Annotated in this window: 124 protein-coding genes (1 of these 124 running past the window's edge); 55 read left to right on the forward strand and 69 right to left on the reverse strand. The window is 68.6% G+C overall.

The features are described from left to right. From MWU52_RS09675 to MWU52_RS09700, 6 genes are all read left to right on the forward strand, one after another. Nucleotides 1-188, forward strand: partial view of a methyltransferase gene (locus MWU52_RS09675; RefSeq protein WP_246951477.1) — the 3' portion only. The gene continues 790 nt to the left of window position 1, outside the view; only the last 188 of its 978 coding nucleotides appear in the window; its start codon lies off the left edge, out of view; it ends in the stop codon at nt 186-188. Continuing rightward, complete coding sequence (locus tag MWU52_RS09680; protein ID WP_246951479.1) at nt 185-1,000, forward strand: SDR family oxidoreductase; 816 nt, start codon at nt 185-187, stop codon at nt 998-1,000. Before MWU52_RS09675 ends, MWU52_RS09680 begins: the two co-directional genes overlap by 4 nt. 508 nt (nt 1,001-1,508) lie before the next feature. Further along, the gene (locus tag MWU52_RS09685) at nt 1,509-3,131 is read left to right on the forward strand and encodes a peptide chain release factor 3 (protein WP_246951481.1); all 1,623 of its coding nucleotides are present in this window, start codon (nt 1,509-1,511) and stop codon (nt 3,129-3,131) included. Further along, nucleotides 3,128-3,496 carry a hypothetical protein gene (locus tag MWU52_RS09690; RefSeq protein WP_246951483.1) on the forward strand — a complete coding sequence of 123 codons (369 nt, stop codon included), beginning with the start codon at nt 3,128-3,130 and terminating at the stop codon, nt 3,494-3,496. The genes MWU52_RS09685 and MWU52_RS09690 overlap by 4 nt, the downstream gene beginning before the upstream one ends. After that, nucleotides 3,496-4,107: a hypothetical protein gene (locus MWU52_RS09695; protein ID WP_246951484.1), complete on the forward strand. Its 612-nt coding sequence runs from the start codon at nt 3,496-3,498 to the stop codon at nt 4,105-4,107. Before MWU52_RS09690 ends, MWU52_RS09695 begins: the two co-directional genes overlap by 1 nt. A gap of 93 nt (nt 4,108-4,200) precedes the next feature. Further along, nucleotides 4,201-4,629 carry a hypothetical protein gene (locus MWU52_RS09700; RefSeq protein WP_246951486.1) on the forward strand — a complete coding sequence of 143 codons (429 nt, stop codon included), beginning with the start codon at nt 4,201-4,203 and terminating at the stop codon, nt 4,627-4,629. A gap of 48 nt (nt 4,630-4,677) precedes the next feature. Here the strand turns inward: MWU52_RS09700 and MWU52_RS09705 are convergent, their stop codons facing one another. Beyond that, nucleotides 4,678-5,103, reverse strand: a complete 426-nt coding sequence (locus MWU52_RS09705) for an OsmC family protein (protein ID WP_246951488.1) — start codon at nt 5,101-5,103, stop codon at nt 4,678-4,680. Between the two features lie 235 nt (nt 5,104-5,338). Between MWU52_RS09705 and MWU52_RS09710 the strand changes: the two genes are divergently transcribed. From MWU52_RS09710 to MWU52_RS09720, 3 genes are read left to right on the forward strand one after another with little or no spacing between them, the layout of a single operon-like run. After that, on the forward strand, nt 5,339-6,805 hold the full coding sequence (locus MWU52_RS09710) for a DEAD/DEAH box helicase (protein WP_246951489.1): 1,467 nt from the start codon (nt 5,339-5,341) through the stop codon (nt 6,803-6,805). 17 nt (nt 6,806-6,822) lie between these two features. Continuing rightward, nucleotides 6,823-7,638 carry a 3-oxoadipate enol-lactonase gene (pcaD, locus tag MWU52_RS09715; protein WP_246951491.1) on the forward strand — a complete coding sequence of 272 codons (816 nt, stop codon included), beginning with the start codon at nt 6,823-6,825 and terminating at the stop codon, nt 7,636-7,638. A gap of 9 nt (nt 7,639-7,647) precedes the next feature. Next, nucleotides 7,648-8,841 (forward strand): TCR/Tet family MFS transporter, encoded by a 1,194-nt coding sequence (locus tag MWU52_RS09720; protein WP_246951493.1) that lies wholly within the window; start codon nt 7,648-7,650, stop codon nt 8,839-8,841. On the opposite strand, the gene MWU52_RS09725 is transcribed toward MWU52_RS09720, so the two are convergent. The 7 genes from MWU52_RS09725 to fabA form a co-directional block, all read right to left on the reverse strand. Continuing rightward, nucleotides 8,832-9,770 (reverse strand): threonine/serine dehydratase, encoded by a 939-nt coding sequence (locus tag MWU52_RS09725; protein WP_246951495.1) that lies wholly within the window; start codon nt 9,768-9,770, stop codon nt 8,832-8,834. The two genes, MWU52_RS09720 and MWU52_RS09725, sit on opposite strands and share 10 nt — an antisense overlap. After that, the gene (locus tag MWU52_RS09730; RefSeq protein WP_246951497.1) at nt 9,752-10,576 is read right to left on the reverse strand and encodes an alpha/beta hydrolase; all 825 of its coding nucleotides are present in this window, start codon (nt 10,574-10,576) and stop codon (nt 9,752-9,754) included. Before MWU52_RS09730 ends, MWU52_RS09725 begins: the two co-directional genes overlap by 19 nt. 1 nt (nt 10,577) lies before the next feature. After that, complete coding sequence (locus MWU52_RS09735; protein WP_246951499.1) at nt 10,578-11,267, reverse strand: haloacid dehalogenase type II; 690 nt, start codon at nt 11,265-11,267, stop codon at nt 10,578-10,580. Nucleotides 11,268-11,315: 48 nt separating this feature from the next. Beyond that, entirely contained in the window at nt 11,316-11,753 is a 438-nt protein-coding gene (locus MWU52_RS09740; RefSeq protein ID WP_246951501.1) for a hypothetical protein, read from the reverse strand. A 154-nt stretch (nt 11,754-11,907) separates the two neighbouring features. Then, entirely contained in the window at nt 11,908-12,690 is a 783-nt protein-coding gene (locus MWU52_RS09745; protein ID WP_246951503.1) for an enoyl-ACP reductase, read from the reverse strand. A gap of 4 nt (nt 12,691-12,694) precedes the next feature. Beyond that, on the reverse strand, nt 12,695-13,924 hold the full coding sequence (fabB, locus tag MWU52_RS09750) for a beta-ketoacyl-ACP synthase I (protein ID WP_246952843.1): 1,230 nt from the start codon (nt 13,922-13,924) through the stop codon (nt 12,695-12,697). A 15-nt stretch (nt 13,925-13,939) separates the two neighbouring features. Further along, nucleotides 13,940-14,449 carry a bifunctional 3-hydroxydecanoyl-ACP dehydratase/trans-2-decenoyl-ACP isomerase gene (gene fabA, locus MWU52_RS09755; protein WP_246951505.1) on the reverse strand — a complete coding sequence of 170 codons (510 nt, stop codon included), beginning with the start codon at nt 14,447-14,449 and terminating at the stop codon, nt 13,940-13,942. A gap of 156 nt (nt 14,450-14,605) precedes the next feature. Between fabA and irrA the strand changes: the two genes are divergently transcribed. Further along, the gene (irrA, locus tag MWU52_RS09760; RefSeq protein WP_246951508.1) at nt 14,606-15,025 is read left to right on the forward strand and encodes an iron response transcriptional regulator IrrA; all 420 of its coding nucleotides are present in this window, start codon (nt 14,606-14,608) and stop codon (nt 15,023-15,025) included. A 52-nt stretch (nt 15,026-15,077) separates the two neighbouring features. Further along, on the forward strand, nt 15,078-15,965 hold the full coding sequence (locus MWU52_RS09765; RefSeq protein ID WP_246951511.1) for an NAD(P)-dependent oxidoreductase: 888 nt from the start codon (nt 15,078-15,080) through the stop codon (nt 15,963-15,965). On the opposite strand, the gene MWU52_RS09770 is transcribed toward MWU52_RS09765, so the two are convergent. From MWU52_RS09770 to MWU52_RS09790, 5 genes are read right to left on the reverse strand one after another with little or no spacing between them, the layout of a single operon-like run. Next, the gene (locus MWU52_RS09770) at nt 15,962-17,992 is read right to left on the reverse strand and encodes a molybdopterin-binding protein (protein WP_246951513.1); all 2,031 of its coding nucleotides are present in this window, start codon (nt 17,990-17,992) and stop codon (nt 15,962-15,964) included. The two genes, MWU52_RS09765 and MWU52_RS09770, sit on opposite strands and share 4 nt — an antisense overlap. Further along, nucleotides 17,977-18,453: a molybdopterin-guanine dinucleotide biosynthesis protein B gene (gene mobB, locus MWU52_RS09775; protein WP_246951515.1), complete on the reverse strand. Its 477-nt coding sequence runs from the start codon at nt 18,451-18,453 to the stop codon at nt 17,977-17,979. Before mobB ends, MWU52_RS09770 begins: the two co-directional genes overlap by 16 nt. Next, entirely contained in the window at nt 18,444-19,055 is a 612-nt protein-coding gene (mobA, locus tag MWU52_RS09780) for a molybdenum cofactor guanylyltransferase MobA (RefSeq protein ID WP_246951517.1), read from the reverse strand. Before mobA ends, mobB begins: the two co-directional genes overlap by 10 nt. Beyond that, complete coding sequence (locus MWU52_RS09785; RefSeq protein ID WP_246951519.1) at nt 19,046-19,693, reverse strand: hypothetical protein; 648 nt, start codon at nt 19,691-19,693, stop codon at nt 19,046-19,048. The genes mobA and MWU52_RS09785 overlap by 10 nt, the downstream gene beginning before the upstream one ends. After that, nucleotides 19,690-20,517, reverse strand: coding sequence for a formate dehydrogenase accessory sulfurtransferase FdhD (locus MWU52_RS09790; protein ID WP_246951521.1), 828 nt, complete (start codon nt 20,515-20,517; stop codon nt 19,690-19,692). Before MWU52_RS09790 ends, MWU52_RS09785 begins: the two co-directional genes overlap by 4 nt. Nucleotides 20,518-20,579: 62 nt before the next feature. Between MWU52_RS09790 and MWU52_RS09795 the strand changes: the two genes are divergently transcribed. Both MWU52_RS09795 and MWU52_RS09800 read left to right on the forward strand, forming a co-directional pair. Further along, entirely contained in the window at nt 20,580-21,263 is a 684-nt protein-coding gene (locus MWU52_RS09795; RefSeq protein WP_348645507.1) for an AzlC family ABC transporter permease, read from the forward strand. Further along, nucleotides 21,260-21,580 (forward strand): AzlD domain-containing protein, encoded by a 321-nt coding sequence (locus tag MWU52_RS09800; RefSeq protein ID WP_246951524.1) that lies wholly within the window; start codon nt 21,260-21,262, stop codon nt 21,578-21,580. Before MWU52_RS09795 ends, MWU52_RS09800 begins: the two co-directional genes overlap by 4 nt. Here MWU52_RS09800 and MWU52_RS09805 read toward each other — a convergent pair. Then, entirely contained in the window at nt 21,577-22,041 is a 465-nt protein-coding gene (locus tag MWU52_RS09805; RefSeq protein WP_246951526.1) for an Lrp/AsnC family transcriptional regulator, read from the reverse strand. The two genes, MWU52_RS09800 and MWU52_RS09805, sit on opposite strands and share 4 nt — an antisense overlap. 134 nt (nt 22,042-22,175) lie before the next feature. Here MWU52_RS09805 and ald point away from each other — a divergent pair, with 134 nt between their 5' ends. After that, on the forward strand, nt 22,176-23,291 hold the full coding sequence (ald, locus tag MWU52_RS09810) for an alanine dehydrogenase (protein WP_246951528.1): 1,116 nt from the start codon (nt 22,176-22,178) through the stop codon (nt 23,289-23,291). Nucleotides 23,292-23,349: 58 nt separating this feature from the next. On the opposite strand, the gene mscL is transcribed toward ald, so the two are convergent. Then, nucleotides 23,350-23,802, reverse strand: coding sequence for a large conductance mechanosensitive channel protein MscL (mscL, locus tag MWU52_RS09815; protein WP_246951530.1), 453 nt, complete (start codon nt 23,800-23,802; stop codon nt 23,350-23,352). Nucleotides 23,803-23,953: 151 nt separating this feature from the next. Here mscL and MWU52_RS09820 point away from each other — a divergent pair, with 151 nt between their 5' ends. The 3 genes from MWU52_RS09820 (at nt 23,954) to MWU52_RS09830 (ending at nt 26,985) form a co-directional block, all read left to right on the forward strand. After that, nucleotides 23,954-24,664 carry a glutathione S-transferase N-terminal domain-containing protein gene (locus MWU52_RS09820; protein ID WP_246951532.1) on the forward strand — a complete coding sequence of 237 codons (711 nt, stop codon included), beginning with the start codon at nt 23,954-23,956 and terminating at the stop codon, nt 24,662-24,664. 235 nt (nt 24,665-24,899) lie between these two features. After that, nucleotides 24,900-25,217, forward strand: coding sequence for a hypothetical protein (locus MWU52_RS09825; protein WP_246951534.1), 318 nt, complete (start codon nt 24,900-24,902; stop codon nt 25,215-25,217). Between the two features lie 49 nt (nt 25,218-25,266). Next, a complete protein-coding gene (locus tag MWU52_RS09830) occupies nt 25,267-26,985 on the forward strand; it encodes a methyl-accepting chemotaxis protein (protein WP_246951536.1) in 1,719 nt (572 codons plus the stop codon). A 135-nt stretch (nt 26,986-27,120) separates the two neighbouring features. Here MWU52_RS09830 and pnp read toward each other — a convergent pair whose 3' ends face one another. After that, complete coding sequence (gene pnp / locus MWU52_RS09835) at nt 27,121-29,253, reverse strand: polyribonucleotide nucleotidyltransferase (RefSeq protein ID WP_246951538.1); 2,133 nt, start codon at nt 29,251-29,253, stop codon at nt 27,121-27,123. A 159-nt stretch (nt 29,254-29,412) separates the two neighbouring features. Continuing rightward, a complete protein-coding gene (locus MWU52_RS09840) occupies nt 29,413-29,988 on the reverse strand; it encodes a TetR/AcrR family transcriptional regulator (protein ID WP_246951540.1) in 576 nt (191 codons plus the stop codon). 80 nt (nt 29,989-30,068) lie between these two features. Here MWU52_RS09840 and MWU52_RS09845 point away from each other — a divergent pair, with 80 nt between their 5' ends. Continuing rightward, nucleotides 30,069-30,428 (forward strand): hypothetical protein, encoded by a 360-nt coding sequence (locus tag MWU52_RS09845; RefSeq protein ID WP_246951542.1) that lies wholly within the window; start codon nt 30,069-30,071, stop codon nt 30,426-30,428. After that, nucleotides 30,421-30,807: an MAPEG family protein gene (locus tag MWU52_RS09850; RefSeq protein ID WP_246951544.1), complete on the forward strand. Its 387-nt coding sequence runs from the start codon at nt 30,421-30,423 to the stop codon at nt 30,805-30,807. The genes MWU52_RS09845 and MWU52_RS09850 overlap by 8 nt, the downstream gene beginning before the upstream one ends. A gap of 45 nt (nt 30,808-30,852) precedes the next feature. On the opposite strand, the gene rpsO is transcribed toward MWU52_RS09850, so the two are convergent. Further along, nucleotides 30,853-31,122 carry a 30S ribosomal protein S15 gene (gene rpsO / locus MWU52_RS09855; protein WP_246951546.1) on the reverse strand — a complete coding sequence of 90 codons (270 nt, stop codon included), beginning with the start codon at nt 31,120-31,122 and terminating at the stop codon, nt 30,853-30,855. A gap of 233 nt (nt 31,123-31,355) precedes the next feature. Here rpsO and MWU52_RS09860 point away from each other — a divergent pair, with 233 nt between their 5' ends. Continuing rightward, the gene (locus tag MWU52_RS09860) at nt 31,356-32,507 is read left to right on the forward strand and encodes a hypothetical protein (protein WP_246951548.1); all 1,152 of its coding nucleotides are present in this window, start codon (nt 31,356-31,358) and stop codon (nt 32,505-32,507) included. 225 nt (nt 32,508-32,732) lie between these two features. Here the strand turns inward: MWU52_RS09860 and MWU52_RS09865 are convergent, their stop codons facing one another. The 6 genes from MWU52_RS09865 to rbfA form a co-directional block, all read right to left on the reverse strand. Next, on the reverse strand, nt 32,733-33,620 hold the full coding sequence (locus tag MWU52_RS09865) for an alpha/beta hydrolase (protein ID WP_246951550.1): 888 nt from the start codon (nt 33,618-33,620) through the stop codon (nt 32,733-32,735). Beyond that, entirely contained in the window at nt 33,611-34,132 is a 522-nt protein-coding gene (locus tag MWU52_RS09870; protein WP_246951552.1) for a DUF1643 domain-containing protein, read from the reverse strand. Before MWU52_RS09870 ends, MWU52_RS09865 begins: the two co-directional genes overlap by 10 nt. 46 nt (nt 34,133-34,178) lie before the next feature. After that, entirely contained in the window at nt 34,179-34,670 is a 492-nt protein-coding gene (locus tag MWU52_RS09875; RefSeq protein ID WP_246951554.1) for a hypothetical protein, read from the reverse strand. A 187-nt stretch (nt 34,671-34,857) separates the two neighbouring features. Next, nucleotides 34,858-35,757, reverse strand: a complete 900-nt coding sequence (gene truB, locus MWU52_RS09880) for a tRNA pseudouridine(55) synthase TruB (protein WP_246951556.1) — start codon at nt 35,755-35,757, stop codon at nt 34,858-34,860. Then, complete coding sequence (locus tag MWU52_RS09885) at nt 35,757-36,473, reverse strand: phosphodiester glycosidase family protein (RefSeq protein ID WP_246951558.1); 717 nt, start codon at nt 36,471-36,473, stop codon at nt 35,757-35,759. The genes truB and MWU52_RS09885 overlap by 1 nt, the downstream gene beginning before the upstream one ends. Then, nucleotides 36,470-36,910 (reverse strand): 30S ribosome-binding factor RbfA, encoded by a 441-nt coding sequence (rbfA, locus tag MWU52_RS09890; RefSeq protein ID WP_246951560.1) that lies wholly within the window; start codon nt 36,908-36,910, stop codon nt 36,470-36,472. Before rbfA ends, MWU52_RS09885 begins: the two co-directional genes overlap by 4 nt. A gap of 108 nt (nt 36,911-37,018) precedes the next feature. On the opposite strand from rbfA, the gene dapB reads away from it, so the two are divergent. Both dapB and MWU52_RS09900 read left to right on the forward strand, forming a co-directional pair. Next, on the forward strand, nt 37,019-37,828 hold the full coding sequence (gene dapB / locus MWU52_RS09895) for a 4-hydroxy-tetrahydrodipicolinate reductase (protein ID WP_246951562.1): 810 nt from the start codon (nt 37,019-37,021) through the stop codon (nt 37,826-37,828). Nucleotides 37,829-37,869: 41 nt separating this feature from the next. Continuing rightward, nucleotides 37,870-38,208: a dihydrodipicolinate reductase gene (locus MWU52_RS09900; protein ID WP_246951564.1), complete on the forward strand. Its 339-nt coding sequence runs from the start codon at nt 37,870-37,872 to the stop codon at nt 38,206-38,208. On the opposite strand, the gene MWU52_RS09905 is transcribed toward MWU52_RS09900, so the two are convergent. Then, the gene (locus MWU52_RS09905; protein WP_246952845.1) at nt 38,205-38,372 is read right to left on the reverse strand and encodes a DUF1674 domain-containing protein; all 168 of its coding nucleotides are present in this window, start codon (nt 38,370-38,372) and stop codon (nt 38,205-38,207) included. The genes MWU52_RS09900 and MWU52_RS09905 overlap by 4 nt on opposite strands. 193 nt (nt 38,373-38,565) lie before the next feature. Here MWU52_RS09905 and MWU52_RS09910 point away from each other — a divergent pair, with 193 nt between their 5' ends. The 11 genes from MWU52_RS09910 (at nt 38,566) to MWU52_RS09960 (ending at nt 53,488) form a co-directional block, all read left to right on the forward strand. Further along, nucleotides 38,566-39,831, forward strand: a complete 1,266-nt coding sequence (locus tag MWU52_RS09910; protein WP_246951566.1) for an RsmB/NOP family class I SAM-dependent RNA methyltransferase — start codon at nt 38,566-38,568, stop codon at nt 39,829-39,831. Nucleotides 39,832-39,898: 67 nt separating this feature from the next. Further along, the gene (locus tag MWU52_RS09915) at nt 39,899-41,617 is read left to right on the forward strand and encodes a heparinase II/III family protein (protein ID WP_246951568.1); all 1,719 of its coding nucleotides are present in this window, start codon (nt 39,899-39,901) and stop codon (nt 41,615-41,617) included. A gap of 18 nt (nt 41,618-41,635) precedes the next feature. Next, complete coding sequence (gene purH, locus MWU52_RS09920) at nt 41,636-43,207, forward strand: bifunctional phosphoribosylaminoimidazolecarboxamide formyltransferase/IMP cyclohydrolase (RefSeq protein ID WP_246951569.1); 1,572 nt, start codon at nt 41,636-41,638, stop codon at nt 43,205-43,207. Further along, the gene (gene lspA, locus MWU52_RS09925) at nt 43,207-43,674 is read left to right on the forward strand and encodes a signal peptidase II (RefSeq protein ID WP_246951571.1); all 468 of its coding nucleotides are present in this window, start codon (nt 43,207-43,209) and stop codon (nt 43,672-43,674) included. The genes purH and lspA overlap by 1 nt, the downstream gene beginning before the upstream one ends. A gap of 56 nt (nt 43,675-43,730) precedes the next feature. Beyond that, on the forward strand, nt 43,731-44,243 hold the full coding sequence (locus MWU52_RS09930; protein WP_246951573.1) for a DUF3035 domain-containing protein: 513 nt from the start codon (nt 43,731-43,733) through the stop codon (nt 44,241-44,243). Between the two features lie 159 nt (nt 44,244-44,402). Next, a complete protein-coding gene (locus tag MWU52_RS09935; protein ID WP_246952847.1) occupies nt 44,403-45,770 on the forward strand; it encodes a pitrilysin family protein in 1,368 nt (455 codons plus the stop codon). Beyond that, nucleotides 45,767-47,077, forward strand: a complete 1,311-nt coding sequence (locus tag MWU52_RS09940; RefSeq protein WP_246951575.1) for a pitrilysin family protein — start codon at nt 45,767-45,769, stop codon at nt 47,075-47,077. Before MWU52_RS09935 ends, MWU52_RS09940 begins: the two co-directional genes overlap by 4 nt. 64 nt (nt 47,078-47,141) lie before the next feature. Beyond that, nucleotides 47,142-48,920, forward strand: a complete 1,779-nt coding sequence (gene mutL, locus MWU52_RS09945) for a DNA mismatch repair endonuclease MutL (protein WP_246951577.1) — start codon at nt 47,142-47,144, stop codon at nt 48,918-48,920. After that, nucleotides 48,917-49,954 (forward strand): DNA recombination protein RmuC, encoded by a 1,038-nt coding sequence (gene rmuC, locus MWU52_RS09950; RefSeq protein ID WP_246951579.1) that lies wholly within the window; start codon nt 48,917-48,919, stop codon nt 49,952-49,954. Before mutL ends, rmuC begins: the two co-directional genes overlap by 4 nt. Nucleotides 49,955-49,983: 29 nt before the next feature. Next, nucleotides 49,984-52,227, forward strand: a complete 2,244-nt coding sequence (gene rnr, locus MWU52_RS09955; protein ID WP_246951581.1) for a ribonuclease R — start codon at nt 49,984-49,986, stop codon at nt 52,225-52,227. 7 nt (nt 52,228-52,234) lie between these two features. After that, a complete protein-coding gene (locus MWU52_RS09960) occupies nt 52,235-53,488 on the forward strand; it encodes a lytic murein transglycosylase (RefSeq protein WP_246951583.1) in 1,254 nt (417 codons plus the stop codon). Here the strand turns inward: MWU52_RS09960 and MWU52_RS18095 are convergent. The 10 genes from MWU52_RS18095 to pyk form a co-directional block, all read right to left on the reverse strand. After that, nucleotides 53,485-54,303 (reverse strand): methyl-accepting chemotaxis protein, encoded by an 819-nt coding sequence (locus tag MWU52_RS18095; RefSeq protein WP_246951585.1) that lies wholly within the window; start codon nt 54,301-54,303, stop codon nt 53,485-53,487. The two genes, MWU52_RS09960 and MWU52_RS18095, sit on opposite strands and share 4 nt — an antisense overlap. Next, entirely contained in the window at nt 54,246-55,310 is a 1,065-nt protein-coding gene (gene pheS / locus MWU52_RS09970) for a phenylalanine--tRNA ligase subunit alpha (protein WP_246952849.1), read from the reverse strand. The genes MWU52_RS18095 and pheS overlap by 58 nt, the downstream gene beginning before the upstream one ends. Before the next feature lie 24 nt (nt 55,311-55,334). Then, nucleotides 55,335-56,120, reverse strand: coding sequence for a TerC family protein (locus MWU52_RS09975; RefSeq protein WP_246951587.1), 786 nt, complete (start codon nt 56,118-56,120; stop codon nt 55,335-55,337). Between the two features lie 39 nt (nt 56,121-56,159). After that, nucleotides 56,160-56,834, reverse strand: coding sequence for an SGNH/GDSL hydrolase family protein (locus MWU52_RS09980; protein ID WP_246951589.1), 675 nt, complete (start codon nt 56,832-56,834; stop codon nt 56,160-56,162). 54 nt (nt 56,835-56,888) lie between these two features. Then, complete coding sequence (locus tag MWU52_RS09985) at nt 56,889-57,374, reverse strand: N-acetyltransferase (RefSeq protein ID WP_246951591.1); 486 nt, start codon at nt 57,372-57,374, stop codon at nt 56,889-56,891. Nucleotides 57,375-57,451: 77 nt separating this feature from the next. Continuing rightward, nucleotides 57,452-57,811, reverse strand: a complete 360-nt coding sequence (rplT, locus tag MWU52_RS09990; RefSeq protein WP_246951593.1) for a 50S ribosomal protein L20 — start codon at nt 57,809-57,811, stop codon at nt 57,452-57,454. 12 nt (nt 57,812-57,823) lie between these two features. Continuing rightward, nucleotides 57,824-58,024, reverse strand: coding sequence for a 50S ribosomal protein L35 (rpmI, locus tag MWU52_RS09995; RefSeq protein ID WP_246951595.1), 201 nt, complete (start codon nt 58,022-58,024; stop codon nt 57,824-57,826). A gap of 317 nt (nt 58,025-58,341) precedes the next feature. Then, nucleotides 58,342-58,701 (reverse strand): VOC family protein, encoded by a 360-nt coding sequence (locus tag MWU52_RS10000; RefSeq protein ID WP_246951597.1) that lies wholly within the window; start codon nt 58,699-58,701, stop codon nt 58,342-58,344. After that, nucleotides 58,698-59,000: a hypothetical protein gene (locus tag MWU52_RS10005; RefSeq protein WP_246951599.1), complete on the reverse strand. Its 303-nt coding sequence runs from the start codon at nt 58,998-59,000 to the stop codon at nt 58,698-58,700. The genes MWU52_RS10000 and MWU52_RS10005 overlap by 4 nt, the downstream gene beginning before the upstream one ends. A 1-nt stretch (nt 59,001) precedes the next feature. Continuing rightward, nucleotides 59,002-60,447, reverse strand: coding sequence for a pyruvate kinase (gene pyk / locus MWU52_RS10010; protein ID WP_246951601.1), 1,446 nt, complete (start codon nt 60,445-60,447; stop codon nt 59,002-59,004). A 160-nt stretch (nt 60,448-60,607) separates the two neighbouring features. On the opposite strand from pyk, the gene MWU52_RS10015 reads away from it, so the two are divergent. The 3 genes from MWU52_RS10015 to MWU52_RS10025 all read left to right on the forward strand — a co-directional run bounded on the left by MWU52_RS10015 (nt 60,608) and on the right by MWU52_RS10025 (nt 62,062). Then, nucleotides 60,608-61,360: an N-formylglutamate amidohydrolase gene (locus MWU52_RS10015; protein WP_246951603.1), complete on the forward strand. Its 753-nt coding sequence runs from the start codon at nt 60,608-60,610 to the stop codon at nt 61,358-61,360. Then, nucleotides 61,353-61,664, forward strand: a complete 312-nt coding sequence (locus MWU52_RS10020) for a DUF1244 domain-containing protein (protein WP_246951605.1) — start codon at nt 61,353-61,355, stop codon at nt 61,662-61,664. Before MWU52_RS10015 ends, MWU52_RS10020 begins: the two co-directional genes overlap by 8 nt. 68 nt (nt 61,665-61,732) lie before the next feature. After that, on the forward strand, nt 61,733-62,062 hold the full coding sequence (locus MWU52_RS10025) for a hypothetical protein (RefSeq protein ID WP_246951607.1): 330 nt from the start codon (nt 61,733-61,735) through the stop codon (nt 62,060-62,062). Nucleotides 62,063-62,155: 93 nt separating this feature from the next. Here MWU52_RS10025 and MWU52_RS10030 read toward each other — a convergent pair whose 3' ends face one another. The 3 genes from MWU52_RS10030 to cobM form a co-directional block, all read right to left on the reverse strand. Further along, entirely contained in the window at nt 62,156-63,010 is an 855-nt protein-coding gene (locus tag MWU52_RS10030; protein WP_246951609.1) for a D-amino-acid transaminase, read from the reverse strand. A gap of 137 nt (nt 63,011-63,147) precedes the next feature. Next, the gene (locus MWU52_RS10035) at nt 63,148-63,513 is read right to left on the reverse strand and encodes a hypothetical protein (protein WP_246951611.1); all 366 of its coding nucleotides are present in this window, start codon (nt 63,511-63,513) and stop codon (nt 63,148-63,150) included. Nucleotides 63,514-63,604: 91 nt separating this feature from the next. After that, nucleotides 63,605-64,372, reverse strand: a complete 768-nt coding sequence (gene cobM / locus MWU52_RS10040) for a precorrin-4 C(11)-methyltransferase (RefSeq protein WP_246951613.1) — start codon at nt 64,370-64,372, stop codon at nt 63,605-63,607. A gap of 17 nt (nt 64,373-64,389) precedes the next feature. Here cobM and MWU52_RS10045 point away from each other — a divergent pair, with 17 nt between their 5' ends. Next, nucleotides 64,390-64,833 (forward strand): SgcJ/EcaC family oxidoreductase, encoded by a 444-nt coding sequence (locus MWU52_RS10045; RefSeq protein ID WP_246951615.1) that lies wholly within the window; start codon nt 64,390-64,392, stop codon nt 64,831-64,833. A gap of 68 nt (nt 64,834-64,901) precedes the next feature. Here the strand turns inward: MWU52_RS10045 and cobJ are convergent, their stop codons facing one another. The 9 genes from cobJ to MWU52_RS10090 all read right to left on the reverse strand — a co-directional run bounded on the left by cobJ (nt 64,902) and on the right by MWU52_RS10090 (nt 72,973). Further along, nucleotides 64,902-66,683 carry a precorrin-3B C(17)-methyltransferase gene (cobJ, locus tag MWU52_RS10050; protein ID WP_246951617.1) on the reverse strand — a complete coding sequence of 594 codons (1,782 nt, stop codon included), beginning with the start codon at nt 66,681-66,683 and terminating at the stop codon, nt 64,902-64,904. Next, entirely contained in the window at nt 66,674-67,369 is a 696-nt protein-coding gene (gene cobI, locus MWU52_RS10055; RefSeq protein WP_246951619.1) for a precorrin-2 C(20)-methyltransferase, read from the reverse strand. The genes cobJ and cobI overlap by 10 nt, the downstream gene beginning before the upstream one ends. Next, complete coding sequence (gene cbiE, locus MWU52_RS10060) at nt 67,366-68,571, reverse strand: precorrin-6y C5,15-methyltransferase (decarboxylating) subunit CbiE (RefSeq protein ID WP_246951621.1); 1,206 nt, start codon at nt 68,569-68,571, stop codon at nt 67,366-67,368. The genes cobI and cbiE overlap by 4 nt, the downstream gene beginning before the upstream one ends. A gap of 153 nt (nt 68,572-68,724) precedes the next feature. Beyond that, a complete protein-coding gene (locus tag MWU52_RS10065; RefSeq protein ID WP_246951623.1) occupies nt 68,725-69,354 on the reverse strand; it encodes a precorrin-8X methylmutase in 630 nt (209 codons plus the stop codon). A gap of 246 nt (nt 69,355-69,600) precedes the next feature. Further along, entirely contained in the window at nt 69,601-70,776 is a 1,176-nt protein-coding gene (locus MWU52_RS10070; protein WP_246952851.1) for a sirohydrochlorin chelatase, read from the reverse strand. Nucleotides 70,777-70,799: 23 nt separating this feature from the next. Then, the gene (locus MWU52_RS10075) at nt 70,800-71,018 is read right to left on the reverse strand and encodes a DUF6732 family protein (protein WP_246951625.1); all 219 of its coding nucleotides are present in this window, start codon (nt 71,016-71,018) and stop codon (nt 70,800-70,802) included. Between the two features lie 200 nt (nt 71,019-71,218). Then, on the reverse strand, nt 71,219-71,815 hold the full coding sequence (locus tag MWU52_RS10080; protein ID WP_246951628.1) for a LysE family translocator: 597 nt from the start codon (nt 71,813-71,815) through the stop codon (nt 71,219-71,221). Nucleotides 71,816-71,867: 52 nt separating this feature from the next. Continuing rightward, nucleotides 71,868-72,593: a DUF3750 domain-containing protein gene (locus tag MWU52_RS10085; protein ID WP_246951630.1), complete on the reverse strand. Its 726-nt coding sequence runs from the start codon at nt 72,591-72,593 to the stop codon at nt 71,868-71,870. A gap of 8 nt (nt 72,594-72,601) precedes the next feature. Beyond that, entirely contained in the window at nt 72,602-72,973 is a 372-nt protein-coding gene (locus MWU52_RS10090) for an HIT domain-containing protein (RefSeq protein WP_246951632.1), read from the reverse strand. A 182-nt stretch (nt 72,974-73,155) separates the two neighbouring features. Between MWU52_RS10090 and MWU52_RS10095 the strand changes: the two genes are divergently transcribed. Next, nucleotides 73,156-73,386: a hypothetical protein gene (locus tag MWU52_RS10095; protein WP_246951633.1), complete on the forward strand. Its 231-nt coding sequence runs from the start codon at nt 73,156-73,158 to the stop codon at nt 73,384-73,386. A 126-nt stretch (nt 73,387-73,512) separates the two neighbouring features. Here the strand turns inward: MWU52_RS10095 and MWU52_RS10100 are convergent, their stop codons facing one another. Further along, nucleotides 73,513-75,090 (reverse strand): DUF5928 domain-containing protein, encoded by a 1,578-nt coding sequence (locus tag MWU52_RS10100; RefSeq protein ID WP_246951635.1) that lies wholly within the window; start codon nt 75,088-75,090, stop codon nt 73,513-73,515. 120 nt (nt 75,091-75,210) lie between these two features. Here MWU52_RS10100 and MWU52_RS10105 point away from each other — a divergent pair, with 120 nt between their 5' ends. After that, nucleotides 75,211-76,029 (forward strand): sulfotransferase family protein, encoded by an 819-nt coding sequence (locus MWU52_RS10105; RefSeq protein WP_246951637.1) that lies wholly within the window; start codon nt 75,211-75,213, stop codon nt 76,027-76,029. Here MWU52_RS10105 and MWU52_RS10110 read toward each other — a convergent pair. Together MWU52_RS10110 and MWU52_RS10115 are read right to left on the reverse strand one after the other, a co-directional pair. Further along, nucleotides 76,026-77,639, reverse strand: a complete 1,614-nt coding sequence (locus MWU52_RS10110) for an SDR family oxidoreductase (protein ID WP_246951639.1) — start codon at nt 77,637-77,639, stop codon at nt 76,026-76,028. The two genes, MWU52_RS10105 and MWU52_RS10110, sit on opposite strands and share 4 nt — an antisense overlap. Further along, nucleotides 77,636-78,622: a D-glycerate dehydrogenase gene (locus tag MWU52_RS10115; protein ID WP_246951641.1), complete on the reverse strand. Its 987-nt coding sequence runs from the start codon at nt 78,620-78,622 to the stop codon at nt 77,636-77,638. The genes MWU52_RS10110 and MWU52_RS10115 overlap by 4 nt, the downstream gene beginning before the upstream one ends. Before the next feature lie 105 nt (nt 78,623-78,727). Here MWU52_RS10115 and MWU52_RS10120 point away from each other — a divergent pair, with 105 nt between their 5' ends. Next, the gene (locus MWU52_RS10120) at nt 78,728-79,219 is read left to right on the forward strand and encodes an SH3 domain-containing protein (RefSeq protein WP_246951643.1); all 492 of its coding nucleotides are present in this window, start codon (nt 78,728-78,730) and stop codon (nt 79,217-79,219) included. On the opposite strand, the gene soxR is transcribed toward MWU52_RS10120, so the two are convergent. Next, nucleotides 79,216-79,650, reverse strand: a complete 435-nt coding sequence (soxR, locus tag MWU52_RS10125) for a redox-sensitive transcriptional activator SoxR (protein WP_246951645.1) — start codon at nt 79,648-79,650, stop codon at nt 79,216-79,218. The two genes, MWU52_RS10120 and soxR, sit on opposite strands and share 4 nt — an antisense overlap. 75 nt (nt 79,651-79,725) lie before the next feature. Between soxR and MWU52_RS10130 the strand changes: the two genes are divergently transcribed. Beyond that, complete coding sequence (locus MWU52_RS10130) at nt 79,726-80,103, forward strand: VOC family protein (protein ID WP_246951647.1); 378 nt, start codon at nt 79,726-79,728, stop codon at nt 80,101-80,103. Here MWU52_RS10130 and MWU52_RS10135 read toward each other — a convergent pair. Beyond that, the gene (locus tag MWU52_RS10135; RefSeq protein ID WP_246951650.1) at nt 80,094-80,930 is read right to left on the reverse strand and encodes an inositol monophosphatase; all 837 of its coding nucleotides are present in this window, start codon (nt 80,928-80,930) and stop codon (nt 80,094-80,096) included. The genes MWU52_RS10130 and MWU52_RS10135 overlap by 10 nt on opposite strands. After that, on the reverse strand, nt 80,930-82,948 hold the full coding sequence (locus MWU52_RS10140) for a M3 family metallopeptidase (protein WP_246951651.1): 2,019 nt from the start codon (nt 82,946-82,948) through the stop codon (nt 80,930-80,932). Before MWU52_RS10140 ends, MWU52_RS10135 begins: the two co-directional genes overlap by 1 nt. 78 nt (nt 82,949-83,026) lie before the next feature. Between MWU52_RS10140 and MWU52_RS10145 the strand changes: the two genes are divergently transcribed. Then, a complete protein-coding gene (locus tag MWU52_RS10145) occupies nt 83,027-83,449 on the forward strand; it encodes a VOC family protein (RefSeq protein ID WP_246951652.1) in 423 nt (140 codons plus the stop codon). A gap of 394 nt (nt 83,450-83,843) precedes the next feature. Here MWU52_RS10145 and MWU52_RS10150 read toward each other — a convergent pair whose 3' ends face one another. Beyond that, nucleotides 83,844-84,329 (reverse strand): pyridoxamine 5'-phosphate oxidase family protein, encoded by a 486-nt coding sequence (locus tag MWU52_RS10150; RefSeq protein WP_246951653.1) that lies wholly within the window; start codon nt 84,327-84,329, stop codon nt 83,844-83,846. A 120-nt stretch (nt 84,330-84,449) separates the two neighbouring features. On the opposite strand from MWU52_RS10150, the gene MWU52_RS10155 reads away from it, so the two are divergent. Both MWU52_RS10155 and MWU52_RS10160 read left to right on the forward strand, forming a co-directional pair. Continuing rightward, nucleotides 84,450-84,569: an entericidin A/B family lipoprotein gene (locus tag MWU52_RS10155; protein WP_246951654.1), complete on the forward strand. Its 120-nt coding sequence runs from the start codon at nt 84,450-84,452 to the stop codon at nt 84,567-84,569. 292 nt (nt 84,570-84,861) lie between these two features. Continuing rightward, nucleotides 84,862-85,215, forward strand: a complete 354-nt coding sequence (locus MWU52_RS10160; RefSeq protein ID WP_246951656.1) for a hypothetical protein — start codon at nt 84,862-84,864, stop codon at nt 85,213-85,215. A 238-nt stretch (nt 85,216-85,453) separates the two neighbouring features. Here the strand turns inward: MWU52_RS10160 and lepA are convergent, their stop codons facing one another. Further along, nucleotides 85,454-87,253, reverse strand: a complete 1,800-nt coding sequence (lepA, locus tag MWU52_RS10165) for a translation elongation factor 4 (RefSeq protein ID WP_246951658.1) — start codon at nt 87,251-87,253, stop codon at nt 85,454-85,456. Between the two features lie 191 nt (nt 87,254-87,444). Then, nucleotides 87,445-87,663: a hypothetical protein gene (locus tag MWU52_RS10170; RefSeq protein ID WP_246951660.1), complete on the reverse strand. Its 219-nt coding sequence runs from the start codon at nt 87,661-87,663 to the stop codon at nt 87,445-87,447. 454 nt (nt 87,664-88,117) lie between these two features. On the opposite strand from MWU52_RS10170, the gene MWU52_RS10175 reads away from it, so the two are divergent. Then, the gene (locus tag MWU52_RS10175) at nt 88,118-89,092 is read left to right on the forward strand and encodes a glycine betaine ABC transporter substrate-binding protein (protein WP_246951663.1); all 975 of its coding nucleotides are present in this window, start codon (nt 88,118-88,120) and stop codon (nt 89,090-89,092) included. Nucleotides 89,093-89,188: 96 nt separating this feature from the next. On the opposite strand, the gene MWU52_RS10180 is transcribed toward MWU52_RS10175, so the two are convergent. Continuing rightward, complete coding sequence (locus MWU52_RS10180; RefSeq protein WP_246951665.1) at nt 89,189-90,481, reverse strand: alpha/beta fold hydrolase; 1,293 nt, start codon at nt 90,479-90,481, stop codon at nt 89,189-89,191. Nucleotides 90,482-90,656: 175 nt separating this feature from the next. Between MWU52_RS10180 and MWU52_RS10185 the strand changes: the two genes are divergently transcribed. The 4 genes from MWU52_RS10185 to MWU52_RS10200 all read left to right on the forward strand — a co-directional run bounded on the left by MWU52_RS10185 (nt 90,657) and on the right by MWU52_RS10200 (nt 93,638). Beyond that, on the forward strand, nt 90,657-90,890 hold the full coding sequence (locus tag MWU52_RS10185) for a hypothetical protein (protein WP_246951667.1): 234 nt from the start codon (nt 90,657-90,659) through the stop codon (nt 90,888-90,890). A 282-nt stretch (nt 90,891-91,172) separates the two neighbouring features. Then, complete coding sequence (locus tag MWU52_RS10190) at nt 91,173-92,456, forward strand: DEAD/DEAH box helicase (protein WP_246951669.1); 1,284 nt, start codon at nt 91,173-91,175, stop codon at nt 92,454-92,456. A gap of 111 nt (nt 92,457-92,567) precedes the next feature. Next, nucleotides 92,568-92,924, forward strand: coding sequence for a hypothetical protein (locus MWU52_RS10195; protein WP_246951671.1), 357 nt, complete (start codon nt 92,568-92,570; stop codon nt 92,922-92,924). Between the two features lie 30 nt (nt 92,925-92,954). Then, the gene (locus MWU52_RS10200) at nt 92,955-93,638 is read left to right on the forward strand and encodes an NAD-dependent deacylase (protein WP_246951672.1); all 684 of its coding nucleotides are present in this window, start codon (nt 92,955-92,957) and stop codon (nt 93,636-93,638) included. A gap of 11 nt (nt 93,639-93,649) precedes the next feature. On the opposite strand, the gene MWU52_RS10205 is transcribed toward MWU52_RS10200, so the two are convergent. Continuing rightward, nucleotides 93,650-93,817 carry a hypothetical protein gene (locus MWU52_RS10205; protein ID WP_246951674.1) on the reverse strand — a complete coding sequence of 56 codons (168 nt, stop codon included), beginning with the start codon at nt 93,815-93,817 and terminating at the stop codon, nt 93,650-93,652. A 103-nt stretch (nt 93,818-93,920) separates the two neighbouring features. On the opposite strand from MWU52_RS10205, the gene MWU52_RS10210 reads away from it, so the two are divergent. After that, nucleotides 93,921-94,832: a LysR family transcriptional regulator gene (locus MWU52_RS10210; protein WP_246951676.1), complete on the forward strand. Its 912-nt coding sequence runs from the start codon at nt 93,921-93,923 to the stop codon at nt 94,830-94,832. A gap of 28 nt (nt 94,833-94,860) precedes the next feature. On the opposite strand, the gene rpmB is transcribed toward MWU52_RS10210, so the two are convergent. Continuing rightward, entirely contained in the window at nt 94,861-95,163 is a 303-nt protein-coding gene (gene rpmB, locus MWU52_RS10215; protein WP_246951678.1) for a 50S ribosomal protein L28, read from the reverse strand. Nucleotides 95,164-95,256: 93 nt separating this feature from the next. Next, nucleotides 95,257-96,240: a methylmalonyl Co-A mutase-associated GTPase MeaB gene (gene meaB / locus MWU52_RS10220; protein ID WP_246951680.1), complete on the reverse strand. Its 984-nt coding sequence runs from the start codon at nt 96,238-96,240 to the stop codon at nt 95,257-95,259. A 102-nt stretch (nt 96,241-96,342) separates the two neighbouring features. Here meaB and MWU52_RS10225 point away from each other — a divergent pair, with 102 nt between their 5' ends. Further along, on the forward strand, nt 96,343-97,056 hold the full coding sequence (locus MWU52_RS10225; protein ID WP_246951682.1) for a DUF3108 domain-containing protein: 714 nt from the start codon (nt 96,343-96,345) through the stop codon (nt 97,054-97,056). After that, entirely contained in the window at nt 97,053-99,395 is a 2,343-nt protein-coding gene (hrpB, locus tag MWU52_RS10230) for an ATP-dependent helicase HrpB (RefSeq protein ID WP_246951684.1), read from the forward strand. Before MWU52_RS10225 ends, hrpB begins: the two co-directional genes overlap by 4 nt. Here hrpB and MWU52_RS10235 read toward each other — a convergent pair. The 6 genes from MWU52_RS10235 to MWU52_RS10260 form a co-directional block, all read right to left on the reverse strand. Further along, entirely contained in the window at nt 99,392-100,183 is a 792-nt protein-coding gene (locus MWU52_RS10235; RefSeq protein ID WP_246951686.1) for an alpha/beta hydrolase, read from the reverse strand. The genes hrpB and MWU52_RS10235 overlap by 4 nt on opposite strands. A gap of 106 nt (nt 100,184-100,289) precedes the next feature. Then, nucleotides 100,290-100,844, reverse strand: coding sequence for a F0F1 ATP synthase subunit B (locus MWU52_RS10240; protein WP_246951688.1), 555 nt, complete (start codon nt 100,842-100,844; stop codon nt 100,290-100,292). A 3-nt stretch (nt 100,845-100,847) separates the two neighbouring features. After that, a complete protein-coding gene (locus tag MWU52_RS10245) occupies nt 100,848-101,402 on the reverse strand; it encodes a F0F1 ATP synthase subunit B' (RefSeq protein WP_246951689.1) in 555 nt (184 codons plus the stop codon). Between the two features lie 78 nt (nt 101,403-101,480). Further along, nucleotides 101,481-101,726 carry a F0F1 ATP synthase subunit C gene (locus MWU52_RS10250; RefSeq protein ID WP_246951691.1) on the reverse strand — a complete coding sequence of 82 codons (246 nt, stop codon included), beginning with the start codon at nt 101,724-101,726 and terminating at the stop codon, nt 101,481-101,483. A 37-nt stretch (nt 101,727-101,763) separates the two neighbouring features. Further along, nucleotides 101,764-102,522 carry a F0F1 ATP synthase subunit A gene (locus MWU52_RS10255; RefSeq protein ID WP_246951693.1) on the reverse strand — a complete coding sequence of 253 codons (759 nt, stop codon included), beginning with the start codon at nt 102,520-102,522 and terminating at the stop codon, nt 101,764-101,766. A 2-nt stretch (nt 102,523-102,524) separates the two neighbouring features. After that, a complete protein-coding gene (locus tag MWU52_RS10260; protein WP_246951695.1) occupies nt 102,525-102,872 on the reverse strand; it encodes an AtpZ/AtpI family protein in 348 nt (115 codons plus the stop codon). Between the two features lie 192 nt (nt 102,873-103,064). Here MWU52_RS10260 and MWU52_RS10265 point away from each other — a divergent pair, with 192 nt between their 5' ends. Together MWU52_RS10265 and MWU52_RS10270 are read left to right on the forward strand one after the other, a co-directional pair. Next, nucleotides 103,065-103,388, forward strand: coding sequence for a metalloregulator ArsR/SmtB family transcription factor (locus MWU52_RS10265; RefSeq protein ID WP_246951697.1), 324 nt, complete (start codon nt 103,065-103,067; stop codon nt 103,386-103,388). Between the two features lie 75 nt (nt 103,389-103,463). Then, nucleotides 103,464-103,973 (forward strand): hypothetical protein, encoded by a 510-nt coding sequence (locus MWU52_RS10270; RefSeq protein WP_246951700.1) that lies wholly within the window; start codon nt 103,464-103,466, stop codon nt 103,971-103,973. Here MWU52_RS10270 and MWU52_RS10275 read toward each other — a convergent pair. Next, nucleotides 103,970-104,743, reverse strand: coding sequence for an EcsC family protein (locus MWU52_RS10275; RefSeq protein ID WP_246951702.1), 774 nt, complete (start codon nt 104,741-104,743; stop codon nt 103,970-103,972). The two genes, MWU52_RS10270 and MWU52_RS10275, sit on opposite strands and share 4 nt — an antisense overlap. A gap of 26 nt (nt 104,744-104,769) precedes the next feature. Then, a complete protein-coding gene (locus tag MWU52_RS10280; RefSeq protein WP_246951704.1) occupies nt 104,770-105,246 on the reverse strand; it encodes an N-acetyltransferase in 477 nt (158 codons plus the stop codon). A gap of 71 nt (nt 105,247-105,317) precedes the next feature. On the opposite strand from MWU52_RS10280, the gene MWU52_RS10285 reads away from it, so the two are divergent. Next, entirely contained in the window at nt 105,318-105,920 is a 603-nt protein-coding gene (locus tag MWU52_RS10285) for a flavin reductase family protein (protein ID WP_246951706.1), read from the forward strand. Nucleotides 105,921-105,936: 16 nt separating this feature from the next. On the opposite strand, the gene MWU52_RS10290 is transcribed toward MWU52_RS10285, so the two are convergent. Continuing rightward, complete coding sequence (locus MWU52_RS10290) at nt 105,937-107,532, reverse strand: SulP family inorganic anion transporter (protein ID WP_246951708.1); 1,596 nt, start codon at nt 107,530-107,532, stop codon at nt 105,937-105,939. Between the last annotated feature and the right edge of the window lie 131 nt (nt 107,533-107,663).

Here is a 107,663-nt window from a genome sequence, read left to right on the forward strand (position 1 = left end):
TGGGCCGCGCGTTCGTGCGGGCCGCCGCGGATCTGACGGCCCCGCGGGGGCGGTTCGTGTTGGTGGCCAACCGTCACCTGCCCTACGAGGCCACGCTGGCGGAGGTGTTCGCCCAGGTTGTGGTCCTGGCGGACGAGGCGGGGTACAAGGTGATCGACGCGCGCAGACCGAAGCGGAGACGGACATGAGCCTCAGCATCGAGGGCAAGACCGCGATCGTGACGGGGGCGGCCAATGGTGTGGGCCTCGCCATCGCGCGGCATTTCGTCGAACAGGGCGCGAACGTGATGTTCGCCGACCGCGACGAGGCGCGGCTGGCCGCCGAGGTCGGCGACGCACAGACCGAGGACGGCGCACGGCTTCACTACTTCGCGGGCGACCTGCGCGAGCGGCTGACGATCGCGAACCTGCTTTCGGCCACGATCGACGCCTATGACCGTGTCGACATCCTGGTCAACGCCTCCCGCCAGATCCTGATCACCGATCCGCTCGACCCCGAGGACAACTCGGTCATGACGCTGCTGGAACAGAACCTGCTGACCGCGCTCCGCTTGAGCCAGGCAGTCGCCAAGCGCATGATCCACCAGGCCGCCGAAGCGGATGACGACGAGGGCATCATCGGCACGATCGTCAATATCGGCTCCATCGCCGGGCGGCGGACCCAGCCGGAGCTGCTGGCCTATTCGATCAGCGCGGCGGCGCTGGATCAGGCGACCCGCAGTCTGGCGGTAAGCCTCGCGCCCGAGCGCATCCGCGTGAACGGGGTGGCGCTCGGCTCGATCATGTCGACGAACCTGCGCACCCGGCTGGCCGACGCCGACGAGGAGCTGCGCGACGCGATCGTGCGCGCCACCCCCCTCGCCCGCATCGCAGCCCCGTCCGAACTGGCCGAGACGGTGCAGTACCTGGCCTCGGACGCGTCGGGGTTCATGATCGGTCAGGTCCTGACGGTGGATGGCGGACGGACCCTGATCGACCCGGTGGTGGAGCCGGCACACTGAGCAGTAAAGATAGACTCAGTTTATCTGCCGTCGACACTGGACCTTGCGACCAGACACGCAAACTGCGCCTTCGCCCGATTTGCTCTCTTGCACAAATTCCCAGCCGGATCCCAGGGATCCGCAATCCGTCGGAGTAGCCGCGCAGAACGGCGCGGTGCCGATCCACTGCGTCGTGAACGCCGGTACGACGACCGGGGCAGGTGGAGATACGGGTCCGGGCGCGGGAGTCCCCCCGCCGGGCGCCGTTTCTACGACACAACTCGCAAGTGGGAACGTCAACGAACCGAGCGACGCAAGCCGATAGACAGACTTCATGGATCCCCCCAGCATCTAACGACGACGCAACGGTGCATGCGGGGCCGCCCAACCCCTAACTGAAATTGACCTTACGTAACCCCTCGTCATCTCCAGGCTCTCGCAGGGTCCACGGGAGCGACCGGTGCCGCTCGTTTCGAGAGGGTGTGCAGGCTAGATTGCGGCTGCGGCGCGCTGCCCGTATATGCGCGGCATGCCCGACACCGCCCTTTCCAACCGCCCGCCCCTGCCGCCCGAGATCGGCCGCCGCCGGACCTTCGCGATCATCTCGCACCCGGATGCGGGCAAGACGACGCTGACCGAGAAATTCCTGCTCTACGGCGGTGCGATCCAGATGGCTGGGCAGGTGCGCGCCAAGGGCGAGGCGCGGCGGACGCGGTCGGATTTCATGAAGATGGAGCAGGATCGCGGCATCTCGGTCTCGGCCTCGGCGATGTCGTTCGATTTCGCCGGCGGCGACCGGTCCTATCGCTTCAACCTGGTGGACACGCCCGGCCACTCGGATTTCTCCGAGGACACCTATCGCACGCTCACGGCCGTCGACGCGGCCGTGATGGTCATCGACGGCGCCAAGGGGGTCGAGAGCCAGACCCAGAAACTGTTCGAGGTCTGCCGGATGCGCGACCTTCCGATCCTGACCTTCTGCAACAAGATGGACCGCGAGAGCCGCGACACGTTCGAAATCATCGACGAGATCCAGGAGAATCTGGCCATCGACGTCACGCCCGCCTCTTGGCCGATCGGTGTCGGGCGCGACTTCATCGGATGCTACGACGTGCTGCACGACCGCCTGGAGCTGATGGACCGCGCCGACCGCAACAAGGTGGCCGAGACGATCAGCATCCGCGGGCTGGACGATCCCGAACTTGCCCGACACGTCCCCGCCGACCTGTTGGAGAAGCTGCGCGAGGATCTGGAGATGGCGCGCGCGCTTCTGCCCCCGATGGATCACGCGGCCTTCGCCGAAGGGTCGTTGACGCCGATCTGGTTCGGCAGCGCCATCAACAGCTTCGGGGTGCGCGAATTGATGTCGGGCATCGCCGAATACGGCCCCCCGCCCCAGCCGCAGCGCGCCGAGCCGCGCCAGGTCGCCCCCGAGGAGAGCAAGGTTACCGGCTTCGTCTTCAAGGTGCAGGCCAACATGGACCCCAAGCACCGCGACCGCGTGGCCTTCGTCCGCCTCGCTTCGGGGCATTTCGAGCGGGGCATGAAACTGACCCATGTCCGCTCCAAGAAACCTATGGCGGTGTCGAACCCGGTCCTGTTCCTGGCCGCCGACCGCGAATTGGCCGAGGAAGCCTGGGCCGGCGACATCATCGGCATCCCCAATCACGGCCAATTGCGCATCGGCGACGCGCTGACCGAGGGCGAGACGCTGCGCTTCACCGGTATCCCTTCCTTCGCGCCCGAACTGCTGCAAGGCGTGCGCGCGGGCGACCCGATGAAGGCCAAGCACCTGGAGAAGGCGCTGATGCAGTTCGCCGAGGAGGGCGCGGCGAAGGTGTTCAAGCCCGCCATCGGTTCGGGCTTCATCGTGGGCGTGGTGGGCGCGCTGCAGTTCGAGGTTCTGGCCAGCCGGATAGAGCTGGAATACGGCCTGCCGGTCCGGTTCGACAACTCGCAGTTCACGTCCGCACGCTGGCTTTCGGGGAGCAAGTCGGCCGTCGAGGGCGTGGTCGACCGTAACAAGCAGCACATCGCCCATGACAATGACGGCGACCCGGTCTTCCTGACGCGCCTGCAATGGGACATCGACCGGATCGAGCGCGATCATCCCGACGTCCGGCTGAGCGCGACGAAGGAGATGATGACGTGATCCCGCGCACCACCGTCGCGGCCGCGTTGGGCCTGCCGGAGGCGACGGATCGGCTGCCCGAAGGCGACCTGCCGGTGGATCGGTTCGTCACGCGCTACCTCGCCTATCTGCGCACCGACGCGGCCGACAGCGAAACGCCGGATGCCTGGACGGGCACGCTGATGGACCACCTGATCGCCGGGCACCCCGATCAGGCGCTGGACGTCGTGCTGGCCGGAATGGGTCAGGATGCCGAAGGCCGGCTGGCCGACACGCTGGCCGATCTGGCCGAACAGGCGGATCCGGGAACGCAGGCCCGGATCGAGACCGAAGCGGCGGCGAATCCGGGGTTCGCGGCCCTGCTTGCCCGCACGCAGGAGGATTGATGCCCCTGCGCAACCGTGTGCGGCCCGACGGGACCCTGCACGCGGTTCCGGGGCGCGGGACGCTGACCGGCAATCGCGGCGTCCTGCACGACGCGCGGGGGCAGGTCGGCCCGGCCATCTGGAAACACCGCGCCTGGGTCTGCTGCCGACTGTCCTTTCGTGGGCGCCGCCGCGCGCCGATGCCGCCTGGGCGCTGGACCGCGCTGTTCTTTCTGGACGAGGCGGTGGCGCTCGCCGCCGGGCACCGTCCCTGCGGGCATTGCCGTCACGATGATTATCGCGCCTTCGCCGAGGCCTGGGCGCGCGCCTTCGGTGGATGGCCGGGACCCAAAGCCGCGGACGCGAAACTGCACGAGGGCCGCGCGGTGCCGGGCGCACGTCGTTTGCGGCACCACGAGGGTCGGGCGGGCGATCTGCCGACCGGGGCGATGTTCCACCGGGACGGCAGCGACTGGCTGGTGACCGGCGGGCATGCGTGCGCCTACACGCCGGACGGGTACGGGGCACCGGTCGCGCTGCCGTCCGGGCCGGTGACAATCCTGACCAACCCCGTGACCTGCGCGGTGCTACGGGCTGGCTTTCGACCCGGCCTGCACGCGTCGGCAAGATGACGCCAGGTCAGCCGCAGCCGCCGAAATCCGCCTTTCATCCGGCAGCAAAACCCGTAGTCTCCGCGCGAAACCGAGTATCCCGAGGGAGATCCCATGCTTGTACGCTCACTGCCGCTTCTGCCCTTCGCCGCGCTCGCCGGCGGCGCTTCGGCGGACGAGGCCGCTTGGTCGTTCATCCGCGGGATCGAGGTCGAGGAAGTGGTGACGCAAGACAGCTACCGCGCCATCAAGACCTATCCCGCCGAGATCGAGAACGGGGTGGCGCAGTTCGACATCACCGGATTTGCCATGCCGCTCGAGGAAGGCGCGCTCGTGCGGACGTTGATGCTGGTCTCCGACATGGTGACGTGCCCCTTCTGCGGGCTCCCGGACCATGCCGCCGCGCTGGAGGTGACGCTCGCCGACCCGATCAAGGTCGAGGAAGGCCAGCGGGTGACCCTGCGCGGTGCGCTGGAGTTGAACCGCGACCCGGAAACCTGGCAGGCGGCGGTCCTGACGGGTGCGCGCCTCATTCCCTCCTAAGGCCGCTCTCCGGGCACCGGGCACGTTGTTCCCGATGCCCGGCCCATGTCAGGTCGCGCGGGCGTCCATCGTGATCTCGGTCGCGAGGAGCTTGGAGATGGGACAGTTCGCCTTTGCCGTCTCGCAAGCATCGAGAACCGCCTGTTCGTCGGCACCGGGCACGGAAACGGTGACGTCCAGATGCGATTTCGTAACCGCGAACCCGCCATCGACCTGGTCGAGCGTCACGGTGCATTTCGTGTCGATCGAACTGGCCGTCAGATCGGATTCGCCCAGCACCATCGAAAGCGCCATCGAGAAGCACGACGCATGCGCCGCGGCGACGATTTCTTCGGGGTTGGTGCCGGCCTCGCCCTCGAACCGGGTCTGGAAGCCGTAAGGCTGGCCATCCAAGGCACCGGACTCGGTCGAGATGGTCCCCTTGCCGTCCTTCAACCCACCTTCCCAGTGGGCGCTGGCGTGCTTCTCGGGCATGTCGTTCTCCTTTGCTGGCGGTCATGCAGGGATGAACCCCGCGGCAGGCGATGGCGTTCCGCCGGTAAGGGGGGTGCAACCGGCCGGCAAGTTGACCCGCGGCCAAGGCTTTGCTAGCGATGCCGCGCGCGCGATGATGCGCGGCGAGACGAATTCCGAAGGACGCATTGGCACTGTCGCGTCCTACCAGACCCCGGGCACCGGCAATACGGCCAACGCTCCAATCAGGACGCACATGACAAGCTTTTCCGACCTGAACCTCGATCCGAAGGTTCTCAAGGCCATCGAGGCCACCGGCTACACTACCCCCACACCGATCCAGGCCGGCGCGATCGCCCCCGCGCTGGAAGGCCGCGACGTGCTGGGCATCGCCCAGACCGGGACCGGCAAAACGGCGGCCTTCACGCTGCCGATGATCACGATGCTGTCGAAAGGCCGCGCGCGGGCGCGGATGCCCCGTTCGCTGGTGCTGGCGCCGACGCGCGAGCTGGCCGCGCAGGTGGCCGAGAATTTCGACACCTACGCAAAGGGGTCCCGTCTGACGAAAGCCCTGCTGATCGGCGGTGTTTCCTTCAAGGAGCAGGACCAGTTGATCGACCGGGGCGTCGACGTTCTGATCGCCACGCCCGGACGCCTGATCGACCATTTCGAGCGCGGGAAACTCCTGCTGACCGGGGTTCAGATCATGGTCGTCGACGAGGCCGATCGGATGCTGGACATGGGGTTCATCCCCGATATCGAACGCATCTTCGAAATGACGCCGTTCACGCGCCAGACCCTGTTCTTCAGCGCCACCATGGCGCCCGAGATCGAGCGGATCACCAACAAGTTCCTGTCCAACCCCGAGAAGATCGAGGTCGAGCGGCAGAACTCCACCTCCGACACGATCACCCAGATCCTGATCGAGCATACGCCCAAGCGGCGCGACATGACCGCTAAGGACAAGCGCGAGATCCTGCGCGCCGTGATCGAGCGCGACGGCGCCGACTGCCGCAACGCGATCATCTTCTGCAACCGTAAGACCGAAGTCGACGTGGTGGCCAAATCGCTCAAGAAGCACGGCTATGACGCCGCCCCGATCCATGGCGATCTCGACCAGTCGCAGCGGACCCGGACGCTGGACGGGTTCCGCGACGGATCGCTGCGTTTCCTTGTGGCTTCCGACGTGGCGGCGCGGGGTCTCGACATCCCGAATGTCAGCCACGTCTTCAATTTCGATGTGCCCAGCCATGCCGAGGATTACGTCCACCGGATCGGCCGCACCGGTCGCGCGGGCAAGACCGGGTTGGCCTACACCATTTCCACACCGTCGGACGCCAAGTATCTCGACGCGATCCAAAGCCTCGTGAAGGCCGATATTCCGCGCGGCGAGAACCCGTGGACGCCGCCGGGCGCACGGCCGGCCCGCGACGAGGCGGAGGAGGAAGCGCCGAGGCGCACCGCCTCGCGCTCCCGCTCCCGCACGAAGCCCCGGCCGGAGACGCAGGCGACCGAGACGCAGGCGACGCAAGAAGCACCGCGCGATCCGAATCCAAAGACACCGGCCCGAACGGAAGCCCGCGACGACCGCCCCGAGAGCGGTCGCAGCCGCTCGCGCGGTGGGCGCGGACGTCAGGATGGCGGGCCCAGGGTCGTGGGGCTGGGCGATCACGTTCCCAGCTTCATCGAGATGAGCTTCGCCGAACGGCGCGCCGAGGCCTGACCGGACCGGCGGCGCCCATGCGGATCGCGGCCCGGGACGGTACCCGACTCCACATCGCGGAAACCGGGCCACCGGACGGCAGACCCTTGGTCTTCGCGAACAGCCTGGGCACGGATCTTCGCATTTGGGACGACGTCCTGCCTCGCCTTCCGGACGGCTTGCGCATCATGCGATACGACATGCGCGGGCATGGCCTGTCGGATGTTCCTGATCCCCCCTACGGCATGGGAACGCTCGTCGCGGACGCCGAGGCGGTTCTGGATACGCTGGATGTCAGGGCCTCGTGCTTTGTCGGGCTTAGCATCGGTGGCATGGTCGCGCAGGGGCTGGCCGTGAAGCGGCCCGATCTCGTCGGCGCGTTGGTGCTGTCAAACACTGCCGCACGGATCGGGACCGAGGCCCTGTGGGACCGGCGCATCGCCGACGTGCGGCGGCACGGGCTGGACACAATGGCCGACGGGGTGATGGAGCGGTGGTTCGGCCGCGACTTCCGCGCCTCCGGCGCGCTGCCGATGTGGCGGGCCCGGTTCTGCGAAACGCCGCCGGACGGATATGTCGGCTGCTGCGCGGCCATCCGGGGCGGTGACTTCTATACCCCGACCAGCGGTTTGCGCCTGCCGACACTGGTCATCGCCGGCTCCGAGGACGGCACCACGCCCCCCGACCTTATACGCGAGACGGCGGCCCTCATCCCCGGGTCCGAATTCGCGATCATCCGCCGCGCCGGTCACCTGCCGCCCATCGAGGCGCCGGCGGAGTTTGGTCGGGTGCTGGCGGCATTCCTGAACCGGCCGGACGTATCCGCTCTCGCCTCGCCGGGGACGCGTCGATAGGGTCGGCCAATGCCGCGCCTTCCCGTCCTGTTCATCCTGGCGACCGTCGTGATCGAGTCGATGGGCATCGGCCTGATCCTGCCGGTGATGCCGTCACTTCTGCGCGAGGTGCAGGGCGTCGGGTTGAGCGAGGCGGCCGTCTGGGGCGGCGTCCTCTCCTCCAGCTACGCGCTAATGCAGTTCCTGTTCTCTCCGGCCATCGGCAATCTGTCGGATCGGTTCGGGCGACGTCCGGTCCTGCTGCTGTCGATGGCGGTGATCTTCCTCGACTACATCCTCATGGCGCTGGCGCATACGATCTGGCTGTTGCTGATCGGACGGATCATCGCCGGCATCGCGGCGGCAACCATGTCGACCGCGATGGCCTTCATGGCCGACATCTCCAAACCCGAGGAGAAGGCGGCGAATTTCGGCTTGATTTCGGCCGGCTTCGGCCTCGGCTTCGTTCTGGGCCCGGCCATGGGTGGCCTGCTGGCCGAACTGGGCCCCCGCGCCCCATTCTGGGCGGCGGCGATGCTTTCGGGTGCAAACCTCCTCTTCGGCCTGGCCGTGCTGCCCGAGACCTTGCGTCGGCAGCGCCCCTTCGACATCCGCCGCGCCAATCCGCTGGGCGGCCTGCGCGCCGTCACGAAGCTGCCGGGCCTGGGGGCGCTCCTGACGCTGTGGTTCTTCTATCAGGTGGCCAACTGGGTCTATCCCGCCGTCTGGGCCTATTTCACGCAGGCCGCCTTCGGATGGGAGGAACGGATGGTCGGCATATCGCTCGCCGTGTACGGGATCTCGATGGTGGTCGTGCAAGGCGGGTTGATCCGCGTGGTCATTCCCCGTCTCGGCGAACGCAGGGTCCTTGCATGGTTCGTCCCCTATAATTGCGTTCTTCTGTTCTGCGTGGCCTTCGTCCAGCATGGTTGGATCATGCTCGCGCTGACGCCGCTTTCCGCGCTCGGGGCATTGGTGCAGCCAGCGATCCAAGGGTTGGCCAGTCGCGTGGCGGATGACGACGCGCAGGGGGAATTGCAGGGCGTGCTCGCCTCGATCACGGCGATCGCGGCCATCGTCTCGCCGCTCCTGATGACGCGGATCTTCAACCTCGCGACCGAAGGCACGCGCGACTTCCCGGGCGCGCCCTTCCTGGCGGCCGCGGCGCTGATGTGCGTGGCATGGGGCCTGCTGCCACGAAAGGCGTCCCGCGCTCAGGCGTGATCCAGCGCGCGCACGAAAACGTCACGATCGACATTGCCGCCGCTGGCCACGACCGCGATGTCGCCGTCGTGATGAAACAGCCCCGCCGCCAGCGCGACGGCCCCGCCGGGTTCCAACACGATCCGCAGATGCTGCCAGGCCAGCGCCATGGCGCGCAGCGCCTCCGCGTCGCTGACCGCCAGGCCCGGTCCGCAGAGCCGCGACAGGATCGGGAACGTCACCTCCCCCGGCGACGGTGTCAGGATCGCGTCGCAGATCGACCCATCCATCGCGGCGTTGGTCTCCCGTCTGCCGGACCTGAGCGACCGCCCGACATCGTCGAAACCGACCGGCTCCACCGGCCGCACCGTCGCGCGCCCCTCCAACGCCAGGGCGATGCCGGCGGCAAGTCCGCCACCGCCGCAACAGACCAGAACTTCGTCCACCCCGTCAGGCAGGTCCGAGCGCAGTTCCAGCCCGCAGGTCCCCTGCCCCGCGACCACGCGCGGATCGTCGAAGGGCCGAACCAGGTCCAGACCCCGCTCCGCCTGCAGTCGCGCGCCGATCTGGTCGCGGTCCTCTGCCGCGCGGTCGTAGAGCAGGATCTCCGCGCCATAGGCACGGGTGTTGGCGATCTTCACCTTCGGCGCATCCGACGGCATGACGATCACGGCATCGCGCCCGAGCATTCGCGCCGCCAGCGCCACACCCTGCGCGTGATTGCCCGAGGAAAACGCGACGACGCCGCCCTGTCCCTGCGAAAGCGCGTTGTAGGCACCGCGAAACTTGAAGCTGCCGGTACGTTGCAGGCATTCCGCCTTGACGAAGATCCGACGCCCGACAGCCGCGTCGAGCGAGGGCGCGTTCAGCAGGGGCGTACGCACCGCATGACCGGCGATCCGTTCGGCCGCGGCCTCGATGTCGGCCCGGGTTAGAGCAGCATCGTCCATTCGTTCAGCGCCTCCAGTGCTTCCGGCTCGTCAAGGAAGGGGACGTGACCGCGATCCGGCACTTCGGCCACGATCATGTCGGGCCGGCGACGGCACATCTCGGCCAGCGTCTCAGGGGCGAGCAGGTCGGAATTGGCGCCACGGATGCAGGCCAGGGGCAAGCCCTCCAATGCATCGAAAAGCGGCCAGAGGTCGGGGGCGGGTTGGGTCCCCGCCTCAAGGACGGCATCGCGCAAGCGTGCGTCGTAGTTGATCGCCAGCCCCTCAGGCGCTTCGCGGTAATGATGCTCCACTTCGATCCGCCAGCGATCCTCGGGTACGTTCGCGAAACCGGCCATGAGCGACGCTCGCATCGCCACCGCCTCTTCCAACGTCGTTGCCGCCGGCGGTCGCCCGACATATTCGCGGATCGCGTCCAGACCCGCTTCGGCGATGTCGGGTCCTATATCGACGAGGCAGAGCCCCCCCAACCTGGGCCGCGCCATTAGCGCGAGGGCCATCCCGATCAACCCGCCGCGCGACGTGCCGAGTACGGGAACCCGGTCGAGCCCGAGATGATCGAGAAGCTCCAGGACATCGCGCGCCTCGGTCGGAATGGTGTAGCTGCGCCAGTCCGGCGCGCGCTGCGACTTGCCGCGTCCGCGATAGTCCAGCCGGATCACGCGATGCTCGCCCATGAGATAGGGCAGGACATAATCGAAATCGGTCGAATTCCGCGTCAGCCCCGACAGGCAGAGGATCGGCTGGCCTTCGCCCTGATCCTCGTACCACAGGCGCAACCCGTCCGAGGTCTTGAACTCCGCCATCCTAAAGGCTCGCCGCCAGGTCCGGGATGCCGGACAGGTCCTCCAGGACGTGCTGCGGCGTCCAGGGCAGGCGGTCCATCGGCACGCTGGCGCGGTTCACCCAGACGGTCGCGAAGCCGTATCCGGTCGCGGCGGCCGCGTCCCAACCGTTCGAGCTGACGAAGAGGACGTTGCCGGCTTGGCATCCGAACGCCCGGTTGACCAGGTCATAGACCTTGGTGGCGGGTTTGAAGACGCCGACGGATTCGACCGAGAGGACATGATCCAGGAGGCGTCCGACGCCCGCCGATTGCACCGCCGATTGCAGCATCTCGGGTGAGCCGTTGGACAGGATGCCCGTCGCAAGCTCCGCATCCTTCAGTGCGCCCAGCATGTCCGGCACCTCGGGATAGGCCGACAGTTCCCAGTATAGCTTGCGAAGGCGGTCGCGTAGGTCGACATCGCCCTGCAGGCCCGATGCCTCCAACGCGTAATCGAGCGCGTCGTTCGTCACCTGCCAGAACTCGGTATGCTCTCCGGTGATCGCGCGGATCCAGCTGTATTGCAGCTGCTTCTCGCGCCAATCGGCGGCCAGCTTGGCCCAGCCGTCGGACAGGGCCGGAAAGGCCGGATCCTCGGCGACCTGGCGGGCCGCGGCGGTTACGTCGAACAACGTGCCGTATGCGTCGAAGATGCATGTATCTATGGCCATCAGCCGCCCCCGTGATCGGTCGGAGCGACCCTGCCATGGGGGGGCTACCTAGTCGAGACCGCGGCTGGCGAAGTCGCAATCCACGAGGCCCGCAATGGTGTTCTCGCGGGTCCATTCGCCGTTCGAAGACCGCCGTCCGGCCAGCCGTTCGCGTTCACGGCGAAGTTCCGTATCGCTGACGCTGTAGCGCCGGTCTCTCAGGCTGCCGGTCACGTCGACCGGATCCCCGCCCCCGTTGGCGACCCGCGCCGCCTCGCGGGCCTTGAGACCGTCGATGCCATGCGCGCAATAGTCGTCGGTGCCGAAGCTCTGTTGGACGATCTGCCTGTTCTCCTCCGCCGCCTCGTCGAATGCGACGATCTCGAGGCCTTCGGGAATGCTGCTGACGATCGAGAACCCGGTACCGACGATCACGGCCGTCAACACCATCCAGTCCAGCGAGATCCCACCGGCCTCATCAACAAGGAATGATCTGACGCTCAACATCGGTCGGCCGCCTTAACGAAATAACTTTGCCCGGTTATCGCAGCAGGAAAGGGCGCATTTGGGGCAAATCACCTGAAAGATCGGTCCAATTTTGCCATTATTCGCAGTTCTCGGCAACGATCCGCCGATGATGCGGGCGATTGTCGCCGAACATTCAAAGATTGTCCGGATGCGGCATGCCCATGACATGGAAGCCACCGTCGACGTGGATCACCTCGCCCGTCGTGCAGGCACCGTGGTCGGACGCGAGGTACAGGGCCGTCCCGCCGATCGCGTCGAGCGTCGCATTCGCCCGCAGGGGCGCGTTCGCCTCGGCATGGCGGAAGGTGCGTCTTGCCCCACCGATGGCCGCACCGGCCAGGGTCTTCATCGGCCCAGGCGAGATCGCATTCACGCGGATGCCTTCGGGACCCAGATCGGCCGCCAGGTAGCGGACCGCCGATTCGAGCGCGGCCTTCGCCACGCCCATCACGTTGTAGTAGGGCATGACCCGCTGGGACCCATCGAAGGTCAGCGTCAGGATGGTTCCCCCATCGGTCATCAGGGGCGCCGCGCGGCGGGCGACCTCGATCAGGGAATAACAGGAAATATCCAGCGAATTCTTGAAGTTGTCGCGGCTCGTGTCGACGAACCGTCCGGTCAACTCAGCCTTGTCCGAGAACGCGATGGCGTGGATCACGATGTCGAGGTTGCCCATCTCGGCCAGCGCCGCGAAGGCCGCGTCGAGCGAGGCATCATCTGTGACATCGACGTCCAACAGCGTCGTGGAGTCGATGCTCTCCGCGAGTGGAGCCACGCGCTTGCCGAACGCCTCGCCCTGGTAGGTGAACGCCAGTTCGGCGCCCTCGGCGGCCAGGGCCCGGGCGATGCCCCAGGCAATGGAGCGGTCGTTGGCCACCCCCATGACGAGGGCGCGCTTGCCGTCCAACAGGCCCATCCGCCTACTCCCGGTGCCTGGAAATGATGACGGTGCCGTTCGTCCCGCCGAACCCGAAGGAGTTCGACAGGATCGAGTCGATCTCGACGCCGTCGCGCAGTTCGGTGTTGATCTCCTCGGGCTTCAGGGCGGGGTCCAGTTCGGTGACGTTGATCGACGGGGCGATGAACCCCTTGTTCATCATCAGCATCGAATAGATCGCCTCCTGCACCCCGGTCGCGCCCAGGCTGTGACCCGTCATCGACTTGGTCGATCCGATCGGTGGCGTCCGCCCCTCGCCCCAGATGTTGCGGCAGGCGACGACCTCCTTGATGTCGCCCACCGGGGTCGAGGTGCCATGCGCGTTGATGTAGTCGACCTTCCGGTCCTCCGGCATCTGGCTCAGCGCCAGCCGCATCGCCCGCTCGCCGCCCTCGCCGGACGGCGCGACCATGTCGGCCCCGTCGGAGGTGGCCCCATAGCCCGTCACCTCGCCATAGATCGTGGCGCCGCGCGCGATCGCCCGGTCCCGCTCCTCCAGCACGACGACGCCCGCGCCGCCGGCGATGACGAAGCCGTCGCGCGTCGCGTCATAGGGGCGCGATGCCTTTTCGGGCGTGTCGTTGTACTTGGACGACATCGCACCCATGGCGTCGAACAGGCAGGAAAGTGTCCAGTCCACCTCCTCGCCCCCGCCGGCGAAGACGATGTCCTGCTTGCCGAACTGGATCTGCTCCACACCGTTGCCCATGCAGTGCAGCGACGTGGTGCAAGCCGAAGTGATCGAGTAGTTCACGCCCTTGATCCCGAACGGCGTGGCCAGGCAGGCGCTGTTGGTCGACGACATGCAGCGGGTCACCATGAACGGGCCCATGCGCTTGGGCGAGCCCTTGTTGATGACGGTGTCGAAGGCGGTGAAGAAGTTCGACGTCGACGGCCCGCCGGACCCCATCACGAGGCCCGTGCGCTCGTTCGAGACCTCGTCCTGCGCCAGCCCCGAATCCGCGATGGCGCGCTCCATGGCGATGAAGTTGTAGGCCGCGCCCGGCCCCATGAAACGCAGGTCGCGCTTGTCGATATGGTCCTCCAGCACGATGTCGGGCACGCCGTGGACCTGGCTGCGGAAGCCGTGCTCGGCATAGCTGTCCGAGAAGGTGATACCGGACTTGCCGGCGCGAAGGCTCGCCTCGACCTCCTCAGGCGTATTTCCGATGGGTGAGACGATCCCGATCCCGGTGATGACGACGCGACGCAGCATGTGTCTTTCCTCTCAGCTCTCGGACAGAGCCACTTTCATATCCTTGACGACGTAGATTTCCTCTCCGTCGGCCTCCACCCGGCCATCGGCCACGCCCATGGTCAGGCGGCGCGTCTGGATCGCCTTGGTGAAATCAACGAGATACGTCAGCTTCTTGCGATCGGGGCGGACCATGCCGGTCAGCTTCACCTCGCCCACGCCGAGCGCATAGCCCCGCCCCTGCCAGCCACGCCAGCCGAGGTTGAAACCCGTCAGCTGCCACAGCCCGTCGAGGCCCAGGCAACCGGGCATGATCGGGTTGCCGGGAAAGTGGCAGTCGAAGAACCACAGATCCGGCTTGATATCGAACTCGGCCACGACATGGCCCTTGCCGTGCAGGCCCGCATCGCCCGAAATGTCGGTGATCCGGTCCATCATCAGCATCGGCGGCTCGGGAAGTTGCGCGTTGCCTTCGCCGAAAAGCTCGCCCCGCGCGCATTTCAGCAGGTCGTCGCGGTCGAAATTGGTCGGATACTCGCTCATGCGCCCCCCTTTGGGTCCGGTTCGGGCCCGTCTATCACCGCATGTTTCAGCCTCGCAACCCATCGCGAGCGCCCGGATGGGTGCCGAATGGGGCGTTTCCGCACGGAATCCGTTTGAAAACCGTCACGCGGACCCCCTATATTGCTCCCGATGCAGATGTCCGAGACAGCACGCGACCGGGGCGAAGCCTGGCTGGCCCGCGCGAACCTGCGGCCCACGCGCCAGCGGCTGCTGCTGGCGTCGCTCCTGGTGGGTGACGGGCGCGATCGCCATGTCACCGCCGAAGGGTTGCACGACGCGGCACGCCGGTCGGGGGACAAGGTCTCTCTCGCCACCGTCTACAACACGCTGCGCGCCTTCACCGAAGCCGGCCTGGTGCAGGAGATCACGGTCGACGGCACCGGCAGCTATTTTGATACGCGGCTGGACGACCACCCCCATTTCTATTGGGAAGAAGACGCCCGCCTGACCGATGCAGGCCACGAGGCGATGAAGATCGTCAACCTGCCCGATGCCCCCGCCGGGACCGAGATCGCCAAGGTCGACGTCGTCATCCGCCTGCGCGCCAAGGCTTGAGGCCCCCGCCCCGCGCCGATAGGCGTTCGCCGGAGGCTGGGGAGGGCACATCATGGAACGGATCGGTTTCGTCGGCACGGGGCTGATGGGTCACGGCATGGCCGCGAACATCCTTGGGGCGGGCTATCCGCTAGCCGTCGTCGCGCACCGCAATCGTGCCCCGGTGGAGGATCTGCGCAGCCGGGGTGCCTCGGAGGTCCCCGACCTGGCGGCCCTCGCCCGGGCCTCCGACATCGTCCATATCTGCGCCCCCGGCAGTCCGCAGGTCGAAACGGTCGTGGACGTCCTGGCCGACCACATGGTCGAGGGCGGGGTGATCGTCGACTGCTCGACGTCCAACCCGGTCTCGACCGAAGCTCTCGCCGCCAAGCTCTCGGCCCGGGGCCTGCACATGGCGGACGCGCCGCTGGGCGGGACGCCGGTCCAGGCGGAAGCGGGCGAACTGGCCGCCATGGTCGGCGCGACCGAGGACGTCTTCGCCCGGATCGAGCCTGTCATCGCAACGTGGGCCAAGTCCATCGTCAGGATCGGGGGCCCGGGCGCGGGCCACAAGATGAAGCTTCTCAACAACTTTCTCGCCATGGGCTACGGCGCGCTCTATGCCGAGGCGCTTGCCCTGGCCGAGAAATCGGGCGTCGGGACGGCCATGTTCGACAGCGTCATCCGCGGCAGCCGAATGGATTGCGGCTTCTATCAGACGTTCATGGGCTACGCGGTCGACGGCAATCGCCAGGCGCACAAGTTCACCCTCACGAACGCCCTGAAGGACATGACCTACCTGGCCGCCATGGCCGATGGCGCGGGCGTGGCCAATCCGGTGCAGTGCGCGATCAAGAACAGCTTCGCGATGGCCGTGAACACCGGCGGTGATGGGCCGGAGGACTACGTCCCGCATCTGGTGGATTTCGTGGCCCGCGCCAACGGGATCGCGCGCGACTAGCCGAGGCCCAGTTCGGCGAAGGGGATATAGCGCACAGGATCGCCCGGTGCGATCTCGGCGGCGCCATCGGGCAGTTCGACGAAACCTTCGGCCCAGGATAGGCCCGAGACCAACCCGGACCCTTCGGATCGGAACACCTCCGCCGCGCCGTTCCGCAGACGGGCGCGCAGGATCTCGCGCCGTCCGGCCCTCTTGCGCTTGGCGAAGGCCGCCGGAACGGTGAGGCCGACCGGTTCCCGCCAGCCCGCCCCGGCCATCTGCAAAAGCGCGGGCCGTGCGAAAATCGCAGCACAGGTGAGGGCCGCCACCGGGTTGCCGGGCAGTCCGAAAAGGGGCGTGCCGTTCCAGCGACCGAGTGCCAGCGGCCGTCCGGGCTTGATCGCGATCCGCCAATGGACGACGTCGCCGCGTTCCCGCAGCAGACGCGACAGATGATCCTCGTCACCGGCACTTGCCCCGCCCGATGTCAGGATCGCATCGGTGCCGGCCGCGTCCAGCATCACCGCTAGCACCTCCGGATCGTCGGGCGCATGTCCCAGGTCAACCGGATCCAAATGCCAGGCCGCCAGCATCGACAGCAGCATCGGCCGGTTCACGTCGGCCGTACCGCCGTCCGCCCCCGGTGCCACCAGTTCGTCGCCGGTCGACAGGACGCCGACGCGCAAACGTGCGTGCACCTGAAGCGTTCCGTGACCCGCGGCGATGGTCAGCGCGATGTCGGCCGGCCGAAGGACGGCACCGGCGGACAGGCACGTATCGCCGGTCGTCACGTCCTCGCCTGCCTCGCGGGTATTGGCACCCCGGGCAGGAACGGCCCGCAGGAGGAGATGGCCGTCCCGAACGGTCGCGTCTTCCTGCAAGGCCACCGTATCGGTGCCCGCCGGGATGGCCGCGCCGGTCAGGATACGGATCGCATGCCCCGATGGCACCTGGCCCGCGTATGGCCGCCCCGCCGCCGCCCGCCCGGGGAGCAGCGCAACGGGGCCCGGTGCCAGCGTCGCGTGGGCGAAGGCCCAACCGTCGACGGCGGCGTTGGCATGCGGCGGATTTGACCGCCGCGCGATCACGTCGGCGGCGAGGATACGCCCCGTGGCAGCGCCCACGGCAATGGTCTCCGTCCTCACGACGGTAGGCGTCGCCGCGCGCAGGGAGGTCAGGGCCCGATCGACCGGCGTCCAGTCCTCCCCCGGTGGCAGCGCGAAGCAATCGGCAGGCGGCAGAACGCCCAGGATCCAACCCTCCTCGGCGGCGATCCGGTCCGCATCGGGCTGCGCGCCGGGGGCGGTGAACCAGGTTTCAGGCGCATCGCGCAGGGCGGCAACGGCGGCGAGGACCTGGCCCTCGTCCTTGATGGCGCGTTCGACGGGGCACCAGAGGCTGGGATAGATTTCGGCCAGGACGACCCGCGCCGGAGGGACGGCGAAGCCCGTCTCCTGCGGCCAGACGGCCAGATCGGGATGGCGCGCCCGCAGCCGGGCCAACGCGGCCAGCCCGACGAGCGACTGCCCCCCCACCGCACCTGCCGTGTAGAGCTTGAGCACCGATTGCGCCGCGCGCGCGAAGGCCTCGACCGCGCGGTGATCCCCGATTCCGTGGCCCGACCGCGCCCGCCCTCGCGCCGGAAGATCGGGCAGGTCATGTCCGTCGGGACGACCCCAGAGTGGACCGATGCCGGGAAAGGCGCGGTTGATCGTCTGCGCCACCTCGAACCGGTTGTTGGCATTGTCGGGGCCGTCGCGGACATGCGTGGCGAGCCAGTCCCAGACGGCCAGCGCCTCGGCCCGGCCGGTCAGGGTCCGCGCGAAGCCCTGCGGATATCCCATCGCGAAATCGAAGGTCAGCAACGTGCGATGCCCCAGGGCCAGCCATTCTTCGACCTCCGCCAGGGCCGCATGCCGCGTCGCGTGATAGCGGGTCGTGCGGACGCCGTTCAGATCGGCACAGACCCAGATGGCATCGGCGCAGGGCCGCGGCCCCGTCGGACGGGCGGCGGCGGACCAGTCGACGGCGATTACCAGGTCGAACACAGGAAATCCGCGATCGCCGTTATGTCGTCGAGAGGCAGAACGGGTGGCTCGACCGTGCAACGCCCCTTGGCTGCCACGGCCAGGATCGTCCGGTCGGCCTGCGCCAGGGGCGGGCGTCCCAGGTCCGCACGCCATGCCTCGATCCGGGGATGCTCCCCGACCTTCCATCCTTCGGCCAGGACGACGTCGCAGGGGGCCAGTCGCGTCAGTATGTGGTCGAGGCTGGGTGTCGCGACCTCCTCCAGCAGGGCCAGACGGCGGTCAGTGGCCAGAACGACCTGCCCGGCCCCGGCCTCCCGGTGGCGATGCGTGTCGGTGCCCGGCGTCTCCAGGTCCAGGGCGTGATGCGTGCGCTTGAGCGTGCTGACGCGCAGGCCCCGGGCCGACAATTCGGTGACAAGTGCCACGGTCAACGTGGTCTTGCCCGCGTTCTTGTGCCCGATCACGCCCATCAGCCGCATGCGAGATCCTCCGCCCGCTGCAGGTCCTCGGGCGTGTTCACGTTGAAGAAGGGATCCAGCGGCGCCGTCGGGAACAGGGCGAGCCCGGCCTCGTGCCGATCGGTCCAGGCCAGGATCTTGCGGGTTCCCTGCGCCAGCGCGGCGCGCAGATCGTCGCGCAGCGCGGTGGGCCACAGGCCGAACGTCGGCTGCGGCCGGACCCGGTCGTCGTCGCGCGTGGCCGCCAACGCCAGCCCTGTCGGACCGGCCGCCGCGAGCAGGCGCGGCACGAGGTCGGGCGGCAGGAACGGCGTGTCCGCCGCCGCCGTCACGATATGCGGGCGGCCCTGCCCGGCCGCCCAGTCGAGCCCGGCCAGCACGCCAGCCAGCGGCCCGGGCCGATCCGGGTCGGCGTCGGCCAGCACGGGCAGCCCCAGATCGGCCCACCGCCCCGGCGGTCCATTCGCGCTGAGCGCGAGGGCGTCGACCTGCGGCCCGATCCGGTCGATGACGCGTTCGACGAGCGATCGGCCCCCGACCGGCAGCCGGCCCTTGTCGCCGCCGCCCATCCGCGTCGCACGCCCGCCCGCAAGGATGAGGCCGTGTGGCTGGATCACGGGCATCGCGCGAGCCCGTAACGCTGACCGAGGGTGAAGCGTTCGTATTTCACCACCAGAGGCCGCCCCTCGGCATCGAAGGTCGTGCGGAGCAGGGAGTGCACCGGCGGGCGCAACTCCTCCGACCAGCGTGCCGCCCGATCGAGGACATCGACGAAGAGCGGGGTGCCGAGGCGCCCGCGCCAGACATGCACGAAGGCGGTACCGTGGCGGGACGGAACGGCCAGGTTCCAGCGCGCGGGACAGTCCGGCCGCGCGGTCGGCGCGATGACGGCGCGCACCCAGTCATGTGCGGCCTCGGGGCCGTCCAGCGCGGCGAAGATCGCGAACAGGCAAACCTGGTGCCCGTCGATGTCGCGCGGGCCCGGCCAGTCATAGGCCGTCAGGTCGACGGGATCGGAATGTCCGTCGCCAGGGGCCAGGCAATCGGTCAGACGCGGTCGCAGCCGGTCCGCCGGCAGCGGCCGGGGGTGCGACCAGGCCAGGTGCGGGCGGACGGCGCCCCGCTCCGTCACCACGATCTCCGGGCCCGGACTGTCCATGGTTGCGCGGGGGATCGACAGCCCCTCGCGCGCGATCCCGGACGCCGGGGCCGCCAGCACGGCCAGCGCCAGGGTTGCGGCACATATCAGGGCGCGGTTCATTCGGCGTCCCAGACGACGCGCTCCGCCCCGCTGAGGCAGATGAACCGCGAGCCTTTCATCCGCCCGATCACGGTCAGACCGACCTGACGCGCGATCTCGACCCCCCAGGCGGTGAAGCCGGAACGCGACACCAGCGACGGGATGCCCATCAGTGCGCATTTGATGACCATCTCGGAGGTCAGCCGCCCGGTCGTATAGAGAACCTTGTCGCCCGCCTCGACCTGCGCGATGCGCATCCAGCCAGCCAGCTTGTCGACCGCATTGTGGCGTCCGACATCCTCGAAATAGGCCAGCGGGTCGCCACCGGCGCAAAGGCACGTCCCGTGGATCGCACCGGCGGCCAGATACAGGCTGGGCGTCCGGTTGACGGCACGCGACAGGGCGCGCAACTCGCTGACGCGCAGCGGCGTGGCCGGCAGGGTCAGATCCTCCAGCCCCTCCATCATGTCGCCGAAGACGGTGCCGACCGCGCAACCCGAGGTGCGCGTCGCCCGCGCCAGCCTTGCCTCGTGATCTGTCTCGACCGCGGTGCGAACGACGACCGCTTGCAGCTCCGCATCATGGTCGATGCCGGTCACGACATCCGACGGCCGCACCATCCCCTGATTGACGAGAAACCCCAGCGCCAGCCATTCGGGATGATCGCCGATTGTCATGGCGGTGACGATCTCGCGCGCGTTCAGATAGATCGTGAGCGGCCGCTCCTCGACCACGCGCAGGGCGACGGAGGCGCCGGTCTCGTCCACGCCGGTCACGCCGCGCGTCAGGCGGGCATCGTCGGGCGTCGGCGCGACGCGCAGGCTGGCTGGAACTTCGGTCGACACTTGAGACCCGGCATCTTGGCGGCTAGGGGCACGATGTCCGGCAAGGCGAAGGGATGCAAGCGATGGCGGAAAAGCCATTTCGGCGCGGCGTGGCCGAGGGGCTGCCATTCGTGATCATCATCGTCCCGTTCGGCGCCTTGTTCGGCGTTCTCGCCACCGAAGCGGGCTTGCCGCTGGCGCAGGTCATGGGCTTCTCGGTCGTGGTCATCGCGGGCGCCGCGCAATTCACGGCTGTCCAGTTGATGTCGGATGGCGCGCCCCTGGCGATCGTCGTGCTGTCGGCATTGGCGGTGAACCTTCGGATGGCGATGTACTCGGCGGCGATGGCCCCGCATCTGGGCGCGGCGCCGGCCTGGCAACGTGCCCTGATCGCCTATGTGCTGGTCGACCAGACCTATGCGCTGGCCGCGCAGACATATGAAACCCGGCCGAACTGGTCCCTTGCGGATCGGGTGATCTATTTCGCGGGCGTCGCGCTGCCGGTCTTTCCCGGCTGGGTCGCGGCGACATGGGCCGGCGCGGCGCTCGGCGCGCGCATCCCCGCGGGCCTGGGGTTGGATTTCGCCATGCCCCTGGCGTTCCTCGCATTGGTGGGACCCATGCTCAAATCACGGGCCCATGTCGCGGCCGCGTTCGTCTCGACGGCGGGCGCGCTCCTGCTGGTATGGGTGCCGTGGAACCTGGGGCTGATCCTGGCCGCGATGCTCGCCATGGCGACCGGTGCCGAAATGGAGCGGCGCGCATGAGCGAGACCGCCGTCTGGGTCGTCATCGTACTGCTTGGTGCGGGCACGTTTGCGTTGCGGTTCCTGTTCCTCGGGCTGGTCGGCAACCGGGCGATGCCGCCATGGGTCCTGCGGCATCTCCGCTATACCGGCGTGGCCGTCCTGCCCGGCCTCGTCGCGCCCCTCGTGGTATGGCCCGCGGCCGCGGGCGGCGTCTTCGACCCTGTCCGCCTTGCCGCCGCCGCCGTCGCCCTTGGCATCGGCGCCTGGCGCCGCGATGTGATCCAGGCGGTCGTGGCCGGCGCATTAGCCATGCTGGTGCTGGACTGGTTGATCTAGACCGGCAGGGCCGTGGTCTTGCATACGGTTTTGAGCGCGAAGGACGATTGCAGCTTGGCCACTCCGGGCAGCCGCGCCAGATGTCGTCGGTGGATCGACGCGAAATCCTCGCTGTCACGCGCCACGACCTTGAGCAGGTAATCATAGGCGCCGGTCATCAGATGGCATTCCAGCACATCCGGTATCCGCGCGACCGCCGTCTCGAAAGCGTCGAGCACGTCATCCGCCTGCGAGGCGAGACTGATCTCGACGAACACGGTGGTCGGGCGCCCGACGACACGCGGATTGACGAGCGCGACCGTGGCTTCGATCGCACCGGTCGCCTCGAGCCGTTGAAGACGCCGGTGGCAGGCCGAAGCACTGAGGTTCAGACGCTGCGACATCTGCGCCGAGGTCAGGCGCGCGTCCTTCTGCACGAGTCGCAGAATACGCGCATCGGTTTCATCGATCTGAACCGCCACGGTCAAATTCCCCGCCGTTTCCCGGCAGGGCAGGAAAATCTCCTGATACCGCCGTTCCCGAAGCCTCTGATAGCGACGAAATGCCGGCGCGTCATCCCTAGGATCGGGGCAATCGAGAACCAAGGGAGGTTGGCATGCTGATCGGGTGCCCCAAAGAGATCAAACCGCAGGAGTTCCGCGTCGGAATGACGCCGTCCGCCGCGCTGGAGGCCGTGGCGCACGGTCATTCCGTCGTGGTCGAAACCAATGCCGGCATCGGCGCCGGGTTCGACGACGCGCAATATCAGGCCGTGGGCGCACGCATCGCCGACAGCGCCGAGAAAGTCTTCGCCGAGGCCGACATGATCGTGAAGGTCAAGGAGCCGCAGGCGGTCGAACGGGCGCGACTGCGCGAAGGCCAGCTGCTGTTCACGTATCTGCATCTGGCCCCCGACCCCGACCAGACCCGCGACCTGCTGGCCTCCGGCGCGACCTGCATCGCCTACGAGACGGTCACCGACCGCGCCGGGGGCCTGCCCCTGTTGGCGCCGATGTCGGAGGTCGCCGGTCGGCTGGCCCCGCAGGTGGGCGCATGGACCCTGCAGAAGGCCAATGGCGGGCGTGGCGTCCTCATGGGCGGCGTGCCCGGCGTGGGGCCCGCGCAGGTCGTCGTCATCGGCGGCGGGGTCGTGGGCACACACGCCGCCCGGATCGCCGCCGGTATGGGCGCGGACGTGACCGTTCTGGACCGGTCGCTGCCGCGGCTGCGCTATCTCGACGACGCGTTCGGCTCGGTCTTCAAGACGCGCTATGCCAATGCCGGCAACACGGCCGAGATGGTGATGGCCGCCGATATGGTCATCGGCGCCGTCCTCATACCCGGCGCGGCGGCGCCCAAGCTGGTCAAGCACGACGACCTGAAGCACATGAAGCCCGGCGCCGCGATCGTCGATGTGGCGATCGACCAGGGCGGCTGTTTCGAGACGTCGCGCGCCACGACGCATGAGGATCCGATCTACGATGTCGACGGCATCATGCATTACTGCGTCGCCAACATGCCCGGCGCGGTCGCGCGCACGTCGACCCTGGCGCTCGGCAACGCGACGCTGCCATTCCTGCTGGCGCTGGCAGACAAGGGGTGGAAGCGAGCCTGCGCCGACGATCCGCATCTCCGCAACGGACTGAACGTCCATGCCGGGCAACTGACATATGCGGCCGTGGGCGAAGCGCTGGGGCTGGCGTCGGTCGACCCGGAAACCGTCCTGGCCTGAAGGCCGGATCCGGGGCCCGCGCCACGCGGGTCCCGGGAACGAGGCGCCGGGACGCCGTCTATTCGGCGGGCGTGGCCGACGTGCCCTGCGCCAGGCGGTCACGGATATCGATGAGGACATCGAGTTCCGACGGGCCGGTCTCGACCTCGGGGGCCACGTCGTCGGGCCGCTCCGCGGCCGCCTTCAGGCGGTTCACGGCCTTGACCAGCATGAACACGACCCAGGCGATGATCAGAAAGTTGATGCAGGCGGTGACGAACGCGCCGTAGGCGAAGATGGCCGCACCGGATTCGCGTGCCGCTTCCAGTCCCACGCCCTCGGGCACATCGCCGGACAGGACGACATACATGCTCGTGAAGTCGATCCCCCCCAGCACGAGCCCGATCAGGGGGTTGATCAGGTCGTCCACCAATGACGACACGATGGCGGTGAAGGCCGCCCCGATGATGATCCCGACGGCGAGATCCATGACATTGCCCTTGGCAATGAAGTCCTTGAATTCTTGGAGCATATTCGTCCTTCCCGACAGTCCAGTTCCCCCGGTACCCCTGCCTTCAGGGTGTCCGCGCACAGGTCTTGTCGGAAAATGCACGAAAGTCACCCGTTTTGTTGACGTATCGGCAACCTATCTTGAGCCTCACGTGCAACCGACAGGAGGCCCCATGGCCGATCTTTCCGCCTTTCCGATCACGCGACGCTGGGTCCCGCGGGACCCCACGAAGCTGCAGCTCTTCAGCTTTCCGACACCGAATGGCGTGAAGGTCGCCATCGCGCTGGAAGAACTGAGGCTGCCCTACGAGGCCCATCGCGTGACCCTTTCGGACGAGGACGTGAAATCCGACGCGTTCCTGTCGCTCAATCCGAACAACAAGATACCGGCGATCATCGACCCCGACGGACCGGACGGCACCCCGATCGGCCTGTTCGAGAGCGGGGCGATTCTTCTCTATCTCGCCCGCAAGACCGGGCGACTGACGGGGCCGGATGCGACATCCCAGGCACATGCCACGCAATGGCTGATGTGGCAGATGGGCGGCCTCGGCCCGATGCTGGGTCAGCTCGGCTATTTCGTGAAGTTCGCCGGGAAGGAGATCGACGATCCCCGCCCGCGACAACGCTACGTGGACGAGGCCAGGCGCCTGCTATCCGTCTTCGCCGGCGCCTTGCAGGACCGCGAATGGATCGTGGGTGAGTTCACCATCGCCGACATCGCGATCGCGCCTTGGCTGAATGCGCTGGAATTCTACGGTGCCAAGGACATCGTCGGATGGTCGGACCACCCGGTTCTGGAGGCATATGTCGAGCGGTTCATGGCGCGCGACGCGGCCAAGGTGGGTATGAATACCCCTCCACGCGAAAGTGCGACGTCATAGCATGGTTCCGGCCGTGCCGCACAGCAGCACGAGAAGGAAAGCCAAGGCGGCGGAAAGGGCGGTGATCTCGATTCGTTCCATCATGTGCCTTGGTTGACCGTCTTTCCTCTACAAGGCGTTAACGGCGGTCGGCGCTGTCCCGATGGACAACCTTTCTCGTACATGACGGTTCCCGACCGCCGGTATCGGGCCCGACCTTAAGGCTTCCGAAAGGGTCGGGTGCTACGCCTGCAGCATGAGACTTCGCACCCCCCGTCTGGCCGCGCTGGCCGTATGTCTGTTTCCCTTGCTTTGGGCGGGCGGCGCGATCGCCAGCGTGCCGCCCGCGCGCCCCGGGTGGCCCGTATTGGTCGTGTCCGGACCTTTCGGCCCGGACGCGGCGACCCTGCTGCGACGGGCCGGCGGGCACGAGGTCGGGCCGCGCCGATTCCCGATTGGCGTCGTCGGCCATTCACAGGACGCCGATTTCTTCGATCGGTTGGTCCATGGCGGCGCGATTCTCCTGCTCGACGCCGGGCGGATGACCGCGATGTTCTGTGGCGCCGATGTCTGACGAAGCGCTCGATCAAAGTCGCGCTTCGGCGGCCAGGATCCTCCAAGCGATGACGCTCGCCTGGGTTCTGCCGATCTCGGGCGCGGCCCATCTTGCCGACACGTTCTCGGCCCTGCTGGTGGTCGCCGCGATGGCCGGACCGGCCTTGGCATGGGTTGCCTGCAAGCTCGACGCCGCCATCGGGCGCGTCGCATTGGCCATGGCGGGGGTGGGGCAGGTCATGCTCATGACCGGCGCGATGGCGGGCCATCCCTGGCAGCTCGACGCGCATCTGTTCTATTTCGGCTTCATCGCGGCCATCGCGGCGATGGTCGACCTGCGGGCCCTGGCCGCTGCCGGTGCCGCCGTGGTGCTGAACCATCTGATCCTGACTTTCCTCGCACCCGATCTGGTCTACGGATTGACCGGGGACCTGCAGACGCTGCTGCGTACGGTGATCCACGCGGTCGCCGTGATGATGATCGTCGGCTGGCTCGGCATGAGCATCCACGTCCGGCTGACCCTGGTCGACGAGGCGCGCGTGGAACGGGAGGCGGCGCTGAACGCGGCGACGCGCGCGCAGGAGGCGGAGGCGGAGACGGCCGGCGCCCTGACGAAAGCCGAAGCGGCGCGCACCGGCGCGGAAACGGCCCGAGGCGAGGCCGAGTCGGCGCTCGAGGCGCTTCGGCGCGAAACCGAGCGCGCCGAAGCCGCGGATGCCGAGGCCCAAATCCTTCGCCAGCAGGACGAGGCGCATCGCGCCGCCGAACGCGACAAGCAGACGCGGGTGATCGCCACGCTGCGAACCGCCCTTGCACGATTGGCCGAGGGCGACCTGGGTGGGCGCATTTCGGGCGATCTGCCGCCGGAATACGCCGATCTCGGAACGTCCTTCGACGCGAGTATCGAGGCCTTGTCCGCGGCGCTCTACGGGATCCGCCGTTCCTCCGCCCATATCTCTGGCGAGACGCAGGAGATCGCATCGGCCACGGTGGACCTGGCGCGAAGGACCGAGCGACAGGCGGCGTCGCTTGAGGAGATTACCCGTTCGAACGACCAGCTGACCGAGCTGATTGGCGCCACCGCCGAGGACGCCGCGCAGGCGGAAGCGATCATGGTCACCACCGGGTCCGAGGCCGAAACGGGCGCGCGGATCATGAACCAGGCCATCGACGCCATGGCCGAGATCGAGGTTTCATCGGGTGAGGTGCGCAAGATCACCTCGGTGATCGAGGATATCGCCTTCCAGACAAACATGCTGGCGTTGAACGCCGGGGTCGAGGCGGCGCGCGCGGGCGATGCGGGGCGTGGGTTCGCCGTCGTCGCCTCCGAGGTGCGGGCCCTGGCGCAGCGGTCCTCGGAAGCCGCCAACCGCATCGATGCGCTCGTCGGCCAGTCCGGCGACCATATCGACCACGGCGTCCGTCTCGTCCACGACACCGGCACGGCGTTGCGGACGATCATCGAATCGGTCGGCACCGTGACCACTCGCATCAGCCGGATCGCCGCCACATCCGACGAACAGGCGACCGGGGTCACCGCCATCAATGACGCGCTCCGGGATCTGGACCGGGTTTCGCAGCAGAACGCGACGATGTTCGAGGAGACGACAGCCGCCTGTCAGACCCTACGCACGAACGCGCAGGATCTCGCGACGGCCATCGAACGCTTTTCAGTCCTGGATGACGAGGCCGCGCCGGCCGAGGGCGACATCTGTTCCCGGCCCTCGCCGCCGGACGCGGCGCCACGGAGTGGATCGATAAGCGTGGGCATCGAACGCCGCGCCTGATCGGCAGGGTCCACCCTCCGTGACGCGTCGCACCGGCCCGCGTTGGTAACGCCCAGCACACGCGGCGGGCTCAGTCCACGAAAAAAGCCCCGATCCTCGGGCCGGGGCTTTCTCACTATTTTTGATCCTCGAGCCTTATTCGGCCGATTCGTCCTTGGCTTCCTGACCGGTCTCCTGGTCGACCATCTTCATGGCCAGGCGCACCTTGCCCCGGTCGTCGAAGCCCAGCAGCTTGACCCAAACCTCCTGGCCTTCCTTCAGGACGTCCGACGGATGGTTCAGGCGGCGGTTCTCGATCTGGCTGACATGGACCAGCCCGTCGCGCTTGCCGAAGAAGTTCACGAAGGCGCCGAAATCGACGATCTTCACGACCTTGCCCTTGTAAACCTTGCCTTCCTCCGGCTCCGCCACGATCGAATTGATCATGTCGTAGGCCTTCTGGATGGCCTCGCCGTTGGCGGACGCGATCTTGATCGTGCCGTCGTCCTGGATGTCGACCTTGGCGCCGGAGACTTCCACGATCTCGCGGATGACCTTGCCGCCCGACCCGATCACTTCGCGGATCTTGTCGGTGGGCACCTGCATCGTCTCGATGCGCGGGGCGTGGGCCGAGAACTCGTTGCGGCCCTCGGTCAGCGCCTTCGCCATCTCGCCCAGGATGTGGACCCGGCCGGCCTTGGCCTGCTCGAGCGCCTTCTCCATGATCTCGGGCGTGATGCCGGCGACCTTGATGTCCATCTGCAGCGACGTAATGCCGTCCTCAGTGCCCGCGACCTTGAAATCCATGTCGCCGAGGTGATCCTCGTCGCCCAGGATGTCGGTCAGAACCGCGTAATCGCCATCATCCTCGAGCACGAGGCCCATCGCGACACCGGCCACCGGCGCCTTCAGCGGGACGCCCGCGTCCATCATCGACAGCGATCCGCCGCAGACCGTCGCCATCGACGAGGAGCCGTTCGACTCCGTAATCTCGGAGACGAGGCGGATGGTGTAGGGGAAATCCGTCGCCGTCGGCAGCACCGCCTGCAACGCACGCCAGGCCAGCTTGCCGTGGCCGATCTCGCGCCGACCCGGAGGGCCGAAGCGCCCGACTTCGCCGACCGAATAGGGCGGGAAGTTGTAGTGCAGCAAGAAGTTCGACTTGTAGGTGCCGTGCAGCGCATCGATCATCTGCTCGTCATCGCCGGTGCCCAGCGTGGTCACGACCAGGCCCTGGGTCTCGCCGCGCGTGAACAGCGCGGAGCCGTGCGTGCGGGGCAGCAGACCCACCTCCGAGACGATCGGCCGGACGGTGTCGAGCCCGCGCCCGTCGATCCGCTTGCCGTTCTTGACGACATCCCCGCGCAGGACCTTCGATTCAAGCTTCTTGAGCGCGGTGCCGAGGTTCGGATCCTCAAGCTGCTCTTCCGACAGCTCGGCCTTGATCGCGTCCTTCGCCGCCGAAACCGCGGCGGTCCGATCCTGCTTGTCGGTGATGGCATAGGCGTCGCGCATCTTCTGCTCGCCGGCGGCCTTCACGGCCTCGAAGAGCTCCGAATAGTCCGGCGCCTGGAAATCCATCGGCTCCTTCGCGGCATCCTCGGCCAGCGACACGATCAGATCGATGACCGGCTGCATCTGGTCATGGCCGAACTTGACCGCGCCCAGCATCTCGGATTCCGACAGCTCATAGGCTTCGGATTCGACCATCATCACCGCGTCCCGGGTGCCCGCGACCACGAGGTCGAGGCGCTGCTCGGGGTTGGTCTTGAGGTTCTGCATGTCGTCGACCGACGGGTTCAGCACGTATTCGCCATCGACGAAGCCGACGCGGGCGCCCGCGATGGGACCCATGAAGGGCGCGCCCGAAATCGTCAGCGCGGCCGAGGCGGCGATCATCGCGACGACATCGGGATCGTTTTCCAGGTCGTGGGACAGAACGGTGCAGATCACGAGGACCTCGTTCTTGAACCCCTCGACGAAGAGCGGGCGGATTGGCCGGTCGATGAGGCGCGAGGTCAGCGTCTCCTTCTCCGTCGGCCGGGCTTCGCGCTTGAAGAAGCCGCCGGGAACCTTGCCCGCGGCGTAGTATTTCTCGTTGTAGTGTACGGTCAGCGGGAAGAAGTCCTGCCCCGGCTTCGGCTGCTTGGCATAGGTCACCGCGGCCATCACGGAGGTCTCGCCATAGGTGGCGATCACGCAGCCGTCGGCCTGGCGGGCGATCTTGCCCGTTTCCAGAGTGAGGGTGTCGTGCCCCCACTCCATCTCTTTCTTGACGATGTTGAACATGTGTCATCCTGTCTGACGCCGTCCGGCCCCTGCCGTCGCGTCGTTGCATGGCGGCCCCATTGCCGCCGACCCCTCTCATCATTCCATGCGCCGGGGTCGTGGCGTCACGTCTCAGATGCGCCGTCCCGTACAGCGGATGGGCCGAAAAGGGAACCCCGCTCAGGGACGCATCGCCGACAGGATGGCCATGACCTGCCGCCGCGCTCCGTGCAGGATCGCGGCCTGCGTATCACGCTCCGAACAGGCTTGCGCGGCGGCGATGGCGCCGGATGCGGTCACGATGGCCGCCATCGTGTCGGCCCCGCCATTCAGGCCCCGCGTCATCTCCGCCGCGATCTCTCTCAACGCGGCATCATAGCCCCGCCGCTGCGCCTCGGTTCCACGCGCGGCCTCTCCGGTCAGGGCAGCGAGGGTGCAGCCGCGATGCACGTCCGAGAGGTTCGCGGGATCGAGATAGCCGTCGAATATCCTGACCATCTCCTTCCACAGGGCATCGGGCGTGGGGTCGGATCGGGCCTGCAGCATGCGGAGTATCGGATGGTCGCGGCGCAGGACCTCGGCGACCAGATCGGACTTTGATCGGAAATGGGCGTAGAACGCCCCACGCGTCAGGCCCGCGCCGTTCATCAAATCGTCGAGCGTGACGGCCCCGATGCCCCGCTTACGGAACGCGATCGCCGCGGCCGCGACAATACGATCACCGATCCGCGCCTTGTCTTCTGGTTTCAGTCGCATGAGGCCCTCGGTTTATGCATGTTGACCGACATATATTCTTGTGGTTAACCTTACCGCAACCCAGATATCGGAGGATTGCCATGCCCACCGATCCCAATTTAGCGGATGCCGCGGTCGACAACCGATGGCAGGCCCTCGTGAATCGGATGTGCAAGGATCCGACCGTCGCGCGCGGCAAGATGATGACCGCCGAGGCGCTGACACATGCGGGGAAGGTCTTCGTCTTCCGGTCCCGTCGCAACGGCGCCGGACTTGGGATCAAACTCGGCGCCGGATCCGATCCGGCGGAGTTCCACGCGACCCGGTGGAGACCGCTTCAGCCCTTTGCGGGAAAGGCACCGATGCGGGGCTGGTTCGTGATCGAGATTGCGGATGAACCGGTTTGGGATGCACTTGCCGACGCGGCTCTAGACCGTGCCCGCCGGTGGGCCGATGCCTGAAGTGACGCCGTTCTACGCCGCGATCATCGCGATCCTGATGGCGGTCCTGTCCACCCTTGTCGGGGTCGGGCGGGGACATCATGGCGTGGCGTTGGGCGACGGCAGGGTGGCACCGCTCGCCTTGTCGATCCGGCGCTTCGGCAACCTGTCGGAATACGCGGCGATGGCCTTGCTGATCCTGCTGCTCCTGGAGCTAACCGGAACCGAGCCGTTCTGGCTGCATGCCTACGGAACGGCACTCGTAGCCTTCCGCGCGATCCATCCGATCGTTCTCTTCGACGACATGGGTGCGCCGGCATGGCGCAAGGCGGGCCGGTTCGCATCGGCTGCGGGAACGGCAGGACTGTTGCTTTCGGGGGGTGTCGCGCTGCTCCTGTGAACGGCGCGGTTCCGGGGCCCGCCACGGCGGCCCCGGATGCGCGTGTCAGCGGCGGATGCCGAGACGCTTGATCAGGTCCTGATACCGGGCTTCATCCTTGCCGCGGGTATAGTCCAGCAGCTTGCGGCGCTGCGCGACCATCATCAGAAGGCCACGACGGGAGTGGTTGTCCTTCTTGTGGGTCTTGAAGTGTTCGGTCAGCGTGGTGATCCGGCTGGTCAGGATCGCGATCTGCACCTCGGGAGAGCCGGTGTCCCCCTCCTTGGTCGCGAATTCCTTGATAAGACGGTTCTTTTCTTCGACGGTGATCGACATCGGGGTCTCCTTCGAGGTTAGAGGAATGGCGCAAGCCGGGATGTCGTCCAGCAAGGCCCGTGGAGTAGGCGCGTCGCGTACACCGGACGGCGCACGAAGGAAAGCCCCCGTTTTTCCTTCACTGCATTAACCGTTTGGCAATTGTCCGCTGGGTATGCCGGACGGGACTTGCTAGCCATGGCCCGAAACGGCGCGGGACATGCCGCGCCGTCACCTGATACGAGGTTCGCTTCATGATGCTCTTCGCCGGTTTTCTCGGCCTTCTGGCCTCGGGCGCGATGATGGCGTTGCCGATTGTCGAGGCTGACGCCGTCGACGATCTGGACGAGGTCGATCACGATGACGCGGAGGATGCCCGGATCGAAGCCGGGCCAATCGATAACGGGGAGGAGGGCGCGGGGACCGAGGGGTCGCTTCTGGACACGGTATCGCGGGCATCAGCCGGGTCCCCCGAAAGCTCGGAGACGGGTGGCGCGACCGGACCGGATGAACTGTCCGGCCTGTCGGCGACTGATCCAGCACCCCTGCCCGATGTCACGGTGGAGGCGGAACCCGAGAAGGCCGGGCCCGACGTCATCGCGCCGGAGGACGATCTGTTCCCCCCGCGGGACGCGCTGGGCAGCGAACATGTGACCGACCGGATCGAGGGGTCCTGGGCAACCCCGATCCCGATCGACGCCGACGCCATGTTCGGCGGCGGCGATGCGGACATGATCACGGGCGGCGGCGGGAACGACCTGATCCTGCCGGACACGGGCGACGACCTAGCCGAAGGCGGGGGCGGACGCGACGTGATCTCTGGCGGCGGGGGCGATGACACGCTGCTTGGGGGGCAAGGCGACGACGTTCTGCACGGTGATGACGACGACGATCTGCTGCAGGGGCAGGACGGCGATGATCTGCTGTCAGGCGGCGACGGGGACGACCTGTTGGCCGGCGACGCGGGGAACGACCGTCTCTTCGGCGGCGAAGGACGGGATACGCTCCGGGGCGGCCTCGGCGACGACATCCTGGACGGCACGGTCCTGCAGGACGGCACCGACCGCGACGCGGCCGACGAACTGTATGGCGGGGATGGCGATGACACGCTGGCCGGCGGGAAAGGCGACATCCTCGTGGGTGGCGAGGGGCAGGACCGGTTCATCTTCGACGCGTCGTCGGGTCCGGCGCTGCCCGATGATGCGTCGCAGGCCCCGTTGATCGCCGATTTCGTGCCTGGGGTCGACATGATCGAAATCTTCTACGAGGGCGATACGCAGCCCGATCTGCAGTTCCGGGCCAATGGCGACGCGACGGATCTTGTCGTCGATGACATGGTCGTCGCCAAGGTCTCGGGGACGTCCGACCTGACTGTCCGAGACGTACACCTGATCCGTGCTCCGTAATCGGACGTCTTGTCCGGGATTGACCCATCGGGGCCAACCCGCATCACGGGTCACCGCCCTTGTGTCTCTCGTGTCAGGCGTTTCGCAACCTACCAACCTGACCGGATCCTTCGTCCGACACCCGGCCGTCCGCAATCGTGCGATTTCCGTCAGGGATCATCCGGGGCGCGCAGGCCTATGCGAACGGCACGTATCACCCGCTGTCGGAACGCCTCCGGCGTTCGGCTATTCTTCCAGCTCGAAGAACTCCGCCAGGGCGGCGCCGACCTGATCCGGGGCTTCCTCCATTGCAAAATGACCAGATTCGACGGATCGATCCGTCACGCCATACGCCCAATCCCGCCAAACCGCTGCCGGATCGCCGGTGGAGGCGGGAAAGCCATGACGTGCCCAGACAAAAAGCATGGGCGCCGCAATCCGGCGCGCCGCGGCGCGATCGGCTGCATCGAGTTCCCGATCGCTATGATACCCGGCACGGTAATCCGCGCACATCGCCGTCAGTCGCGCCGGATCGGCCGCCTGCTGCCGATAGCTATCGAGCGCGTCCGTCGCGAATACATCGAGCGACTTTGTTTTCGTCCACGTCCGCAGGGTCCAGTCGATCCAAGCTTGCGCATCCCCGGCGATCAACCGCTCCGGCATCGGCGCCGGCTGGGCGAGGAAGTTCCAGTGATAAGCCGCCTGCGCCAGATCCGCCGTCCAAGCCTCCCAAAAGGAGACGGTCGGGATGACCTCCAGTATTGCCAGTCGACGCAGCCGTTCGGGGTGATCCAGCGCGAACCGATAGGCCACACGGGCCCCTCGATCATGGCCGGCAATGTCCACCCGGTCCAAGTCCAGCGCGTCGAGCACCGCCACGATGTCCCGTGCCATGCGGCGCTTGGAATAGGTCTCGTGCCCGGCATCGTCCGCCGGCGCGTCGCTGTCGCCATAGCCCCGCAGGTCGGGAAGGATGCAGCGATGCCGCGCGGTCAGCATCGGCAGGACCGGTCGCCAGCACCGGTGATTCTGCGGAAATCCGTGCAGCAGCAGGAGCGGCGACCCCTCCCCGGCCTCGTGCACGGCGATCCGCGTGCCGTCATCCGTCGTGACGTCATGCCGCTTCAACTGCATGGCGACGCCCACCGTGCCGGCTGCACGGCATAGCCGATATAGAGAGGATGCTTGGGATGCCCGTCCTTCGACAAGCCCAGCGTATCGAGCGGCCGACCCGTCCCGCGCAGCAGGCGTTCCACCTGGGCACCGCGATCGAGATACGCGCCATGCGTGCCCCAGGCGCAGACGACGCGATCCGCCCAGAGCGCGGCCTCGCGGATCGCAGCATCGTTCGCGGGGCCCCCGACCGGGTCCGAACAGGCGCGCATGTCGCGGGGATCGGTGGCGCGATATGCGAAGATGTTGGTCACGCGGAACGCGCCGAAGCCCAGCGTGCGCGCCCGTCGTTCGCAGCGCTCGACCGTCGGGTCGTTGGCCAGTTCGGTCGCGGTGGACGGGTTCAGCATCACGAAGTTGATCCGGCCGCCATCCGCGTCCCACACCCGCAAGAGGTCGAAACGATAGCGTTCGTCGTCCGAATACACCGCCGTGGAGAGGGTGCCGTCGCGGCTATGTGTCCGGGTGATCATGGTCCGGGTGATGCCAGCCCCGCCCGGGGGCTGGCAAGGTGGCAAATCAGGCCGCTGTCGGCAGATGCACGGGCCGCGGCAGGCGCGCCTCGATCACCGCGGCGGCGACGAGGGCATAGAGGATGTGCCCCCAGAGCGCGACCCAGGTGATGCCGGAGAACGCCAGGAACGGCGGGTTGCCCGCCACGAGCGAAGCCATGACGTAGAGAGCGAATATCCAGAGGACGACGCCATAGGTCGTGGCGACCACGCTCCAATGCAGCGCGGGCAGCACCCGATCCGCGATCGGACGGGCCACCAGAAGGTAGCCCAACGGGTAGGCCAACAGACCGGTCAGGGCATGCAGCGTGTGCGCGGCGCCGTTCGGGACAGTGCCGAAGACCTTGGACAGCGTCTGCTGCGCGAGGCCCACAGGGGCGAGCTTGGCGAAACCCGCAAGAGGCGAGAGCCCCTGACCGAAGAGGTCGAAGGCGACCGTGGCCAGAGCACCGGCGACGAGCACGGTCCAGGCGGTCGACGGATTGAGAAGGCGAGACATGCGATTTTCCTTTCGGCTTGCGGGGCAAGGCCGCCGCGTTTGCGTTGCCGAAAGGCCTATCCCGAAGGGTGGGCCCCATGGCACCCGCCCTCACGTCATGGTCACCGGACGCGACGGTGGGGATATGATTTTCGTGATCGACCGTAACAATCGGGGTCATGAGGACGGTACGGGCGCGCCTGTTGTTTCAGCCCGCGAACACCCGGCTGGGTTGCAGCAGGCCCGCGCGGTAGGTGCCAACCGCAACCGCACGGCCATCCAGAATTGCGGCGCAGATCTGCCCCTCTTCGGCGCCGAGTTGCACCGCGGCCGGGTTGCCATGCCGCAGGCGGACGGCCGCGACCGCGTCCACGGGCAGTGCCGGCAAATCATGGAGGCCGAGTTCGAGCGGTTGCAGCAGCGACAGCAGTTCGGGCGTCCGCGCCAGGTCTTCGATCCGGTCGGGGGCGACGGCCTCCTCGACACGGAACGGCCCCGACCACAGGCGGCGCAGGCAGACGACATGACCCAGGCAGCCCAGCGCCCGCCCCAGGTCGCGCGCGATCGACCGGACATAGCCGCCCTTGCCGCAGACCATTTCGAACGCGGCGCCGTCGTCTTCCGCCTCGGTCAGGTCGAACCGTTCGACGCGGAGCGGCCGCGCGGCCAGGTCCATGGCCACGCCGTCCCGCGCCAGGTCGTAGGCCCGCGCGCCGTCGACCTTGACGGCCGAGACCTGGGGCGGAACCTGCGTGATGTCCCCGCGAAAGGCTTGCAGGGCCGCCTCGATCGCGCCGCGATCGGGTCGCGCATCGGCGCGCCGCACGACGTCGCCGGCGGCGTCGTCGGTCGTCGTCTCGGCGCCCCAGGCCACGCGGAACCGATAGCATTTCATGGCATCCGTGACATAGGGCACGGTCTTCGTCGCCTCGCCCAGCGCCACGGCGAGCACGCCGGTCGCGTCCGGGTCCAGCGTTCCGGCATGTCCGGCCTTCTGCGCATTCAGCGCCCAGCGGACCTTGCCCACCAGCGCGGTGGAGGTGACGCCCGCAGGCTTGTCGACGATCATCCAACCATCGACGGGATTGCCCCGCTTGCGCCGTGCCATCAGCCGCGCCCCGTCACATAGAGGATCGGCCCCATCGCGCGGCCCGGATCGGACCGCCCCTGCGCCGGCGCATGCAGGCGCGAGACCGTGCCGTCGAGGAACAGCGCATCGCGGACGTCCAGCACGTCGCGGAACAGGGTCGCCATCTCGTGAAAGGTCACCGCCCCTTCGGAGATCACGAAATGCACGGTCCGCCCGTCCGGCGTGGCTCCCACGGCGTTGCGCCGTTTGAACGACATGCTGTCGGGCAGGAAGCGCGGGTGCAGCCGGCCGTCGATTACCAGCATCGGGCCGGACTGCGTCGCATGGCGGCAAGCGGGCGGTTCGTCCGCGAAGGCACGGCTTTCGATGACGTCCGCGCGGTCGTCACGGATGCAGAACACGCCGTTCGGCAACAGGCCGAAATTGCCCGGACCTTCCCGTATGACGATCCGTTTGGATTGCTTGCCGTCCTCGACATAGAGACCGACGGGCCGGCGGTCCTGATGGTACATTCCGCCGTTCATGGCGAAGTGGATGGGTGCGTCGACCTTTGCCTGGAGCGCGTCGAACTCACCGAGCGGCAGGCCATCGACGCCGTTCAGCCGCAGCCCGATTTCCTGCCTTGCCAGATCGGCGGTGCAGACGGTGAACGTGCGCCCGCGGTGGTCGACGGACTCGCAGGCGTCGGCCAGGCCGGTCAGTGCCAGCAGGCAGGCGAGCGCCCGCAGGATCATTGCCCGCCATCCCCGCGCCCGTCATCGGCGTCGGACCCTCCGTCGGCGCGGATGTCGCGCTGCACCTTCGCGTCCGCGAACATCCGGCGCGTGTCATCCATCCGGTCGAAGGTCTCGTCGATGCGGAACCGAAGGTCGGGCGCGAATTTCAGCGTCATCTCCTTCGAGATCGCGCGCCGTAATTCGCCCTTGTTGCGCTTGAGCGCCGCGATCGCCGCCTCGCGGTCCTTGCCGCCCAGCGGCAGGACCCAGGCCGTGGCGATCTTCAGGTCGGGGCTGGCGGTGACCTCGCCGACCGTGATCGACATGCGCTGAAGTTCCGGGTCGTGGATGTCGCCCCGCGCCAGCACGTCCGAGAGGGTGCGCCGGATCAGCTCTCCGACGCGCAGCTGGCGCTGCGACGGGCCGCGGTCGTGGTCATTGCGGGATCGTGCCATTGCTCGTCTCCTGTCGGGAAAGGGGCAGATATTCGCGACGGCGCGCGCCCGCAACCGTTGCATGGACCGCCCCCTTGGACCAAGAGGGGGCCGGTCATGGAGGGCAAGATGCAGACACCGGGTATCGTCGTGATGGGCGGGTCGGGCCGCATGGGCCGGATGCTGTGCGATCTGATCCAGTCGTCGGAGGCCGCGCACCTCGTCGGCGTGACCGAGGCGCCGGGCCATGACTGGGTCGGGCAGGATCTGGGCACGGTGCGCGGCGGGGCGCCCGACGGCGTGCCGGTCACCGACGACCCGATCGAGGTCGTGGCGAAGGCACAGGCGGTCATCGACTTCACCACGCCCGCGGCGACCGTCGGCATGTCGGAGCTCTGCGCGCAGGCCCGCGCCGTTCACGTGGTCGGCACCACCGGACTTGCCGCGGACGACATCGCCGCGCTGGACCGCGCCGCGCGGCATGCGACCGTCGTGCGCGCGGGCAATATGTCGCTGGGGGTGAACCTCCTGACGCAGCTGGTGCGGCAGGTCGCCGGTGCCCTGGACGCCGACTACGATATCGAGATCGTCGAGACGCATCACCGGCACAAGGTCGACGCCCCTTCGGGCACCGCGCTGATGCTGGGCGAGGCCGCGGCCGAGGGACGGGGCATGCCCCTCGACCAGGTGGCGGATCGCGGGCGCGACGGCATGACCGGACGGCGCGCCCGGGGCGCCATCGGGTTCCACGCCGTCCGGGGCGGCGACGTGGTGGGCGATCACGATGTCATTTTCGCCGGCGAGGGCGAGCGCATCGTCCTGCGGCACGCGGCAACCGACCGCAGCGTCTTTGCCCGCGGGGCCCTCAAGGCGGCGCTCTGGGGCCAGGGCAAGGGACCGGGCGCCTTCGACATGCTGGATGTGTTGGGTTTGCGTTAGGAAAATCGCGCTATGTTCTTCCCGATAACGTCGAGGGTTTCATGCGCGCGCTTCTCTTCCTTCTCGTCTTCCCCTACCCCGCCGCGGCGTTCGAGGCCGTGACCTCGCGCGACGCCTTCGTCGCGCTCACCGCAGGCAAGCGGCTGATGGGGGATGGCGTTTCGCTGCAGGTCCTGCCCGACGGCCGCATCACGGGTCGCGGCTTCGGATTGCGCGTGTCGGGGACCTGGGCATGGCGGGACGGGCTGTTCTGTCGAACGCTGGATACGGCGCTGCGCGACTTCCCCCTGAACTGCCAGACCGTCGCGATCCAGGGTGACGTGCTGCGATTCCGTGCCGACCGGGGCACGGGCGACGTGGCCGACCTGCGCCTGCGCTAGAAGTCGATCGCCAAGCCCTTCAATTCCCAGTCGCCATAGCGGACCGGCTCCGGTCCGTCGCGACCGCCCAGTTCGGGCGGCAGGTCGGGGTCGGTTCTGGCGCGGGCTTCCGCTTCCTCCAGCGCGCGGCGGGCAACGTCAGACAGGGCCGCGCGACGGGCGATTTCCGCCTCGGGCGACAGCGGCGTCAGATCGACCCCGCGTCCACGCGGAGTCGTCGGGCAGGCCGGCGCGTCCTCGGCGGCCGGCGGCAGGGCGGACGGGTCGACGGTCATGCGATCGGCCATGGCAGGCTCCTTGCCGGGGGATGGCTTTGGATATACGTCGCGGCAGTTCCAGCGCAAGGATCGCCCACCCATGACGGCACATCCCGACAGCCTCTCCGCACGTATCGGCGCGCTCCGCCTGCTGGCGCATGTCCTGCGCGACGGCCGGATGCTGACCGATGGCGAAAGCGGTCAGACCGGGGCCGATGCGGCGCGCGCGTTGCGTCTGGCCGGGCTCGTCCTGCGGCACATGGGCCGGGCCGATGCCCTCCTGAAGACGCGGATGCAGCGGCAGCCCGCCGCGCGTATACGGGACATCCTGCGCCTGGCACTGGTGGAGCTGTTCGTGGAAGGCGCCGCGCCGCATGGGGTGGTCAACGACGCCGTCGCACTGGCACGCATGTCGCCCCGCACCGCCAAACAGGCCGGGCTGGTGAACGCGGTCCTTCGCGGCCTGGCTGGGGCCGGCCCCGAATGGGCGGCCCTGCCCCCGCCCGCCCTGCCCGCCTGGCTGCGCAAGCCGTTGGCCAAGGCCTGGGGGCGGGACCGACTGGAGGCGATCGAGGCCGCGCATCTGAACCCGGCGCCGCTGGACCTGACGCCCAAGTCCGGGGTGTCGGGCGAGGCGTTGGGGGAGCTGGGCGCGACGCGCCTGCCCACCGGATCCCTGCGACTCGAGGGGGGGCAGGTTTCCGCGCTGCCCGGCTACGCGTCCGGCGACTGGTGGGTGCAGGATGCCGCCGCGGCGGTTCCGGCCCGCCTTTTGGGCGACTTGGCGGGCGCGGACGTGCTTGACCTCTGCGCCGCGCCGGGCGGCAAGACGATGCAGCTTGCCGCGGCCGGCGCCCGCGTCACCGCACTGGACCTTTCAGCCAAACGCCTGAAACGGCTGCATGCGAACCTCGAACGGACGGGGTTGGAGGCGACCGTCGTCGAAGCGGACGCGCTGGATTGGCAGCCCGGGGCGCCGTTCGACGCGGTCCTGCTGGACGCACCCTGCACCGCCACCGGCACGATCCGCCGCCACCCGGACCTGCCGCACCTGCGCGCGGCCCGCGATGTTGAGGCGCTGACAACGCTGCAGTACCGCCTGCTCGACCGCGCGCTGGGCTTCCTGCGGCCGGGCGGGCGGCTGGTCTTCTGCACCTGCTCGCTCCTGCCGGTCGAAGGGGAGCATCAGGTCGGTGCCGCCCTGAAGCGCCATCCCGGGCTGACGGCGGAGGCGCTGGACCCCGCCGCCTATGGCCTGCCGCCCGAGGCGACCGGGGCGCATGGCCTGCGCCTGTTGCCCGATCTCTGGCCCGAGCGGGGCGGCATGGACGGGTTCTACATGGCGGCCCTGCGGAAGCCCGGGTGACAGGGCCGTCCGTGGCGCATATCCTTCCGGCGGTATGGGCCGGGACAGGTCCACCGGGGGCAGTGGAATGACGGCACACACCTTCAGCGAGAGATTGCGCACACGCCTGGCCGTGCTGCGCGCACGTCCCCGCCGCGGACCGCGCAGCCTGGTCTGGCAGCCCGAGCCGCGCGGCACCGGATCGACCGGGCGCGGCCGCCAGATCGCCGCCGGGATCTGGCATTTCGCCGGTGAGGTGGTCGAGGCGCCGGGCACCATCCCGTGGGACATCGACACCCCGTCCACCCCGTTCGAGATGCAGCTGCACGGGCAAGGCTGGCTCGACGATCTGCTGGCACTGGGCACGGCCGATGCACGCAAGGTCGCGCAGGTCTGGATCCTTGACTGGGCCCGCAGGTACGGGCGCGGCAGCGGTCCGGGCTGGGATGCGGCGCTGACGGGGCGACGCCTGCTGCGCCAGATCAGCCATGCCCCGGTCCTGCTGCGCGGGATGGAGGCGTCGGACCAGGCGCGGTTCTTCGACCTGCTCTATACCCAGGCGGGCTTTCTGCGCCGCCGGTGGCCCGCGACCGCCGCAGGCCTGCCGCGGATGGAGGCGCTGACCGGCCTTCTCTATGCCGGGCTGACGCTGGAGGGCACCGCGCAGCTGGCAAGCGAGACGGCGCATGCCCTATCGGACGCGGCGGAGCAGGACGTGGGCGAGGATGGCGGCATCGCCTCGCGCAACCCCGAGGCGCTCCTCGAGGTGGGCATGCTGCTCGGCTGGTCGATCGACGCACTGCGTCCGATGGGTGACGTCCCCCCGGGCCTGCTCGCCGCGCAGTCCAGGCTGGTGCCGACGCTGCGCAGCCTGCGTCACGCCGATGGCGGGCTCGCGCGGTTCCACGGCGGTGGGCGGGGCAGGATCGGACGCGTGGACCGGGTGCTGGCGGATTCGGGCATACGCGCGCGCAACGACAGCGGACTGGCGATGGGGTTCGCGCCGATGGCGCATGGCCGCACGTCGGTCATCGTCGACGCCACACGTCCGCCGCGCGGCGTGGTCTCGGGTTCGGCCCATGCCTCCACCCTGGCGTTCGAGATGACGAGCGGGGCCTGTCCCGTCATCGTCAATTGCGGGCCGGGCGGTGCCTTCGGGCCGGACTGGCACCTGGCGGGCCGGGCGACGGCATCGCATTCGACGCTGGCGATCGAGGGCTTCTCTTCCTCGCGGGTGGGGCCGGTGCTGGTGCATTCGGGTCGCCGGGTCGCGCCGCTGATCCAGACGCCGCGCAAGGTGCAATGGCAGCGCAGCGCCTCGCGACGCGCCTCGACCCTGATCGCGAGCCATGACGGCTATGGCCCGAGCCATGGGCTGACCCATCTGCGCCGGCTGGTCCTGTCCACCGACGGCCGCGTGCTGGAGGGCGAGGACAGCCTGCGCGCGGTCACCGGGGCCGACAAGGAGCGGTTCGAGGACGCGCAGACGCGGGCGCAGCTTCAGGGCATAGGCTTCGACATCCGCTTTCACCTTCACCCCGATTCCCAGGCCGAGATCGACATGGGCGGTCGCGCGGTGTCGATCACCCTGTCTTCCGGCGAGGTCTGGGTGTTCCGTCCGCGCAGCGGCACCGAGATCGCGCTCGCGCCCTCGGTCCACCTGGAGCCGGGCCGGTTGAAGCCACGGCCGTCGCAGCAGGTGGTTTTATCCGACCGCATCGTGTCCTATGCCGCGACCATCGACTGGACCCTCACCCGCGCGCAGGAGGCGACGGAACTGCCGCCGCCGTCGCCCGACACGATCTGACCGACCAAGGATGCCCCGATGACGACCGTCCCGCTGAAACGCGCCCTCCTCTCCGTGTCGGAGAAGCAAGGACTGGTCGACCTCGGCCGCGCCCTGGCCCGCCGGGGGGTGGAGCTGCTGTCGACGGGCGGCTCGGCCAGGGCCCTGCGCGAGGCCGGGCTCGACGTGCGCGACGTGTCCGACGCGACCGGTTTTCCCGAGATGATGGACGGCCGGGTCAAGACGCTGCATCCGGCGATCCACGGGGGGCTGCTGGCGCTGCGCGACGACCCCGCCCATCGCGAGGCGATGGAGGCGCATGGCATCGGCGCCATCGACCTGCTGGTGGTGAACCTCTACCCGTTCGAGGCGACGGTGGCCTCCGGCGCGGATCCCGCGGCCTGCATCGAGAATATCGACATCGGCGGGCCGGCCATGATCCGGGCCGGTGCGAAGAACCCCGCCTGGACCTGCGTGGTGACCGACCCCGAGGATTACGACGACCTGCTGGCCGAACTGGACGTCAATGACGGCGGAACCACCCTTTCCTTCCGGCAGCGGCAGGCGGCGCGCGCCTTCGGGCGCACGGCGGCCTATGACGCCGCCGTCGCCACCTGGATGGCCCGCTTCGAGGAAACGCCGCGCCGCGTCGCCGCCGCGGGCCGCCTGGTTCAGCCGCTGCGCTACGGCGAAAATCCGCATCAGGGCGCCGCGTTCTACTCCGACGGCAGCGACCGGCCCGGCGTGGCCACCGCCGCGCAACTTCAGGGCAAGGCGCTGAGCTACAACAATATCAACGATACCGACGCTGCCGTCGAACTGGTGGCCGAGTTCGATGCCCCGGCCGTCGTCATCGTCAAGCACGCCAATCCCTGCGGCGTGGCGACGGGCGACAGCCTTGCGCAGGCCTATGCCCGCGCCTTCGACTGCGACCGGACGTCGGCGTTCGGCGGGATCGTGGCGCTGAACGGAACGCTGGACGAAGAGACGGCCCGTGCCATCGCCGGCGTCTTCACCGAGGTCGTCATCGCGCCCGACGCCACCGACGGCGCGCGGGAGGTCTTCGCCGCCAGGAAGAACCTGCGTCTGTTGACAACGGGCCGCCTGCCCGACCCGACGGCCCCGCGCCGCGCGATGAAACAGGTGGCCGGCGGCTGGCTGGTGCAGGATCACGATAACGGCCGGCTGAGCCCCGACGACCTGCGCGTGGTCACGAAGCGCAGCCCCTCGGATGATCAGATGCGCGACCTGCTGTTCGCATGGAAGGTCGCCAAGCATGTGAAGTCGAACGCCATCGTCTATGCCAGGGACGGCGCGACCGTGGGCATCGGCGCGGGACAGATGAGCCGGGTCGACAGCTCGCGCATCGCCGCGCGCAAGGCGCTCGACATGGCCGAGGCGCTGGATCTGGCGCAATCGCCCGCACGCGACGCGGTGCTGGCCTCGGAAGCGTTCTTTCCGTTTCCCGACGGCCTGCTCGCCGCGGCGGAGGCGGGCGCCAGGGCGGTGATCCAGCCCGGTGGGTCCATGCGCGACGACGAGGTGATCGCCGCCGCCGACGGCGCGGGGCTGGCGATGGTGTTCACCGCCATGCGGCACTTCCGTCACTGATGCGCGCGCTCTGGCTTTCCGCACTGGCGGCCTTCGCCGTCGATCAGGCGTCGAAGATCGTGGTGGTGCATCTCCTCGACCTCAAGTCGCGGCTGTTCCTGCCGGTGGCGCCCCCCTATCTGACCTTCCGCATGGGCTGGAACGAGGGGATCAATTTCGGCGTCCTGTCGGGCGTGGGCGCGCGATGGCTGCTGGTGGCGCTGGCGGTGGGCGTTTCCATCGCCCTCGTTCGCTGGGCGCGCGGGTTCACCCGGCCGATGGCCCGCGTGTCGGTCGGGCTGGTGATCGGGGGCGCGCTGGCCAACGCGCTCGACCGGGTGCTGTACGGGGCGGTGGCAGATTTCCTGAACATGTCCTGCTGCGGGATCGACAACCCCTATGCGTTCAACCTGGCCGATGTGTTCATCTTCGCCGGGGTGTTCGGCCTGTTCATCTGGCCCGAGGATCGCAAGCCCAAGACCCCGTGACGCCGCAACGGGGTTGCGCTAGAAGCGGGGCGAACCGGCGGAGGGAAGGGCTGCATATGATCGGACGTTTGGGCATCGCATGCGCCCTGATTGTGTCGCTGACCGCCTGCGCGCGCGAGAACCCGACGCTGTTTAACGTCCGCAAGGCCGATCGCACGCCCGATGAATTCTCGATCCTGCCGACGCGGCCGCTGCAGACGCCGCCCGATCTGGCCGCCCTTCCGACGCCCACGCCCGGCGGCGCGAACCTGGTCGATCCGGCGCCCAAGGCGCAGGCGATCGCCGCGCTGGGCGGACGCGCGGATGGCGGCGGGGGCGCGGATGGCCCGCTGGTGGCCAGTGTGTCGCGCTATGGCGTGCAGGAAGACATCCGCGGTGTGCTTGCGGCCGAGGACCTGGCCTTCCGCCGCGCCAATGACGGACGCCTGCTGGAGCGGGTGTTCAACGTGAACGTCTACTACCGCGCCTATCGGCCGCAGTCGCTGGATCAATATGCCGAGCTTTACCGCCTGCGCCGTGCGGGCGTGCGGACCGTGGCGGCGCCGCCGGATCCGGCCGCGGCTGAGTGAGGGTGACGTAACGTCGGGTCACGACCTCGTCATCCGATACGGCGCCGTGAACCTTTGAAATGCCCGGCCGTGCCCCGTATCTGGGATGCGACCGCTCTCGCAGATCGGAGATATCCTTTGCGACACCTGTTCTTCGCCGCCCTTCTGGCCGCGTCCCCGCTGGCCGCGCAGACCGAAGCCGTCGCCACCGGCCCCGAAGCGACGGCGGCCATCGACGAGACCGTGACGACCTTCACGCTCGACAACGGGCTCGACGCGATCGTGATCGAGGACCACCGCGCCCCGGTCGTCGTCCACATGGTCTGGTACGATGTCGGTGCCGCCGACGAGCCCCCGCGCAAGTCCGGCATCGCGCATTTCCTGGAACACCTGATGTTCAAGGGCACCGACGAGTTGGAGCCGGGCGAGTTCAGCCGGACCGTCGAGGCGCAGGGCGGATCGGACAACGCCTTCACCAGCAGCGACTATACCGGCTATTTCCAGCGGGTCGCCTCGGACCGCCTGGAGTTGATGATGCGGATGGAGGCGGACCGGATGCGCGATCTCGTCCTCGACGACGAGGACATGCTGACCGAGCGTGACGTGGTTCTGGAAGAGCGCGCCCAGCGGACCGACTCCAACCCCGGCGCGCTTTTCGCCGAGATGCGCGACGCGGTTCAGTACCTCAACCATCCCTACGGCATTCCCGTCATCGGCTGGAAGCACGAGATCGAGACGCTGACGCTTGAGGACGCGCTGGACTTCTACCGGACCTATTACGCGCCCAACAACGCCACGCTGATCGTCGCGGGCGATGTCGACCCCGAGGAGGTTCGCCGACTGGCCGAAACTCATTACGGCCCGCTGGCGCCGACGCCCGAATTGGGCCCGCGCGTCCGCCCCGGGGAGCCGCCGCAGATCGCGCCCCGCCGCCTGGCCTTCGAGGACGAGCGCGTCTCGAACCCCTACGTCATCCGCACCTACCTCGCGCCGGAGCGCGACCCCGGCGACCAGGAGGCGGCCGCCGCGCTGACGATCCTGGCCGAGATCCTGGGCGGGTCGTCGCAGACCTCGATCATGGGCCTCATCCTGGAGCAGGAGGAGAAGAGCGCGCTTTATACGTCGGCCTTCTACTCGGGGCTCAACTATGACGACACGACCTTCGGCCTCGTCGTGATGCCGATTCCGGGACGCACGCTCCAGGAGGCCGAGGCGGACATGGACCGCATGATCGAGATCCTTCTCGCCGACGGCATCGACGCCGCGCAGTTGGAACGCATCAAGGCGCAGGTCCGCGCCTCCGAAATCTATGGTCGCGACAGCCTGCAGGGCCGCGCGCGTGAATACGGCGTGGCCGTCACCAGCGGACTGACGGTGCAGGACGTGGCCGATTGGCCGCGCCTGCTGGAGGCCGTGACCGAAGAGGACGTGCTGGCCGCCGCGCGGCGCGTCTTCGACCTCGACAAGTCAGTGACGGGCTATCTTCAGAAGCCCGCGCCGACCCCCGAGCCCGCCCCCGAGCCCGCCCCCGAGGAGGAGACCGAATGATCCGCGTCATCTGCACGCTTGCCGCGCTTCTGCTGCCGATCAAGGCCTTCGCGATCGAGATCAAGGAGGTCACGTCGCCCGGCGGCATCACCGCATGGCTGGTGGAGGAACATTCGATCCCCTTCGTCGCAATGGACATCCGATTCGAGGGCGGCGCCAACGAGGACGCGCCCGACAAGCGTGGCGCGACCCATTTGATGATGGGACTACTGGAGGAAGGCGCCGCGGACATGACCGCGCGCGAGTTCGCCGAGGCCGCCGAGGCGCTTGCCGCGCGGATGTCGTTCGACGCCTACAGCGATACCGTGTCGGTCGAGATCCAGTTCCTGACCGAGAACCGGGATGCCAGCGTCGACCTGCTGCGCGATGCGCTCCTCGCGCCCCATTTCGACGCCGACGCGGTCGAGCGGATCCGCGAGCAGGCGCTGGCAGGTCTGGCCGCCGACGCGCGCGACCCGCAGGAGATCGCTTCCAAGACCTTGGCTGCACTCAGCTTTTCCGAACATCCCTACGGCACGCCGCTGGAAGGGACGCCCGAGACGATCGCCGCACTGAACATCGAGGACCTGCGCGCCGCGCATGGCCGCGCGCTGACGCGTGACCGGGTCCATGTCGGCGTGACCGGCGACATCACGGCCGAGGAGCTGGCCCCCCTGCTCGACCGCCTGCTGGGCGACCTGCCGGAAAGTTCGGGCACGACGGTCGGGACGGCCGATCACCGGCTTGAAGGCGGCGTCACGGTGGTCGAGTTCCCGTCGCCGCAATCGGCAGTTCTGTTCGGGCAGGAGGGCATCGCCTTCGAGGATCCCGACTATTTTTCGGCCTTCGTTCTCAACCACATCCTCGGCGGCTCCGGCTTCGCGTCGCGGCTGATGCGCGAGGTCCGCGAGGAACGCGGCTTGACCTATGGCATCGGCACCTACCTGGCGCCGCGCGATTTCGCCGCGCAGATCCTGGGCCAGTTCTCCTCCTCCAACGACAAGGCGGCCGAGGCGATCGAGATCGTCCGCGCGGAATGGGCCCGGATGGCCTCGGAGGGTGTCAGCGAGACCGAGCTGGAGACCGCTAAGACGTTCCTGACGGGCGCTTATCCGCTGCGCTTCGACGGCAATGCAAACATCGCCTCGATCCTGGCCGGGATGCAGGTCACGGGGCTTCCCATCGACTACATCGACAGCCGCAACGACCGCATCGAGGCCGTGAGCCTGGACGATATCCGACGTGTGGCCGCCCGCCTTCTGCGCCCGGATGCGCTGCATTTTGTGGTCGTCGGCCAGCCCGAGGGAATCGTCAGCGGCAACCTTTGACCTGGGTGGCAGAATCGGCGGCGCGCATGCTACCCCTTGGGTCATGGGCGTCGCCGACCGCAATATGATCCTTCCCCGTATCCGTCAGCTGGACGAAGGGGCCGTGAACCGCATCGCCGCCGGCGAGGTGGTCGAACGTCCGGCCAGCGCAGTGAAGGAGTTGGTCGAGAACGCCCTGGACGCCCGCGCCACGCGCATCACGATCGACATCGCCGATGGCGGCCGGACCCTGATCCGCGTCACCGATGACGGCCACGGGATCGAGGCGACGGATCTGCCCCTGGCCCTGTCGCGGCATGCGACCAGCAAGATCGACGGCAGCAACCTTCTAAACATCCATTCCTTCGGCTTCCGGGGCGAGGCGCTGCCCTCGCTGGGGGCCGTCGGGCGACTGACGATCACGTCGCGCGCGGCGGGCGCGGACGGGGCCGCGACCATCCATGTCTCCGGCGGGCGGATCGACCCGGTACGTCCGGCCGCGCTGCGCAGCGGCACCGTGGTGGAACTGCGCGACCTGTTCCACGCCACGCCGGCGCGCCTGAAGTTCCTTAAATCCGAACGGTCGGAGGCGATGGCCATCGCGGATGTCGTCCGGCGCCTGGCCATGGCCGAACCGGGCGTCGCCTTCACCTTGCGCGACCTGTCCGACGGCAGCGAGCGGCAGGTGTTCCGCGCCGACGCCGCCGCCGAACGGGCCGCGCGGCTGGCCGTCATCCTCGGGCGCGATTTCGCCCGGAACGCGTTGGCCGTCGATGCGACGCGCGACGGAATCCGCCTGACCGGCCATGCCGGGCTGCCGACGTTCTCGCGCGGCAACGCGGTGCATCAGTACCTGTTCGTGAACGGCCGCCCGGTCCGCGACCGGATGCTGACCGGCGCGCTGCGGGGGGCCTATGCCGACGTGCTGGCCAAGGACCGGCACGCCGTTGCGGCACTGTTCGTGACCTGCGATCCGGTGCTTGTCGACTGCAACGTCCACCCCGCCAAGACCGAGGTACGGTTCCGCGACGCGGGAATCGTGCGCGGGCTGATCGTCTCGGGCCTGCGGCACGCCTTGGCGGAAGCCGGGCACCGCGCCTCGACGACCGTGGCGGACGCGACGCTGGGCGCGATGCGGCCCGAACGGCCGGCCATGCCGATCTATCAGATGGACCGCCCCGGGCCGGCGGCGCGGGCGGCCGGATATGCCGCGCAGATGCCCGGATTTTCCGAAGCCCCTTCCGCCCGGGTCGAGCCGCCCAGTCCCGGCACACCGGCCGAAGATGGCCCGTTGGGCGCGGCCCGCGCACAGCTGCACGAGAACTGGATCGTCGCGCAGACCGCGTCGGGCATCGTCATCGTCGACCAGCATGCGGCGCACGAACGACTTGTCTATGAACGCCTCAAGGCGCAGATGCGCGACCGGGGCGTGGCTGCGCAGGCCCTGTTGATCCCCGAGATCGTGGAGGTCGGCGCGGAGGCCGCCGAACGGCTCACGGCGCTGGATCTGGCCCGGCTCGGCCTTGCGGTGGAGCCGTTCGGCCCCGGCACCGTCGCCATCCGCGAAACGCCCGCGATCCTTGGCCCGGTCTCGGCCGAGGCGCTTGTCCGCGACATCCTGGAGGAGATCGAGGCCGAGGAAGAGGGCGACCCGCTGACGCTGCAATCCCGCCTCGACGCGATCCTCAGCCGGATGGCCTGCCATGGTTCGGTCCGGTCGGGCCGGCGCATGACCGGGCCCGAGATGAACGCCCTCCTGCGCGAGATGGAGGCAACGCCCAGCTCGGGGCAGTGCAACCACGGGCGGCCGACCTATGTCGAACTCCGGCTTGCGGATATCGAGCGGCTGTTCGGGCGGACATGACGCTCGATCTCGCCGATCCGTTGCCGCTCGGGCTTCTGGCCGGCGGCCTGTGCGTCCTGGGCTTGGTGGCGCTGCTCCTGTCGCTGACCTCGCGGCTGCGCGACATGACGCAGGCGCAGGCCCGGCTGACCGGCGGGCTCGCAGCCCTGACCGAAGCCCAACGCCGCTCGGAGGCCCAGGTCGGCACGGCGCTGGGCGACAGCGCGACGCGGACCGCCCGTGCCCTCGGCGAATTGCAGGAGCGGCTGGCCACCATCGACCGCGCGCAAGCCAAGATCGAGGCGCTATCGGGCGACGTGCTCGGGCTGCAGGACATCCTGTCGAACAAGCAGACCCGCGGCGCCTTTGGCGAGATCCAGTTGCGCGACATCGTGGCGAAGGCCCTGCCGCCCGATGCGTTCGCCTGGCAGGCCCAGCTGTCGAACGGGCGGCGCGCGGATTGCCTGATCCACATGCCGGATCCGCCCGGGCCGCTGGTGATCGACGCCAAGTTCCCGCTGGAAAGCTACGAGGCGCTGGTGGCCGATCCGCGCGACGCGCGCGCGCAGACCGCGTTCCGGGCCGCCGTGCGCACGCATCTGCGGGCCATCGCGGACCGCTACATCCTGCCGGGCGAGACGGCGGACGGGGCCTGCATGTTCCTGCCCTCCGAAGCGATCTATGCCGAACTGCACGCGAATTTCCCCGAGATCGTGCGCGAGGGATTCGCCCTTCGCGTCTGGATCGTATCGCCCACCACCTGCATGGCGACGCTGAACACGCTGCGTGCCATCCTCAAGGATCACCGGATGCGGGCCCAGGCCGGTGAGATCCGCAAGTCGCTGGCCGCCCTGGGTCGCGACGTCGCGCTGATCGCCGAGCGGGCGGCCAAGCTGGAGACGCATTTCGACCAGGCCCGGCGTGATGTCGAAGGAATTGCAACCGCCGCCGGTCGCGCGGCGAAGCGCGCCGATCGACTGGACGATTTCGACTTCGAGACCGAGGCGGCAGCCATCGAAGCGCCACGGCTGGCCCCCGTCATCCGCCGTGGATAAGACCCCGCCCCCGTGCTAGCTGCCCCCGCATGAGCAGCCTTCCCACCAAGGCGGACATCCTGCAGTGGATCTCCGACAACCCCGCACTGACGTCGAAGCGCGACATCGCAAAGGCGTTCGGCCTCAAGGGCGCCGCGCGCGTCGACCTCAAGCGCCTGCTGAAGGAGCTGGAAGGCGAAGGCCATCTGACCAGGCGCAAACGATCCCACGACGACCCGAACCGCCTGCCGCCGGTATCTGTCCTGCGGGTCCTCGGGCCCGATCGTGATGGCGATCTGTTCCTGGCACCGCAGGACTGGCAGGGCGACGGGCCGGAACCCCGAATCCTGTTCCTGCCGGCCAAGGACGACCCCGCCCTGGCCGAGGGCGACCGCGTGCTGGCACGGCTGACCCAGGTCGACGCGCCGGACCATGGCTTCGAGGCGCGGCTGATCCGCCGTCTTTCGACCGGACCGCGACGCGTTCTGGGCGTGTTCCGCACCGGCAGCGAGGGCGGCCGGATCCTGCCGGTGGACAAGGGCAGCGACCGCGAATGGCTGGTCCCGTCCGGCCTCGCCGAAGGCGCCCGCGACGGCGAACTGGTCGAGGCGGAGCAGACCGGGCCGAAGGGCCGCATGGGCCTGCCCCGGGCGCGGATCGTGACTCGGCTGGGCGATCCCGGGGCCGCGAAGGCGGTCAGCCTGATCGCCATCCATCAGCACGGGCTGCGCGACGATTTTCCCGATGCGGCCATCGCCGAGGCCGAGGCGGCCCGTCCCCCCGAACTGGGCGATCGGACCGACCTGCGGGATCTGCCGCTGATCACCATCGACCCGTCGGATGCGCGCGACCATGACGACGCCTGCTGCGCGGCCCCCGACGACGATCCGAAGAATCCCGGGGGCCATGTCATCTGGGTCGCCATCGCCGACGTGGCGGCCTATGTCCGCCCGGGCAGCGCGCTCGACCGGGAGGCACGGGAACGCGGCAACTCCACCTATTTTCCCGACCGGGTCGTCCCGATGCTGCCCGACGCGCTCTCGGGGGACCTGTGTTCCCTGCATGAGGGCGTGAACCGGGCCTGCATCGCGGTCCGCATGCAGATCACGGCCGAGGGCGAAAAGGTCGGCCACCGCTTCGTGCGCGGCCTGATGCGATCGCCGGCCAGCCTGCACTACGAAGAGGTGCAGCAGGCGATTGACGGCAGCCCGACCTCGCGGACCATGCCCTATCTGGAGGACGTCCTGCGCCCGCTCTACGCCGCGTATCGGGCATTGGGTCGCGCCCGCGCCCGTCGTCAGCCCCTGGACCTGGACCTGCCGGAACGCCGGATCGTCCTGTCCGATGCGGGCGAAGTGACCTCGGTCGCCTTCCGCGACCGGCTGGACGCGCACCGCCTGATCGAGGAGTTCATGATCCTCGCCAATGTCGCCGCCGCCGAGACGCTGGCCGCAAAGCGCACGCCGCTTCTCTACCGCGTCCATGAGGAGCCGGGCCCCGAGAAGATCGAAAGCCTGCGCGAGACCGCGCGGGCTTCGGGGTTCAGCCTGCCGAAGGGGCAGGTCCTGCAGACCGCGACGCTCAACCGCCTGCTGCACGACGCGGCCGACACCGAGTTGAGCGAGCTGATCTCCATGTCGACGTTGCGGGCGATGACGCAGGCCTATTACAGCCCCGACAATCTGGGACATTTCGGACTGGCCCTTGGCCGATACGCGCATTTCACGTCGCCCATCCGCCGCTATGCCGACCTGATCGTGCATCGCGCATTGATCACGGCGCATGGATGGGGACCGGATCCGGCCGCGGACGGCCTTTCCGAGTGGGATGTCGAGCATCTGGAGGCCACGGCCAAGCAGATCAGCGAATCCGAGCGGCGCTCGATGATGGCCGAGCGCGACACCAACGACCGCTACCTGGCCGCGTTCCTGGCCGACAAGATCGGCGCGGAGTTCGAGGGTCGCATCTCGGGCGTCCAGGCCTTCGGCGTCTTCGTGCGCCTCGATGAAACCGGGGCCGACGGCCTGATCCCGGTGCAGTCGCTGGGGCGGGAGTACTTCCGCTACGACCGCGATTCGCAGGTCCTCACGGGCACCGACACCGGCACCGAGATCGGCCTGGGCCAGCGTGTCACCGTCCGCCTGGCCGAGGCCGTGCCGGTCACCGGGGGCCTCGTGCTGGAGCTTCGGTCGATCGAGGGCGAGGCCCGCAAGGTCGAACCCCGCGGCCGCGGCAAACCGGCAAAGGGCCGCGGCAAGCGCAAGCCGCGCAAGGCGCCCGGACGACGGAGGTAGGGACGACATGACGACGCGGGCTAGACGCGCAATCGGCGGGCCGCTCGCCCTGTTGCTTCTCGCGGCGGACCCGCACTGGGCCGGCGCGCAGACCGGCGGGACCGTTCGACCCCAGGCGCGGCCGGATCGTGTTTCCACGGCGGACCTGACGACGTGGGTCGGCGAATTTCGCATGCGCGCGCTGGCCGCCGGGATCGACGCCGCGACCTTCGAGCGGGCCTTGTCCGACGTGCGACGGCTTCCCGACGTGATCCGCCGCGACCGCAGCCAGACCGAGTTCACCAAGACCATCTGGGACTATCTGGACGCGGCCGTCAGCGAGTTGCGGGTGTCGAACGGCCGTCGCGCGATCGAACGGCACCGGGACGCGCTGATCGCAATCGAGGATCGATATGGCGTCCCCAAGGAGATCGTGGCCGCCATCTGGGGGCTGGAGAGCAGCTATGGCGCATTCCGCGGCGACATCCCCACGCTGTCGGCCTTGGCGACGCTGGCCGCGGATTCCCGCAGGGGGGCGTTCTTCGAGGAACAGCTGCTGGCGGCGCTGCGGATCCTGCAGGACGGCGAGACCACGCCTGCGGCGATGCGCGGCAGTTGGGCAGGCGCCATGGGCCACACCCAGTTCATGCCGGCCTCCTATCTGGAACACGCGGTCGATTTCGACGGCGACGGCCGGCGCGACATCTGGGGCGACGCACCGCTGGACGCGCTCGCCTCGGCCGCCGCATACTTGGCCGCGAATGGCTGGACCAAGGGGCAGCCCTGGGGCGTGGAGGTGATCCTGCCCGACGGGTTCGACTATCGCCTGACGGGAGAGCGGGTCGAGAAAGTGCCGTCCGACTGGGCGGCCCTGGGCGTCCGATCGGCGACCGGCGGTGCGCTACCCGAGGGCGGCCCCGCGTCGATCCGCGTGCCTGCGGGGCACGAGGGCGCGGCCTTCCTGACCTTCGCGAATTTCCGCGTGCTCGAGGCCTATAACACCGCCGACGCCTATGTGATCGGTGTGGGGCATCTGGCCGACCGCCTTGCGGGGGCGCCGCCGCTTGCGTCGGGCTGGCCACGTGGCGACCGGGCGCTGACCCATGGCGAGCGCATCGAGCTGCAGGAGCGGCTGCGGGCGGCCGGCTTTGACCCGCTGAAGATCGATGCGCGTATCGGGCCCGACACGCTGGACGCGATCCAGCGGTGGCAGCAGGCGGAGGGTCTGGTCCCCGACGGCTATGTCGACCCCGATCTTCTGGACCGTCTTCGGAGCCGCTAGCCCGCGCCACCCTCGCGCGCCGTGCCGGTGTCTTCGTTCACGCGCTGACGCATCCGGGTCAACAGGTCCGAGGATTGGCGGGCGAGGTCGCGCACCTCCTCGGCGATGACCCGGAACGCGCGACCGGAGGGGCCGCCGGCCCGCGCCGCCTCAACCGACGCATTGATGGAGATCATGCCGATCATGCGACCGATCCGGCCCATATCCGTCAGCATCGCATCGAGAAGCGCGGCCCGTTCCGACACGCGCGCCAAATTGCGGGCCGCGTCGCCGCGGGCACGCTGCTGAAGGGCGCCCATCACGTCGTTCATCGCCGGCACGATCCGTACCCGTGTATCGGTCGCGAACTGCGCGGCGTCGGATCGCCGCATGGCCCGGGGCGGATCACCGAACCCCCGGATCCGTCGCGCAAAATCGACCACGATCCGTCGCGCCGCCGGGGCGTGAGCTTCCAGCGCCGGATCCGCGCCGTGGTCGATCACCGGCCGAACCGCGGCGAGATAGGATTCGCGAAGTTCCACGAGGTCCACCAGATGCTGCGTCCGCTCCGCCTCCGTCTCCGCGGTGGCGGCCTGCAGGGCGAGCAGCCCGATGCCATAGGCCAGCCCGCGCGTCCGTCCGATCGCGGCGATCGTCTCGGTGGCATAGAGCGATGGTGCCCGGTCATCGAAGGGCCCGGGCGGCGGAGGATTGTCGTTCGATATGCGTTTCGGCGCGGGGATGCCGCGACCGTTAGCGGGACCGTGCTGCCAAGACCTTAACCGGCGTGTCGCGCCGGCGCGCGAAGGGCCCCAAAGCCGTAGTGCTTCAGCCACCGCAGATCGCTGTCGAAGAAGGCCCGAAGGTCAGGAATGCCATATTTCAGCATGGCGATGCGGTCGATGCCCAGACCGAAGGCGAACCCCTGCCATTCGTCCGGGTCGACGCCACCCGCCGCCAGCACCTTGGGATGCACCATTCCGCTTCCCAGGATCTCCAGCCAATCGTCGCCCTCGCCCAGCTTCAGCGTCCCGCCTTCCCAGGAGCAGCGGATGTCGACCTCGGCGGAAGGTTCGGTGAACGGGAAATGCGACGCGCGGAACCGCAGGGCGATCTCGTCGACCTCGAAGAAGGCGCGGCAAAACTCCTCGAGGCACCATTTCAGGTTCGCCATCGAGATGTCGCGGTCGATTGCGATCCCCTCCACCTGGTGGAACATGGGGGTGTGCGTCTGGTCGTAATCCGCACGATAGACACGCCCCGGACAGATGGCGCGCAGCGGTGCGCCCTGCGCCTCCATCGTCTTGATCTGGACCGGCGACGTATGCGTGCGCAGCACATGCGGCGGCCGATCGTCGCCTGGCTGCCGCGCCATGTAGAACGTGTCCATCTCGGCCCGCGCGGGATGGTGGCCGGGCATGTTCAGCGCGTCGAAATTGTACCAGTCCGTCTCGATCTGCGGCCCTTCGGCGACGCTGAACCCCATATCGGCGAAGATGGCCGTCACCTCCTCGGTGACCTGGCTGATGGGGTGTATCGTGCCGCGGCGCCGGGTGCGCGCGGGAAGCGTGACGTCCAGCCATTCGGTGCGCAGGCGCGCGTCCAGCGCCGCATCCTCCAGCCCGGCCTTGCGCGCGGCGATGGCCGAGGTGATCTCGTCCTTCAGGGCGTTCAGGCGCGGGCCGGCATCCTTGCGCTCCTCGGGGGTCATCTTGCCGAGTTCACGCATCTTCAACGCGACCTCGCCCTTCTTGCCGATCGCCGCGAGGCGGACGTCTTCCAGCGCGCCCTCGTCTTCGGCGGCCTTGATCCGATCCAGATACTTTTCGCGCAGGTCTTCCATCATCCAGCCCTCAGAGAACCGGGGCTAGCTAGCCTGCGTGGTCTTGCCTTGCAACCGGCGGTTCCGGCGGCGGGCCAACAGGTTCAGGCTCTCCACCAGGGCCGCGAAGGCCATGGCCGAATAGATGTAGCCCTTGGGCACGTGGCGCCCGAACCCGTCCGCGATCAGGACCATCCCAATCATCAGCAGGAAGGCGAGGGCCAGCATGATGACACTCGGGTTATCGGCGACGAAGCGCATGACCGGGCCGGACGCGGCGAACATGACGCCGACGGCCACCACGACCGCGGCCACCATGATCGGCAGTTCATCCGTCATGCCGACGGCGGTCAGGATCGAGTCGACGGAGAACACGAGATCCAGCAGGATGATCTGGATCAGAACGGTGCCGAAGGCCGCACTGGCGCCGCGGGGCTTACCGGTCGCGGTCTCTCCGGGGTTCAGCTTCTCGCGGATTTCGCTGGTGGCCTTCCATGTCAGGAACAGCCCGCCGGCGATCAGGATCAGATCGCGCCAGCTGAACGCGGTCTCGAAGCTGGGCTCGCCGTGCAGGCCGGGCGTGCCTTCGATGCCGAGGTCGATCACCGGGGCGGTCAGCCCGACAATCCACGCAATGCCCGCCAGAAGGACGAGGCGCAGCACGAGGGCCAAGGCGATTCCGATCTTGCGGGCCTTGTCGCGCGACCCTTCCGGCAGCTTGCCGGCGACAATTGAGATGAAGATCAGGTTGTCGATCCCAAGGACGATTTCCAGGGTCACGAGCGCGGCAAAGGCGGCCCAGGCTTCGGGGCTGGCGAGGAGGTCGAGCATGGGGGCGAACGCGGGCCGCGCGGTGCGGTTCCGCGGGCGTCAGCCTCCGGCCTCGACGGCGCGTATGGCGCGGGCCAGCGCCGTGCCGATCAGCGCGGACCCGCGCGGGCTGGGGTGAACGAGGTCGGGCGCGTAGAGGCCGGTGTCGCGCGGGTCGATCACATCGCCCGCGTCGAGGAACAGGAAACCCGGATCGCGCGCGGCAAGACGCGCCAGGCGCGCGTTCATCCTGTCGAAGGCCGGCTGGCAGGGGGTGAAGCCCGTCGGTTCCGCCGCCGCCCCGTCGTAGTATCCCACGAACGCGGCATTGGCCCCGGTGGCCCGGATGCGGGCGATCAGGTCCGGCAGGTCGCCGTCCAGGTCGGGCGAGATGATGGTGTCCAGCACCTGCGCCTCGGCCGGTGTGCGGCAAGCGTCACGGATGTCGTTGCCACCGCCGGTTATCACCACCCAGTCCCAGCCGTCGCCGCGGAACTGCTCCGAGATGTCGAAGCCGGCCAGACCCGCGAGGTCGTTCGGATTGGTGAGTTGCGCCAGCGATTGCGACGCGTCGGTCACCGGACGGTCGATCGCGGCTTCCAGCGCCTCGGGGATGCCGCGCGCACCGTTCCAGGCCATCACGCTGTCGCCGATGGCGAGGATCGCGTCGTCGGATCTGGGGCCGGCCGCGGCGCAGGCGGTCAGGATCAGCGGCAGAAGGATGAAAGGGCGCATGACGCCTCCGGGCGGCTGGGGTCTTTCAGGAACGATGCCGGGCACGCCATGGTTTCAGCCGAAGGCCGGAGCGAAGCGGACGGGCCCGGTCGGCTGGACCGCACCGAAGGCCAGACCCTGGACATGCCGCGCCGGCAGATCGGCATATGTCAGCCCCAGATCGCTGCAAAACCCGAAGCGCCCGTAATAGTCGGGATCACCGAGGAGGACGCACCCGGCCGCGCCGCCGGTGCGCAGCTGCGCCAGCCCGGTCTCGATCAGGGCGGTGCCGATTCCGCGCCGCTGCCGGTCGGGGTGTACGGAGATAGGTCCGAGCGCAAGCCACATGCCCGGCACCTGCAGCCGTGCGGGCGAAAAGGCGACATGCCCCGCAAGCGCGCCATCCACGGCGACGAGCGACAGCGCCAGGTCGCCATCGGCACGCAGGCGGTCGACGATCTCCGGCTCGTCCCCGTCCGCATGCGGCGCGACCGCGAAGGCCGCGCGGGTCATCGCATGTATGCCGGCATGGTCGTCGGGGGCTTCGGGTCGGATCAGCATGAGGACAGCCTATCCCCCCGGACACGAAAAAGGGCCCCCGAAAGGGCCCTGATCCGTCAATTCCGATCCGAAACCGGTTACGCGGCGGCCTTGGCCTGATCGACGATCGCAGCGAACGCATCGGGCTCGTGCACGGCGAGGTCGGCCAGGACCTTGCGGTCGACCTCGATCCCGGCCTTCGACAGCGCGTTGATGAAGCGCGAATACGTCATCTCGGCATCGTGGGCGCGGACGGCGGCGTTGATCCGCTGGATCCACAGGGCGCGGAAGTTGCGCTTGCGGTTCTTACGGTCGCGCGTGGCGTACTGGTTCGCCTTGTCGACGGCCTGGGCGGCGACCTTGAAGGTAGTCGAGCGACGGCCGTAATAGCCCTTCGCAGCGGTCAGGACCTTCTTGTGGCGGGCGTGGGTGACCTTACCGGAGGTTACGCGGCTCATGTCATCTCCTCCTTAGCGATCGTAGGGCATGAAGCCCTTGACGATCTTCGCGTCAGGGGCGGACAGGGTGGTCAGGCCGCGCGCATCGCGGATGAACTTCTTGTGGCGCTTGATCATGCCGTGGCGCTTACCGGCCTGGCCGGCGAGGACCTTGCCCGTCGCCGTCACCTTGAAGCGCTTCTTCGCGCTCGACTTGGTCTTCATCTTGGGCATTTCGTGTCTCCTTATCCAACGCGGACCTCGGCATCCCAATCGCCGGGCCCGCGGGCATTCGAGCGCGCCGTGTAGCGGGGTCGGCGGGGCTTGGCAAGGGCCGCTCCGGGCCGGGGAACGTGCCTGCGCCGGGTCGCCGGTCGAGGCACCGCTGGCCGATCCGGGGGAAAGTGGCGGCCGGGGCATTCGCTTGCATGAGAAGCGATGCGAATGGCCAGCCCGGAAGCAAAAACGTACCTCGGCCCAGATCCCGGATTCGAAAGCGGCCGCACGGAACCGGACTACGGCAATCGCGAAGCCGAAATCCGACCAAGCCTTCAGACAAGCTCCAGCAACTCGATTCGATTGCCATGCGGATCGTCGACATAGACGCGGCGCAGGCCCGGCAGGTCGATGTCGCGGCGCCAGGACACGCCCTGCGCGTCCAAGTGGCATGTGGCGGCATCCAGGTCGTCGACGCGGAGTCCGGGATGCGCCTTCGTCGCGGGCCGAAACGGATGGTCGACGCCCAGATGAAGTTGCAGGCCCGGCCCCTCGAACCAAAGCCCGCCGCGACCGCGCAGCGCCGCGGGCTTGGGCACCTCGGTCAGGCCCAGCACGCCGGCGTAGAAGCCGCGCGCCGCATCCTCCCCGCCCTCGGGGATCGCCAGTTGCAGGTGGTGGAGCCCCGCGATCACCGGATCACCCGCGCCAACAGTTCCACGAACGCCATCGGCACCGTCAGCCAGCCGAACCCCTCGCGGTCGCTTTCCCAGACCCAGGCCATCAATGCCGCCGCGAGCCCCGTGGCGAAGAGGCTGGCATAGCTGCGTCGTCCGTCGATCCGTGCCGAGAGGAGCGCTGTCAGACCCATCGCCGCCAGCACGACGGAAACCACGACCATGACGTCCGGGTCGCCGGGCGGCGGCAGGCCGAGATTGGGAAGGGCCGGGAATTTCGCCCACCAGACGCCGGGCGCGCCCGTCGGCGTGTCCATGTCAGTCGGCCTCGGCCCCGAAAATCTGGCGTTCGTCGCAGGGTGCGACGCGCAGGATGTTGGTGGACCCCGGGACGTTGAACGGGATGCCGGCCATCACGACGACCTGATCCGTCCCCTCGGCGAAGCCCGCGGCCTTGGTCGCGCGCACGGCCGAGACGACGGCGAACTTGAAGCGTTCGACCGTCTGCGTCAGCACGCAGTGACACCCCCAGGACAGAACCATCCGCCGCGCCGTTTCCGTAATCGGGGTCAGCGCGATGATCGGGACGCGCGGACGCTCGCGGCTGATCTTGAGCGCGGTCGAGCCGGAATGCGAGAAGCAGCAGATCGCCTTGATGTCGGTCGTCTCGGCGATCTCGCGCGCGGCGGCGACGATGCCGTCGGCCGTCGAAGTCAGCACGGAGGACCGGCTCGCCTCGATGATCTCGCGATAGGTGCCGTCGCCCTCCACCTGTTCGGCGACGGCGTTCATCGTGCGGACCGCCTCGATCGGGTAGGACCCGGCGGCGGATTCGGCGGAGAGCATGATCGCGTCCGTCCCCTCGTAGATGGCGGTCGCGACATCCGACACCTCCGCCCGGGTGGGCATCGGGCTGTCGATCATCGATTCCAGCATCTGGGTGGCCACGATGACCGGCTTGGCAGCCGCGCGGCACTGGCGGATCAGACGTTTCTGGATCGGGGGGACGGCCTGCACGGGACACTCCACGCCTAGGTCGCCGCGCGCCACCATGATGCCGTCGGACACGTCCAGGATTTCCTGGAAGGCCTCGACCGCGGCGGGTTTCTCGATCTTCGACAGGATCGCGGCGCGGCCCTGGGCGAGTTCGCGCGCCTCCTCCACGTCGGCGGCGCGTTGCACGAAGGACAATGCCAGCCAATCGACGCCCAGTCCGCAGACGAACTCCAGATCCTTGCGATCCTTCTCGGACAGGGCCGCCAGCGGCAGGACGACGTCGGGCACGTTCACGCCCTTGCGGTTCGATATCGTGCCGCCGGTCACGACGGTGCAATCGGCGAAGTCGTCGCCGCATTCCTCGACCCTGAGGCGCAGCTTGCCGTCGTTGACCAGAAGCGTCGACCCCGGCGTGAGCGCCTCGAAGATTTCCTTGTGTGGCAATTGCACGCGCGTCGAATCCCCCGGCGCGTCATCCAGGTCGAAGCGGAAGGACTGGCCCTCCTCGATCTCCGCCGAATCCCCCTCGAAGGCGCCGCAGCGCAGCTTGGGCCCCTGCAGGTCGGCCAGGATGCAGATCGGCCGGCCCGTATCCCGCTCGATATCGCGGATGATGTTGTGGCGCGACCGGATATCCTCGTGATCCCCGTGGCTCATGTTCAGCCGGAACACGTCCGCGCCGGCCTCGAACAGCGCGCGGATGGTGTCGTAGTCGCTGGAGGCGGGGCCGAGGGTTGCGACGATCTTGACGTTGCGATGGCGTCTCATGGGGCGCATTCCTTCGGATCGGGGCGTTAGCGCTCGCACCTCTGCCCTGATGGCGGACGGGGTGCAACATCCACGTGTGGGTTCGCGCGAACCCTAGACCGGGGATTCGGCCGGCGCAAAGGGCTGGCCCACCCCGGTTCGCGGCCTTAAGGGTGCGGACATGCCCGTCCCGCCCGTCCAGATCGTGAACCCCGATGCCACCGGCCGCTGGGTCGTCACCTGCGACCACGCGACCAACCGCGTCCCCCCCGAGGTGGCCGGTGGCGACTTGGGCATCGCGCCCGCCGACATGGCGCGTCACATCGCGTGGGATGTCGGCGCCGCCGGCGTCACCCGGCATCTGGCCGCACGACTGGGGGGAACCGCCGTCCTGTCGGATTTCTCGCGCCTCGTGATCGACCCGAACCGGGGCGAGGACGACCCGACCCTTCTGATGCGGCTTTATGACGGCACGATCATTCCGGCCAACCGCCATTCTGACGCGACCGAGCGGGAGCGGCGGCTGGAACTGTTCCACCGCCCCTATCACCACGCCCTGGCCGAGGTTCTGGCCGCCCGGGACGATCCGGTCATCTGTTCGATCCACAGCTTCACGCCGCAGTTGCGGAACCGTCCGCCGCGTCCCTGGCAGGTCGGCGTGCTGTTCGCCGGCGACCGCCGCCTGTCGGACCCGCTCATCGCGCGGCTCGAGGCCGATGGCAGCCTCTGCGTGGGGATAAACGAGCCCTATGGCGGTCATCTGCCGGGCGATGCGATGGACCGGCACGCACTGTCCACCGGACGGCTGCATGTCTTGATCGAGCTGCGCAACGACCTCATCTCGGATGATGGAGGGCAGCGTCACTGGGCCGAGCGCCTCGCCCCGTTCCTGGAAGCCGCATTGGAGGATGTTCGCGATGACCCAGATGGATGATGCCACCCGGATCGAGGTCGAGGCCGCCGCCTTCCGGCGCCTCCGCCAACACCTAATCGAGGACCGGCCCGACGCGCAGAACATCGACCTGATGAACCTGGCCGGGTTCTGTCGGAATTGCCTGTCGCGATGGTACGGCGAGGCCGCGGCCGAGCGTGGACATGATATGTCCAAGGACGAGGCGCGGGAGGCATTCTACGGCATGTCGATGTCCGAATGGAAATCGCGTCACCAGACCGAGGCGGACCCGGCATCGCAAGCCGCGTTTCAGGAGAGCTTCGCCCGCAACGTCGGACAGGAGTGATCCGTTCACGGATCGCTGACTTTGGAACCGGGCGCCCGCGCGCTAGACTGCCCTCGGAAGGAGCGCATATGACACGCACCCTGATCATCGCCGCGCTGGTCTGCGCCGGTCCGCTCGCCGTGCCCGCCGTGGCCCAAGGCGTGTTCATCGACCCGCCGCCCACGGTCGTGCAGCCGATGCCGCTGACCGGCAAACGCGCCCATGTCGCCCGCGAATTGCGCCATTTCGGCTTCGGCGCGGTCGACATGTCGCGGCTTTCCAACCGGAAGGTGGTCTTGCTCGACAATGCGATCCACTCGAACCGCTCCCAAGGCGAAAAGGCGAACCGTATCGCCTCCATCCTGCGAGGTGGGGGTCTGCTCCAGGGGATCGTCGACGGCTTCGGTCGGCGGAACTGACCCGCGCTACGCCGTCTCGACCGTCGCGCTTCTCTCCTTCGCTGGCCCCGTCCGGGCGCACGCGACCGGGACGGCACCCCCCCTCGACCCAGGTTAGATGGCCGCCTTCCGGCTCTCCTCCATATAGATCTCGCGCAGCCGCGCCGCCACCGGGCCGGGGGTGCCATCCCCGACCGCGGTCCCATCGATCCGCACCACGGGCGTCACGAAGCTGGAGGCCGAGGTGATGAAGGCCTCGTCCGCCGCGCGGGCCTCCTCTACCGTGAACGGGCGTTCCTCGACGCGCATCTGTGCCTCGCGGGCGAACCCCAGGACCGCCCTGCGGGTGATGCCATGCAGGATCTCTTCGCCCAACTGCCGTGTGACGATGGTGCCGTCCTTGACGATATAGGCGTTGTTCGAGGTCCCTTCGGTCACGTGCCCGTCCTCGACCATCCAAGCGTCGTCCGCCCCCTCGGCCCGGGCCATCATCTTGCCCATGCTGGGATAGAGGAGCTGGACCGTCTTGATGTCGCGACGACCCCAACGGCGGTCGGGGATCGTGATCACGGACATGCCCGTCCGGGCCAAAGGGTTGTCCGCCAGACCGGGCTTCGCCTGCGTGAACAGAACGAGGGTCGGCGGCGTGTCATCGGGCGGATAGAGGAAATCCCGGTCGGCCGCGCCACGCGTGACCTGCAGATAGACCAGGCCGTCCTCGATGCCGTTGCGCGCGATCAGATCGCGGTGGATTGCCAGAAGATCCTCCTCGGGTACGGGGCTGCGCATGTCGAGCGCATCCAGCGACCGCGTCAGGCGCGCGGCATGACCCGGAAAATCGACGAGCTTGCCACCGAGGACGCTCGTCACCTCATAGACGCCGTCGGCGAATAGGAACCCGCGATCGAAGATGCTGATGCGGGCCTGATCCTCGGGCAGGAACTCTCCGTTCACGTAGACGGTGCGCATGGGGTCCTCCGCTGGTGTCGGCACCCTCTTGCGGGTGGCACCCCTGGCGGTCAAGCCTGCGGATGCCGCGCGAGCGACGCGCGCCCCTGGCGCAGACGCCATTCCAAACCCCGGCGCTCGGAAAGCCGGCGCTGGAACTAACCCGCGGTCAGCAGGCCCACCGGGTCCGTTCCCGACCTGACATAATCGAGCGGTGCGGCATCGCGTGCGGCCGTCGCACGCTTGAAGACGTAACGCATCGTCGTGTCGGTCGGCGCGGCGGCCACGATCAGGACCGACCGCAGAAGCTGCGCCCCCTCGTGGATCTCGACCAGGCCGCGAAGCTTGGGCGCCACGTCGAGGGCGACCTCGAACCCCTCGTCGTCGTAGGCCGCGATCGGATACCAGTCTTCGCCGACATGCACGCGCATCCGGCCGCCGGTCGCGCGCCGGTCGCGATCACGGGCGCGCGCCAAGCCGTCGCGCACCTCCTTGGGCAGATAGTTCAGTGTGGAATCGTCCATTTTCGGTCCCCCAACCGGGTCTCCGACCGGAGACTGGAAGACAAACGTGAAAAGCACGTGACAGGTTCCCGAAACTTCGCCGGCGCAGGCGTCAGGCGCGGGGACGCGGGCGGAGCACATGCGGCATCGAAGGGTCGTAGAGCGCCGAGTCGCGGAACGCCTCGACCTCGCCCAGGGCGGGACCTACCAGGATCAGCGCGGTCCGCGTGATCTTGGCGGCCCGGACCCGGCCGTGAATGTCGGCCAACGTCCCCTGCAGGAACGCCTCGTCCGGCCAGCCGACCCGGTAGGCCACGACCACCGGACAGTCGCCGCCGTAATGCGGGCGCAGCACGCGTTCGATCTCGCGCAGGTTTCGAATGCCCAGATGGATCGCGAGCGTCGCGCCGGTGCGGGCGAAATTCTCCAGCGTCTCTCGCGGCGGCATCGAGGTGGATTTCATGCTGACCCGCGTCAGGACGATGGATTGCGCCACTTCCGGCACCGTCAGCTCGCGCCCGAGTGCCGCGGCCGCGGCCGCGTAGGCCGGCACCCCCGGCGTGATGTCGTAGGGGATGCCGTCGCGGCGCAGAAGGCGGATCTGCTCGGCGATCGCACCGTAGAGCGACGGATCGCCCGAATGAACCCGCGCCACATCCTGGCCCGCGGCATGGGCGGCCGCGATCTCGGCATGGGTCTCGTCCAGCGTCATCACCGCCGTATCCAGCACGCGCGCGCCCTCCGGGGCCTCGGCCACCACCGCCTCGGGCACCAGCGATCCGGCATAGAGGCAGACCGGACAGGACCGGATCAGCCGCTGCGCCTTGAGCGTCAGAAGTTCCGGATCACCCGGACCGGCACCGATAAAATGAACCGTCATGTGCTAGGCTCCCCGTCATGATCGTGCATCCCGAAGATTTCGTTCCCGCCTTCGTCGCCGCCTGGATGGCCCGGGACGGGACCGCACTGGCCGACCTCTTCGTCGCCGATGCGGATTTCGTGAACGTCGTCGGGATCTGGTGGGAGGACGGTGACGCCATTGCCAAGGCCCACAGCTATGCGCTCGAGAGCTTCTTCGCGCGGTCGCGTCTGGTGTCCGGGCGGGTGAAGATCCGCGTGATGGGCGACGTGGCGCTGATCCACGCGCGAATGCGCTTGTCGGGTCAGCTCGCGCCCGACGGGACCGAGGCGCAGGCGCGCACGACGATCCTGTCCTTCGTCCTGCACCGCGACGCGGAATGCTGGCATGCCGTCGCCGCCCAGAACACCGACGTCGTTCCCGGCGCCGAAACCCATCTTTCGACGGACGGAAAACTGTCGCCACGCGACTACCGTGCGTGATCCTTCCTCTGGCCCGAAATACCTCGGGGGACGGCCGCAGGCCGGGGGGCGGCGCCCCCGTTCGCCCCTCATGCCAGATCTCCGCCGGTCATCTTGCGGGCATAGCCGCGCGGCGTGAACATCCGCTTGCCGTCGCCGGTGCGCACGAGCCGTGTGTTGGACGATCCGACCAGGACGACGGTCATCATGTCGATCTCGTCCACGTCCACCGCGTCGAGGCTGCGATAGCGCAGATGCTCCTCGGGCCGTCCCAGCGAGGTGGCCAGCAGGACGGGCGTGTCGTGGGGGCGGTGCTCCAGCAGGATGTCGCGGGCCATCGGCAGCAGGTCGCGGCGGCGCTTCGACACCGGGTTGTAGAAGGCGATGACGAAATCGCCCTCGGCCGCGGCGCGCAGGCGCCGGACGATATCCTCGCGCGGCGTCAGCAGGTCCGACAGCGAGATGGCGCAGAAATCATGGCCCAGCGGGGCGCCCGCGCGGGCCGCTGCGGCCTGCAGGGCGCTGACGCCGGGGGTGCAGACGATCTCCACGCGCCGTGCCGCGTCCGTCACCGCGCTGTCATCGGTCCGCGCCATCAGTTCGAACACCAGCGCACCCATGGCGTAGATCCCCGCATCGCCCGAACAGATCAGCGCGACGTTCTGTCCCTCGCCCGCCCGCTCCAGCGCGTGACGACAGCGCGCCTCCTCGCCCCCCAGCGGAAAGTCGGCACGCGGCTTGCCGGCCGCCAGCGGGCCCAGCAGGTCGATGTATAGGCCATAGCCGACAAGTTCCTCGGCCTCGGCGATCAGCCGCGAGGCTTCGGGCGTGCGCCAGCCGGACTGGCCCGGGCCGATGCCGACGATGCTGACCCGCCCGCGCGGGCGGCCCTTATGGCTGGTGACCGGGTCGGCGGCACAGGCGAGCGCGGCGGTGGTGTTCGCGGTCTTGCGCTTGGCCACGACGATCTCGCCTCCGCCCGCGGCCAGCGCGGCGGCCTCGGCGACCGAAGGCGTGCCGACCTCCGCCCGGACCACGTCGGACGGGTTCGGCACCTCGATCCGCGCCAGTTCGTCGGCCGCGAAGGCGCGGAGGGGGCGATCCAGTCGGGCGGCGAGCGCGTTCATCGCCGGCTCGTCCAGCTTCAGGTCCAGCGTGTTGACGCTGGACACGGCACCGGGCGCGATGCCCGCTTCGGCCAGGACGGCCTGCACGTTCTCCCACAACTCCGCCGGGTCGGCATCGCGGGCGCAGCCGACGCCGAGCGTATGGCGCAGCGGATGGTAGACCAGCCTGGCGGAACCGCCCGGCTCGGCGGTTTCGGTCACGGCGATCTCGACCGCGTCGCCCCGCGGCAGGTCGAACAGGGCCTCGCCCGTCATCCGCGCGCCGCCGCCGGAGAGGAGCGCCGCCATCACGGGCTTGGCGTCCTCCGGGTTGGCGAGCACGTAGCCCGCCGGCGGCTCGTCCAGTGCCACGCCAAGGGCCACGTCGCCCGCGGTTGTGACGGCGGCGACCCCGCCCAAGGCGTCGGCCACGGTCCGCGCCAGCCGGTTGGCGCCCCGATGCCCACCGAGAAGGGGGACCACGACGCGACCGTCATCGGCGACCGAGATGACCGGCGGCTCCGTGGTCTTGTCGACCAGCATGGGGGCCACCGCACGGATCAGGATACCGCTGGCGCAGATGCCGATGATCGGGTGCCCTGCGGCGAAGAGGTCGCGGATATGGATCAGTGCATCGGGGAACGTGACATCGGCCCCGGTCCGGTCCGCGCGGCCGTGAAGGGGGCAATCGAGGGCTTCGGCAACGCGGCGGGCCGTGTCCTCGCCCGCGGAGTTGAGACACAGGACGATGGGGGTCAGAGCCATGGATCGGCGCCTTTCGTGACGAGGATCATGGAGAAATAGGGCGCGTCGTCCGGCGCTTCGGCCAAGGGCAGGATGCGTTCCGCACCCAGCGTCGCACGTTCGACATAGGTGCCGTCCAGCCCTTCGGCGGCGAGCAGCGCGCGCAGGCGCGGCAGGTGGCGTCCGACCTTCATCAGTACGAGCGTGTCGGCGGCACGCAGATGGCTGCGCAGGGCGTCGTCGGGCAACGGGCCGGGCAGGATCGACATGACCTCGTTCCGCGCCGTCAGGGGCAGCGCGGCGCGCGCGGCGCAGGCCGTGAGCGAGGTGACGCCCGGCACGATCTCGACCGGAAAGCGATCCTTCAGACGGGAGAAGAGATACATGAAGCTGCCGTAGAAGAACGGATCACCTTCGCAGAGGCAGACGACGTCCCGACCGTGTTCCAGGGCCTGCGCGATCCGCGCGGCGCCGTCGTCATAGGCGGCCTGCGCAGGCGCACGGTCGCGGGTCATCGGCACGTCGATGCGGATCTCGGTCGCACCCTCGGGGATCAGGTCGGCGGCGATGCCACGGGCGAGGCTGTCGCCGCCCGCGAGGGCCGGATAACAGACCGTTGTCGCCGTCTCGATCAGATGCGCGGCGCGGCGGGTGATCAGATCCGGATCGCCGGGGCCGAGGCCGACGCCGTAGAGGACACCGCTCATCGCTTGACCAGCGACCATTGCGTGACGCCCATCGACGGGCGCCAGCCGCGGAAGCGCCCGACCGGTTCGGCGCGTTCGACGCCGATCCGCACAAGCTCGCCGCCATGCTTCTCGTGGAGCGCGATCAGGACCTGCTCCGATTCAAGGGTCACCGCGTTGGCGACCAGCCGGCCCAGCGGTTTCAGCGCGGCATGGGCGGCGTCGAAGACCCTCTCCGACAGGCCGCCGCCGATGAAGACGGCATCGGGCGCGGGCAGGTCTGCGATGGCTTCGGGGACCTTTCCGTCGCGCAGGTCGAGGCGGGGGGCGCCCAGGGCCAGCGCGTTCTCGGCCGCCATGGCGCGGCGGTCGGCACGGGGTTCGATGCCGATGGCGCGGGCGGACCGGGCGGCGCGCATCCATTCGATCGCGACCGAGCCGGAGCCGGTTCCGATGTCCCACAGGAGCGCGCCGCGCATCGGCATCAGCTTGGCCAGCGTGGCGGCGCGGACCTCGCGCTTGGTCATGGTGCCGTCGCTGCGGAAGAGGTCGTCCGCGAGGCCCGGGACCCGCGGCAGCAATGCCGCATCGGGGGCGGCGATGCAGTCGACGGCGAGCGTGTTGAAGGCGGGGACCTCGTGATCCCAAGTCTCGGCAATGCCGTCGAAGCGCGACTCGGACGGGCCGCCCATGTTGGCGAGGACGGTCATGCGGGACTGGCCGAAGCCGCGCTCGGCCAGGAATTTCGCGATCTGGCCAGGGGTCTCCGCGCCGGTCGTCAGGATCAGGAGACGCGCGTCGGGCTGGATAAAGGCGATCATCTGATGGACCGGGCGGCCATGGACGGTGAGCGTCTCCAGATCGGCCATGGACCAGCCCATGCGGGCCGCGGCGAGTTGGAAGGCCGAGAGCTGCGGGTGATAGGCGATCTGGCCCGCGGGGATGGCGCGGCCGATGCGGGCGCCGACGCTGAACCACAACGGATCGCCGGTGGCGAGGACGACGACCCGCTGGCCGCGAAAGGCTTCCAGCGTGCCGATGAGCGCGTCGAACGGACTGGGCCAGGCGACGCGGCGCGCGGTCACGCGGTCGGACAAGGTGTGGTGGCGGTCGCCGCCGACGATGATCTCGGCGGCCTCCACCACGGCGCGGGTGGCGGGGGTCAAGCCGTCGAGGCCGTCCTCGCCGATGCCGACGATGTGGAGCCACGGGGCGTCAGCCATGGGATGCGGTCTCGGGTGAATGGCGGGGGATCCACGGGTGATCCGACTCCGACGCGCGAAACGCGGGGCTGGCGCACGGATCGGCGCGGTGGAGGGGGCGCGGCCCCCGGCCTGCGGCCCCCCCAAGGTATCTGTTGCCAGAGGAAGACCGGATCACTGCATGCCCCCGCCGGCGAGAATGCCGATGGCGTTGACCGCCGCACTCGCCATGGCGCTGCCGCCGCGGCGGCCGCGCAGGGTGAGGTAGGGGGTGGCGCGAGGGTTGAGGCCGAGTTCGGCCTTGCTCTCGGCGGCGCCGACGAAGCCCACGGGAAAAGCGAGGATCGCGGCCGGTTTCGGCGCGCCCTCGTCGAGGCGTTCGAGGAGGCGGAACAGCGCCGTGGGCGCGTTGCCGATGGCAACGATGGCGCCGCCCGTGTCCCACAGGTCGACGGCGGCGGCGGAACGGGTGGTGCCGAGGTCGCGGGCGAGGTCGGGCACGCGCGGATCGTTCAGCGTGCAGCGGATGTCGGTGCCGGGCAGCAGGCGGCGCGTGACGCCGGCGGCGACCATTTCGCAATCGGCATAGACGGGGGCGCCCCGGCGCAGGGCGGCGATGGCGGAGACGGCGACGTCGTCGCTGTGATCCAGCCGGTCGGCGATCTCGACCATGCCGCAGGCGTGGATGACGCGGACCGCGATCTCGGCCATGTCCCGGGGGAAGCGGGAGAGGGACGCCTCCTTGCGGACGGTGGCGAAGCTGGCGGCGTAGATGGCGGCAGAGTCGCGTTCATAGGGACGCATGGATGTCGTCCTTGTGGGGCGGCTGGATACGGGACGTTTCACGAAGCGAACGCCGGGGACCCGCATGGCGAGGCTGCGCGGCGCGGGCAGAGCGGGGCCTGGTGGGGATGACAGCCATATGCCAGGAGGGCGCCGGCCGGATCGTCGCGGCCCTTCGGTCAGGATCGACCGACCCTTGCCACGCCCCCTGCCCCTGCAATAGCGCCCGTCCCCCGGGGGCGGTCCGTCGCGATCTACCAGCCGATCTCATGCCCGCGTCTTCCGGGCCGATTCCGGGCCATGCGGGTGGTCGGCATGAGGATAGGCGGCGTGGTGGTGATCGTGGCCATGCGCGTGATCGTGGCCGTGATCGTGCGAATGGCCGTGATCTTGGTGATGCCCCTTCTGCGCCTCTAGGCGGCAGAGGCCGGTGCAGAACGTATCGCAGAGCGTGCAATCGGCGACGTTGGAACCGGGGGCGGAGGCGCCCTGCCCTTCGACGTGATGGTGGTGGCTTTCCTGGATGGCGCCGACCTCGCCCTCGAAGCCCAGGACCTGGGCGCGGTACTTGCAGGTCACGCACACCGCGGGCGGCACGGCGCCGAATGCGGGATGGTCGCGTGCCCCGGGCGGGATGTGGACGTGGCGCCCGTCGTCGAAGGCGAGCACCTGTTCGCGGTAGGCGCAGGCGGCGCAGTTCGGGGGCGGCACGGGGGCGTCCTGTTCGAGGATGCGTTCGGCGAAGGTCTCGAGGACCCTCGGGTGGTCGCCGAGATAGCCGGCCTTGACGAACTCGATCCCCGGATGGGCGGCAGCGACGCGGTCGGTGAAGCCGTAGATGCGATCAATCAGGATACCGGAGAAGAGGAAGTACGGAAAGACGACGATACGTCGATAGCCCAGCCGCGCGGCGTGTTCGAGGCAGGGCTCGACCAGGGGGAAGGTGACGCCGGAATACCCGACCTCCAGCCAGCCGAAGCCCAGCCCCTCGTGCAGCATGCGCGCGATCTTGGCGACGTTGCCGTTGGCATCGGGGTCGGAGGCGCCACGACCGATGACCACGAGGCAGGTGTCGTGCCGGGGGACGTCGTCGTCGAGCGCCGCCTCGATCCGGGCGGCGGCGGCGGCGATCATCTTGGGGTCGACGCCGAGTTCGCGCCCGTAGCTGATCGCGATGCCGTGTTTGGCGGCGTAGGTGTTCAACACCGTGGGGATGTCGTTCTTGGCGTGCATCGCGGCGAACAGCATGCCCGGCACGGCGAGGATCCGGTCACAGCCGGCCATGCGCAGGCGGTCGAGGCCGTCGCGGATCACCGGGTTGGCGAATTCGAGATAGCCGTAATCGGTCAGCCAGTCATCCGGCAGGTGGGCGGGCAGCTTCTGTGCCAGGGTGGCGAATTCGTCGACCGCCGATTGCGACCGCGAGCCGTGGCCGCAGATCATGACGCCGGTTTTCGGGCCTTTCCTCACGCGGGCTGCTCCGCCTCTTCTTCCGGCTCGGCCTCCGGCTCGGGGCTCTCCTTGTCGCCCTTGAGCCAACCGATCACGGCGGCGCCCGCGATGACGCCGAGGCCCACGCCCAGCACCCAGTGGTCGTGGCCCGCAAGTTCGCCGATATGACCGGTATGGGCGGCGGCGGGCCCCGCGGCCAGAATCGCGGGCGTCAGCAGGATCGGGAAGCGCATGGTCGGGCCTTTCACGAGCGTGAGGGCCCCGATCGGATCGCCGGCGCGGTGACGATGCCGCGTTCCGCCCCCGGTCGGGGTCGGCGGTCTGCGGCCACCTGTCCGGCCCCGTGCGGGGCGTCGTCATGCGCCAAGGGCTAGCCGGGGCGGAACGTCGACGCAACGCGATTTCCGACACGGGCGGGGCGGCGCGCGACGCGTCAGGCCAGCAGCATCCAGACCGCGACCCCGGCCAGCAACGCGCCGAAGGTCAGGTTCAGCCCCCGCGCACCCCGTTCAGAGCGGAACCGCGCCGCGAGCCGGTCCCCCAGGAGCGACCAGAGCGCGAAGGCCACGAGATTGTTGAGCGTGAAGATCGTGGTGACGAGAACCACGGTCGCGGTCGGGTCGAGCGGGAAGCGCGACAGGAACTGGCTGAACATCAGGGCGATGATGACATAGGCCTTCGGATTCAGGATCAGCAGGACCGCGCCCGAGATCCAGCCCGCGCGCGCCGCGTCGCCGGTCTCGTCCAGCGGGCCGGCGGAGGCGATCCGCCAGGCGAGCCAGAGGACATAGGCCGCCCCCGCCACGCGCATCGCGCGCATCCCCTCGGGGTGGTCGCGGAGCGCGGCGGCGAGGCCCAGACCGATGGCCAGCGTCACGATCCAGGTCGCGACGTGATATCCGGCCAGCGCAGGCCAGGTGGCCGCGAAGCCGAACCGCGCGCCGGTCGCGGCGAAGAACAGGTTGCCGGGACCGGGGCTGTAGGCCAGCGGCGCGAGGAACAGCAGAAGGGCGAGCGTGGTCTGGATCATGTGCCCATACTGCCCGCCGGGCGGGTGGCGACACGACCCGGAACCTGCGGCTTCAGCTTCCGACGCGGCCGATGCCGGGCAGCTTGAGCGCCGGTCGCGCGAAGTCGAGGCCGAAGGCCTGGCCCATGAGGTTTACCTCGATGCCGGACCGTGGCCCGAGCGACAGACCGGCGTAGCCCCAGGCCGACAGGTGCAGGTCGCCGCCGGCATCGCGCAGGGCACGCGGACCGTGACCCAGCCAGTCCTTGCCGACGGCATGGGGCGGCAGGGTCACGCCGATCTTCGGCACCTCGCGCAGAACATGGGCCACGAACGTGTTGGAGTTCGGACCGGGCCAGATGCGATAGGTCCCGGTGTCGTTCCAGGGATACGTGTCGATGGCCGCCTCGATCCGTCCGATCAGGGTCGACGCATCCGCGCCGGTCACCGTCCCAACGATGTAAGGTGCGTTGGAATACCAGCGCGCGTCCGGGGCATAGGCGTCGATGCGGACGGGCCGGCCCCAGCCGACGACCTCGGCCCGGGTCCAGCGGGTGTCCGCCCGTTTCCAGACCAGCCAGGAATGGACCGAGGCGGCCCCCTTCATCCCGCCGGTGCGCGCAGCCATGACGTGGATCGCCGCGCCGGGAACATCGGCGGCGGCCGGCAGGACGCCCGAGGCGGACCAGTCGGCCGCGCGCCAGCTGTCGGGGCGGTCCTGCGCCGTCCACCAGATCGCCGAAGCCGCCAGCGGCAGCAGGAAGCACAGCGCGAAGGCGCGCAGGAGACGCCGCAGCATGCGCGCGATCACGCCTCCGGCCGCGCCAGCATCCGCCCGAGCGGCCGCCCGCCGATCAGATGAAGGTGGAAATGCGGCACTTCCTGTACGCCATGGGCGCCGGCATTGGTGATGGCGCGGAAACCGTTTTCGGTCAGCCCCCTGTCGGCGCAGATTGCGGCGCAGGTGCGGTGGAAATCCGCGATCTCGGCCTCCGGCGCGCGGGCGTGGAAATCGGCGTAGTCGACATAGGCGCCCTTCGGGATCGCCAGCACGTGGACCGGCGCCTGCGGCGTGATGTCGTTGAAGGCGAGCGTGTGGTCCGTCTCGGCCACGGTGTCGTTCGGAATCTCGCCGCGCAGGATACGGGCGAAGATGTTCTGGTCATCATAGGTGGGCATGCGGGGCGCTCCGGTCCTTGGGTCAAGGCAGTTTGGCGCGGGCGGGGCGGCAAGGGCAATGGGGGTCGGACGGATGACCCATGTTGATCCATCGCATCAACAACCTTCGTTTCTCTTGCGCTCCGTCGCCCCCTATCTCGGCCCTGCGCGACATTCGATGAAACATGCGACGGAGGCTTGCGATGAACATGATCACAATTGCCAGACATACGCCGACCACGTCCCCCCGCCCGCCAAGGTTCAAGGGCATCTCCTGGCTCGTTCCGGCGCTCGCGCTGGCGTTCGCGGCGACCCATGGGCTGCACATCCTCTATGGACCCCTGCCGCCGGAACGGGTGGTGCAGGAAGATATAGGACCAACCCCGACCGAAGACTGGCACGGCAACGTGCGGGTGATGCACGCCACGCGCTAGGCCATCGGACGGGTCTGAGGGCTCCATCCCGGTCCGTCCCGACAGCTTCGCCGGCGAACGGGCGCGGTGCCCGCATATCGCCACGCCACGGCCCCGGATGGGCGGGCGTGACAATCTCGGCAGCCTTCAGTCGTCGAACAGATACGGCGTCTCGGCCAGAGCGCGGGCGGTGTCGGTATCGAGGTCGAGGGCCAGTTCCAGAACATGGGCGTTGGCCTCGACCGGCGCGCTCTGGGCGATGCGGTGCAGGTCGGGCAGGTCGGACTCGCGGATGCGCATTGTCTCGGAGGCGAAGTCCTGCGCGACCGTCGGCATCAGGCGTTCGATCGTCGTGCGCGGCGTCTGCGCGCCGATCAGGCCGATGCGCGCCGCGTGCCCTTCGAGATAGACCTCGTTGTAGTCGCAGTCGATCAGAAGCGTCCGGATCGTCGCACGGTCGGAATGAAGGTCCAGCAACAGGTCGTAATTGACCGGGTCGAGGCAGATCGCCAACCGGTCCGAGCCGGTACGGCGGAACAGCATCCGCAACAATGCGCGGCGGTGCCGGTGGCGCTTGGGCAGGGTCGATTCGATGCCGCCGAGGTCGGGCATCCAGGTGTCCTCCTCGTCGAAGAGGTAGTCGATGGCCGGCATGACCTGATGGTCGCGGATTGCCTGTGCCAGACGCTTGGCGACGTGGTATTTCTTGCAGATCAGCACCACCAGTTCGCGGTCGCGCCCCAGCGTGGCCGAACGCTCCCAGAAGCGCGGGGCAAAACGCCGGCCCTCGCGGCCGCGCTGCGTCAGGTAGGTGAACAGACGGCGTCCATCGCCGGCCACGGGAAACTCGGTGCGCCCGGAGGTCCACAGATCGGCCAGCCGTTCCTTCAGGTCCGCCGCCTCGGGCGAGATCTTGCGCGCGAAGAGAAAATCCTGACTGAGCAGCAGGTCGAAATGGTCGTCGTAGAAGGTCGCCGGCATCCCGTAATCGGTGAACATCAGGAAGGTCAGCGTGCGCGGGTCGATCTCGCCACGCGGAACGAGGTGGCGCACGAGGGTCTGGAAGAACGTCTCGTCGGGGATCCAGGTGGTCGCGAAGAAGCGCATCACGTCGCGGCGGTCGCGGGCGAAGGCCAGGATCTTCTCGATCGTGCCGCGGCGCAGACACCACCACTGCGATCCGATCATGACGTCGATGTCGGCGGGGATCGCGCGTTCCAGCCCCAGGCGGCGCTGCAGCTCCAGCAGGGCGTAGAAAATGCGCTTGTGGGTTCGTTCGTTGCAGAGGTGGCGATAGATCAGCCGGTCCTCCTTCATCCCGGTCTTGATCCAGTCGGACGTGAAGAAGTCGAAGCTCTCGATGTAGTCGACATCGCGCGCGTCGAGGAAGGCGTGCGCGTGATCCGACGACTTGATCGAGCGGCAGTCGCCCGACAGCATGTAGAAATGCGTCGCCCGGGGGAACGCCTCCACCGCCGCTTCGAGCGCGTTGAGCGTGGCGCGGACCAGCGACCACTCCCCCCAGCCGCAGCGCACCCGGCGGCGGACCATGACGACATTCGGATTGTCGCGCAGCCCCGCCTCGATCGCGGCGAAGGCGGATGCCGGGGCGCGGGCGTCGAAGTGGATCGCCACGCAGTCGCCCGTCGCCGTCAGACCCTCGGCCTGGCGGATGATCGCGTCCGGATCGCGATGGCACAGAAGGATGAAGGCGATCTTGGCCATGCCTTAACGTTTTACGAACCCGATTTCGGCCACACTCGCCCCGCATAGCGTGCGCGGGACGTTGAAGAAACCGGGCATTGCGGGTTTGATGCCCGGCGGCACGGTTTGGAGAGAACGGCGATGGGATTTCCCGGCACCTGGATGACCGAGAGCGAGAGCGTCGTGTATCGCGTCGTCCCGAAATGCGCCTGCTCGTCGATCGGACAGATCCTGTTCTATTCCGACCATGGCCGGTTCTTCGACGGCGACATCCATGACAGCACTGCGGGCCTGCACAAATGGGCTCAGCCCGACAGCCAGCCCCTGATCGAGGCGAACGCCAAGGGTCACAAATCCTATGCGTTCACCTGCGTGCGCAATCCCTATACCCGGATCCTGTCGTCTTTCTTCGACAAGATCGCGGGCATCCAGCGCAATGGCAAGCGGTATCGCGGCAACCTCGTCCCGATGCTGGTGCAGAAATACGGCATCGACGTCGGCAGCCCCGAAAACGGGTTCGCGTTCGACCAGATCGCGTCGTTCCGCCGGTTCCTGCTGTTCGCGCGCGACACGATCCGGTTCCGGCGGCCGATGGACCCCGACATCCACTGGTCGGCGATGGCGGGACATGTGGGAACCTATGTCGCCAATGGCGGTACCTACGACCACGTCGTGTTCACCGAGGCGTTCGACGACGGAATGCAGGTCGTGCTGGACCATATCGAGACGCCGGTTCCGGTCGACCTGGCGCAGGTGCCCCGCTTCAACGAAAGCGAGGGGCATGGGCCCAAGCGGCAGCATCCCGTGGAAGACTATTTCGACGATCTGGCGATGCATCTGATGTGGGAGATGTACCACCGCGACTTCAAGCTGTTCGGCTATGATTTCGAGAACCCCGCGAACAAGATGCCCAAGGGGGCCGTCGACATGCAGGCGTTGCATGCGCGGCTGTCCGACTAGCCGACGCTGGCGATCCTCCCGCGATAGCGGACAAGCGGGCCGACGAAGGGCATGCTGAGCGCGACATCGAACGTGGCGGCTTGGCCCTCGGCCGCTTCCAGCGTGTCGCTGCGCGGCAGGAGGGCGCGCGGAATCGGGATCGGGCCCAGGCGCCCGGCTTCGACCGGGTAGGCAAGGCCCTCGGCCGTGGGGGTCAATCGGATGCGGAAGGTCAGCGCGCCAAAACGCTCCGTAACGCAGCCCGGGCGCGTGTCGGCGCGCAGGTGGGAGCGGAAGCGGCGACCACCGAAATCGCGGGTCCAGTTTTCGGTATCGCCGTGGCGGTGCTTGTCGACGGTGACGGGCACGCGGCCCGCGGCGGGCGGAAAGCGCATGATTGCGCAGATCAGGCGCGCGACAAGGCCGGTGCCGCGTTCGACCGAGGCGGTGCCGGACCAGCGGCGGCGATGCAGGACGTCATGCAGGTCGCGGACCGAAGGCGGAAGTTCGGCATGGGCGGGGCCCAGGGCCCGGGCGAAGACGGGGGTAATGGAGGCCTCGTCGGTCGCGAAGGTCAGGGCGAGGTCGGCGGACTTGTCCCGCGCTTCGGCCAGGGTGAACTCGCCGAGACAGGCGCGCGCGCCGGGCGCGACCTGACCGGCGAGGAGCTTGGCGACCATGATGCGGCCGGGCAAGGCGGGGATATGCGGTCCGTCCCCCGCCTCGGCCAGAAGGGTCCAGTCGCGGCGGACGGCGCCCTTCGGACCGCGACCGATCACGCGGACGCGCATGCCGCCGCGATCGGTCCCGAACGGTTCGAACAGGTCGGCGACCCGGCGCATCGGACGGGCGGCAGGCTCCAGCGAGCGGATCAGGCCCGTGCGGACCGGAAGGGACAGCGCCCAGAGGCCGAGATGGAGGAGCGACATCTCCAGCCCCGCCCGGAAAGTGACGGTTCGGGCGCCGTAGCGGTCGGGAAAGAGTGCGAGGTCGGGTGCGCCGATCACGCTGGTCCAACGCGGGCCGAGGCCCGGCAACCGGATGCGGCGCAGGTCGCCCCAGCCCGCGACGTCCTGCGGTCGCCCGGCCCGCCAGATCGTCACGGGGCGTCCGGCCTGCGCCAGGATCGCGCGCATCACCGATAGGCCGCGCGGGGCCCGGTTGCCGGGCAGGATGACGCTCTCGATCAGGTGGATGTCGGTCAGGTCGGCCCGCAGGGCCTCGACCGCCGCGGAACTGAGCGCAGGAACGGAAGAAACGCCGGAGATGGCGGCCACGCCCGCAGCCCGCGCCGCCGGATCGAGCGTGGCGATCCCGGCGGTGAAGGCGGCATCGTCGCTGAGGTCGAGGTAATGGGCGCCCGCATCGATGGCCGCGCGGGCGACGGCATAGGGATCGGCGCCGTAGGTCTGGAACGGCCCGGCGGCGTCGATGACGATATCGGGGGTCTGCGCCGCGATGCGGGTCGCGAGATCGGGCGCGGCGCGGTCAAGCCTGACATCGTTGGCCGGCCCGCGTCCGGCGGCGACGACCGTCAGGCCGGGCATCTTGCGCAGGCCTGTGGCCAGGCGCGAACCGAAGACACCCGTGCCGCCGATCAGCAGGATGCGGACGTCGCGACTGGCGGTCAAAGCATCGCGGGCACGACAAGATCCGGCGGGCGGTGGCCATCGGCGAAGGTCTGGATGTTGATCAGGACCTTCTCACCCATCTCGACCCGTGCCTCGCGCGTGGCGGACCCCATATGCGGCAACAGGACGACATTGGGCAGTTCGCGCAGGCGCGGGTTCACCCCCTGTCCCCGCTCGTAGACGTCGAGGCCGGCCCCCGCCAGTTCGCCCGCGCGCAGCATCCGCGTCAGCGCGTTCTCGTCGATCACCTCGCCGCGGGACGTGTTCACGATGACGGCCGTGGGCTTCATCAGCTTCAGGCGCCGCGCGTTCAGCAGGTGAAAGGTCGAGGGCGTGTGCGGGCAGTTGACGGAGATCACATCGGCCAGCGTCACCATCGCGTCGAGGCGGTCGTGATAGGTCGCCTCCAGCGGCTCCTCCAGCCCAGCATGCAGGCGGCGTCGGTTGTGGTAATGCACCTCCATCCCGAAGGCACGGGCGCGGCGGGCGACGGCCTGTCCGATGCGGCCCATCCCAAGGATGCCCAGGCGCTTGCCGGCCAGCCGCGTGCCCAGCAGGGCATCGGGGGCCCAGCCCTCCCATACGCCATCCTGCATCTTGGCCATGCCCTCGGTCATCCGGCGCAGCACGGCCAGCATCAGTGCGATGCCCATGTCGGCCGTATCCTCGGTCAGCACGTCGGGCGTGTTCGAGACCAGGATGCCCCGCTGGCGCGCGGTGGCCACGTCGATATGGTCGACCCCCGCCCCGTAATTCGCGATCAGCTTGAGCCGGTCGCCGGCCCCCGCCAGCAGGGCCGCATCGATCCGATCGGTGAGCGTCGGCACGAGGATGTCGGCCGATTGCATCGCATCGGCCAGGACGTCGCGATCCATCGGGCCGTCATCGGGCGCGAGGCGAACGTCGAACAGGTCCTTCATCCGCGCCTCGACCTGTTCCGGCAGGCGTCGCGTCACGACAACACATAGGCGATCTCTGGCCATCTGCCGCTTGTCCCCCCTTTTGCAGGCCCGTCCCATGATGGCATCCTCGGGGCGACACGCAAGGGGCGACAGACCCCGCGTTCCCCGAGGGCAGGATAGCAGTCCATGCGAACCAGAATGATCGTCGCGGCGCTTTCGGCCCTGATGGCGTTTCCGGCCGTGGCCGAGGAGGTCGGGCCGGTCACGGGCTTGCCGCTGCCACGCTACGTCTCGATGAAGGCGTCCGAGGGGTTCGCCCGGCGCGGGCCGTCGTCGACCCACCGGATCGACTGGGTGTTCAAACACAGGCACATGCCGCTTCGCGTGGTCGACGAATACGGCCACTGGCGCCGCGTGCAGGACCGGGAGGGCGCGGGCGGCTGGATGCATTACTCGCTGCTGTCGGGAAACCGGACCGTGATCGTCGAGGCCGACGCGCTGGACCTGCACCGCCGCCCGAACCCCGATGCGCCCATCGCCGCGCGGCTGGAAGCGGGCGTGGTGGCGTGGCTGGGCGCGTGCGACCGCGGCTGGTGCGCGGTCGAGGTGGGCGACGCCGACGGCTGGGCCCGGACCGAAGCACTCTGGGGCGTGACGCCCGGGGAAGTGCGCGACTAGGTTTCGACATTGCGCGCGCCCGGGCCGTCCGCCCCCTTCGCGTCGTCCGGGTTGTAGAGGGCGCATTGCGTCATCGACAGGCAGCCGCAGCCGATGCAGCCGTCGAGGTTGTCGCGAAGGCGGGTCATGGTCTCGATACGTTCGGTCAACTCGTCGCGCAGATCGGCGGCGATGGCGGCCCATTCCTTCGGCGTCGGTGGGCGCTCGGACGGGGGGCCCAGGGCCGCCCGGATGCGGGCGAGCGACAGGCCGAGGCGCTGCGCGATGCGGATGAAGGCGAGGCGGCGCAGCTCCGCCCGTGGAAAGCGCCGCTGCCCGCCCCGGTTCCGCGGCGGCGAGATCAGGCCGCGTGCCTCGTAGAAGCGGATCTGACTGACGCTGAGACCGGTCCGGGCGGCGACCTGGCCGATACCGAGTTCCTTGGGAAGCATGGTGTTTTTCCTGTTGACCTGAACCATGGTTGAGGTCCGACAAGGCACGGGTCAAGCGAAACCAGGAGAGATGCGATGACCCGGCTGGAACATATCAACATGACCGTCCGCGACCCAGATGGCGTGGCCGCCGCCCTGTGCGACGTGCTGGGCTGGCGGGTCCGGTGGTCCGGCGCGGCCCTGGGCGACGGGCGCAGCGTGCATGTGGGCGACGACGCGTCCTATGTGGCGCTGTACCGGCCACCCGGTGCGATCACCGATCCGGCCAGCACCTATGGCACGCATGGGGCGATGAACCATCTGGGCGTCGTGGTCGACGATCTGGACGCCGCCGAACGCGCCGTGGTCGCCAAGGGCTACGCCCCGCGCAGCCATGCCGACTACGAACCGGGACGGCGGTTCTATTTCGACGGCCCCGAGGGGATCGAGGTGGAGGTGGTCAGCTACACCTGATCCAGGGCCGCGTTGAACGTCGCGGCAAGCTGGTGCCACAGCATTTCGGTCCGTGCGTTCAGAAGGCGGCCCTCGGTCATGGTTGGGCGGTATTCCGTGCCGTCCAGCAAACGCGACATGCCGCCCGCCTCCTGCAGGATGAGGACGCCGGCGGCATGGTCCCAGACGTTGAGCATGCCGTTCAGGCAGAAATCCGACCCGCCCAAGGCCAGCTGCCGGTACTCGTGCAGGCTGGCCCCCATCGAATTGGCACGGCGGAACATCGGGGTCAGCGCCGCGAGCGCGGGCTGATGCGCCTTGGGATAAAGGTAACCGCCCAGATTGCCGCGCTGGTGGTCGAACGGCACATCCGCCGTGTCGACCGACAGGCGGCGTGATCGGCCGGCCCGGTGGAACCAGGCGCCCTGCCCCCGATGCGCGACGATCCAGTCGTCGAAGCTGGGGTCATAGAGCAGGCCCCAGACGGTCACACCATCCTCGACCACGGCGACGATCACGCCATAGTTCGCGATGCCATGCGCGAAGTTCCAGGTGCCGTCGATCGGGTCGATGATGGTGACGCGGCCCTGCCCCACGCGATCGAGCAGGGCGCGGTCTTCGGCCACGGCCTCTTCGCCCACCACGGTGTCGCCGGGCAGGATGGCGTGGATGCGGGCGGTCAGCGCGTCTTCGGCGGCGCGGTCGGCCACGGTCACCAGATCGTCGAACGCGGCCTTGGCGTCGATGTCTTCGCCCGACAGGTTACGGAAGCGCGGCAGGATCTCGGCCGCCGCGACCGCGCGGACGGCTTCGACGATGCCCGCGGATTGCGCGTCGCTGATCGGCATCAGGCCGCGTCGTCCAGGCCGCGCCCCTTGAGCAATGCCTCGACCCCCGGCAGGCGCCCCCGGAACCGGGTGTAGAGGTCGGCTGCATCCGCCGACCCGCCGACCGACAGGATGTTCGCCTCCAGCTTCTTCGCCAGATCGGGGTCGAACGGATCGCCCGCCTCCTCGAACGCGGCGAAGGCGTCGGCATCCATCACCTCCGACCACATGTAGGAGTAGTAGCCCGACGAATAGCCGTCGCCCGAGAAGACATGCGCGAAATGCGGCGTCGCGTGGCGCATGCGGATGGCGCGAGGCATGCCGATATTCTCCAGCACCTCGGCCTGCTTCTGCATCGGATCGGCGGGGGCCGGGCCGTCGTGGAAGGCGAGATCGACGAGGGCGGAGGCGACGTATTCGACGGTCTGGAAGCCCATGTCGTAGGTCGCGGCGCGCAGCAGGCGATCGCGCAGGGCGTCCGGCATCGCCGCGCCGGTTTCGGCATGTGTGGCGAATTCGGTCAGCACCTCGGGCACGTCGAGCCAGTGTTCATAAAGCTGGCTGGGCAGTTCGACGAAATCGCGCGCGACCGACGTGCCGCTGACCGACTGATAGGTCACGTCCGACAGCATCTGGTGCAGGGCGTGACCGAATTCGTGGAACAGCGTGCGCGCGTCGTCGTAGCTGAGCAGCGCGGGGTCGGCATGGGCGAAGTTGCACACGTTGACCACGATCGGGCGCACCTCGCCGTCGAGTTTCGATTGCGAGCGCATGGCACTGCACCAGGCGCCCGACCGCTTGGACGGGCGCGCGAAATAATCGCCGAGGAAGACCGCGACATGTTCGCCGTCGCGGGTCACGTTCCAGGCGCGGACATCCGGGTGATAGGCGTCGATGTCGAGGGGCGCGAATTCCAACCCGAACAGGCGGTTGGCCACCGCGAACTGCGCCTCGATCATGCGGTCGAGCTGGAAGAAAGGCTTCAGCTCCGCCTCGTCCAGGTCGTGCAGTTCCAGACGCCGCTTTTCGGCATAGTAGCGCCAGTCCCACGGCTCCAGCGGGCCGGTGATGCCGTCGGCATGCGCCATGCGGGCCAGATGCTCCATGTCCGACAGCGCGGCGGTGCGGGCCGGGTGCCAGACCTGCATCAGCAGGTCGCGGACGGCATCGGAAGTGCCCGCCATCTCCGTCTCGAGCTTGTAGGCGGCGAAATTGTCGTAGCCCAGCAACTCCGCCCGCTCCTCCCGCAGTTTCAGGATCTCGGCGGCGATCGCGCGGTTGTCGGTCTCGCCGCCATTGGCGCCGCGCGCCGTCCACGCCTCGTAGGCCTTCTCGCGCAGGTCGCGGCGGGGCGAGAATTGCAGGAACGGCACGATCAGCGAGCGGTTCAGCGTGACGACCGGACCGGGGCGATCACGCTCCTTCCCGGCGGCGCGGGCGGCCTCCTTTACGAAGTCGGGCAGGCCGGTCAGGTCCTCTTCGGACAGGTCCATGAACCAGTCGCGCTCGTCTGCCAGAAGGTTCTGACTGAACCGGGTGCCGAGCGTGGCGAGGCGGGATTTCACCTCGGTCAGGCGATCCGCGGCGGCGCCTTCCAGCGCGGCGCCCGAACGGACGAAGCCGCGGCGGGTCAGCATCAGGACCCGCGCCTGTTCGTCGGTCAGGTCGAGGTTGTCGCGACGGGACCAGAGATCCTCGATCCGGGCGAAGAGTGCCTTGTTGTTGGTGATCTCGGATGAATACGCCGAGAGCTTCGGCGCCATCTCGCGCTGCAGCGCCTCACGCGCCGGCGTGCTGTCGGCGCCGGCGAGGTTGTAGAACACGCCCGCCACGCGGTCGAGCGTCGCATCCGCGCGTTCCAGCGCGTCGATCGTGTTTGCGAAGGTCGGCGCATCCGCGCTTTCGGCGATCGCGGCGATGTTGGCGCGCCCCTCCTCCATCCCCCGCTCCAGCGCGGGGCCGAAATGGTCGTCGGAAATCTCGGCGAAGGGCGGCAGGGCGAATTGTCCGGTCCAGTCTTTCAGCAGAGGGTTGGTCATCGGGCGTCTCCTTTGGCGTGCAAGCTAGGCCCCTGCCCCGCCGGTTGCTAGGGTCGCCCCGAAGAGGAGGGGAACGACATGACCTGGTCCATCCACCACGTGAACCTGCAGGCCCGCGACGTCCGTCGGACGGCCGCGTTCTATACCGACGTCCTGGGCCTGCAGGAGCGGCCCTGGACCTTCCCGGAAACGCGCGGCTACCTGCCCGGCGACCCGGACAAGCTGGCCCTTCTGGGCGACGGACGGGACGGACATTCCGGCCTGCACCTGATCGCGCCGGACCCGGATTTCGCCGCGCGCAACGACCTGGACTTCAACCCGTCGGTCGGGGGCCATGTCGCGTTTCGGGTCGGGAACCTCGACGCGGTGATCGAACGTCTTCGCGCTGCGGGAATCCGCCATTCGGTGACCGGCGAGTTCGCCATCCCGGGCCTGCGACATGTCTATACCGAAGATCCGGAAGGCAATCTGATCGAGATCAACGGCCCCATCCGCCCCTAGCGCACTCGTCCCGGGTCGCGCCGGATCATACGGTGCACGACGCCGTCGCGCTTCGTCAGATGCCGGAATGCGCCCGCGACATGCAGGACGGGCATCGCGATCAGCACCGCGTGGAAAGCACCGTGAACCGTCGGATCATCGGGCCAAGAACCGTCAGGCTAATGCCGCCATGCACGATGGCGACCCCCCGACAGGACGCGGCGCACCCCTGATCCCGGCGGCGAACGCCGCTTCTATTCCGCCGCCTGACAGGAACTGGAGCACGGCCGGCAAGGCGACCAGCCAATGCGCGAGCATTCGGCGAATGGACGGGGCTGGTATCGGCCATCGCAGCCTCCTGCAATCGAAGGCCGAACACCGTACGGGGGCGGCGATCCCGCCCCCGGCGGTGCGATCAATCGTCCAGTCGGACGTGGGCGGTCTTGTCCTGAAAATCCTCCTTCGGATCACTGCCCATCAGCATCTTGATCCCGGCCACGAGGCTCGACCCGTCCTCCCACAACTCCGCCTCCTTCGCGTCGAAGCGGATCAGGCGCATCTTCGGATCATCCTTGCCCTCGAACCATGCGGCGACGAACGGATTCCACAGCCGGTCGATCACCTCGGGGTCATTGTCCAAGGTCATCGTCCCGCTGGCCGAGGCCCACATGTCATGCCCCTTGCTGACGAAGGTCATGGTGCCCGGGCGGTTCGATCCGGAGAGGATCCGGCCCAGATCGGTCTCGACCGAGGTGAAGAACCAGAGCGGGCCGGTATTCTCGTCGCCGTCGACCTGCGCGGTCATCGGGCGGGGATAGGCGCCGTCGCAGCCCAGGAATACGGTCATGTCGGACCGAAGGGCCTTCCAGAACTTGGCTTCGATCTTGTCGGGGGCGGTCATGTGCATCTCCTGTCGGTGGGTCTGCGGGGAAACGTGCGGGGCGGCGCCCTGTTCCGCCGGGAACACGCGATGCGCCGCCCGCGTTGACGCGCCACCCATGCGAAGAACGGAGTGACCGACATGAAACCCTTCCTACTGCTGACCGCGTTGCTGACCACCCTCGCCGCCTGCGAGACGATCGAGGGCGCCGGCCAGGACATCGAGGATGGTGGCCAGGCGATCCAGAACGCTGCGAATTGAGCGATTGCCGGTCCGCTTCGAACGGACCGGCCGAACCGACGCACATAACCGAAAACGCCCCCGCCCGGATGGTCGGGGGCGTCCTCGTTTCAACGGTTCGGATTGAACGCGAGGCGGGGCGTCCGTGGCGAAACGCGCTGTTTCTGCGGAATTGGGTAATGGTGATGGGCTTGGTGACCCGCCGATCGTAGCCCATTTGATGCAAAATGCAGTGGGGCAAGGTCCGGGCGTTAAGGCTCTGGCAATGTCTGCGCGACCATGACGGCGTCGTTCAGAAGCCAAGGAACCAAAGATGAAGATCACGTCCATTGCCTCAATTGTGTTCGTCGCCGCTATCGTTTCGGGTTGTGCCAAACAACCCGAGGCAATTCAGGCAAGCTATGTCTCTCCCACCGTTTTCGCAGACCGAAATTGCGCGTCGATCGTGACCGAGCGCAATCGGGTCGTTCAGGAGGTCAACACCGTCAGCGCGGCCCAGAAAAAGAAGGCAAATTCCGATGCGGTTGCGACCGGCGTGGGCACGATCCTGTTTTGGCCGGCCCTGTTCATGCTGGCGACAGGTGGCGACAACGAAGCGCAGCTCGCCACCTTGAAGGGCAACTATGACGCGCTGACGGAGGCCGGGACGGCGAAAGGCTGCTTCTAGTTCCGCGCTAAATGCCAGGAATTTTCGCAGGGCGTGTGACCGACACACGTCCTGCGGACCTTACCAGAGACAGGATCAGTCAGAAGGCCGGCTCTCGCGATCAGTCATGGTGTGGGACGGCAAATTCCACGGCTTCGGATATGGTTCGTCGCATCGAAAGTCGATCATCTATACGGCCCGACCCTACGATCCCTTTTGCAATGAACCCTACTGCGGAACGCCAATCCGGTTTGAGGCGCTACCCATCCATCTTCAATGCCGAAATAAACGCGCTCTGCGGGATCTCCACTTTCCCGAACTGGCGCATCTTCTTCTTGCCCGCCTTCTGCTTCTCCAGCAGCTTCTTCTTCCGTGTCGCGTCGCCGCCGTAGCATTTCGCGGTCACGTCCTTGCGCATGGCCGACAGGGTTTCGCGGGCGATGACCTTTCCGCCGATGGCCGCCTGGATCGGGATCTTGAACATGTGGCGGGGGATCAGGTCCTTCAGCTTCTCGACCATGGCGCGGCCACGTTGTTCGGCACGGTCGCGGTGGACCATGGTGGACAGGGCGTCCACGGGCTCGTCATTGACCAGGATCGACATCTTGACCAGCGCATCCTCGCGGTAGCCGATCATCTGGTAGTCGAAGCTGGCATATCCCTTCGTCACCGATTTCAGACGGTCGTAGAAGTCGAACACCACCTCGTTGAGCGGCAGGTCGTAGACCACCATCGCGCGCGGACCGGCATAGGTCAGGTCGAGCTGGACGCCGCGACGATCCTGGCAGAGTTTCAGCACATCGCCCAGATAGTCGTCGGGCACCAGGATCGTGGCCTTGATCCGCGGCTCCTCCAGGTGGTCGACATGGGTCAGGTCGGGCATGTCGGCGGGGTTGTGCAACTCCGTCATCGTGCCGTCCTTCATGTGGATGTGATAGACGACGCTGGGCGCGGTGGTGATCAGGTCGATGCCGTATTCGCGCTCCAGCCGGTCGCGGATCACCTCCAGATGCAGCAGGCCCAGGAAGCCGCAGCGGAAGCCGAAACCCAGCGCAGCCGAGGTCTCGACCTCCGACGAGAAGGACGCATCGTTGAGCGAAAGCTTCTCGATCGCGTCGCGCAGATCCTCGAACTCGGCGGCATCGACCGGGAACAGGCCGCAGAAGACCACGGGGACCGAGGGCTTGAACCCCGGCAGGGCGCGGGTCGTGCCGCGCTTCTCATGCGTGATCGTATCGCCGACGCGGGTGTCGCGGACCTGCTTGATCGACGCCGTCAGAAACCCGATCTCGCCCGGACCCAGCACGTCGATCTCGGTCATGGGCGGGCGGAAGACGCCGATGCGGTCGACATGATGGGTGGTGCCGTTCGACATGAACTTGATGCGGTCGCCTTTTCGCAGATGTCCGTCGATGATGCGCACCAGGACGATCACGCCCAGATAGGCGTCGTACCAGCTGTCGACCAGCATCGCCTTGAGCGGCGCGTCGGCGTCGCCCTTCGGGGCGGGCAGCTTGTCGACGATGGCCTGCAACGTCGCGGTGATGCCCTCGCCGGTCTTGGCCGACACCAGCAGCGCTTCGGAGGCGTCGATGCCGATGACGTCTTCGATCTGCTCGCGAACGCGGTCGGGCTCGGAAGCGGGCAGGTCGATCTTGTTGAGGACGGGGACGATTTCATGGTCCGCGTCGATGGCCTGATAGACGTTGGCCAGCGTCTGCGCCTCGACGCCCTGGGTCGAGTCGACCACCAGCAGGGAGCCTTCGACAGCGCGCATGGAGCGGCTGACCTCATAGGCAAAGTCCACGTGGCCGGGCGTGTCGATGAGGTTCAGGACATAGTCCTGGCCGTCGGCCGCGGTCCAGTCGATGCGGACGGTGTTGGCCTTGATGGTGATGCCGCGCTCGCGCTCGATATCCATGGCGTCGAGCATCTGTTCCTTCATGTCGCGCAGGGCGACGGTGTTCGTCTCCTGGATCAGGCGGTCGGCGAGGGTCGACTTGCCGTGGTCGATATGGGCGACGATGGAGAAGTTGCGGATGCGGGAGAGGTCGGTCATGTGGCGCGGCCCTTTGGCAGGTTTCACGCCGGATACACCGGAGGCCCCGAGGGTGGAAGAGGGGCGGTCGTCGCGGGGGGTGCCAGGTGCACACCAACCGTCCGCCCCACGTGCAGACGTTCGAACGCGTGGGGCGGCCGGCCAGGGGATCGGCTCCGGCATGGCCGGCCCGATCCCCTTCCCCACAGGGTTCAGCGGGCGCGGCGGCAGACGCCGGCGTCGTCGCAGAACACGCCGGCCAGGCCGCCGATGATCGCGCCGCGATCGCCGTTGCCGTTCACGGCCTTGGCCGCGCCATAGCCGACCGCGGCGCCGACGAGGCCGCGCTCCATGTCGCTGTCGATGGCGGCGCCGGGTCCGCAGGCGGTGAGCAGGGCGGTCGCGGCGATGATGGCCAGAATGGGTTTCATGTCGTCTCTCCAATAAGGTCCCGGTCGTTCGCCGGGTTCGGTCGTGGCGCGTCTCATGGCGCCGAAGGACCGGATGGCGGCCGGAACGCGCGAGGCATTCCGACCGGCCCGATCCGGCATGGGTGGCTGCTAGCGGATTCCGTGCCGGTTATCCGATGACGGGCGGCGATGGCGAGGGGTACGGGCGGATTTCCGCAGGGCATTTGGATGACGTGCGTTGCCGGGGGCCGATCGTTCGTTTCGGACCTGACCCGTCGTTTCCCTGCCTGGACCCGCCGATCCGGAACCACTGCAAGGCGGGGCGCAAGCTTCCGGCAACCCCTTGCGGCGGCCTGCGGCATCCCGTCCTCGCCCGGTGCGCCAATCGCGTTATGTTCCCTGCCAACCCCGGCGGCGGGCCTGGCCCGACTGCCGCGCGAACAGAACCGAATGCCAGTCTTTGGGAGACGCACAGATGACGAGATACCCCCTGAAAGTCACGCTTGCCGCCGCTGCCATCACGGCCGGGGGCGCCGCGCAGGCACAGACGCCCTGCGACGACGTCGCCATCACCGAAATGGACTGGGCGTCATCCGCGATCGTCACCCATGTGGCGACCTTCCTGATGGAGCAGGGATATGGCTGCGACGTGCTGATGGTCCCGTCCTCCACCACGCCGGCGATGGCATCGGTGGCAGAAACGGGCCGGCCCGATATCGTCACGGAGGTCTGGCCCAACGGCAATCCGGCCTATGACGGCTTGGTGGAGGCGGGCAAGATCGCGACGATTGCGAACGTCTTGTCCGACAGCAGCGTACAGGGCTGGTACGTTCCGACCTACCTTGTGGAAGACCACCCCGAACTGGCCACCCTGCAGGGTATTCTCGACAATCCGGACCTGGTGGGCGGGCGCCTGCATTCCTGCCCCGACGGATGGCAATGCAAGGACACCACCGAGTCGATCGCCCGCGCCGTCGATCTCGAGGGAGCGGGCATCGAACTCTTCCAGCACGGATCGGGCGAGACCCTGGCCACATCGATGGCCGCCGCCGTCGAGAACCGCGAGCCTTGGCTCGGCTACTATTGGGAGCCGACGAGCCTGATCGGGAAATACGAGATGACACGCGTCGACCTGGGGCCGTTCGATGCCGAGGTCTGGGCCTGTACCGTCGATCCGGATTGCGAGGAGGATGGGCTGACCGCATATGCGTCTACGCCCGTCGTGACGGTCGTGACCACGACCTTCGCCGACGATCAGCCCGAACTGGCAGCGTTGATGTCGAATGTCGCGTTCACCAACGCCCAGATGGGCGACGTCCTTGCGTGGCAGGAGGACAACAGCGCCTCCGCCGAGGAGGCAGCCGTCTATTTCCTGACGACCTATGACGACGTCTGGCCGGCCTGGCTGAACGACGAGGCCCGCGCCAACCTCTCGGCGCTGATCGAATAGGCGACATTTCAAGAACACCCGGCCCGGTCACATCGGGCCGGCTGTCGCGGCGCGCCGATCGGGACCGGCCCGCCGCGGTCCCTGCGACGACGCCCCCTACTCCGCCAGTCGCTGTTCAAGCCTGAGGCCCTTGGCCGAGCGGTCCGGGAAACCGGTCCAGTAGGTGTGATCGGCGGCGGGGTCGCCGGACTCCGTCATCGACCAGACGCCATCCTCGGCATTCTCGACCAGGTCGAAGTAATCGGCGGCGTCCGAAAAACCCTTCAGGTGAATGGCGAAGAAGGCCGTGGTGAAGTGCTGAAGGATGTTGTTCATCCGCACGTTGTCCCAGATGGCGTCGGCATAGTGGTCGAAGGGCGCACGGCCCAGGCTTTCGGAGACCTCCCATGCTTCCCGCGGCGCGGGGATGGGGGCGGCGGCGTTGTGGTTCGCGCCTTCCAGCGTGAGCAGGTAGCGGTTGGTCCCAGACGTCTCCTCGAAGATTTCGCGGATGGCGGGGTATTCGGACACGTCGTCCTCTCCGCCGGCGACCAGAAGAAGGGGCGTTTCGAGCCGGGCCAGCCCGTCCGCATCCCAGAAGTCGCGGTTCCGGCCCCAGGGGCCGATCGCCACGATGGCCTTCAGGCGCGGATCGATTAGGTCGGCATGGGCCGCGCTGCCGGCCGCGTTGCGGGCCAGCAGATCGCCGGGGGCGTTGTAATGCGCAGGTTCCCGCCGCTCGACCGCGGATTGCGACAGGCCGGCCCCGCCGAAGATCAGCGCGCCGTAGCCGCCCATGGAATAACCGACGACCCCGGTCCGGTCGGCATCGGTGATCGCACCGATCTCGTCGTCGAGCCCGGCCATCGCGTCAAGCAGGAAGGCCTGATCGACGGGCCGGTTCACCAGCGTCGACGGGAAGGGGCCCATATCGGAATAGATGCTGTCGGGGTGATCGGCCGACACGACGACATAGCCCTTGGAGGCAAGGTTCTCGCCCAGATGTGACATAAGGAACCGGTTTCCCGGATAACCATGCGAGAGGAGGACGAGTGGGAAGCGTTCGCCTTGGGCCGGGTCGGCGTCGCGGGCGGCGCTTCCGGTCAGCGTCACTTCGGTCGTGCCGTCGCGCAGCAGTGCGGTATAGCTCCCGCCGGGCGCGGTGCCGTCGGCGGCCGGATACCAGATCTCGACCGTGATTTCGCGGTCGGCGGTCGGGGCCGCGTCCTCGGTCGCGGCGACGATGTCGAGCCGGTCCGGGTCGGTGAAGCTCATGGTCCGCACGCCCACCACGTAGTCGCCCAGCGCAGCCCGCTCGGGCGCGTCCGGGCGGATAAGATCGATACGGTTCTCGGCCGCCAGGGGCGCCGATTGCACCGCGACGAACAGGGCAAGTATCAGATGTCTCATGGCGATCTCCTCCCGCGGGTATCGGGTCGATGGTGCCCCGGCTGGCGGTGGACCTCAACCGGCGGCGGGGCGGGCGGCATGATCCGGCCCGTCCCCCCGCGCGGAATTCTTTTTCGGAACAGACACGCCACCGTCACGTTTCTCTTCACGAAACCGTGTAACCAAAGGAGCAAAGATGCTACGCACTTCCACCCGTTTCGCCGCCCTGACGGGCACCGTCCTGCTGATCGCGGCCTGTGGCCGCAGCGAGCCCGAGGCGGTGGTGTTCACGCCGGCTCCGACGCCGATCTACACCAAGGATGGTCGCGTGATCGACCAGCCGCAGGTCGTGAACCAGAACACGCAGTGCGCCAACGGCATGACGCGCGAGGAAGACCTGCAGGACGGCGACATCGACTGCTCCAGCTGATCGGCCTCTCAGGCACGATGCATCCGGGGGGCGGGGCCTGCGTGGCGCCGCCCCCTTCTTCTTTACGCCGCCCCGCATCCGCGCACCGGTTGACACGCGGCGGTGTCTGCCCCACATGACCTCGACCCCGCCCCTCGGGCCGCGTGAGCCGGTCGTCCGTTTCGGGACGCCACCACGACGGGCGGGTCTGCTTCCCCAAGGATCACGCCAGGGCAGCGCGAAGCGATACGGCTTCGTGACCCTCACCCGTGCGTCCCCGTGGGACGCGACCAAGGATTTTACATGGATTTCGACATGCTGGGGCTGAAGCCCCGCCTGATTGCCGCCCTGGACGAGATGGGCATCAAGGACCCCACCCCGATCCAGAAGCAGGCGATTCCGCCCGCGCTGGACGGCCGCGATGTCATGGGCCTGGCCCAGACCGGCACCGGCAAGACCGCGGCGTTCGGCCTGCCGCTGGTACAGCATCTGCTGGCCGAAGACGTCCGCCCCGCCGCCCGCACGGCGCGCGCGCTGATCCTGGCGCCGACGCGCGAGCTGGTGAACCAGATCGTCGAGAACCTGAACGGCTACATCAAGGGCAGCCATCTGAAGGTTGCGCGCGTGATGGGCGGCGTCGGCATCAACCCGCAGATCAAGCGTTTGGAACGTGGTGTCGACCTGCTGGTGGCCACGCCCGGACGGCTGATCGACCTGATGGACCGGGGCGCCGTGAACCTCGGCGAAAGCCGGTTCCTGGTGCTGGACGAGGCAGACCAGATGCTGGACATGGGGTTCATCCACGCACTGCGCCAGATCGAGCCGAAGCTGCCGAAGGACCGGCAGACGCTGCTGTTCTCGGCCACGATGCCCAAGGACATGGAGACGCTGGCGGCGACCTATCTGGACCGTCCCGTGCGGGTGCAGGTGGCGACGAGCGGCCAGACGGCCGACAAGATCGAACAGTCGATCCACTTCATTGCCAAGGCCGAGAAGCCGGGCCTTCTGCTGGATCTTCTGCGCGCGCATGACGGCGAGGCGGCCCTGGTCTTCGCGCGCACCAAGCACGGCTCCGACCGGCTGGCCAAGCAGTTGACCAATGCGGGCGTCAACGCCGTGGCGATCCACGGCAACCGCAGCCAGGGCCAGCGGACCCGCGCGCTGGAGGCGTTCACCGACGGGTCCGCCCCGGTGATGGTGGCGACGGACGTGGCGGCGCGGGGATTGGACATTCCGGTGGTCAAGCACGTCTACAACTACGAACTGCCGAACGTGCCGGAGACCTATGTCCACCGCATCGGCCGCACCGCGCGCGCCGGGCGCGAGGGGGCGGCGATCACGCTGTGCGCACCTGACGAGATGGGCGAGCTGAAGGATATCGAGAAGGTCATCAAGGGCGAGATCCCGGTGGCCTCCGGCCGGCGCTGGTCGCCCAGCCAGGAGGAGGCGAAGCCGAAGCAGAACCGCGGTGGCGGCGGCCGCCGGCGCAGCGGCGGCGGCGGTCCGCGCCAAGGCGGCGGCCCGGCCAAGGCGGCGGCCAAGCCCGGCGGCGCCAACCGTCGGCGTCGACCGCGCCGCAGCGCCTGAGGGGCAACGGGGCGGCCCCGTGTCGCCCCGTATCCGGCGCGGGGATTCTTGTCAGTTCCCGGACGCTCTGGCATCCTTCGGCAAAAGAAAAACCCCGGAGGCAGAGCAGACATGACCTCGACCAGACTGGCGGCCGCGATGGCCGCGCTCCTTCTTTTGTCGGCTTGCGGCGGGGGCGGTGCCGTGGGGGGCGGGCGGCTCGACGCGCCGGTGCGCAGCTTCGCCAAGGGCCCGCTCCATTCCGCTTGCCTCAGGGCCGACCGCAGCGCCGCGTCCAACAGCCTGTGCGGCTGCATCCAGGCTTCGGCCAACACCGTCCTTAATCGCAGCGAGCAATCCCGCGCGGTCGCCTTTTTCCGCGACCCGCATCTGGCGCAGGTCACGCGCCAGTCGGACCGGCGCGGCGACGAACGGTTCTGGAAGCGATACAAGCAGTTCGTGGCCATCGCCGAGCGGACCTGCGCGTGACGCGGCGCCCGCCCGGCTGAGGCGCGGGGTTTGGATCGCATCGTCATCCTTTCGGGCGCGGGCCTCAGCGCGGAATCGGGCCTGGGCACGTTCCGCGACGTGGGCGGCCTCTGGTCGCAATACGACCTGGCCGACGTCGCCACGCCCGAAGGCTTCGCCCGCGACCCGGCGCTCGTACACGCTTTCTACAACGCCCGCCGCACGAACATGGCCGACGCACCGACCAACGCGGCGCATGCGGCACTGGCCCGGCTGTCGACGTATCCCGGCGTGACGCTGGTGACGCAGAACATCGACGACCTGCTGGAACGCGCCGGCGCCTCGGATGTGATCCACATGCACGGGGAACTGTCCCGCGCGCTCTGTCACGTCTGCGACACCCGATGGGACGCGCCGCGCGAGATGTCGCCCGACGATCCCTGCCCCGCCTGCGGCGCCGCGGCCACGCGCCCCGACGTCGTCTGGTTCGGCGAGATGCCCTATCACATGGATCGGATCGATGCGGCGCTGGCCTGCACCGATCTTTTCGTCAGCATCGGGACTTCGGGCACGGTCTATCCGGCCGCCGGTTTCGTCGACCGCGCCCGCTCGGCCGGGGCACGGACGCTCGAGCTGAACCTGGAGGCATCGGGCGGCTCCTTCGACGAGGTGCGCGAGGGTCCCGCGACCGAGCTTGTGCCCCGGTGGGTGGCGGAAACCCTCGACGGCCCCTGACGCCGACGTGCTTACCAGTCGATCCGGCGCTCCCAGGCGTGACGCTGCCGCTCGGCCTCGGCCTTGCGCCGCAGATGTTCCAGATACATCGATTCATGCGTCGGCATCGGGCGCGGCTTCCGCGCGGTACGCGCCGCGCGCTCCTGCGGGCGGAACGGGTTGTGTAGCGAAAGTTTCATGTCGGCCTCCGTCGGCTCTGGGTTTGATACCCGATCATTGCGCGATAACCGCAAATCGGGCAAAGCAATACGGCGACCGTAATGATAGCTCAGGTATCAACTTATGGATTGGTCACGCCTGCCGCCCCTTGCCGCCCTGCGCGCGTTCGAGGCCGCCGCGCGGCATCGCGGCTTCTCGGCCGCCGCGCGGGAGTTGAACGTCACCCCGGCCGCCGTGGCTCAACATGTCCGCAAGCTGGAGACGGCGCTCGGCACCGGGTTGGCCTTCCGCGAGGGTCGAGGCATCGCCCTGACCGCCGCCGGACAGGAGCTTGCCCAGGCGCTGACCGACGGGTTCGGCGGCATCGCTGACGCTGTGGCCCGCCTGAACCTCGATACCGGGGCGCGTCCGCTGACCCTTTCGGTGACGCCCGCCTTCGCCGCGCATTGGCTGATGCCGCGGATCGGCGATTTCTGGGCTCGCCATCCCGATCTCCCGCTGAACATCCAGCCCAGCGTCGATCTGGCCGACCTGCGGCGCGACGGGGTCGACATGGCGATCCGCTACGGCGGTGGCACATGGCCCGGATTGCAGTCGGAACTGCTGACCGACGGGGATTTCTGGGCCGTGGTCCATCCCGACCTCGTCGAGGGACGAAAGGTCGATTGCCTGGCCGATGTGGCCGACCTTCCCTGGCTGCTGGAGCATTACACGATGGAGCGCCGCGCGATGATCGAGCGCGAGGGGATCGACCTGAACGCCGTGCGGATGCAGCTCATGCAGACCAACTGGATGGTGCTGACCGCCGCGCAGGCCGGGCACGGGGTGACCGTGCAGCCCCGAACCCTGGTCGAGGGCGAGGTGGCCGCCGGGACGCTGGTGAAGATCTGCGAGCTGCGGGACGGTGCGCTGGGCTATTACCTGGTCACGGTGCCGGGGGCCGCGTCGTCGCGATTGCGGACGCTGCGCCGCTGGCTGTTCGCGCAGGTCAAGACGTCCGACGACGCGAAAGGGGCGCCCGAAGGCGCCCCGTGATCCGGTTGACCGGCTTCGCTGATGACCATCAGGCCTCCAGCGCGGCGGCCGTGTCCGACGACTTGGCGATGTCGCGCTTGATCTTCAGGGCGCGGGCCGACAGGTCGGCATCCTTCGCCTTGGCGAGGAAGGCATCCAGCCCGCCGCGATGATCGACCGTGCGCAGCGCCGCCGCCGAGATGCGCAGCTTGAAGCCGCGGCCCAGCGTCTCGGACTGAAGCGTGACGTCGTTGAGGTTGGGCAGGAAACGGCGCCGGGTCTTGTTGTTGGCATGGCTGACGTTGTTGCCGACCATCGGGCCTTTTCCGCTGAGTTCGCAAACGCGCGACATGGCACCTACTCCGGGGTTCAGGGGTTCAAATAGGGGTGCAGGGCCGAAAACGGCCCCGCGGTCGCGGCTGGATAGTCGTGCCGACCGGGGACGTCAAGCGCCGCGCAGCGATTCCAGCATCTCGGCGGCGGCGGCCTTTGCGTCACGCTCGCCCGACGCGACCTGCGCCGCCAGCCGGGCCATGCGATCGCGCGCGGTGCCGTCCTCGCTGAGCCGCGCAAGAAGGCCCGCGCGCACCTCCTCGGCAAACCAATGCGCCGCCTGCTCGGACCGGCGGGCCTGCCAATGCCCGGCGTCGCGCCGCCAGTCGGCCAGGTCGCGCATCGCCTGCCACGCCCGGTCCAGCCCCGCCGATTCGAGGGCCGAGACCGGCAGCGCCACCGGAAACCCGTCCGGGTCCTGCGGCCGCTTGCGCAAGAGCCGCAGCGCGCCCGCGTAGTCGGCAACGGTGCGCGTGGCGGCGGCCTTCAGGTCGCCATCGGCCTTGTTGACCAGGATCACATCCGCGATCTCCATGATGCCGCGCTTGACGCCCTGCAACTCGTCGCCCCCGGCCGGCGCCAACAGCAACACGAAGATGTCCGATATCTGCGCCACCATCGTCTCGGACTGGCCGACGCCCACCGTCTCGATCAGGATCACATCGAACCCCGCCGCCTCGCACAGCGCCACCGCCTCGCGCGAGCGGCGAGCCACGCCGCCCAGATGGCTGGCCGCCGGCGACGGACGGATGAACGCGTTCGGATCGCGGGCCAACCGGTCCATCCGCGTCTTGTCACCCAGGATCGACCCGCCGGTCCGCGCGCTGCTCGGGTCGACGGCCAGGACGGCCACGTGCTGGCCCTGCCCCGTCAACATCGTGCCGAACGCCTCGATGAAGGTGGACTTGCCGACGCCGGGGGTGCCCGACAGGCCGATGCGCAAGGCCTCCCGCCCCGCCTCGCGCAGCCCGTCCAGAAGCGCAGCGGCCCGGTCGCGGTGATCGGAGCGCGTGCTTTCGACCAGGGTGATGGCGCGGGCCAGGGCACGCCGATCGCCGGCCAATACAGGGTCGAGAAGGGGGTCGCGCGCGGTCATCCCCGCCGGGATGCCCGCCCATCGACGTCAATGCAAGTCAGGCCGGGTGACGCGGACGGCCGCGTGCCCTAGACCTGCCCCGACATGCCACGGAGGACGCATATGCACGTCATCGGATCGCTCGCCCTCTTGCTGCTGACCTGTCTGCCCGCAGCGGCGGCCACGACGCTGGACGCGCGGTTCGACCTGTCGCTGCGCGGCGTGACCGGCGGGCAGATCGCGATCCGCGCGGAGGAGACGGGCGGGACCTATGCCGTCACGGCCCGCGCCTCGGCCACCGGGCTGGTCGGCCGCCTGGTACGCTACGGCTACGAGGGGCAGGCCGAGGGGCGCGTCGGTCGAACCCATCGCCCCACCCGCTATTCCGAGGTGGAGATGGATGACGGCGAACGGACGGTCGCCACGACCCGTTTCCAAGGCAATCGCCCGATCGACGTGACGTTCGACCCGCCGCGCACGGCCCGGGATCACGACATCGACCCGACCGCCCAGTCGGGGGTCATCGACCCGCTCTCGGCCCTTTACCTGATCATGCGGCCCACCCTGCCCACGGGGGCCTGCGGCCAGCGCCACAGCCTGTTCGACGGCCGTCACGTCTCGCGCCTGTCGCTCGGTCCGGCGCGGACCGATGCGGACGGGACGATCCGGTGCGACGGCGAATACCGCCGATTGCGCGGCTACGCCCCCGAAAAGATGGCCGAGCGCCCGGTCGTGCCCCTGCAGTTCGCCTACGCGCCGACAGGTGCGGGCCTGGTTGAGATCGTCGAGATCCGCTCTCCCACGCGCCTGGGGGATGCGGTGCTGCGCCGCCGATGACGCCCCTGCCCATCGACGACGCGCTGCCCGACCTGCTGGCGGCGCTCGCGGCGGGGGGCGTGGCCGTGCTGCAGGCACCGCCCGGCGCCGGCAAGACGACGCGGGTGCCCCTGGCCCTGCTGCCCGACATCACCGGGCGGATCGTGATGCTGGAGCCGCGCCGCCTGGCCGCGCGCACCGCCGCACAGCGGATGGCAGACACGCTGGGACAGCCCGTCGGCGCGACGGTCGGATACCGGATGCGCGGCGCGACCGAAGTTTCCCCCGAAACCCGGATCGAAGTCGTGACCGAGGGCATCCTGACCCGGATGCTGCAATCCGACGCCGAGCTGCCGGGCGTCGGCTGCGTCATCTTCGACGAATTCCACGAACGCTCGCTGAACGCGGATCTGGGCCTCGCGCTTTGTTGGGAGGCGCGGCAGGTGCTGCGCCCCGACCTGAAGGTGGTGGTGATGTCGGCCACGCTGGACGCGCAGCCGGTGGCCGATCTGCTGGGCGCGCCCGTCGTCACCTCGGACGGACGGTCGCATCCCGTCGAGCGCCGCTGGCGCGACCGGCCGCCCCCGGCGGGGCAGCGGTTCGAGGCGCAGGTGGCGCAGCTCATCCATGCGGCGCTGACCGACAACGAGGGCGACGTGCTGGCCTTCCTGCCGGGCGAGCGCGAGATCCGGCGCTGTGCTGCATTGCTGGACGGGGTCGGGGCCGAGATCAGGCCGCTCTACGGCGCGCTGCCCTTTGCCGCCCAGCAGGCCGCCATACGTCCCGGCAAGGGGCGCAAGGTGGTCCTGGCCACCGCCATCGCAGAAACGTCGCTGACGATCGAGGGGATCCGCGCCGTGGTCGATGGCGGCCTGGCCCGCCGCGCGCGGTTCGATCCGGCGAGCGGGATGTCGCGACTGGTGACGGAACGGGTGACGCGGGCCGAGGCCGCGCAGCGCGCCGGTCGTGCCGGCCGCCTATCGGCCGGTGTGGCCTATGCGAACTGGACCCGTGGCGAGGAAGGGGGCCTGCGCGCCTATCCGGACCCCGAGATCACGAATGCCGATCTGGCGGGGCTGGCCCTGGAACTTGCCGCCTGGGGGACGGATGACCTGCCCTTCCTGACCCCGCCGCCCGCCGGTGCACTGACCGAGGCCCGAACGCTTCTGACGGATCTGGGCGCGCTGGACGCGGGGCGGCTGACGGCGCATGGCGCGGACCTGGCCCGGCTGCCGCTGCATCCGCGGCTGGGGCATATGCTGCTGCGGGGTGGCAAGGGCGCGGCGACGCTTGCCGGACTGCTGTCCACGCGGCTGCCGCCCGGATCGGTCGACCTGTCCGAGTTGCTGCGCCGCCCCCCGCCGGACGCGAAGGCCGAGGCGCGACGCCTGCGACGATACGAGAACGGCCCAGACCTTTCGGATGCGCAGCGCCTGGCGCTGGCCTATCCCGACCGTGTCGGCCTTCGAAGGCCGGGTGAGGCGCCGCGCTGGCTGCTGTCGGGCGGCAAGGGCGCGCGTATGGAAAAGGGCGACGCCTTGGCGGCCGCGCGCCTGATCGTCGCCTGCGACCTGGACGGCCACCCTACCGAGGCACGGGTGCGACGGGCCCTGCCGCTGACCGAGGGGGCCCTGCGCGCGGTGCTGGACGACCGCATCGGCTGGCACGAACTTTGCCGATGGTCGCCCCGCACGCGCCGGGTCGAGGCACGCCGGCAGGAACGGCTGGGCTCCATCGTGCTGGACGACCGGCCCTGGACGGACGCGCCGCCCGATGCGATCGCGGCGGCCGCACTTGATGGGCTGCGTGCGCTGGGCCTCGGGAGATTGAACTGGACACGCCGGGCAAGGCTCCTGCGCGCGCGGATCGCGGCCACCGGCCTCTCGGACGTGTCCGACGCGGCGCTGGAGGCGGACTTGGAGAGGTGGCTTCTGCCGTTCCTCGACGGCGCGCGCGATGCCGACGCGCTCGGCCGGCTCGATCCGTTCGACGCGTTGCAGGCCAGGATCGGCTGGGACGCCGCCCGGCGTCTGGACGAGCTGGCGCCCGCGCATTACCGCACCCCGCTGGGTCGCAACGTGCCCATCGACTACGACCCGGAGATCCCGACCGTCTCCCTGCGCCTGCAGGAGGTTCTGGGCGAGACGCGGCATCCGACGGTCGGCGGCGCGCCCCTGCGCATGGAACTGCTGTCGCCCGCGCAGCGACCGGTCGCGATCACCCAGGATCTGCCGGGGTTCTGGGCGGGGGCCTATGCCGATGTGCGCCGCGACATGCGCGGCCAGTATCCCAAGCACCCCTGGCCCGAGGACCCGACGCAGGCCGCGCCCACCACGCGCGCCAAGCCGCGCGGAAACTAGGACCCCGGCGCGCCCAGCAGATCGCCCAGAATGGGCGAGACCGGATCGGTCAGCTGCTCGATGACATCGAAATGATGGCGGCCCTCCGCCTCGTAAAGCGGCACGTTCCAGGCGGTGGCCAACACGCGGGCCTGCCAGAGGAAGGCGGGGCGCTCGTCGGCGCCGACATGAACGGCAACGCACGCATCCGTCCGGGGCTGGCCCAGCGCCGGGCTCTCGGCCCGCGCTTCGGCCGCGTCGAGGCGAAGATCGGCGTTCATCGTCTGTCCGACCAGGGGCCGCAGATCGGCCACCGGACTGATCGGCACGCAGGCGGCGATCCGGTCGGCACTGGCGGGCGCGGCATCGGCCATCAGCATCCGCGCGACCAGATGTCCGCCGGCGCTGTGCCCCGTCAGGCGGATCGGCCCCGGGACGCATGCCGCGGCGAAATCGACGGCCTGCGCAATGCGGCGGGTGATGGTCGCGATCCGGACGCGCGGGGCCAGCGGGTATCCGGGGATCGCGACCGCGTGGCCCCGTGCCAGCGCGCCGGCCGCCAGATGCGACCAGTCGGACTTGCCGAAACGATGCCAGTATCCGCCATGGACGAACACGACGAGCCCCCGCGCGGCGCCGGGCGGGAGGAACAGGTCGAGCGCCGCGTCGCGGGCGTAGGCGAGGTCGAGCTGGCAACGGGTTTCTGCCCGAAACGCCCGGGCGCGCGCCTGCCAGCTGGCCGGATAGTCATCCGCCCCCGGAATGTAGGCGGCGTTGGCATAGGCATCGTCCAGTGCCGCCCTGTCCATGCCCTCCCAGCCCTTCATCCGGGATCGCCCCCTGATCGCAGGGCCGGATGCGAAACGGGCGCCCCACCGGGACGCCCGCCTGTCAGATGAAGCTGAGAACGCCCCGTCAATGCAGCTTGGTCGCGACCGTGTCGATGGACCGGTCGATCAGCTTGTTCGCCTCGGCCGAGGACATCTGCGCGGCGATCACCTGGCCCGCGGCGGCCGTCGCAACCTGGACGGCGGTGTCGCGCACCTCGCGGACAGCGGCCTGCTGGGCGCTCTCGATCTGGTCTTCGGCGGCGGCGAGACGCCGGGCGACCGAGGTCTCCAGATCCTTCTTGGCCTGATCGGCGGCGGCGGACGCCTCGGCCTTGGCCGTGGCCACGATCTCGTCGGCCTGGGCCTGCGCCTCGCGGGTCTTCCGCTCGTAGGAGGCGAGGAGCGCCTGTGCTTCCTCGCGCAGTGCCTTGGCCTCGTCCAGATCGCCGCGGATGCCCTTGGCGCGGTCGTCCAGCATTCCCATCAGGCGGCTGGGCACCTTGAAGTAGACGAGGATGCCGATGAAGACCAGGAAGCCCAGCAGCACGACGAAATCGGTGTTGTGCAGGCTGAAGAACGGACCGGACGCCGCCATGGCGGGCGTGGCCGTGAACAGGGCCGGGATCAGGACATGGCGCATCGTTCAGTTCCCTTTCAGGCGGGCGTCGACGGCAGCGTCGATCGCCGCCTGATCCGGGTTTCCGCCCAACGCGCGCACGATTTCAGAGGCGACGTCGCGGGCCACTTCTGACACGCTGGCGGTCGCACCGGCGCGGATCTCGGCGATCCGGCCCTCGCTCTCGGCGGACTTGGCGGCGATCTGCTCGTCGGCGCGCGCGATGGCGGCGTCGAGATCTTCCTTGATGCTCGCCCGGGCCTCGCCGGAAATGCGTTGCGCCTCGGCCCGGGCATCGGCCAGGGCCTTGTCATAGGCCGCCTCGGCCTCGGTCGCCTGGCGCTTCAGGTCCTCGGCCGCGGCAAGATCGTTCGAAATGGTTCCCGACCGTTCGGCCAACACCGCGCCGACGCGCGGCAGGGCGATCCGGGTCAGGATCAGGTAGATCGCTACGAGGGCGACCACCAGCCAGAAGATCTGGTTGGCGAACCAGGCATCGCAGAGCTGCGGCATGCCGATGGCGTTGCCCAGGCTGTTGACGCAGGTGCCCGCAATCTCGAGGTCGATCGGTTCGGTGGCCATTGGATGGGTCCCGTCAGCTCGGTTTGGTCCTGCGGCGGGGGACGCGCCCCCGCCGAGCGTAAGGAAGTATCCGCGTCCTCAGACGGCGAACATCAGCAGCAGCGCGACCAGGAATGCGAAGATGCCCAGCGCTTCGGCGAAGGCGATGCCGATGAACAGGGTCGCGGTCTGCGCGTTGGCGGCCGAGGGGTTGCGCAGCGCGCCGGCCAGGAAGTTGCCGGCCACGTTGCCCACACCGATGGCGGCGGCGCCGGAACCGATGGCGGCCAGACCGGCGCCGATGTATTTGCCGGTGTCGGCCAGAACGATGAGATCGCCTTCCATGGGGTATTCTCCTTACGATGGAACGGGTTGATTGCGATTAGTGCGAGGGGTGCAGCGCGTCCTTGAGGTACACGCAGGTCAGGATGGTGAAGACGTAGGCCTGGATGAAGGCGACCAGCACCTCCAGCCCGTAGATCGCGGTGATCGCCAGGATCGAGACCGGCGCGATCGCGGCGATTGCGGCGAAGCCCGCGAACACCTTGAGCACGGCGTGGCCGGCCATGATGTTGCCGGCCAGACGAATGGAATGGCTGACCGGGCGCACGAAGTAGGAGATCAGCTCGATCACGGCCAGGATCGGGCGCAGCACGAGCGGCGCCGAAGACACCCAGAACAGGCCGAGGAAGCCCACGCCGTTCTTGACGAAGCCCACGATCGTGACGGTGAAGAACACCGCGAAGGCCAGTACCGCCGTGACGCCGATATGGCTGGTTGGCGAGAAGGAGGTCGGGATCAACGCCAGAAAGTTGGCGAAGAGGATGAACAGGAACAGCGTGAAGATGTAGGGGAAGAACTTGACGGCGTCCTTGCCGGTCACATCCTCGACCATCTTGTAAATGAAGCCATAGGCCAGCTCGGCCACCGACTGGATGCGGTTCGGCACGATGGCGCGCCCGCTGGTCCCGAACACGAACAGGCCCACGACGCACAGCACCGCCAGCGCCATCCACAGCGTCAGGTTGGTCACCGTGTACCAATGGACCGGGTCGCCGTATTCGCCGAACAGCGGGCGGATCATGAACTGATCCATCGGGTGGAAGCTGAGGCCGCCTTCGGAGTGGACTTCTTCCGCCATCTCTATTCCCCGTCCTTCGGCGCGCCCGCGCCGGGTTCCTTCAAGGCATCAGCCGCGCTGATCCGCCCCTGTATCTCCTTCGCGGAGCCGATCATCGTCTTCACGCCGGCCGCGAAGCCCAGAAGCACGAAGATCACCATGAACCAGGGCGTCGTCCCCAGCACCGCGTCGATCCCGTAGCCGATGCCGAACCCGATCCCCAGGCCGGCCACCAGCTCGATCACCATGCGCCAGGCCAACTGCGCCTGCGAATGATGCTCGTCCATGTGGTGCCTGGCCTCGGGCCCCTTGGCGGCGGCGATACGGGCCTCGAGGGCGCGCAGGCGTTCGGCGTCGGGATCGTCGGACATTGCAGCCCCCACGGATGTCGATGCGGGGTTTATGGGGCAGGCAGCGCCGAGTCAATGCGGCCTGAAGTGTATCTGAATCAGTAGCTTGCAGACCGAACCAAGCTGGCCCATTCCGCCACCTGGCTGCGATAGACGTTCAACCGAACGGTTGAACGTCTTGACGCGGACGCAGCGCGGGGCCACCCAGCGGGGATGTCCGATCCCCTGACACAGGTCTTCTCGGCGCTGGCCGATCCCACGCGGCGCGCCATCCTCGGCATGCTGCTGGAGGACGACATGGCCGTGACCGACGTGGCGCAGCCCTTCGGTATCTCGCTGGCCGCCGTCAGCCGCCATCTCGGCGTGCTCGCCCGCGCCGGCCTCATCCAGCAGGAACGGCGCGGCCGCGTCGTCTGGTGCAAGCTGGACCCGGACGCGCTGCGCGGCGCATCGGTCTGGATGCAGGGCTTCGGGCAGTTCGACGCGATCGACCTCGACCTGCTCGAGCGGCTGCTCGACCGCCACCGTCCGGCCTGAAACTTTCCCGTACGCGGCCCGTTCCGGCCATCCAATCGCCGCACCCCGGAGGCATATCATCTCCGGGGTGTCGAAATGGACGTAACGGTGATGCAGGGAATGGAAACGGCGATCTGGTGGAACGGCGAATGGATCACCCGGCGCGACCCCGATGAACGGGCGGCGCTGGTCTCGCACCTGCCCGAAGCGGATGCCGATCCGGTCCCCCTGTTCGAGGATCTGCGCGACGTCGCCATCCGCCACCTGCGCCGGACCGGTCGTACCCTGCCGGTGCACGAGGAACTGGCACATCTCTTCGCGGCCATCACCTGCGGCCACCCGGTCCGCGACCGTGACGGCATCAACCCGCCCCTCCTTGTCCGAACGATCGCGCCGGACAACCGCGACGGATGCGTGGAGATCGATTTGGGCCTGCCCTTCGACCATCTGCTGGTGGTGCGGATCACACCCGATTTCGCCATCGCGGGGCGCCGCGTGGATCGTGCTGCCCTGCCCCGTGGCACGGAAGAAGGCGTCCTGCAACTCGCATGGTCCGACCTGACCACGGCCGAGATCGCCTGGCATGGCTATCCGGTCGCACCCTAGCGCGCGATACGCGACTTCAACTCGGCCGTCAGCACGTTCATGTCCTCGCCGGTCTGCGCGCCCAGGCGCATCAACCCGAACTGCACGCGCGCGACCTCCTGATAGTAGCTGGTGAAGATCCAGTTGGTCGCCGCTCCCGCCGCCGCGCCGATGACCGGCACGGTCTGCGCGGCCAGTTTCTGACCCAGGGGCACGGCAAGCCTGGGCGCCACCTTGGCGATCAGGCCATGAATGGCCGGTCCGGTGACGGACAGGCGCATGGTCATGAAGCTGAGATCGGTGCCGTCATCGTCGTCCAGCGGCCCGGCGGCGGCGAAGACGCGCAGGCAGGCGGCGCGCACCTCGGGCAGGGCCGGGTCGAAGCCGTGCTCGTCGGCGATGGTCTGGATCGCGCGCAGGATCACGGTGGTCGTGACCGGCAGCTCGGCCAGCGCCGAGGGCAGGCCGCCGAACCCGCCCGCGGCCCCGGTGCCGAGCGTGATCGCGCGGGTCAGCCAGTCGGACGTGTCGGCGATACGCCCGCCACGCGTGGCGGCGGCGGCATTGAAGCTCTGCTCCAGCGCGGCCGCCGTGGCGCGCTCCAACCCCGCGCGCACGGGCCGGGGCAGCATGTCGAGCATCCCCTCGGCCTGGGTCCCGACGAGGTTCAGAAGTTGCAGCCCGACGCCCGACGCCGCCTTCATGCGCCCGGCCAGGCGGTCCAGCTCCGCCTCCCGGTCGAGGGGCGGAAAGACCTGTTGGCGGCGCGGCGGATCCAGCTTGTCGTCCATGATCCGAATGTGGGGGTTGCCGCGCGTCAGGGCAAGTCGATCCGCGTGACCGGGCCCTGGATCCCGTCCCAGTCCCAGATGCCCAGCACGCGGTCGGGGTTGGTCGGCGGCGGCATCGTCACGCCGTCCAGCCGGCGAAACCCGAACCGCCCATAGTAGGACGCGTCGCCTACCAGCAGCACGCGCTCCACCCCGGCGAGGGCCGCCCGGTCCAGCCCAGACTGCAGAAGGAACGCGCCCAGCCCCTCGCCCTGGCGCGTCGGGTGCACGGCCACCGGACCCAGCAACATGGCGTCGCGCCCGCCGGCCCGCACCGGCCAGAAGCGGATCGCGCCAGCCACCTCGCCTGCCCGGCCGCGCGCGATCAGGCACAGGTCCCGCGCCGGCGGCACGCCGTCGCGCAGGCGGTACGACGACAGGGCCGTGCGACCGGGCGCGAAGCAGGTATCCAGCAGGGCCTCTACCTCATGAGCGTCGGCCGCGGTCTCGCGCATCAGTTCCATGGCCGACCTTGTGGCGCTTGCCGTCCGGGACCGCTAGTCCTCCTCCGGTATCCCATGACCGGAGCCTTTCGATGTTCTACCGCCCCGAGGACGGCCACGGCCTGCCGCACAACCCGTTCAACGCCGTCGTCTCGCCGCGCCCGATCGGCTGGATCTCCACCCGGGGGGCGGCGGGCGACAATCTCGCGCCCTATTCCTTCTTCAACGCCGTGGCCTACGTGCCGCCGCAAGTGATGTTCGCCTCGACCTCGGCCAAGCCCGACCGGGACGGCACCAAGGACAGCGTCGCCCAGGCGCGCGAGTCGGGGGTGTTCTGCGTGAACATCGTCGAATACGCGGCCCGCGACGTGATGAACGCTTCGTCGGGGGCGCATCCGGCGGGGACCGACGAGTTCGGGGTCGCCGGTGTCGCCAAGGCCGAATGCGACACGATCGAATGCCCGCGCGTGGCGGACGCGCCCGCGTCGCTGGAATGCCGCGTCGGCCGCATCGTGCAGCTGCCGGGGGATGCGAACTTCACCGTCTTCGGCGAGGTCACCGGCGTCCACCTCCGCGACGACTGCATCCGCGACGGACGCTTCGATGTGATGGCCTTCGGCCCGATGGCCCGGCTGGGCTACATGGACTACACGCGGGTCGAGAACCTGTTCTCGCTGACACGTCCCGACGTCTGACCGGGCCGGGCGGGCGTCAATGCCCGCCCAGGATCCCCGTTCGCACGCCATAGTCGGCCGCGACCGCATAGTCGGGGTCGTCGTCGCTGTCGACCATCAGGTGCCCCGCCCGCGTCAGCAGCTTGTGGCAATCGCGGGTCAGGTGACGCAGCTGGATGCGCTTGCCCTCGGCCTCGTACTTGGCGGCGACCGCCTCGATCGCCTGCAGGGCGGACTGGTCGGCGACGCGGCTCTCGGCGAAGTCGATGATGACCTGGCCCGGGTCGTCCTTGGGGTGGAACATCTCGATGAAGCCGGTGGCCGACCCGAAGAAGAGCGGCCCCTTCACCTGATAGACGCGCGCGCCTTCGGGCGTCTCGTAGGACGTCGCATGGATGCGCGTCGCGTTCTGCCAGGCATAGGCCAGCGCGCTGACGATCACGCCCACGACGACGGCGATGGCGAGGTCGGTCATCACCGTCACGATGGTCACCAGGATGATGACCACCGCGTCGATGCGCGGGACCTTGGCCAGGATCTTGATCGAGTTCCACGCGAAGGTGCCGATCACGACCATGAACATCACGCCGACCAGCGCGGCCAGCGGGATGACCTCGATCAGCGGCGACGCGACGAGGATGAAGGCCAGCAGGAACAGCGCCGCCGACACGCCCGAGATGCGTGTGCGGCCGCCGGATTTCACGTTGATCATCGACTGGCCGATCATGGCGCAGCCACCCATGCCGCCGAAGAAACCGGTCACGGTGTTGGCCGCGCCCTGGGCGATGCATTCCTGCGACGCGCCGCCCCGCTGGCCCGTGATCTCGCCCACGAGGTTCAGCGTCAGCAGCGATTCGATCAGGCCGATCGCGGCCAGGATGATCGCGTAGGGCAGGATTATCTCGAACGTCTCCCAGTTGAGCGGGACCACCGGGATGCCGAAATCCGGCAATCCGCCCGAGATCGAGGCGAGGTCGGCCACCCTTGGGACGTCCAGATCCAGCGCGATGACCAGCCCCGCCGTGATCGCGATGCCCGCCAGCGGCGCCGGGACGACCGAGGTCAGACGCGGCAGCGCCCAGATCACCGCCATCGTCAGGACCACCAGGCCCAGCACCAGCGCCAGTTGTTCGCCCTGCATCCAGGCGCCGCCTTCCAGGCGGAAGAAATCCAGTTGCGACAGGCCGATAACGATGGCCAGCCCGTTGACGAAGCCCAGCATGACCGGATGCGGCACCAGGCGGATGAACTTGCCCCATCGCATGATGCCCACGACGACCTGCAGAAGGCCCATCAGGATCACGGTCGCGAACAGGTACTGCACCCCGTGCTGCGCGACGAGGCTGACCATAACCACCGCCAGCGCCCCCGTCGCGCCCGAGATCATGCCCGGGCGTCCGCCGATCAGCGCCGTGATCAGTCCGACGATGAAGGCCGCATAAAGGCCGACCAGCGGTTCCACACCGGCGACGAAGGCGAAGGCCACCGCCTCGGGCACGAGGGCCAGGGCCACGGTCAGGCCGGCCAGGACCTCGATCCGCAGGACCGAGGGCGTCAGGGAAGAGGTCGGCGCGACCCTGAGGTCGGGCCCGTCGAAACGGTCGGCAAGGCGTGCCAGCAGGGAGCTGCTCAAGGATCGGATCCTTCGTGGTACTGTCGATACGGAGTCGGGGCGCGCTTAGCAGGGTTCGGCATTCGGCGACACCCCCTGCCCGCCCGTTGCGCTCGCGCCCGCGGCACGGCAGGTTCGATGCGCGGATGAGG

The sequence above is a fragment of the Jannaschia sp. S6380 genome (assembly GCF_023015695.1).
In the GTDB taxonomy this organism is placed as follows: domain Bacteria; phylum Pseudomonadota; class Alphaproteobacteria; order Rhodobacterales; family Rhodobacteraceae; genus Jannaschia.

Coding starts and splice junctions, on each gene's coding strand:
- MWU52_RS09695 (WP_246951484.1), top strand. CDS start 3,496: ATGCCCCTGCGCAACCGTGTGCGGCCCGACGGGACCCTGCACGCGGTT.
- MWU52_RS10285 (WP_246951706.1), top strand. CDS start 105,318: ATGTTCTACCGCCCCGAGGACGGCCACGGCCTGCCGCACAACCCGTTC.
- MWU52_RS10115 (WP_246951641.1), bottom strand. CDS start 78,622: ATGGCCAGAGATCGCCTATGTGTTGTCGTGACGCGACGCCTGCCGGAA.
- rbfA (WP_246951560.1), bottom strand. CDS start 36,910: ATGGCACGATCCCGCAATGACCACGACCGCGGCCCGTCGCAGCGCCAG.
- MWU52_RS09975 (WP_246951587.1), bottom strand. CDS start 56,120: ATGCTCGACCTCCTCGCCAGCCCCGAAGCCTGGGCCGCCTTTGCCGCG.
- MWU52_RS10120 (WP_246951643.1), top strand. CDS start 78,728: ATGCGAACCAGAATGATCGTCGCGGCGCTTTCGGCCCTGATGGCGTTT.
- MWU52_RS09850 (WP_246951544.1), top strand. CDS start 30,421: ATGCCTGAAGTGACGCCGTTCTACGCCGCGATCATCGCGATCCTGATG.
- MWU52_RS10090 (WP_246951632.1), bottom strand. CDS start 72,973: ATGCCCACCTATGATGACCAGAACATCTTCGCCCGTATCCTGCGCGGC.
- MWU52_RS09765 (WP_246951511.1), top strand. CDS start 15,078: ATGGAACGGATCGGTTTCGTCGGCACGGGGCTGATGGGTCACGGCATG.
- MWU52_RS10275 (WP_246951702.1), bottom strand. CDS start 104,743: ATGGACGACAAGCTGGATCCGCCGCGCCGCCAACAGGTCTTTCCGCCC.
- MWU52_RS10155 (WP_246951654.1), top strand. CDS start 84,450: ATGAAACCCTTCCTACTGCTGACCGCGTTGCTGACCACCCTCGCCGCC.
- MWU52_RS10190 (WP_246951669.1), top strand. CDS start 91,173: ATGGATTTCGACATGCTGGGGCTGAAGCCCCGCCTGATTGCCGCCCTG.
- MWU52_RS09940 (WP_246951575.1), top strand. CDS start 45,767: ATGATCCGCGTCATCTGCACGCTTGCCGCGCTTCTGCTGCCGATCAAG.
- rpsO (WP_246951546.1), bottom strand. CDS start 31,122: ATGTCGATCACCGTCGAAGAAAAGAACCGTCTTATCAAGGAATTCGCG.
- MWU52_RS09910 (WP_246951566.1), top strand. CDS start 38,566: ATGACGGCACATCCCGACAGCCTCTCCGCACGTATCGGCGCGCTCCGC.
- meaB (WP_246951680.1), bottom strand. CDS start 96,240: ATGACCGCGCGCGACCCCCTTCTCGACCCTGTATTGGCCGGCGATCGG.
- MWU52_RS10085 (WP_246951630.1), bottom strand. CDS start 72,593: ATGCTGCGGCGTCTCCTGCGCGCCTTCGCGCTGTGCTTCCTGCTGCCG.
- MWU52_RS10175 (WP_246951663.1), top strand. CDS start 88,118: ATGACGAGATACCCCCTGAAAGTCACGCTTGCCGCCGCTGCCATCACG.
- MWU52_RS09820 (WP_246951532.1), top strand. CDS start 23,954: ATGGCCGATCTTTCCGCCTTTCCGATCACGCGACGCTGGGTCCCGCGG.
- MWU52_RS09915 (WP_246951568.1), top strand. CDS start 39,899: ATGACGGCACACACCTTCAGCGAGAGATTGCGCACACGCCTGGCCGTG.
- MWU52_RS10075 (WP_246951625.1), bottom strand. CDS start 71,018: ATGCGCTTCCCGATCCTGCTGACGCCCGCGATTCTGGCCGCGGGGCCC.
- MWU52_RS10255 (WP_246951693.1), bottom strand. CDS start 102,522: ATGGCGGAAGAAGTCCACTCCGAAGGCGGCCTCAGCTTCCACCCGATG.
- MWU52_RS09680 (WP_246951479.1), top strand. CDS start 185: ATGAGCCTCAGCATCGAGGGCAAGACCGCGATCGTGACGGGGGCGGCC.
- cbiE (WP_246951621.1), bottom strand. CDS start 68,571: ATGGCTGACGCCCCGTGGCTCCACATCGTCGGCATCGGCGAGGACGGC.
- MWU52_RS10270 (WP_246951700.1), top strand. CDS start 103,464: ATGGACGTAACGGTGATGCAGGGAATGGAAACGGCGATCTGGTGGAAC.
- lepA (WP_246951658.1), bottom strand. CDS start 87,253: ATGACCGACCTCTCCCGCATCCGCAACTTCTCCATCGTCGCCCATATC.
- MWU52_RS09705 (WP_246951488.1), bottom strand. CDS start 5,103: ATGCCCGAGAAGCACGCCAGCGCCCACTGGGAAGGTGGGTTGAAGGAC.
- mscL (WP_246951530.1), bottom strand. CDS start 23,802: ATGCTCCAAGAATTCAAGGACTTCATTGCCAAGGGCAATGTCATGGAT.
- MWU52_RS09900 (WP_246951564.1), top strand. CDS start 37,870: ATGCGCGCGCTTCTCTTCCTTCTCGTCTTCCCCTACCCCGCCGCGGCG.
- MWU52_RS10105 (WP_246951637.1), top strand. CDS start 75,211: ATGGGATTTCCCGGCACCTGGATGACCGAGAGCGAGAGCGTCGTGTAT.
- cobJ (WP_246951617.1), bottom strand. CDS start 66,683: ATGGCTCTGACCCCCATCGTCCTGTGTCTCAACTCCGCGGGCGAGGAC.
- MWU52_RS09785 (WP_246951519.1), bottom strand. CDS start 19,693: ATGAACCGCGCCCTGATATGTGCCGCAACCCTGGCGCTGGCCGTGCTG.
- mobA (WP_246951517.1), bottom strand. CDS start 19,055: ATGCCCGTGATCCAGCCACACGGCCTCATCCTTGCGGGCGGGCGTGCG.
- MWU52_RS09985 (WP_246951591.1), bottom strand. CDS start 57,374: ATGCTGATCCGACCCGAAGCCCCCGACGACCATGCCGGCATACATGCG.
- irrA (WP_246951508.1), top strand. CDS start 14,606: ATGTCCGAGACAGCACGCGACCGGGGCGAAGCCTGGCTGGCCCGCGCG.
- dapB (WP_246951562.1), top strand. CDS start 37,019: ATGCAGACACCGGGTATCGTCGTGATGGGCGGGTCGGGCCGCATGGGC.
- MWU52_RS10140 (WP_246951651.1), bottom strand. CDS start 82,948: ATGACCAACCCTCTGCTGAAAGACTGGACCGGACAATTCGCCCTGCCG.
- MWU52_RS09870 (WP_246951552.1), bottom strand. CDS start 34,132: ATGATCACCCGGACACATAGCCGCGACGGCACCCTCTCCACGGCGGTG.
- pyk (WP_246951601.1), bottom strand. CDS start 60,447: ATGAGACGCCATCGCAACGTCAAGATCGTCGCAACCCTCGGCCCCGCC.
- MWU52_RS09930 (WP_246951573.1), top strand. CDS start 43,731: ATGATCGGACGTTTGGGCATCGCATGCGCCCTGATTGTGTCGCTGACC.
- MWU52_RS10020 (WP_246951605.1), top strand. CDS start 61,353: ATGGATGATGCCACCCGGATCGAGGTCGAGGCCGCCGCCTTCCGGCGC.
- MWU52_RS10205 (WP_246951674.1), bottom strand. CDS start 93,817: ATGAAACTTTCGCTACACAACCCGTTCCGCCCGCAGGAGCGCGCGGCG.
- cobM (WP_246951613.1), bottom strand. CDS start 64,372: ATGACGGTTCATTTTATCGGTGCCGGTCCGGGTGATCCGGAACTTCTG.
- mobB (WP_246951515.1), bottom strand. CDS start 18,453: ATGCGGCTGATGGGCGTGATCGGGCACAAGAACGCGGGCAAGACCACG.
- MWU52_RS10100 (WP_246951635.1), bottom strand. CDS start 75,090: ATGGCCAAGATCGCCTTCATCCTTCTGTGCCATCGCGATCCGGACGCG.
- MWU52_RS10250 (WP_246951691.1), bottom strand. CDS start 101,726: ATGGAAGGCGATCTCATCGTTCTGGCCGACACCGGCAAATACATCGGC.
- MWU52_RS10015 (WP_246951603.1), top strand. CDS start 60,608: ATGCCCGTCCCGCCCGTCCAGATCGTGAACCCCGATGCCACCGGCCGC.
- MWU52_RS10135 (WP_246951650.1), bottom strand. CDS start 80,930: ATGCCGATCAGCGACGCGCAATCCGCGGGCATCGTCGAAGCCGTCCGC.
- MWU52_RS09885 (WP_246951558.1), bottom strand. CDS start 36,473: ATGATCCTGCGGGCGCTCGCCTGCCTGCTGGCACTGACCGGCCTGGCC.
- MWU52_RS09960 (WP_246951583.1), top strand. CDS start 52,235: ATGACGACGCGGGCTAGACGCGCAATCGGCGGGCCGCTCGCCCTGTTG.
- pnp (WP_246951538.1), bottom strand. CDS start 29,253: ATGTTCAACATCGTCAAGAAAGAGATGGAGTGGGGGCACGACACCCTC.
- soxR (WP_246951645.1), bottom strand. CDS start 79,650: ATGCTTCCCAAGGAACTCGGTATCGGCCAGGTCGCCGCCCGGACCGGT.
- rpmI (WP_246951595.1), bottom strand. CDS start 58,024: ATGCCCAAGATGAAGACCAAGTCGAGCGCGAAGAAGCGCTTCAAGGTG.
- hrpB (WP_246951684.1), top strand. CDS start 97,053: ATGACGCCCCTGCCCATCGACGACGCGCTGCCCGACCTGCTGGCGGCG.
- MWU52_RS10130 (WP_246951647.1), top strand. CDS start 79,726: ATGACCCGGCTGGAACATATCAACATGACCGTCCGCGACCCAGATGGC.
- MWU52_RS10170 (WP_246951660.1), bottom strand. CDS start 87,663: ATGAAACCCATTCTGGCCATCATCGCCGCGACCGCCCTGCTCACCGCC.
- MWU52_RS10210 (WP_246951676.1), top strand. CDS start 93,921: ATGGATTGGTCACGCCTGCCGCCCCTTGCCGCCCTGCGCGCGTTCGAG.
- MWU52_RS09800 (WP_246951524.1), top strand. CDS start 21,260: ATGAGCGAGACCGCCGTCTGGGTCGTCATCGTACTGCTTGGTGCGGGC.
- MWU52_RS10180 (WP_246951665.1), bottom strand. CDS start 90,481: ATGAGACATCTGATACTTGCCCTGTTCGTCGCGGTGCAATCGGCGCCC.
- MWU52_RS09795 (WP_348645507.1), top strand. CDS start 20,580: ATGGCGGAAAAGCCATTTCGGCGCGGCGTGGCCGAGGGGCTGCCATTC.
- MWU52_RS10070 (WP_246952851.1), bottom strand. CDS start 70,776: ATGATCTGCGGCCACGGCTCGCGGTCGCAATCGGCGGTCGACGAATTC.
- fabA (WP_246951505.1), bottom strand. CDS start 14,449: ATGAGCGAGTATCCGACCAATTTCGACCGCGACGACCTGCTGAAATGC.
- MWU52_RS09725 (WP_246951495.1), bottom strand. CDS start 9,770: ATGGACGATGCTGCTCTAACCCGGGCCGACATCGAGGCCGCGGCCGAA.
- rnr (WP_246951581.1), top strand. CDS start 49,984: ATGAGCAGCCTTCCCACCAAGGCGGACATCCTGCAGTGGATCTCCGAC.
- rpmB (WP_246951678.1), bottom strand. CDS start 95,163: ATGTCGCGCGTTTGCGAACTCAGCGGAAAAGGCCCGATGGTCGGCAAC.
- MWU52_RS09720 (WP_246951493.1), top strand. CDS start 7,648: ATGCCGCGCCTTCCCGTCCTGTTCATCCTGGCGACCGTCGTGATCGAG.
- MWU52_RS09980 (WP_246951589.1), bottom strand. CDS start 56,834: ATGCGCCCTTTCATCCTTCTGCCGCTGATCCTGACCGCCTGCGCCGCG.
- purH (WP_246951569.1), top strand. CDS start 41,636: ATGACGACCGTCCCGCTGAAACGCGCCCTCCTCTCCGTGTCGGAGAAG.
- MWU52_RS10240 (WP_246951688.1), bottom strand. CDS start 100,844: ATGCGCCATGTCCTGATCCCGGCCCTGTTCACGGCCACGCCCGCCATG.
- cobI (WP_246951619.1), bottom strand. CDS start 67,369: ATGAGCGGTGTCCTCTACGGCGTCGGCCTCGGCCCCGGCGATCCGGAT.
- MWU52_RS10035 (WP_246951611.1), bottom strand. CDS start 63,513: ATGGACGATTCCACACTGAACTATCTGCCCAAGGAGGTGCGCGACGGC.
- MWU52_RS09730 (WP_246951497.1), bottom strand. CDS start 10,576: ATGGCGGAGTTCAAGACCTCGGACGGGTTGCGCCTGTGGTACGAGGAT.
- MWU52_RS09845 (WP_246951542.1), top strand. CDS start 30,069: ATGCCCACCGATCCCAATTTAGCGGATGCCGCGGTCGACAACCGATGG.
- MWU52_RS09825 (WP_246951534.1), top strand. CDS start 24,900: ATGAGACTTCGCACCCCCCGTCTGGCCGCGCTGGCCGTATGTCTGTTT.
- MWU52_RS10260 (WP_246951695.1), bottom strand. CDS start 102,872: ATGTCCGACGATCCCGACGCCGAACGCCTGCGCGCCCTCGAGGCCCGT.
- truB (WP_246951556.1), bottom strand. CDS start 35,757: ATGGCACGGCGCAAGCGGGGCAATCCCGTCGATGGTTGGATGATCGTC.
- MWU52_RS10235 (WP_246951686.1), bottom strand. CDS start 100,183: ATGGACAGGGCGGCACTGGACGATGCCTATGCCAACGCCGCCTACATT.
- MWU52_RS10185 (WP_246951667.1), top strand. CDS start 90,657: ATGCTACGCACTTCCACCCGTTTCGCCGCCCTGACGGGCACCGTCCTG.
- MWU52_RS09745 (WP_246951503.1), bottom strand. CDS start 12,690: ATGGGCCTGTTGGACGGCAAGCGCGCCCTCGTCATGGGGGTGGCCAAC.
- MWU52_RS10080 (WP_246951628.1), bottom strand. CDS start 71,815: ATGATCCAGACCACGCTCGCCCTTCTGCTGTTCCTCGCGCCGCTGGCC.
- MWU52_RS10245 (WP_246951689.1), bottom strand. CDS start 101,402: ATGGCCACCGAACCGATCGACCTCGAGATTGCGGGCACCTGCGTCAAC.
- MWU52_RS09830 (WP_246951536.1), top strand. CDS start 25,267: ATGACGCTCGCCTGGGTTCTGCCGATCTCGGGCGCGGCCCATCTTGCC.
- MWU52_RS09865 (WP_246951550.1), bottom strand. CDS start 33,620: ATGCAGTTGAAGCGGCATGACGTCACGACGGATGACGGCACGCGGATC.
- MWU52_RS09685 (WP_246951481.1), top strand. CDS start 1,509: ATGCCCGACACCGCCCTTTCCAACCGCCCGCCCCTGCCGCCCGAGATC.
- lspA (WP_246951571.1), top strand. CDS start 43,207: ATGCGCGCGCTCTGGCTTTCCGCACTGGCGGCCTTCGCCGTCGATCAG.
- MWU52_RS10195 (WP_246951671.1), top strand. CDS start 92,568: ATGACCTCGACCAGACTGGCGGCCGCGATGGCCGCGCTCCTTCTTTTG.
- MWU52_RS09860 (WP_246951548.1), top strand. CDS start 31,356: ATGATGCTCTTCGCCGGTTTTCTCGGCCTTCTGGCCTCGGGCGCGATG.
- MWU52_RS09700 (WP_246951486.1), top strand. CDS start 4,201: ATGCTTGTACGCTCACTGCCGCTTCTGCCCTTCGCCGCGCTCGCCGGC.
- pheS (WP_246952849.1), bottom strand. CDS start 55,310: ATGGAAGACCTGCGCGAAAAGTATCTGGATCGGATCAAGGCCGCCGAA.
- rplT (WP_246951593.1), bottom strand. CDS start 57,811: ATGAGCCGCGTAACCTCCGGTAAGGTCACCCACGCCCGCCACAAGAAG.
- MWU52_RS10065 (WP_246951623.1), bottom strand. CDS start 69,354: ATGCGTCCCTATGAACGCGACTCTGCCGCCATCTACGCCGCCAGCTTC.
- MWU52_RS10045 (WP_246951615.1), top strand. CDS start 64,390: ATGATCGTGCATCCCGAAGATTTCGTTCCCGCCTTCGTCGCCGCCTGG.
- MWU52_RS10145 (WP_246951652.1), top strand. CDS start 83,027: ATGACCTGGTCCATCCACCACGTGAACCTGCAGGCCCGCGACGTCCGT.
- MWU52_RS10095 (WP_246951633.1), top strand. CDS start 73,156: ATGAACATGATCACAATTGCCAGACATACGCCGACCACGTCCCCCCGC.
- MWU52_RS09840 (WP_246951540.1), bottom strand. CDS start 29,988: ATGCGACTGAAACCAGAAGACAAGGCGCGGATCGGTGATCGTATTGTC.
- MWU52_RS10025 (WP_246951607.1), top strand. CDS start 61,733: ATGACACGCACCCTGATCATCGCCGCGCTGGTCTGCGCCGGTCCGCTC.
- MWU52_RS10160 (WP_246951656.1), top strand. CDS start 84,862: ATGAAGATCACGTCCATTGCCTCAATTGTGTTCGTCGCCGCTATCGTT.
- mutL (WP_246951577.1), top strand. CDS start 47,142: ATGATCCTTCCCCGTATCCGTCAGCTGGACGAAGGGGCCGTGAACCGC.
- MWU52_RS10265 (WP_246951697.1), top strand. CDS start 103,065: ATGTCCGATCCCCTGACACAGGTCTTCTCGGCGCTGGCCGATCCCACG.
- MWU52_RS10280 (WP_246951704.1), bottom strand. CDS start 105,246: ATGGAACTGATGCGCGAGACCGCGGCCGACGCTCATGAGGTAGAGGCC.
- MWU52_RS09735 (WP_246951499.1), bottom strand. CDS start 11,267: ATGGCCATAGATACATGCATCTTCGACGCATACGGCACGTTGTTCGAC.
- ald (WP_246951528.1), top strand. CDS start 22,176: ATGCTGATCGGGTGCCCCAAAGAGATCAAACCGCAGGAGTTCCGCGTC.
- pcaD (WP_246951491.1), top strand. CDS start 6,823: ATGCGGATCGCGGCCCGGGACGGTACCCGACTCCACATCGCGGAAACC.
- MWU52_RS10005 (WP_246951599.1), bottom strand. CDS start 59,000: ATGGACACGCCGACGGGCGCGCCCGGCGTCTGGTGGGCGAAATTCCCG.
- MWU52_RS10030 (WP_246951609.1), bottom strand. CDS start 63,010: ATGCGCACCGTCTACGTGAACGGAGAGTTCCTGCCCGAGGATCAGGCC.
- MWU52_RS09740 (WP_246951501.1), bottom strand. CDS start 11,753: ATGTTGAGCGTCAGATCATTCCTTGTTGATGAGGCCGGTGGGATCTCG.
- MWU52_RS09710 (WP_246951489.1), top strand. CDS start 5,339: ATGACAAGCTTTTCCGACCTGAACCTCGATCCGAAGGTTCTCAAGGCC.
- MWU52_RS10225 (WP_246951682.1), top strand. CDS start 96,343: ATGCACGTCATCGGATCGCTCGCCCTCTTGCTGCTGACCTGTCTGCCC.
- MWU52_RS09875 (WP_246951554.1), bottom strand. CDS start 34,670: ATGTCTCGCCTTCTCAATCCGTCGACCGCCTGGACCGTGCTCGTCGCC.
- MWU52_RS10150 (WP_246951653.1), bottom strand. CDS start 84,329: ATGACCGCCCCCGACAAGATCGAAGCCAAGTTCTGGAAGGCCCTTCGG.
- rmuC (WP_246951579.1), top strand. CDS start 48,917: ATGACGCTCGATCTCGCCGATCCGTTGCCGCTCGGGCTTCTGGCCGGC.